The sequence below is a fragment of the Streptomyces sp. BK239 genome (assembly GCF_004217285.1).
Classification (GTDB): domain Bacteria; phylum Actinomycetota; class Actinomycetes; order Streptomycetales; family Streptomycetaceae; genus Streptomyces.
Genome location: NZ_SHKS01000001.1, coordinates 1074634 through 1189097, shown reverse-complemented (window position 1 = coordinate 1189097; position 114464 = coordinate 1074634). Strand labels below are relative to the sequence as shown.

At 72.1% G+C, this 114464-nt stretch carries 94 protein-coding genes, 1 tRNA gene and 2 pseudogenes (2 of these 97 only partly in view); 44 read left to right on the top strand and 53 right to left on the bottom strand.

What is annotated here, in order from left to right:
* The 10 genes from EV567_RS05185 to uvrC all read right to left on the bottom strand — a co-directional run.
* A protein-coding gene (locus EV567_RS05185) for an RNA polymerase-binding protein RbpA (protein ID WP_078637775.1) crosses the window boundary here: on the bottom strand, window positions 1-273 show its 5' portion. The gene continues 63 nt to the left of window position 1, outside the view; 273 of the gene's 336 nt are visible here — the first part of the coding sequence; the start codon lies at window positions 271-273; the stop codon falls past the left edge of the window.
* Window positions 274-509: 236 nt separating this feature from the next.
* A complete protein-coding gene (gene secG, locus EV567_RS05180) occupies window positions 510-740 on the bottom strand; it encodes a preprotein translocase subunit SecG (RefSeq protein WP_207228689.1) in 231 nt (76 codons plus the stop codon).
* A 101-nt stretch (window positions 741-841) separates the two neighbouring features.
* Complete coding sequence (gene tpiA, locus EV567_RS05175) at window positions 842-1618, bottom strand: triose-phosphate isomerase (protein WP_130437368.1); 777 nt, start codon at window positions 1616-1618, stop codon at window positions 842-844.
* 5 nt (window positions 1619-1623) lie between these two features.
* Window positions 1624-2835: a phosphoglycerate kinase gene (locus EV567_RS05170; protein ID WP_130437367.1), complete on the bottom strand. Its 1212-nt coding sequence runs from the start codon at window positions 2833-2835 to the stop codon at window positions 1624-1626.
* A 135-nt stretch (window positions 2836-2970) separates the two neighbouring features.
* Complete coding sequence (gene gap, locus EV567_RS05165; protein ID WP_130437366.1) at window positions 2971-3978, bottom strand: type I glyceraldehyde-3-phosphate dehydrogenase; 1008 nt, start codon at window positions 3976-3978, stop codon at window positions 2971-2973.
* 227 nt (window positions 3979-4205) lie between these two features.
* Window positions 4206-7163, bottom strand: coding sequence for a M14 family metallopeptidase (locus EV567_RS05160; RefSeq protein WP_130437365.1), 2958 nt, complete (start codon window positions 7161-7163; stop codon window positions 4206-4208).
* Window positions 7164-8536: 1373 nt separating this feature from the next.
* Window positions 8537-9526 (bottom strand): DNA-binding protein WhiA, encoded by a 990-nt coding sequence (gene whiA, locus EV567_RS05155; protein ID WP_130437364.1) that lies wholly within the window; start codon window positions 9524-9526, stop codon window positions 8537-8539.
* Window positions 9517-10584: a uridine diphosphate-N-acetylglucosamine-binding protein YvcK gene (yvcK, locus tag EV567_RS05150; protein WP_130437363.1), complete on the bottom strand. Its 1068-nt coding sequence runs from the start codon at window positions 10582-10584 to the stop codon at window positions 9517-9519. The genes whiA and yvcK overlap by 10 nt, the downstream gene beginning before the upstream one ends.
* Window positions 10581-11666, bottom strand: coding sequence for an RNase adapter RapZ (rapZ, locus tag EV567_RS05145; protein WP_130437362.1), 1086 nt, complete (start codon window positions 11664-11666; stop codon window positions 10581-10583). The genes yvcK and rapZ overlap by 4 nt, the downstream gene beginning before the upstream one ends.
* Window positions 11663-13714: an excinuclease ABC subunit UvrC gene (gene uvrC / locus EV567_RS05140; RefSeq protein ID WP_130437361.1), complete on the bottom strand. Its 2052-nt coding sequence runs from the start codon at window positions 13712-13714 to the stop codon at window positions 11663-11665. The genes rapZ and uvrC overlap by 4 nt, the downstream gene beginning before the upstream one ends.
* A gap of 241 nt (window positions 13715-13955) precedes the next feature.
* Between uvrC and EV567_RS05135 the strand changes: the two genes are divergently transcribed.
* Window positions 13956-14927, top strand: coding sequence for a hypothetical protein (locus EV567_RS05135; protein ID WP_130437360.1), 972 nt, complete (start codon window positions 13956-13958; stop codon window positions 14925-14927).
* A gap of 69 nt (window positions 14928-14996) precedes the next feature.
* Window positions 14997-15917 (top strand): carbohydrate kinase, encoded by a 921-nt coding sequence (locus EV567_RS05130; RefSeq protein ID WP_130437359.1) that lies wholly within the window; start codon window positions 14997-14999, stop codon window positions 15915-15917.
* A 100-nt stretch (window positions 15918-16017) separates the two neighbouring features.
* On the opposite strand, the gene uvrA is transcribed toward EV567_RS05130, so the two are convergent.
* Window positions 16018-18939, bottom strand: a complete 2922-nt coding sequence (gene uvrA, locus EV567_RS05125; protein ID WP_130437358.1) for an excinuclease ABC subunit UvrA — start codon at window positions 18937-18939, stop codon at window positions 16018-16020.
* Between the two features lie 223 nt (window positions 18940-19162).
* Here uvrA and EV567_RS05120 point away from each other — a divergent pair, with 223 nt between their 5' ends.
* Both EV567_RS05120 and EV567_RS05115 read left to right on the top strand, forming a co-directional pair.
* Window positions 19163-19849 carry a maleylpyruvate isomerase family mycothiol-dependent enzyme gene (locus EV567_RS05120; RefSeq protein WP_130437357.1) on the top strand — a complete coding sequence of 229 codons (687 nt, stop codon included), beginning with the start codon at window positions 19163-19165 and terminating at the stop codon, window positions 19847-19849.
* A 9-nt stretch (window positions 19850-19858) separates the two neighbouring features.
* Window positions 19859-20512 (top strand): MBL fold metallo-hydrolase, encoded by a 654-nt coding sequence (locus tag EV567_RS05115; RefSeq protein ID WP_130437356.1) that lies wholly within the window; start codon window positions 19859-19861, stop codon window positions 20510-20512.
* A 513-nt stretch (window positions 20513-21025) separates the two neighbouring features.
* On the opposite strand, the gene EV567_RS05110 is transcribed toward EV567_RS05115, so the two are convergent.
* The gene (locus EV567_RS05110) at window positions 21026-22657 is read right to left on the bottom strand and encodes an MFS transporter (protein WP_130437355.1); all 1632 of its coding nucleotides are present in this window, start codon (window positions 22655-22657) and stop codon (window positions 21026-21028) included.
* A gap of 94 nt (window positions 22658-22751) precedes the next feature.
* Complete coding sequence (locus EV567_RS05105; protein WP_130437354.1) at window positions 22752-23795, bottom strand: NAD(P)/FAD-dependent oxidoreductase; 1044 nt, start codon at window positions 23793-23795, stop codon at window positions 22752-22754.
* Between the two features lie 414 nt (window positions 23796-24209).
* On the opposite strand from EV567_RS05105, the gene EV567_RS05100 reads away from it, so the two are divergent.
* The gene (locus tag EV567_RS05100) at window positions 24210-24833 is read left to right on the top strand and encodes a TetR/AcrR family transcriptional regulator (protein WP_130437353.1); all 624 of its coding nucleotides are present in this window, start codon (window positions 24210-24212) and stop codon (window positions 24831-24833) included.
* A 342-nt stretch (window positions 24834-25175) separates the two neighbouring features.
* Here EV567_RS05100 and EV567_RS05090 read toward each other — a convergent pair whose 3' ends face one another.
* The 4 genes from EV567_RS05090 to EV567_RS05075 are packed head-to-tail and all read right to left on the bottom strand — an operon-like array spanning window position 25176 to window position 29927.
* Window positions 25176-26177, bottom strand: coding sequence for a DUF5914 domain-containing protein (locus EV567_RS05090; protein WP_130437352.1), 1002 nt, complete (start codon window positions 26175-26177; stop codon window positions 25176-25178).
* Window positions 26174-27178, bottom strand: a complete 1005-nt coding sequence (locus EV567_RS05085; protein ID WP_130437351.1) for a phytoene/squalene synthase family protein — start codon at window positions 27176-27178, stop codon at window positions 26174-26176. Before EV567_RS05085 ends, EV567_RS05090 begins: the two co-directional genes overlap by 4 nt.
* Window positions 27175-28707: a phytoene desaturase family protein gene (gene crtI, locus EV567_RS05080; protein ID WP_130437350.1), complete on the bottom strand. Its 1533-nt coding sequence runs from the start codon at window positions 28705-28707 to the stop codon at window positions 27175-27177. The genes EV567_RS05085 and crtI overlap by 4 nt, the downstream gene beginning before the upstream one ends.
* The gene (locus EV567_RS05075; RefSeq protein WP_130437349.1) at window positions 28704-29927 is read right to left on the bottom strand and encodes a polyprenyl synthetase family protein; all 1224 of its coding nucleotides are present in this window, start codon (window positions 29925-29927) and stop codon (window positions 28704-28706) included. The genes crtI and EV567_RS05075 overlap by 4 nt, the downstream gene beginning before the upstream one ends.
* 487 nt (window positions 29928-30414) lie before the next feature.
* On the opposite strand from EV567_RS05075, the gene EV567_RS05070 reads away from it, so the two are divergent.
* The 4 genes and pseudogenes from EV567_RS05070 to EV567_RS05055 all read left to right on the top strand — a co-directional run.
* A complete protein-coding gene (locus EV567_RS05070; RefSeq protein WP_130437348.1) occupies window positions 30415-31611 on the top strand; it encodes a lycopene cyclase family protein in 1197 nt (398 codons plus the stop codon).
* A gap of 41 nt (window positions 31612-31652) precedes the next feature.
* Window positions 31653-32384: a class I SAM-dependent methyltransferase gene (locus tag EV567_RS05065; protein WP_130437347.1), complete on the top strand. Its 732-nt coding sequence runs from the start codon at window positions 31653-31655 to the stop codon at window positions 32382-32384.
* Between the two features lie 50 nt (window positions 32385-32434).
* Complete coding sequence (locus EV567_RS05060; RefSeq protein WP_242620670.1) at window positions 32435-33982, top strand: FAD-dependent oxidoreductase; 1548 nt, start codon at window positions 32435-32437, stop codon at window positions 33980-33982.
* Window positions 33983-34102: 120 nt separating this feature from the next.
* Window positions 34103-34280, top strand: a pseudogene (locus tag EV567_RS05055) (MBL fold metallo-hydrolase); the annotation flags it as partial.
* 213 nt (window positions 34281-34493) lie between these two features.
* Here the strand turns inward: EV567_RS05055 and EV567_RS05050 are convergent.
* A complete protein-coding gene (locus EV567_RS05050; protein ID WP_130437346.1) occupies window positions 34494-35471 on the bottom strand; it encodes a nitronate monooxygenase family protein in 978 nt (325 codons plus the stop codon).
* Between the two features lie 271 nt (window positions 35472-35742).
* Between EV567_RS05050 and EV567_RS05045 the strand changes: the two genes are divergently transcribed.
* Window positions 35743-36522 carry an alpha/beta fold hydrolase gene (locus tag EV567_RS05045; RefSeq protein ID WP_130437345.1) on the top strand — a complete coding sequence of 260 codons (780 nt, stop codon included), beginning with the start codon at window positions 35743-35745 and terminating at the stop codon, window positions 36520-36522.
* A gap of 537 nt (window positions 36523-37059) precedes the next feature.
* Here the strand turns inward: EV567_RS05045 and EV567_RS05040 are convergent.
* A complete protein-coding gene (locus EV567_RS05040) occupies window positions 37060-37428 on the bottom strand; it encodes an STAS domain-containing protein (RefSeq protein ID WP_130437344.1) in 369 nt (122 codons plus the stop codon).
* Between the two features lie 5 nt (window positions 37429-37433).
* A complete protein-coding gene (locus EV567_RS05035; RefSeq protein WP_242620669.1) occupies window positions 37434-38894 on the bottom strand; it encodes a PP2C family protein-serine/threonine phosphatase in 1461 nt (486 codons plus the stop codon).
* A gap of 627 nt (window positions 38895-39521) precedes the next feature.
* On the opposite strand from EV567_RS05035, the gene EV567_RS05030 reads away from it, so the two are divergent.
* From EV567_RS05030 to EV567_RS05020, 3 genes are read left to right on the top strand one after another with little or no spacing between them, the layout of a single operon-like run.
* A complete protein-coding gene (locus tag EV567_RS05030) occupies window positions 39522-40406 on the top strand; it encodes an ABC transporter substrate-binding protein (RefSeq protein ID WP_130437343.1) in 885 nt (294 codons plus the stop codon).
* The gene (locus tag EV567_RS05025; protein ID WP_130437342.1) at window positions 40403-41347 is read left to right on the top strand and encodes an amino acid ABC transporter permease; all 945 of its coding nucleotides are present in this window, start codon (window positions 40403-40405) and stop codon (window positions 41345-41347) included. Before EV567_RS05030 ends, EV567_RS05025 begins: the two co-directional genes overlap by 4 nt.
* Window positions 41348-41382: 35 nt before the next feature.
* Entirely contained in the window at window positions 41383-42108 is a 726-nt protein-coding gene (locus EV567_RS05020) for an amino acid ABC transporter ATP-binding protein (RefSeq protein ID WP_130437583.1), read from the top strand.
* Between the two features lie 25 nt (window positions 42109-42133).
* Here EV567_RS05020 and aroQ read toward each other — a convergent pair whose 3' ends face one another.
* The gene (gene aroQ / locus EV567_RS05015; protein WP_130437341.1) at window positions 42134-42607 is read right to left on the bottom strand and encodes a type II 3-dehydroquinate dehydratase; all 474 of its coding nucleotides are present in this window, start codon (window positions 42605-42607) and stop codon (window positions 42134-42136) included.
* 86 nt (window positions 42608-42693) lie between these two features.
* Here aroQ and EV567_RS05010 point away from each other — a divergent pair, with 86 nt between their 5' ends.
* Together EV567_RS05010 and EV567_RS05005 are read left to right on the top strand one after the other, a co-directional pair.
* Window positions 42694-43740, top strand: coding sequence for a S66 peptidase family protein (locus EV567_RS05010; protein WP_130437340.1), 1047 nt, complete (start codon window positions 42694-42696; stop codon window positions 43738-43740).
* A 62-nt stretch (window positions 43741-43802) separates the two neighbouring features.
* Window positions 43803-45107 carry an MFS transporter gene (locus EV567_RS05005; protein ID WP_242620668.1) on the top strand — a complete coding sequence of 435 codons (1305 nt, stop codon included), beginning with the start codon at window positions 43803-43805 and terminating at the stop codon, window positions 45105-45107.
* Here the strand turns inward: EV567_RS05005 and EV567_RS05000 are convergent.
* From EV567_RS05000 to EV567_RS04975, 6 genes are all read right to left on the bottom strand, one after another.
* The gene (locus tag EV567_RS05000; RefSeq protein WP_130437339.1) at window positions 45097-46197 is read right to left on the bottom strand and encodes a calcium:proton antiporter; all 1101 of its coding nucleotides are present in this window, start codon (window positions 46195-46197) and stop codon (window positions 45097-45099) included. The genes EV567_RS05005 and EV567_RS05000 overlap by 11 nt on opposite strands.
* A gap of 120 nt (window positions 46198-46317) precedes the next feature.
* Window positions 46318-47319 carry a TerC/Alx family metal homeostasis membrane protein gene (locus EV567_RS04995; protein WP_130437338.1) on the bottom strand — a complete coding sequence of 334 codons (1002 nt, stop codon included), beginning with the start codon at window positions 47317-47319 and terminating at the stop codon, window positions 46318-46320.
* A 268-nt stretch (window positions 47320-47587) separates the two neighbouring features.
* Window positions 47588-49618 (bottom strand): TerD family protein, encoded by a 2031-nt coding sequence (locus tag EV567_RS04990; protein ID WP_130437337.1) that lies wholly within the window; start codon window positions 49616-49618, stop codon window positions 47588-47590.
* Window positions 49619-49693: 75 nt separating this feature from the next.
* Window positions 49694-50272 carry a TerD family protein gene (locus EV567_RS04985; RefSeq protein ID WP_130437336.1) on the bottom strand — a complete coding sequence of 193 codons (579 nt, stop codon included), beginning with the start codon at window positions 50270-50272 and terminating at the stop codon, window positions 49694-49696.
* Window positions 50273-50442: 170 nt separating this feature from the next.
* Window positions 50443-52590, bottom strand: coding sequence for an excinuclease ABC subunit UvrB (gene uvrB / locus EV567_RS04980; protein ID WP_130437335.1), 2148 nt, complete (start codon window positions 52588-52590; stop codon window positions 50443-50445).
* A 40-nt stretch (window positions 52591-52630) separates the two neighbouring features.
* The gene (locus EV567_RS04975; protein WP_130437334.1) at window positions 52631-53500 is read right to left on the bottom strand and encodes an MHYT domain-containing protein; all 870 of its coding nucleotides are present in this window, start codon (window positions 53498-53500) and stop codon (window positions 52631-52633) included.
* A gap of 276 nt (window positions 53501-53776) precedes the next feature.
* Here EV567_RS04975 and EV567_RS04970 point away from each other — a divergent pair, with 276 nt between their 5' ends.
* The 5 genes from EV567_RS04970 to EV567_RS04950 all read left to right on the top strand — a co-directional run bounded on the left by EV567_RS04970 (window position 53777) and on the right by EV567_RS04950 (window position 59106).
* Window positions 53777-54646 (top strand): glycerophosphodiester phosphodiesterase family protein, encoded by an 870-nt coding sequence (locus EV567_RS04970; RefSeq protein WP_130437333.1) that lies wholly within the window; start codon window positions 53777-53779, stop codon window positions 54644-54646.
* Between the two features lie 62 nt (window positions 54647-54708).
* Window positions 54709-55263, top strand: a complete 555-nt coding sequence (locus EV567_RS04965; RefSeq protein WP_130437332.1) for a methylated-DNA--[protein]-cysteine S-methyltransferase — start codon at window positions 54709-54711, stop codon at window positions 55261-55263.
* Between the two features lie 131 nt (window positions 55264-55394).
* The gene (locus tag EV567_RS04960) at window positions 55395-56663 is read left to right on the top strand and encodes an MFS transporter (RefSeq protein ID WP_130437331.1); all 1269 of its coding nucleotides are present in this window, start codon (window positions 55395-55397) and stop codon (window positions 56661-56663) included.
* Between the two features lie 518 nt (window positions 56664-57181).
* The gene (locus EV567_RS04955; protein ID WP_165430302.1) at window positions 57182-58090 is read left to right on the top strand and encodes a pseudouridine-5'-phosphate glycosidase; all 909 of its coding nucleotides are present in this window, start codon (window positions 57182-57184) and stop codon (window positions 58088-58090) included.
* 2 nt (window positions 58091-58092) lie between these two features.
* Window positions 58093-59106: a carbohydrate kinase family protein gene (locus EV567_RS04950; protein WP_130437580.1), complete on the top strand. Its 1014-nt coding sequence runs from the start codon at window positions 58093-58095 to the stop codon at window positions 59104-59106.
* 51 nt (window positions 59107-59157) lie between these two features.
* On the opposite strand, the gene EV567_RS04945 is transcribed toward EV567_RS04950, so the two are convergent.
* The 3 genes from EV567_RS04945 to EV567_RS04935 form a co-directional block, all read right to left on the bottom strand.
* Window positions 59158-59952, bottom strand: coding sequence for a methyltransferase domain-containing protein (locus EV567_RS04945; protein WP_130437330.1), 795 nt, complete (start codon window positions 59950-59952; stop codon window positions 59158-59160).
* Window positions 59953-60080: 128 nt separating this feature from the next.
* Window positions 60081-60515, bottom strand: coding sequence for a CBS domain-containing protein (locus EV567_RS04940; protein ID WP_130437329.1), 435 nt, complete (start codon window positions 60513-60515; stop codon window positions 60081-60083).
* A gap of 157 nt (window positions 60516-60672) precedes the next feature.
* On the bottom strand, window positions 60673-61305 hold the full coding sequence (locus EV567_RS04935) for a uridine kinase (RefSeq protein ID WP_130437328.1): 633 nt from the start codon (window positions 61303-61305) through the stop codon (window positions 60673-60675).
* Window positions 61306-61479: 174 nt separating this feature from the next.
* Between EV567_RS04935 and EV567_RS04930 the strand changes: the two genes are divergently transcribed.
* From EV567_RS04930 to EV567_RS04920, 3 genes are all read left to right on the top strand, one after another.
* Complete coding sequence (locus EV567_RS04930; RefSeq protein WP_130437327.1) at window positions 61480-62184, top strand: DUF2293 domain-containing protein; 705 nt, start codon at window positions 61480-61482, stop codon at window positions 62182-62184.
* Window positions 62185-62322: 138 nt separating this feature from the next.
* The gene (locus tag EV567_RS04925; RefSeq protein ID WP_130437326.1) at window positions 62323-62802 is read left to right on the top strand and encodes a DUF1772 domain-containing protein; all 480 of its coding nucleotides are present in this window, start codon (window positions 62323-62325) and stop codon (window positions 62800-62802) included.
* 154 nt (window positions 62803-62956) lie between these two features.
* The gene (locus EV567_RS04920) at window positions 62957-64444 is read left to right on the top strand and encodes a glutamate synthase subunit beta (protein ID WP_130437325.1); all 1488 of its coding nucleotides are present in this window, start codon (window positions 62957-62959) and stop codon (window positions 64442-64444) included.
* A gap of 47 nt (window positions 64445-64491) precedes the next feature.
* Here the strand turns inward: EV567_RS04920 and EV567_RS04915 are convergent, their stop codons facing one another.
* Window positions 64492-65046 carry a carboxymuconolactone decarboxylase family protein gene (locus EV567_RS04915; RefSeq protein ID WP_130437324.1) on the bottom strand — a complete coding sequence of 185 codons (555 nt, stop codon included), beginning with the start codon at window positions 65044-65046 and terminating at the stop codon, window positions 64492-64494.
* Between the two features lie 47 nt (window positions 65047-65093).
* Here EV567_RS04915 and EV567_RS04910 point away from each other — a divergent pair.
* Window positions 65094-66563: pseudogene (locus tag EV567_RS04910) on the top strand (PLP-dependent aminotransferase family protein).
* A 16-nt stretch (window positions 66564-66579) separates the two neighbouring features.
* Here EV567_RS04910 and EV567_RS04905 read toward each other — a convergent pair.
* The 3 genes from EV567_RS04905 to EV567_RS04895 all read right to left on the bottom strand — a co-directional run bounded on the left by EV567_RS04905 (window position 66580) and on the right by EV567_RS04895 (window position 68609).
* Window positions 66580-67392: an SAM-dependent methyltransferase gene (locus EV567_RS04905; RefSeq protein ID WP_130437323.1), complete on the bottom strand. Its 813-nt coding sequence runs from the start codon at window positions 67390-67392 to the stop codon at window positions 66580-66582.
* A gap of 101 nt (window positions 67393-67493) precedes the next feature.
* Complete coding sequence (locus tag EV567_RS04900) at window positions 67494-67748, bottom strand: DUF397 domain-containing protein (RefSeq protein WP_130437322.1); 255 nt, start codon at window positions 67746-67748, stop codon at window positions 67494-67496.
* Complete coding sequence (locus tag EV567_RS04895; protein ID WP_130437321.1) at window positions 67749-68609, bottom strand: helix-turn-helix transcriptional regulator; 861 nt, start codon at window positions 68607-68609, stop codon at window positions 67749-67751. It lies immediately after the preceding gene.
* A gap of 278 nt (window positions 68610-68887) precedes the next feature.
* Here EV567_RS04895 and EV567_RS28565 point away from each other — a divergent pair, with 278 nt between their 5' ends.
* From EV567_RS28565 to EV567_RS04880, 3 genes are all read left to right on the top strand, one after another.
* Window positions 68888-69886: an ATP-binding protein gene (locus tag EV567_RS28565; protein ID WP_407071563.1), complete on the top strand. Its 999-nt coding sequence runs from the start codon at window positions 68888-68890 to the stop codon at window positions 69884-69886.
* Complete coding sequence (locus tag EV567_RS04885) at window positions 69883-70323, top strand: hypothetical protein (RefSeq protein WP_207228671.1); 441 nt, start codon at window positions 69883-69885, stop codon at window positions 70321-70323. The genes EV567_RS28565 and EV567_RS04885 overlap by 4 nt, the downstream gene beginning before the upstream one ends.
* Window positions 70324-70502: 179 nt before the next feature.
* Window positions 70503-72524, top strand: a complete 2022-nt coding sequence (locus EV567_RS04880) for an ABC transporter ATP-binding protein (protein ID WP_130437320.1) — start codon at window positions 70503-70505, stop codon at window positions 72522-72524.
* Here the strand turns inward: EV567_RS04880 and EV567_RS27770 are convergent.
* Entirely contained in the window at window positions 72514-72690 is a 177-nt protein-coding gene (locus EV567_RS27770) for a hypothetical protein (protein ID WP_165430301.1), read from the bottom strand. The genes EV567_RS04880 and EV567_RS27770 overlap by 11 nt on opposite strands.
* A gap of 193 nt (window positions 72691-72883) precedes the next feature.
* Entirely contained in the window at window positions 72884-74956 is a 2073-nt protein-coding gene (locus EV567_RS04875; RefSeq protein ID WP_130437319.1) for an FUSC family protein, read from the bottom strand.
* A gap of 287 nt (window positions 74957-75243) precedes the next feature.
* On the opposite strand from EV567_RS04875, the gene EV567_RS04870 reads away from it, so the two are divergent.
* Window positions 75244-76701, top strand: a complete 1458-nt coding sequence (locus tag EV567_RS04870) for a LamG domain-containing protein (RefSeq protein ID WP_130437318.1) — start codon at window positions 75244-75246, stop codon at window positions 76699-76701.
* Between the two features lie 74 nt (window positions 76702-76775).
* Here EV567_RS04870 and EV567_RS04865 read toward each other — a convergent pair whose 3' ends face one another.
* The 4 genes from EV567_RS04865 to EV567_RS04850 all read right to left on the bottom strand — a co-directional run bounded on the left by EV567_RS04865 (window position 76776) and on the right by EV567_RS04850 (window position 79743).
* A complete protein-coding gene (locus EV567_RS04865) occupies window positions 76776-77462 on the bottom strand; it encodes a uracil-DNA glycosylase (protein WP_130437317.1) in 687 nt (228 codons plus the stop codon).
* A gap of 34 nt (window positions 77463-77496) precedes the next feature.
* Entirely contained in the window at window positions 77497-77961 is a 465-nt protein-coding gene (locus EV567_RS04860) for a DoxX family protein (RefSeq protein WP_130437316.1), read from the bottom strand.
* A 103-nt stretch (window positions 77962-78064) separates the two neighbouring features.
* A complete protein-coding gene (locus EV567_RS04855) occupies window positions 78065-78787 on the bottom strand; it encodes a bifunctional 2-polyprenyl-6-hydroxyphenol methylase/3-demethylubiquinol 3-O-methyltransferase UbiG (RefSeq protein ID WP_130437315.1) in 723 nt (240 codons plus the stop codon).
* Window positions 78788-78843: 56 nt separating this feature from the next.
* Window positions 78844-79743, bottom strand: coding sequence for an acyltransferase domain-containing protein (locus EV567_RS04850; RefSeq protein ID WP_130437578.1), 900 nt, complete (start codon window positions 79741-79743; stop codon window positions 78844-78846).
* 89 nt (window positions 79744-79832) lie between these two features.
* Between EV567_RS04850 and EV567_RS04845 the strand changes: the two genes are divergently transcribed.
* Window positions 79833-80099 carry a DUF6343 family protein gene (locus tag EV567_RS04845; RefSeq protein ID WP_130437314.1) on the top strand — a complete coding sequence of 89 codons (267 nt, stop codon included), beginning with the start codon at window positions 79833-79835 and terminating at the stop codon, window positions 80097-80099.
* A gap of 41 nt (window positions 80100-80140) precedes the next feature.
* Here EV567_RS04845 and EV567_RS04840 read toward each other — a convergent pair whose 3' ends face one another.
* The 4 genes from EV567_RS04840 to rpsA all read right to left on the bottom strand — a co-directional run bounded on the left by EV567_RS04840 (window position 80141) and on the right by rpsA (window position 83914).
* Window positions 80141-80521 carry a M48 family metallopeptidase gene (locus tag EV567_RS04840; RefSeq protein ID WP_130437313.1) on the bottom strand — a complete coding sequence of 127 codons (381 nt, stop codon included), beginning with the start codon at window positions 80519-80521 and terminating at the stop codon, window positions 80141-80143.
* Between the two features lie 82 nt (window positions 80522-80603).
* Window positions 80604-81206 (bottom strand): dephospho-CoA kinase, encoded by a 603-nt coding sequence (gene coaE / locus EV567_RS04835; protein WP_130437312.1) that lies wholly within the window; start codon window positions 81204-81206, stop codon window positions 80604-80606.
* 93 nt (window positions 81207-81299) lie between these two features.
* Window positions 81300-82238: a PAC2 family protein gene (locus EV567_RS04830; protein ID WP_130437311.1), complete on the bottom strand. Its 939-nt coding sequence runs from the start codon at window positions 82236-82238 to the stop codon at window positions 81300-81302.
* A gap of 179 nt (window positions 82239-82417) precedes the next feature.
* Entirely contained in the window at window positions 82418-83914 is a 1497-nt protein-coding gene (rpsA, locus tag EV567_RS04825; RefSeq protein WP_130437310.1) for a 30S ribosomal protein S1, read from the bottom strand.
* Window positions 83915-84280: 366 nt separating this feature from the next.
* Here rpsA and EV567_RS04820 point away from each other — a divergent pair, with 366 nt between their 5' ends.
* Together EV567_RS04820 and hrpB are read left to right on the top strand one after the other, a co-directional pair.
* Entirely contained in the window at window positions 84281-85093 is an 813-nt protein-coding gene (locus EV567_RS04820; protein ID WP_130437309.1) for a class I SAM-dependent methyltransferase, read from the top strand.
* An 88-nt stretch (window positions 85094-85181) separates the two neighbouring features.
* Window positions 85182-87725 carry an ATP-dependent helicase HrpB gene (hrpB, locus tag EV567_RS04815; RefSeq protein ID WP_130437308.1) on the top strand — a complete coding sequence of 848 codons (2544 nt, stop codon included), beginning with the start codon at window positions 85182-85184 and terminating at the stop codon, window positions 87723-87725.
* On the opposite strand, the gene EV567_RS04810 is transcribed toward hrpB, so the two are convergent.
* The 3 genes from EV567_RS04810 to EV567_RS04800 form a co-directional block, all read right to left on the bottom strand.
* Window positions 87715-88707: a DUF3068 domain-containing protein gene (locus EV567_RS04810; RefSeq protein WP_130437307.1), complete on the bottom strand. Its 993-nt coding sequence runs from the start codon at window positions 88705-88707 to the stop codon at window positions 87715-87717. The two genes, hrpB and EV567_RS04810, sit on opposite strands and share 11 nt — an antisense overlap.
* A 21-nt stretch (window positions 88708-88728) precedes the next feature.
* Window positions 88729-88863, bottom strand: a complete 135-nt coding sequence (locus tag EV567_RS04805) for an SPW_0924 family protein (protein ID WP_130437306.1) — start codon at window positions 88861-88863, stop codon at window positions 88729-88731.
* Window positions 88864-89066: 203 nt separating this feature from the next.
* On the bottom strand, window positions 89067-90956 hold the full coding sequence (locus EV567_RS04800) for a lytic transglycosylase domain-containing protein (protein ID WP_130437305.1): 1890 nt from the start codon (window positions 90954-90956) through the stop codon (window positions 89067-89069).
* A gap of 353 nt (window positions 90957-91309) precedes the next feature.
* On the opposite strand from EV567_RS04800, the gene EV567_RS04795 reads away from it, so the two are divergent.
* Window positions 91310-92149 carry a DUF4184 family protein gene (locus EV567_RS04795; RefSeq protein ID WP_130437304.1) on the top strand — a complete coding sequence of 280 codons (840 nt, stop codon included), beginning with the start codon at window positions 91310-91312 and terminating at the stop codon, window positions 92147-92149.
* A 444-nt stretch (window positions 92150-92593) separates the two neighbouring features.
* Here EV567_RS04795 and EV567_RS04790 read toward each other — a convergent pair whose 3' ends face one another.
* Together EV567_RS04790 and polA are read right to left on the bottom strand one after the other, a co-directional pair.
* Window positions 92594-92983, bottom strand: coding sequence for a hypothetical protein (locus EV567_RS04790; RefSeq protein ID WP_130437303.1), 390 nt, complete (start codon window positions 92981-92983; stop codon window positions 92594-92596).
* 200 nt (window positions 92984-93183) lie between these two features.
* Window positions 93184-95910: a DNA polymerase I gene (polA, locus tag EV567_RS04785; RefSeq protein ID WP_130437302.1), complete on the bottom strand. Its 2727-nt coding sequence runs from the start codon at window positions 95908-95910 to the stop codon at window positions 93184-93186.
* A 127-nt stretch (window positions 95911-96037) separates the two neighbouring features.
* Here polA and EV567_RS04780 point away from each other — a divergent pair, with 127 nt between their 5' ends.
* From EV567_RS04780 to EV567_RS04740, 9 genes are all read left to right on the top strand, one after another.
* A complete protein-coding gene (locus tag EV567_RS04780) occupies window positions 96038-98317 on the top strand; it encodes an FdhF/YdeP family oxidoreductase (protein WP_130437301.1) in 2280 nt (759 codons plus the stop codon).
* Window positions 98318-98383: 66 nt separating this feature from the next.
* Window positions 98384-98872, top strand: a complete 489-nt coding sequence (locus EV567_RS04775; RefSeq protein WP_130437300.1) for a PaaI family thioesterase — start codon at window positions 98384-98386, stop codon at window positions 98870-98872.
* Between the two features lie 56 nt (window positions 98873-98928).
* A complete protein-coding gene (locus EV567_RS04770; RefSeq protein ID WP_407071562.1) occupies window positions 98929-99321 on the top strand; it encodes a hypothetical protein in 393 nt (130 codons plus the stop codon).
* Window positions 99318-99944 carry a Tat pathway signal sequence domain protein gene (locus tag EV567_RS04765; protein ID WP_130437299.1) on the top strand — a complete coding sequence of 209 codons (627 nt, stop codon included), beginning with the start codon at window positions 99318-99320 and terminating at the stop codon, window positions 99942-99944. Before EV567_RS04770 ends, EV567_RS04765 begins: the two co-directional genes overlap by 4 nt.
* A gap of 290 nt (window positions 99945-100234) precedes the next feature.
* The gene (locus EV567_RS04760) at window positions 100235-101470 is read left to right on the top strand and encodes a branched-chain amino acid ABC transporter substrate-binding protein (RefSeq protein ID WP_130437298.1); all 1236 of its coding nucleotides are present in this window, start codon (window positions 100235-100237) and stop codon (window positions 101468-101470) included.
* A gap of 115 nt (window positions 101471-101585) precedes the next feature.
* A complete protein-coding gene (locus EV567_RS04755) occupies window positions 101586-102515 on the top strand; it encodes a branched-chain amino acid ABC transporter permease (protein WP_130437297.1) in 930 nt (309 codons plus the stop codon).
* Between the two features lie 5 nt (window positions 102516-102520).
* Complete coding sequence (locus EV567_RS04750) at window positions 102521-104341, top strand: branched-chain amino acid ABC transporter permease (RefSeq protein WP_130437296.1); 1821 nt, start codon at window positions 102521-102523, stop codon at window positions 104339-104341.
* Between the two features lie 5 nt (window positions 104342-104346).
* Complete coding sequence (locus EV567_RS04745; RefSeq protein ID WP_130437295.1) at window positions 104347-105258, top strand: ABC transporter ATP-binding protein; 912 nt, start codon at window positions 104347-104349, stop codon at window positions 105256-105258.
* The gene (locus EV567_RS04740; protein WP_130437294.1) at window positions 105255-105971 is read left to right on the top strand and encodes an ABC transporter ATP-binding protein; all 717 of its coding nucleotides are present in this window, start codon (window positions 105255-105257) and stop codon (window positions 105969-105971) included. The genes EV567_RS04745 and EV567_RS04740 overlap by 4 nt, the downstream gene beginning before the upstream one ends.
* 76 nt (window positions 105972-106047) lie before the next feature.
* Here the strand turns inward: EV567_RS04740 and EV567_RS04735 are convergent, their stop codons facing one another.
* Window positions 106048-106704: an ANTAR domain-containing response regulator gene (locus EV567_RS04735; RefSeq protein ID WP_130437293.1), complete on the bottom strand. Its 657-nt coding sequence runs from the start codon at window positions 106702-106704 to the stop codon at window positions 106048-106050.
* A gap of 102 nt (window positions 106705-106806) precedes the next feature.
* Between EV567_RS04735 and EV567_RS04730 the strand changes: the two genes are divergently transcribed.
* Both EV567_RS04730 and EV567_RS04725 read left to right on the top strand, forming a co-directional pair.
* Window positions 106807-106889: transfer RNA gene (locus EV567_RS04730), tRNA-Leu, on the top strand.
* Between the two features lie 80 nt (window positions 106890-106969).
* Window positions 106970-107755: a helix-turn-helix domain-containing protein gene (locus EV567_RS04725; RefSeq protein WP_130437292.1), complete on the top strand. Its 786-nt coding sequence runs from the start codon at window positions 106970-106972 to the stop codon at window positions 107753-107755.
* A 1-nt stretch (window position 107756) separates the two neighbouring features.
* On the opposite strand, the gene pyk is transcribed toward EV567_RS04725, so the two are convergent.
* Window positions 107757-109193: a pyruvate kinase gene (gene pyk / locus EV567_RS04720; protein ID WP_130437291.1), complete on the bottom strand. Its 1437-nt coding sequence runs from the start codon at window positions 109191-109193 to the stop codon at window positions 107757-107759.
* A gap of 398 nt (window positions 109194-109591) precedes the next feature.
* Between pyk and EV567_RS04715 the strand changes: the two genes are divergently transcribed.
* Window positions 109592-111415 (top strand): bifunctional UDP-sugar hydrolase/5'-nucleotidase, encoded by a 1824-nt coding sequence (locus EV567_RS04715; RefSeq protein WP_130437290.1) that lies wholly within the window; start codon window positions 109592-109594, stop codon window positions 111413-111415.
* A 40-nt stretch (window positions 111416-111455) separates the two neighbouring features.
* Here the strand turns inward: EV567_RS04715 and EV567_RS04710 are convergent, their stop codons facing one another.
* Window positions 111456-112892 carry a lysine N(6)-hydroxylase/L-ornithine N(5)-oxygenase family protein gene (locus EV567_RS04710; protein WP_130437289.1) on the bottom strand — a complete coding sequence of 479 codons (1437 nt, stop codon included), beginning with the start codon at window positions 112890-112892 and terminating at the stop codon, window positions 111456-111458.
* A gap of 215 nt (window positions 112893-113107) precedes the next feature.
* Window positions 113108-114464: the 3' portion of an aminopeptidase N gene (pepN, locus tag EV567_RS04705; RefSeq protein ID WP_130437288.1), read on the bottom strand. Its footprint extends 1124 nt past the window's final position; 1357 of the gene's 2481 nt are visible here — the last part of the coding sequence; its start codon lies beyond the right edge, outside the window; it ends in the stop codon at window positions 113108-113110.

The following is a 114464-nucleotide window of genomic DNA, read 5'->3' as shown; positions in this document are numbered from 1 at the left end:
GCGCCGCTCCCGCACATAGGCGAGGTGCGTCTTGTAGGGCTCGGTGCGCGGCGGGGCCGGGGGGTTGTCCCGGTCCTGACCGGCCGGGAAGCCGCAGCGCGGGCAGTCCCAGGTCTCGGGCACCTGCGCGTCGCTGGCGAAGCTGGGCTGCGTCTCATGCCCGTTGGAGCACCAGAAGGAGATGCGCAGACGCGGCGCTGACTCACCGCGCTCGGCCTCGCCCATCGGCCCCGCCCCGACCCGGCTTCCCCGGATCGCGTTGCCACTTGCCACGGTCGTAACTCCCTGCGTGATGGTGCCGCGAAGCGAGTCGGGTTTCGCTTCGCCGCGAGCGCCTCAGTCTACGTAAGGCCCAACGCGCGTCCAGTGACCGGAGTTACAGGACCCGCGCTGCAAGCGTCCATGATAGGCCGCGGTCAGCCGCGCGTACCGAACATGGGGCGTTACGTGAGGAATGTGCGTTTGTGTGCGCTCTCAGCAGGGCGACCGCTCAGCGGCCGGTCGTCCGCTCAGCTGTTCGTCTTCATGAGGATGCCGAGGACGACGATGCACGCGAACCACAGCAGACCGATCACCACGGTGATGCGGTCGAGGTTGCGCTCGGCGACCGAGGAGCCGCCGACGGAGGACTGCATACCGCCACCGAACATGTCGGAGAGGCCGCCGCCCTTTCCCTTGTGCATCAGCACCAGCAGCATCAGCAGCAGGCTGAAGACGATCAGGGCGATCGAGAACCCCAAAACCACGGCTGGACCAACTTCCTCGGATTCGGATGACGACGGGGGCGCAGCGACGTCGCTGCGCCCCCGCAAGGGTACGACGGATCGCCGCTACCGCATACTCACTGGTCGCGGAAGCGCACGATCTTGACGAACTCGTCGGCGTCCAGCGAGGCGCCGCCGACCAGCGCGCCGTCGATGTCGGCCTGGGCCATGATCTCCGCGACGTTGCCCGACTTCACGGAGCCGCCGTACTGGATGCGGACCTTGTCGGCCAGCTCCTGGGAGTACAGCTCGGCGATCTTGCCGCGGATCGCCGCGCAGACCTCCTGGGCGTCCTCGGCGCCGCAGACCTTGCCGGTGCCGATGGCCCACACGGGCTCGTAGGCGATGACGACGGTCTCGGCCTGCTCGGCCGGGAGGTCCTTCAGGCCGCCCTCGACCTGGGCGAGGGTGTGGGAGACGTGGTTGCCCGCCTCGCGGACCTCCAGCTCCTCGCCCACACAAAGGATCGGGGTGAGGCCGTGCTTGTAGGCGGCCTTGACCTTGGCGTTGACCAGCTCGTCGGTCTCGGCGTGGTACTGGCGGCGCTCGGAGTGGCCGACGGCCACGTACGTGCACTTCAGCTTGGCCAGCATGGCGCCGGAGATCTCGCCGGTGTAGGCGCCCCCGTCGTGCGCCGAGATGTCCTGGGCGCCGTACTTGATCCTGAGCTTGTCGCCGTCGACCAGGGTCTGCACGGAGCGCAGGTCGGTGAAGGGCGGCAGGACGGCGACCTCGACGGCCTCGTAGTCCTTGTCCGCGAGGGCGAAGGCGAGCTTCTGGGTGTGGGCGATGGCCTCGAGGTGGTTGAGGTTCATCTTCCAGTTGCCCGCCATCAGCGGCGTGCGCGCGGTCATGTGGGTCAGTCCTCCAGTGCGGCGAGGCCGGGGAGCGTCTTGCCCTCGAGGTATTCGAGGGAGGCGCCGCCGCCGGTCGAGATGTGGCCGAATGCGTTCTCGTCGAAGCCCAGGAGGCGGACGGCCGCGGCGGAGTCGCCGCCGCCGACGACCGTGAAGCCCGGGGAGTCGAGGAGGGCCTGGGCGACCGCCTTGGTGCCCTCGGCGTAGTCGGGGTGCTCGAAGACGCCCATCGGGCCGTTCCAGAAGACGGTGGCCGCGTCGGCGAGCTTCGAGGCGTACAGCTTGCGGGTCTCGGGACCGATGTCCAGACCCTCCTGGTCGGCGGGGATCGAGTCCGCGGCGACGGTCGTGGGGTGGGTGGGCGTTTTCGCCTTCAGGTCCGGGAACTCGGGCGAGACCAGCACGTCGACCGGCAGGACCAGTTCGACGCCGGTCTTCTCGGCGCGCGCGATGTACTCGGTGACGGTCGGGATCTGGTCCTCCTGGAGGAGGGAGATGCCGACCTCGTGGCCCTGGGCCTTGAGGAAGGTGTACGCCATGCCGCCGCCGATGAGGAGGCGGTCGGCCTTGCCGAGCAGCTCGTCGATGACGGCGAGCTTGTCGGAGACCTTGGCGCCGCCGAGGGCGACGACGTAGGGCCGCTTGACGTCCTCGGTGAGCTTCTTCAGGACGCCGACCTCGGTGGCGATGAGGTAGCCGGCCGCGTGCGGCAGCCGGGCCGGGAGGTCGTAGACGGACGCCTGCTTGCGGTGCACCGCGCCGAAGCCGTCGCCGACGTAGAGGTCGGCGAGTTCGGCGAGCCGGTCGGCGAACTCGCCGCGCTCGGCGTCGTCCTTGGACGTCTCGCCCGCGTTGAAGCGCAGGTTCTCGATGACGGCGACCTGGCCGTCGGTGAGGCCGGCGACGACGGAGCGGGCGGACTCGCCGACCGTGTCGGTCGCGAACGCCACGTCGCCGCCGAGGAGTTCACCGAGGCGGGCGGCGGCCGGGGCGAGGGAGAAGGCCGGGTCCGGGGCGCCCTTGGGGCGGCCCAGGTGCGAGGCGACGACCACCTTGGCGCCCGCGTCCGCGAGGGCCTTGACGGTCGGCAGCACGGCACGGATGCGGCCGTCGTCGGTGATGGCGCCGCCGTCCAGCGGCACGTTGAGGTCGGCACGGACGAAGACGCGCTTGCCTGCCACGCCTTCGGAGAGAAGTTCGTCGATCGTCTTCATGAAAGGGGCTCCCGGGAGGGCTGGTGGTACTCCGTGATCGTAGAGAAGGCCTGTCGTGACGTGAGTCAGGGCCCGGGCCGCGCGTCCTCGCGCTGCCCGGGCCCTGCTCTCACACCGAGCCGCCCGCTCTGTCGGTCAGAGCTGGCCGCCGACGAAGACCGTCAGGTCGACGAGGCGGTTGGAGTAGCCCCACTCGTTGTCGTACCAGCCGATGACCTTCACGTTCTTGCCGTCCTGGACCATGGTCAGGGACGAGTCGAAGGTGCAGGACGCGGGGGCGTTGACGATGTCGGAGGAGACGATCGGGTCCTCCGTGTACTCCAGGATGCCCTTGAGCTCGCCCTCGGCGGCCTTCTGGAAGGCGGCGTTGACCTCTTCCTTGGTGACCTCGCGACCCAGCTCCAGCACCAGGTCGGTGACGGAGCCGGTGGGGACCGGGACGCGCATCGCGATGCCGTCGAGCTTGCCCTTGAGCTGGGGCAGGACCAGGGCGGTGGCCTTGGCGGCGCCCGTCGTGGTCGGGATGATGTTCTCGGCGGCGGCGCGGGCGCGGCGCAGGTCCTTGTGCGGGAAGTCCAGGATGCGCTGGTCGTTGGTGTACGCGTGCACCGTCGTCATCAGGCCCTTGACGATGCCGAAGTTCTCGTCGAGGACCTTCGCCATCGGCGCCACACAGTTGGTGGTGCAGGAGGCGTTGGAGATGACGTGGTGGTTCGCCGGGTCGTACGTGTCCTGGTTGACGCCCATCACGATGGTGACGTCCTCGTCCTTGGCCGGAGCCGAGATGAGGACCTTCTTGGCGCCGCCGGCGAGGTGCTTCGCGGCGTCTTCCTTCTTGGTGAAGATGCCGGTGGACTCGATGACGATGTCGACGCCCAGCTCGCCCCACGGGATGTCCGCGGGGTTGCGCTCGGCGAGCACCTTGATGGTCTTGCCGTCGACGGTGATCGTGTCGGCGGTGTGCGAGACCTCGGCCTTCAGACGGCCCAGGATGGTGTCGTACTTGAGCAGGTGAGCGGTGGTCGCGGTGTCACCCAGGTCGTTGACAGCCACGATCTCGATGTCAGCACCCTGCTCCAGGAGCGCGCGGAAGTAGTTACGCCCGATACGGCCGAAGCCGTTGATGCCTACGCGGATCGTCACGAACCGATCTCCTCGTTGGTACGCCGGCCATGCGGTGCCGGCGAGCTGTGTTTGGGATGTCCCCGACCACCCCCGACCCTACCTCTCCGGACCCCGGGGAGTGACATTGAGTCGGCCCATACACGGCATGGCGGTCCGTACCCGCCAGTAGGGGTACGGACCGCCCTGGCCAGAGGCCCTTCGGGCCCGTTTTCGCCACGCACCGTCAAAGGGAGTTGACCGGTGCGTCACCGATCAAGTGATGCGAGGGCCTTTCCGATGAGCGCCTTGCGGTCGGCGGCGGCGGTGAGGTGCTCCAGTCCGAAGCCCAGCAGCACGGTGTCGTCGGTGGCGACCGCGGCGTACGTCTGGAACAGGGCTCCGCTGCGCTCCCAGTCCTTGACGACGGCGGGGCTGCCGGCGGGCGGGCCGGGCACGCTCCAGGCGCCGAGCGACGTCTCGAAGCCCTCGGTCTGCACCGCGTTCCCGCCCACGACGACGGAGGCGTTGTCGGCGAGGACGCCACGGCCTCCGGTGCCGGGGTCGGTGATGTAGGAGAGCGACACCTCCACGGACTTCCCGGCGTAGGCGGACAGGTCGAAGGACACGTCCCGCCAGCCGGCCGAGGCGCCCGTGAAGCTGTTCCAGGAGCCGCTGGTACCTGTCGGGGCGCAGGCGCCGCCGCTGAGCGTCAGGTACCGCTTGAGCGCGGGGTGCGACTGGAGGAGGTACCCGGCCTCGCATTCGGCGGGGACGGCGGTGCCGGTGGCGCCGCCGGCCTCCGGCAGCGTGGTCCAGTCGTCGGCTCCCGCGGTGTGCGCCTCCAGGACGGCGTGGTCGTAGCCCGGTTCGGTGTCCCACAGCAGCCGGGTCCGCAGCGCCGGCTTCTGGGAAGCGCTCACACCGGTGAGGTCGATGGTGCGGGTGAGGCGGTTCCAGGCGTAGTCGCTGTGGGTGACGGCGGCCATGGAGGCGCCCTCATAGGGCCCGAACGGGTTGACCGTGCCGGGGTAGCGGCCCGCTCCCGCGCTGGCGAACTGCGGGAAGCGGGACACGGGCAGGGTCTCGGAGGTGACACTGAACGAGCCCGCCTGGTTCAGCGGATTGCCGGGCGCCGCGCCCAGCGGTCCGCCGGAGCCGGCCAGCGCGCCCGTGCCCTCGAAGGCGGTCGCGCCGGGCAGGGAGGTGCGGGTGTAGGCGCCCAGGTAGTACTGGCTGAAGTCGTTGGACGGGGTGCCGTCGCCCAGGTCGACGTTGCCGCCCGCGAGTTCGCCCGCCTCGATCAGTTTGCCGCCCTCGTTGAGGTAGGCGCGCAGTTCCAACTGGGTCGGGTTGCCCGGGGCGCTCGCGCCCGTGTAGTGGACGACGGTGTCGAAGTGGCCGAGAACGCCGAGCGCGTCCGGCACGCCCTGCCGTGCGACGTCCCAGACGACCGCCTTGTGGCCGTTGGCCTTCAGCGCGTCGACGTAGGTCTGCGCCTGCGTGGCGGCCGCGCCCTCCTCGGCGACGACCAGCGTGTCCGCCTTGGGCAGTTCGGCGACCGTGTACGTGAAGTGCGCGCTGGAGACCTGCGCGCCGCCCTCGTCCTCACCGGTGAACCACACCTCGACCTTGTCACCCGGTTCGCCGTGCTTGACCTTGGCGCGGTACTCGTCGAAGTAGAGGTCGTCCGCGCCGCCGTAGGTCTCGCCGCCGCCCCAGGACTTGAGCCTCTGGTCATGCACGGGGCCGCCGTCGACGCGGTACTTGAGCTCCTTGTCGCGGATCGCCTTGCGTGCGACGACCGAGACCTCCTGCTTGTGCCCGCGCGAGTACGACGTGCTGAACGGCGCGAGGGTGAAGTCGGCCGCGGTCAGGCCGACCGAGGACTTCGGCCGGTCCGGGCGCGCGGCGCTCTCGGCGACGGAGAGGGCGAAGGGGATGTTCTTCGCGAACTCCTGCTGGATCAGCTTCTCGTCGTCCGGGAAGTTGAAGACGGACTGGCAGTCGGCCGCTTTCCACTGGTCGTCCGGGACGAGGTCCGAGGCCGTCTGACAGGTCGACATCTCGGGGGTGAACATCGCCGTGCCGTTGACGTTGGCCGCGTGGCCGTCGGCCTCGCCGTTGGTGGTGTACAGCTCCGAGGAGACCTGCGGGTGGTAGCCGGGGATCGCGGAGTTCGCCGGGGTGCCGGCGAGCGCCTTGTAGGCGACGTCGTCCGGGGTGTCGGTGGCGACCTGCCAGCCGACGCCGTAGAGGAGGAGTTCGGCGGCGGAGTGGTAGTTGACGCCGTATGCGAAGCCGATGCGCTTCTCGAAGGCGTCCAGCGCCTTGGTCTCGGGCTCGGAGTTCGGGCCCGGGCCGCGGTAGGTCTGGCTGGTGGGGGTGGGGGACGAACCCTCGTCGTCGTAGCCCCACTTGTAGGCGAAGTTGCGGTTGAGGTCGACGCCGTCGCCGGTGCCGATGACGCCGTCGGCGTTGACGTCCCGCAGGTTCTTGCGCCACAGGCGGTTGTCGGCGCTCTGGAAGGTGTAGTCGTAGCCGTCCGGGTTGGCGGACAGCAGGAACCACAGCTCGGTGGTGTCGACGATCTTCTTGACGCGCTGGTCCGTCGAGTAGCTGTCCAGGTAGTGGTGGAGCAGCCGGCGGGTCATCTCCGGCGTGATCCACTCGCGCGCGTGCTGGTTGGACATGTACAGCGTGGCCGGCTTGGAGCCGTCCTTGCTCCGCTGTGCGTCCTTGGTGAGCTTGAGGGCGAGGATGTCCTGTCCGCCGACGGTCTTGCCGATGGAGACGACCTTGGTGAGGCCGGGGTTCTCCTGGGCGGTGCGGAGGATCTCCTCCTTCAGGCCGCCCTTGCCGCTGTAGGGCCGGAACACCCCGTCGGCGGCGGCCTGCACGCGGGCCTCCGCCTTGGCGGACAGGGTGTGCTCGGTGAGCGGGACGCCCTGCTGCTCCAGCTTCTCGGCCTGCTTGTCGGTGAGGTAGACCTCGACGGTCGCGGTGCCCCGCGCGGGCGCCCGCTCACTGAGTTCGTGACCGTCCTGACCGGCCGCCAGCAGCAGCGGGATCTGCTTCTTGGTGACCTCGGCGCGGAACACCTTGACCTCGTCCGCGTCGGTGTCCTTCGCCGGACTCCCGGGTTGTGCCTGGGCGATGGGCGCGAGGCTCGCTCCGCCGATCAGGAGCGCGCCGACAGCGAGGATCGATCTCGCTCTACGTCTCATGAACCCCCCTGGTGTGGGTTCGCCGCAACAGCGAACAGATGCCAGGCTCATGTCAGTTCTTGATCGAGTCAAGGGTGCCTCAAGGGTGAGTGAACACACCGGTTACCAGCCCAAGTGGGTTGGGCGTGAGGTGTGTTGGGGTGGGGGTGAGGGTTGGGGGTTGGTGAGGTCGGGCTGGGATGGATGCGGGTGGGGGGAGGTTGGAGAGGTGGGGGGTGGGGCTTGTTCGCCGGGCGCTACCGCGCGTGGGCAGGCGGCCCGGTGTCTCGGCGGCCGTAGTCCCCCGGGGACAGCGGCCGTGGAACGGGTCGGTCAGGTTTGGCTGGTCCAGCGGCCGTGGAACGGGGTGGCCAGGTTCGGCCGGTCCAGCGGTCGTGGAACGGGGTGGTCGGGCCCGGCCGGGCCCGGCGGACAAGGACCGGTTGGGGGCAGCGGGGGACGGTGGGGGGACGATGCCGGCGTGCGCCGTGCCAGCGGGCCGGACGGGCCAACAGGTTTTCCAGGTAGCAGATCTGACGACAGACATATCTCACGGGCCAGCACACCTGACGGGCCGACATACCTGACCGGCCGACAGATCTGACGGGCCGGCGGACCTGCCCGTTTACGGGCAGTCGGGTCGCGCCGGGTGGTGACCTGGCCGATGCGGGAGGCCCGTTGCCGCCGGGACAGCGGCGCTGGAACCGGGGACCGGTCGATCAGGCCTGGCCGCTTCGGCAGGCACGGCACCGATGGGACGACAGTGACGGCATGCACTGTGCCGGGCAGTGCCGGGCGGCCCTCCGCCGGTGGGGCCCACCGCCCGTGGGGCCCCACCGGTATGCGCACCGCCGGCTGGGCCACCGAGGTCGGGCCACCGACCGTGAGGCCTTGGCCAGGTGAGCCCACCGACCGTGAGGCCTCCGCCGGGTAAGGCCACCGACCGTGGGGCCCTCCGCCGGTCTGCCCGCCGCCGGTCTGCCCGCCGCCGATTGGGTCACCGCCCGTGAGGCGTTCCGCTGGTGGGGCCACCGCCCGTAGGGCCGGCCTTCCGCTCGTGGGGCCGACCACTCGTGGGGGCTTCCCCGCCGGGTAAGGCCACCGCCGGTTGGGCCACCGCCCGTGAGGCCCTCCGCCAGAGGGCCCACCGCCCGTGAGGCCCTCCGCCGGTAAGCCCTCCGCAGGTGGAGCCGTCCGCACCGGGCAATCCCTTCGCCGGTGTGCCACCGCCCGTCAGGCCCTCCGCTGGTGGGGACGCCGCCCGTACGGCCTCCGCTCGTGGGGCCCACCGCCCCTGGGGGCCTGCGGCGGCGTAACGGGGCGTGGTGCCAGGGCGGGCGGCGGGCGGCGGGCGGCGGGCGGCGGGCGGCGGGCGGCGGGCGGCCGAAGGGTGGTCAGCCCACCAGGTTGTCGGCCAGTTCCTCGCTGAGGTTGGCCTCCGTGCTCGGGATGCCCAGGTCGGACGCGCGCTTGTCGGCCATGGCGAGCAGCCTGCGGATGCGGCCGGCGACGGCGTCCTTGGTCAGCGGCGGGTCGGCGAGCGCGCCCAGCTCCTCCAGTGAGGCCTGCTTGTGCTCCATGCGCAGGCGGCCGGCCGCCGCGAGGTGCTCGGGGACCTCTTCGCCGAGGATCTCCAGCGCGCGCTGCACCCGGGCCCCGGCGGCCACCGCCGCGCGGGCGGACCGGCGCAGGTTGGCGTCGTCGAAGTTGGCGAGCCGGTTCGCCGTGGCGCGCACCTCGCGGCGCATCCGGCGCTCCTCCCAGGCCAGCACCGACTCGTGCGCGCCGAGGCGGGTCAGCAGCGCGCCGATCGCGTCACCGTCGCGGACGACCACCCGGTCGACGCCGCGCACCTCACGGGCCTTCGCCGCGATGGACAGCCTGCGGGCCGCGCCGACGAGCGCGAGCGCGGCCTCCGGCCCGGGGCAGGTGACCTCCAGGGAGGAGGACCGGCCGGGCTCGGTGAGCGAGCCGTGCGCGAGGAACGCCCCGCGCCAGGCCGCCTCCGCGTCGCAGGTCGCCCCCGAGACCACCTGCGGCGGCAGACCGCGGATCGGGCGGCCCCGCCCGTCGACCAGGCCGGTCTGCCGGGCCAGCTGGTCGCCGCCCGCGACCACCCGTACGACGTACCGGGAGCCGCGGCGCAGACCGCCGGGCGCCATCACGATCAGCTCGGAGCTGTGGCCGAAGATCTCCAGGATGTCCCGCTTGAGCCGGCGGGCCGCCATCGCGGTGTCCAGCTCCGCCTCGATCACGATCCGACCGCTCACCAGGTGGAGGCCGCCGGCGAACCGCAGGATGGCGGAGACCTCCGCCTTTCTGCAGCAGGTACGGGTGACGGGGAGCCGGGAGATCTCGTCCTTCACCGCTGCCGTCATCGCCATGGGCCGATCCTTCCATGCATCCGAAAAATACGGTCGTACGCGGCGGCCAGCAGCTCCGGATCATGCCGCGGAGTTCCGTCGGGCCGGGCCACCGGCGCCAGCTCCACCGCGGCCCCGAACCGTTTGGCGGCGTCGGTGAGAGAGTCGCGGTCGGGCACGGCGGCCTCGTCGGCCAGCACCACGTCCAGGGCGAGTTTAGGGGCGTGTCGTCCCAAAACCTCCAAATGACGCTGCGGGGAGAAGCCGTCGGTTTCTCCCGGCTGCGGTGCGAGGTTCAGCGAGAGTACCCGGCGCGCCTTGGTCTGCGTGAGCGCGTCCAGCAGCTCCGGCACCAGCAGGTGCGGGATGACCGAGGAGAACCAGGAGCCGGGCCCGAGGACGACCCAGTCCGCGTCGAGGACGGCCTCCACCGCCTCAGGGACGGCCGGCGGGTCGTGCGGCACGAGGTGCACCGACTGCACCTCGCCGGGCGTCAGCGCCACGGTCGCCTGTCCGCGCACGGTGTCCACGTCGTCGGGGCGCTCGGGGTCGTGCCCCTTGACCAGCGCCTGGAGTTCCAGCGGGACGGCCGACATGGGCAGCACACGCCCGTGCGCGCCCAGCAGCCGGCCGACCAGGTCCAGCGCCTGCACATGGTCGCCGAGCTGCTCCCACAGGGCCACGATCAGCAGGTTGCCGACCGCGTGGCCGTTGATCTCGCCCTGCGACTGGAAGCGGTGCTGGATGACCCGGGACCAGGTCTGGCCCCAGTCGTCGTCGCCGCACAGCGCGGCCAGCGCCTTGCGCAGATCGCCGGGCGGCAGGACGCCCAGTTCGTCGCGCAGACGCCCGCTGGAGCCGCCGTCGTCGGCCACGGTGACGACGGCGGTGAGGTCGCCGGTGATCCGGCGCAGCGCGGCGAGGGAGGACGACAGGCCCATCCCGCCGCCGAGCGCGACGACCTTGGGCTGGGCGCCGCGGCGGCGGGGTCTGCCGCCCCGGGCCTCGGCCGGTCGGCTCACCCGCCCCTCGGACGCCGTCCTGCGCAGCCGGCCGAGCCGCGGAGTGCGTCCCGTCATTCCCGTCCCATGTCCCGGTGCACGACCACCGTCTCCACGCCCTCGGCCGCGAGGCGCGCGGCGAGCTTCTCCGACATGGCGACCGAGCGGTGCTTGCCGCCCGTGCAGCCCACCGCGATGGTCACGTAGCGCTTGCCCTCCCGGCGGTAGCCCGCGGCGACGAGCTGGAGCAGCTCGGCGTACCGGTCGAGGAACTCCTTGGCGCCGGGCTGGTTGAGGACGTACGCCGACACCTCCTCGTTCAGGCCGGTGAAGGGGCGCAGCTCGGGGACCCAGTGCGGGTTGGGCAGGAAGCGCATGTCGACGACCAGGTCGGCGTCGACGGGGAGGCCGTACTTGAAGCCGAAGGACATCACGGTGGCCCGCAGCTCGGGCTCCTCCTCGCCGGCGAACTGGGCGTCCATCTTGGCGCGCAGTTCGTGCACGTTGAGGCTGGAGGTGTCGATGACCAGGTCGGCGTCGCCGCGCAGCTCGCGCAGCAGCTCGCGTTCGGCGGCGATGCCGTCGACGATGCGGCCGTCGCCCTGGAGGGGGTGCGGGCGGCGCACGGACTCGAAGCGGCGCACCAGGGCGTCGTCGGAGGACTCCAGGAAGACGATCCGCCGGGTGACGCTCTTGGACTCCAGGTCGGCGAGGGACTCGCGGAGGTTGTCGAAGAAGCGCCGGCCGCGGACGTCGACGACGACGGCGATCCGCGCCACGTTGCCCTGGGAGCGGGCGCCGAGCTCCACCATGGTGGGGATCAGGGCGGGCGGGAGGTTGTCGACGACGAACCAGCCGAGGTCCTCCAGACACTTGGCCGCCGTCGAGCGGCCGGCCCCGGACATGCCGGAGATGATCACCAGCTCGGGGATGGCCGCGTCGGGGATCCCGGGTGGTGTGACGTCCGTGCTCACCTGTGCTCCGTCTTCCTGACGCGCCTGCTGTTCGGCGTCGTCGTGACCTGCATTGTGCGGGTCGGGTCGCGCGCCGGACGCGCTGGGGTCCTGCTGGGGGGCCCGCGGCGGCTGTCCGGGGGCCGGCGGCGCCGGCGTGGGGGGTTGTTCCTGTCCGCTGGTGGGGTGTGCGTCGTGCTCGGTCATGTCTCCTGCCCCCGTCGTTCTTCCGGGACGCCCGCGGCGACGGGCTCCCCGGGGGGACCCGTCGTGTCACCGGGTTCCCCTTCTTCCATGATCTCTCCCGTGGCCGTGTTCACGGCGGGCGCGGGCGGTGCCGCCCCGGCGAGGGCGGCGGCGATCGTCTCGGCCGTCTTGCGGCCTATGCCGGGCACCTCACAGATCTGCTCGATCGTCGCGGCGCGCAGCTTCTTCACCGAGCCGAAGTGTTTGACCAGGGCCTGCTTGCGGGTCTCGCCGAGGCCCGGCACATCGTCCAGGGGGCCGGCGCGGAACCGCTTGGCGCGCTTGGAGCGCTGGTAGGTGATGGCGAAGCGGTGGGCCTCGTCGCGGACGCGCTGGAGGAGGTAGAGGCCCTCGCTGGTGCGGGGCAGGACGACCGGGTCGTCGTCGCCGGGCAGCCAGACCTCCTCCAGTCGCTTGGCGAGGCCGCAGACGGCGATGTCGTCGATGCCGAGTTCGTCGAGGGCCCGGCGGGCGGCCGCGACCTGCGGCTGCCCGCCGTCGACGACGATGAGCTGGGGCGGGTAGGCGAACCGCTTGGGGCGGCCGTCCTCCTCGGTGAGGGCGCCGTCGGGGAGGGCGGGGTCGCCGTCGGCCCACTCGCCGGTGCGCTCCTTCTCGGCGAGGTAGCGCCGGAAGCGGCGGGAGATCACCTCGTGCATGGACCGGACGTCGTCCTGTCCCTCGAAGCTCTTGATCTGGAAGCGCCGGTACTCGCTCTTGCGGGCGAGTCCGTCCTCGAAGACGACCATGGAGGCCACCACGTCGTCCCCCTGCAAGTGGGAGATGTCGAAGCACTCGATCCGCAGCGGGGCGCTGTCCAGGTCGAGGGCCTCGGCGATCTCCTCCAGGGCGCGCGAGCGTGTGGTCAGGTCCGAGGCGCGCTTGGTCTTGTGCAGGACCAGGGCCTGCTGGGCGTTGCGCTCCACGGTCTCCATCAGGGCCCGCTTGTCGCCGCGCTGCGGAACGCGCAGCGAGACGGCGGAGCCGCGCCGCCCGGTCAGCCACTCCTGCACCGGCTCCACCGGGTCGGGCAGCGCGGGGACCAGGACCTCCTTGGGTACCGCGTCCCCGGACTCCTCGCCGTAGAGCTGCTGGAGGGCGTGCTCGACGAGGGCGCCGGTGGTGATCTCCTCGACCTTGTCGGTGACCCAGCCGCGCTGGCCGCGCACCCGTCCGCCGCGGACGTGGAAGATCTGGACGGCCGCCTCCAGCTCGTCCTCGGCGACCGCGATCAGGTCGGCGTCGGTGGCGTCGGCGAGCACGACCGCGTTCTTCTCCATGGCCTTGCGCAGGGCCTCTATGTCGTCGCGCAGGCGGGCGGCCCGCTCGTACTCCATCTCGTCGGCCGCCTGTGCCATCTGCTGTTCCAGCCGCCGCAGGTAGGCGCCGGTGCGGCCGGCCATGAAGTCGCAGAACTCCTCGGCCAGGTCCCGGTGGTCGTCGGCGGAGATCCTCTCGACGCAGGGCGCTGAGCACTTGCCGATGTAGCCGAGCAGACAGGGGCGGCCGGTCCGGGACGCGTTCTTGAAGACGCCCGCGGAGCACGTGCGGACGGGGAAGACGCGCAGGAGGAGGTCGACGGTGTCGCGGATCGCCCACGCGTGCGCGTACGGGCCGAAGTACCGGACGCCCTTCTTCTTGTGGCCGCGCATCACCTGCACGCGCGGGAAGTCCTCGTTCATCGTCACCGCGAGGTAGGGATAGCTCTTGTCGTCGCGGTACTTGACGTTGAAGCGGGGGTCGTACTCCTTGATCCACGAGTACTCCAGCTGGAGCGCCTCCACCTCCGTGGACACCACCGTCCACTCCACGGACGCCGCCGTGGTGACCATGGAGCGGGTGCGCGGGTGCAGGCCCGCGAGGTCCTGGAAGTAGTTCGCCAGGCGCTGGCGCAGGCTTTTCGCCTTTCCGACGTAGATCACCCGGCGGTGCTCGTCGCGGAACCGGTACACCCCGGGGGAGTCCGGGATCTGTCCCGGCTTGGGGCGGTAGCTGGAGGGGTCGGCCATGTCTCACACCCTACTGGCGCGCGGTGACAGTCCGGCCGGGCTGTGGACAACCGCGGCGGGTGCGTCACGTTCCTTCGCTCAGGTGTTGTCGGGGCTTGGTCAACACGCTTCAATGCGGGGGAACTCGGGTGGTGAAGCACGCCCTACGGATGTGAAGGCGTCCCGCGCCCTCCTGGGGTGCCCGGCCACCCACGCGAACGGTCTGACCAGCCGTCGTGCGCATTCACAGAAAGGCCCCTGCATGCCGCATGCCCCTCAGCACGTGGACGCCGACGCCGAGTCCACCGCCGCGGACGCCGTGGCGGATCTGGAAGCGGCCCTGCGGGGCGGCCCCTTCCACGTCGCCCTGCGGGCCGCGATCGCGGCCCGGGGGCTGCCCCTGCAGCGTGTGCAGCACCATCTGTCGCGGCACGGGGTCAAGGTCGGCGTCACCAGTTTGAGTTACTGGCAGCAGGGCGCTCGCCGACCGCAGCGCCCGGAGTCCCTGCGGGCCGTGCGCGCGCTGGAGGAGATCCTGCGGCTGCCGGAGGAGTCGCTGATCCGGCTGCTCACGGAAACCGGCGCGGATCTGGCCGCCGGGCAGCCCGCGGGACGCTCCTACCGGGCGCTCATGGCGGCCTCGGACGTCCTGGAGAAGCTGTTCGTCGAACTCCAGTGCCCTCTCGACGACGGTCTCCACACGCTCGGCCACCACGAGCGGGTCCGGATCGGCGGACGCCGCGAGCTGCTCGGGCGCGAGTCGCAGCACATCGTGCGGGCCCACCGCGACGGCGTGGACCGCTTCGTCGCCGTCCACCACGGGGACCCCGGCTGCGTCCCGGACCGGATGGCGGTGCAGGCCCTGGAGAACTGCCGCACCGGCCGGATCCGCCGCCACCACGACACCGGCGTCCTGGTGGCCGAGCTCCTCTTCGACACCCGGCTGCGGGCCGGCGAGACCTTCCTCTTCCGCTACGGCGTGCAGGACGGCACCGCCGGGGCGTGCCGCGAGTACGTCCGCGGTTTCGACGCGCCGGGCGGTCAGTACGCCCTCCAGGTCCGTTTCGCCGAGGACGCGCTGCCGGTCCGCTGCCACCGCTTCTCCCGGCACTCCCCCGCCGCCCCGCGCAGCGGCCGTCAGGAGCTGCCGTTCAGTCACCGGCACCGCTCGGTCCACCTCGTCGAGCCGCGGGTACGGTCGGGCATGCTGGGCATCGGCTGGGACTGGGAGTGAGCGAGCCCTCGCCCCGCCGGTCCCTGAGCCGCTGACGCCACCGAGCCCTTAGTGGAAGGAGACCACCCTGTGATCGTCGTCGCCGGTGAGGCCCTGATCGATCTGGTGCCGCAGGGCACGGGCGCCCTCGCGGCGCTGCAACCGGCGCCGGGCGGCGGCCCGTTCAACACGGCCGTGGCCCTCGGCCGGCTCGGCTCGCCGACCGCCTTCTGCTCGCGCGTCTCCCGGGACGCCTTCGGCGAGGCGCTGCTCGGCCGGCTGCGCAAGTCGGGCGTGGACGTCTCGCCGGTGCGGCGCGGCCCGGAACCGACGTCCCTCGCCGTCGCCACCCTCGACGGCGAGGGCTCGGCCGCCTACTCCTTCTACGTCGACGGCACCGCCGACCGGCTGTTCGCCGCGCCGGCCGGGCTGCCCGCCGGGACGCGCGCGGTGTCGTTCGGCACCTGCTCGCTCGTCCTGGAGCCGGGCGCGAGCGCGTACGAGGAGCTGATGCGAGCGTCGGCGGCGCGGGGGCTGTTCACCGCGCTCGACCCCAACATCCGGCCCGGTCTGATCCCGGACGCCGACGCCTACCGGGCCCGCTTCAAGAGCTGGCTGCCCTCGGTGTCCCTGCTCAAGCTGTCGGAGGACGACGCCCGGTGGCTGGGCGGCACCCCGCGCGAGTGGCTGTCCGCCGGTCCGGCGGCCGTCGTGGTCACGCACGGCGGCGACGGGCTCACCGCCCATACCGGCTACGGCGGCGAGTACGCCGAGTACACGGTGCCGGGCGAGAAGGTCGAGGTCGTGGACACGATCGGGGCCGGCGACACCGTGAACGCGGCCCTGCTGCACGGGCTCGCGATGCGCGACGCGCTGTCCCCGGCCGCGGTGGCGGCACTGGGCCGCGACGGCTGGGAGCGGCTGCTGCGGTTCGCGGCCCGCGCTGCGGCGGTCACCTGTTCCCGGGCGGGCGCCGAACCGCCCTACGCGTCCGAACTGGGCGGACTGTAGGGGGTGTCGGCCGGCGGACGCCCTGAGGGCGCGGCGGTGTGCCGACAACGGACGGCGGCCCGCGAAGAGTTCCCACGGGCCGCCTCGGATCGCGGGCTCCTTATCGCTTGGCCGCCGCCTTCTTGCGGGCCGTCGTCTTCTTGGCCGGCGCCTTCGCGGAGGGCGTGGCGTCGCTGATCTTCTCCGGCGCGAGGATCTCGCGCAGGAACTTGCCGGTGTGGCTGGCCGGGACGCCGGCGACCTGCTCGGGCGTGCCCTCGGCGACGACCACGCCGCCGCCCGCGCCGCCCTCGGGTCCCATGTCGACGACCCAGTCGGCGGTCTTGATCACGTCGAGGTTGTGCTCGATGACGATGACCGTGTTGCCCTTGTCGACCAGACCGGAGAGGACCTTGAGGAGCTTGCTGATGTCCTCGAAGTGCAGACCGGTGGTCGGCTCGTCCAGGACGTAGACCGTACGGCCGGTGGAGCGGCGCTGAAGCTCACTGGCGAGCTTGACGCGCTGGGCCTCACCGCCGGACAGGGTGGTCGCGGACTGGCCGAGCCGGACGTAGCCGAGGCCGACGTCCTTGAGGGTGTTGAGGTGGCGGGCGATCGCCGGGACGGCCTCGAAGAACTCCGTGGCCTCCTCGATCGGCATGTTCAGCACGTCGGCGATGGACTTGCCCTTGTAGTGGACCTCCAGGGTCTCCCGGTTGTAGCGGGCCCCGTGGCAGACCTCGCACGGGACGTAGACGTCCGGGAGGAAGTTCATCTCGATCTTGATGGTGCCGTCGCCGGCGCAGTTCTCGCAGCGACCGCCCTTGACGTTGAAGGAGAAGCGGCCGGGCAGGTAGCCGCGGACCTTCGCCTCGGTGGTCTCGGCGAACAGCTTGCGGACGTGGTCGAAGACGCCGGTGTAGGTGGCCGGGTTGGACCGGGGGGTGCGGCCGATGGGCGACTGGTCGACGTGGACGACCTTGTCGACGAGGTCGTCGCCGTCCACGCGGGTGTGCCGCCCCGGCACGTTCCTCGCGCCGTTCAGCTCGCGGGCGAGGTGCGTGTACAGGATGTCGTTGACCAGGGTCGACTTTCCGGAGCCGGACACGCCGGTGACCGCGGTGAACACGCCCAGCGGGAAGGAGACGTCGATGTCCCGCAGGTTGTTCTCGCGGGCGCCGTGCACGGTGAGCTGCCGGGACAGGTCCCGGGGGCGCCGGATCTCGGGCAGCGGGATCGCCTTCTTGCCGGACAGGTACTGCCCGGTCTGCGACGCGCTGTTGGCGAGCAGTTCCTTCAGGGAGCCGCTGTGCACGACCTCGCCGCCGTGCTCGCCGGCGCCGGGGCCGATGTCGACGATCCAGTCGGCGACCTTGATGGTGTCCTCGTCGTGCTCGACGACGATGAGCGTGTTGCCCATGTCCCGCAGCCGGACGAGGGTCTCGATCAGCCGGTGGTTGTCACGCTGGTGCAGGCCGATGGACGGCTCGTCGAGGACGTAGAGGACGCCGACGAGGCCGGATCCGATCTGGGTGGCCAGCCGGATGCGCTGGGCCTCGCCGCCGGAGAGCGTGCCGGCGGCGCGGTTGAGGGAGAGGTAGTCGAGGCCGACGTCGACGAGGAACTTCAGCCGCTCGTTGACCTCCTTGAGGACCCGCTCGGCGATCTTCTTGTCGCGGGCGTCGAGCTTGAGTTCGCCCAGGAAGTCCGCGCAGTCGCTGATGGACATCGCGGAGACCTCGGCGATGGACTTGTCCATGATCGTGACCGCGAGGACGATCGGCTTCAGCCGGGTGCCCTCACAGGTGGGGCAGGGCACCTCGCGCATGTAGCCCTCGAAGCGCTCCCGGCTGGCGTCGCTCTCGGCCTCGCTGTGGCGGCGCTTGACGAAGGGCACGGCGCCTTCGAAGGGCGTCGTGTACACGCGCTCGCGGCCGTAGCGGTTGCGGTAGCGGACCTCGATCTGGGTCTTGTGGCCGTGCAGGAGCGCCTTCTTGGCGCGCTGCGGCAGGCCGGCGAAGGGGATGTCCGTCCGGAATCCCAGCGCGTCGGCGAGGGCGCCGACCAGCCGGCCGAAGTAGTCCTTGGTGTGGCCGTGCGACCAGGGGTGGATGGCGCCCTCGTCGAGGGACTTGTCCTCGTCGGGGACGATCAGCTCGGCGTCGACCTCCATGCGCGTGCCGATGCCGCTGCACTCGGGGCAGGCGCCGAAGGGCGAGTTGAAGGAGAAGGAGCGCGGCTCCAGCTCCTCGAAGGACAGGTCGTCGTAGGGGCAGTACAGGTGCTCGGAGTACATGCGCTCGCGCTCGGGGTCGTCCTCGGGGAGGTCGACGAAGTCGAGCACGACCATGCCGCCGGACAGGCCGAGGGCGGTCTCCACGGAGTCGGTGAGCCGGCGCTTGGCGCTGTCCTTCACGGTGAGACGGTCGACGACCACCTCGATGGTGTGCTTCTCCTGCTTCTTCAGCGTGGGCGGGCTGGACAGCTGGACGGTCTCGCCGTCCACGCGCGCGCGGGAGTAGCCCTTGGTCTGCAGGTCGGCGAACAGGTCGACGAACTCGCCCTTGCGCTCGCGCACGAGCGGCGAGAGCACCTGGAAGCGGCTGCCCTCGGGCAGCTCCAGGACCCGGTCGACGATGGCCTGCGGCGACTGGCGCGTGATCGGGCGGCCGCACTCGGGGCAGTGCGGCTTGCCGATGCGCGCGAAGAGCAGGCGCAGGTAGTCGTACACCTCGGTGATGGTGCCGACCGTGGAGCGGGGGTTGCGCGAGGTCGACTTCTGGTCGATGGAGACGGCCGGGGAGAGGCCCTCGATGAAGTCGACGTCGGGCTTGTCCATCTGGCCGAGGAACTGGCGGGCGTACGAGGAGAGCGACTCCACGTAGCGCCGCTGGCCCTCGGCGAAGATCGTGTCGAAGGCCAGCGAGGACTTGCCCGACCCCGACAGGCCCGTGAAGACGATGAGCGAGTCGCGCGGGAGGTCGAGCGAGACGTTCTTGAGGTTGTGCTCGCGCGCTCCACGGACGATGAGACGGTCGGCCACGCCGGTCCGCACCTTTCTTGAGAGAAGTGACAGGGGCGGGGCCCCCGTCCTTCTCAGACTAGGGGGAGCCACTGACAACGCCGGTCGGGATGCATGGGTTCACAACAATCCCCGGCTCTCCAGCATGCCCGACGTCGCCTCCGACCATATAGCACGCACATTCGATTTACGGGCGCTCTCCGCCTCCTTCACCCGGAAGGGTGGCGGGACTAGGGTCAGCAGCATGATTGATCACGCTCATGACCTGCTGTGTGTACAGGACGCGACGGAGCGGCTGCTGACCGCGGTCGCCAAGCTGGACGACGCGTCCGTGGCGACTTCGTCCCGTCTGCCCGGCTGGAGCCGGGGCCATGTCCTCGCCCACCTCTCCCGCAACGCGGACGCCCTGGTGAACGTCCTGGCGGGCCGCCCCATGTACGTCGACGCCGCCGCCCGCGACGCCGACATCGAGCGGGACGCCCCGCGCCCGCTGGAGGCGCACCTCACCGACCTGCGGGAGAGCGCGGCCCGCTTCCAGGAGGCGGCCGGCGTGCCCGGCGACTGGTCGCGCACGGTGGAGCTGCGCAACGGCGTCACCGACTCCGCGTCCCGGCTGCCCTTCCGGCGGTGGGTGGAGGTCGAGCTGCACCACGTGGACCTCGGGATCGGGTACGAGTTGGAGGACCTGCCGGAGGAGTTCACGGAGCGGGAGACCGGCTTCCTCGCGGACCGGTTCGCCGGCCACCCCGACGTGCCGCCGACGCGCCTGACGGACGGCACGCGCGCGTGGCGCACCGGCCGGCCGGGCGACGCCCCGGAGACGGCCGTCACGGGCGCCCCGGCCGACCTCCTGGGCTGGCTCGCCGGCCGCCGCGACGGAGCCGCGCTGACCGTGTCCGGCGGAAGTCTTCCGGCGCTTCCCCCGCTATAGGCTGCCGACATGACGTACAGCGGAGAGGTGCGGGTCGGCGGCCCGGCGGACGTGCACGAGCTGAAGGACCTGATGATCACCAAGATCGCGGTCGGTCCGATGAGCAACAACGCCTATCTGCTGCGGTGCCGGGCCACGGACGAGCAACTGCTGATCGACGCGGCGAACGAGGCGCGGACCCTGCTCGGCATGATCGGTGACGACGGCATCGCGTCCGTCGTCACCACCCATCAGCACGGCGACCACTGGCAGGCGCTGGCCGACGTGGTCGCGGCCACGGGCGCGCGCACGTACGCCGGCCGCGAGGACGCCGGGGGCATCCCCGTGCCGACGGACGTGCCGGTCGACGACGGCGACGTCATCCGGGTGGGACGCGTCGAACTGACCGCGCGCCATCTCGTCGGGCACACCCCGGGTTCGATCGCCCTCGTCTACGACGACCCGCACGGGCACCCCCACGTCTTCACGGGCGACTGCCTCTTCCCCGGGGGGCCTGGCCGGACAACACAGGCCGCGGAGTTCAACTCCCTGATGAACGGCCTGGAGACCAAGCTGTTCGACGTCCTTCCGGACGAGACCTGGATTTATCCCGGCCACGGCAACGACACCACCATCGGCACCGAGCGGCCCCATCTCGCGGAGTGGCGCGCACGAGGCTGGTGACCGTCCGACGACGACCGCCCCTGCTTCGAAACCGAAGCGGGGCGGTCGCGCATTCAGGCCCGTTCCGCGCTCGGGAGGGTCATGCCCCACGGACGGTGGCAGCGGTGACCGCCATGATCAGGGGGACTGTTGCACGGGCTGCGGTCTGCCGGGCCGGGTTCACCTGGCAGGCGGCGGAACCTCTACTTCTCCGCAATCCATCCCTTCGGCTCCCAGCCGTACTGCGGGCCCGAAACACCCGCACGCAGCTGGAGGCCGCGCTCGAGCGGGCTGCGACCGCCGCTGTCACCTCAGACTCTTGGCCTCCGGGCCGCCCCGCAGGAGAGCCCCGGGGCGGCGCGGAGGCCAAGGACGTTGAGGTGTGCCGACAGAGGATGCGTGGCCGTGGACCGTGACCACGCCCGCCCCGTGCGCGTCTCGCGCCGCCGGGCTCCTGCCTGCCCCGCCTGGCGGGCGACCCGGCGGAGGCGGTGCCCGTCGCTGGGGCGATCCGGTGGACGCCCCGTCGGCGATCTAGCGAGTGGACCCGCTGTGCTCCCGCACAGTGGCCGCGTCGCTCGCCGTCGTCCCGGTCCCCGGCTCGGCGCTCTGCTTCGCGAAGCCGCGCCGGCCCGGCAGAACCGCGAGGACGATCAGGGTTCCGGCGGCCATGATGATCCCGCCGATCAGGCTGGTCTGGGCGACTCCGTGGGCGAAGGCCTGGTGGACGGCGTCCACGGCGGCCTGGGCCTGCTGGGGCCCGGCGGAGGGATCCTGCCCAACCCGCTCCGCGACGGCCAGGCCGGCGCCGACCGAGTCCTTGGCGGTCTCCATCGCCTCAGCCGGGAGCCGGTTGCCCACCAGGTCGGTCAGCTCGTCCCGGTAGGCCGTGCCCAGCAGCGAGCCCAGCACCGCGATGCCCAGCGCCCCGCCCAGCTCGAGCGCGGTGTCGTTGACACCGCCGCCGACCCCCAGCTCGGACTCGGGGAAGGAGCCCATGATCGTGTCGGTCGCCGGGGAGATGGCCAGTCCGAGCGCGAGGCCCAGCATCATCAGCGGCACCAGGAAGTCCCCGTACGTCGACCCCTTGTCGATCTGGGTGAGCAGGAACATGCCCGTCGTGCCGATGGCCAGGCCGGTCACGGCCATCACCTTCACCCCCAGCTTCGGGGTGAGCATCCCGGTCAGCGCGGACCCGAGGAACACCGCACCCCCCAGCGGCAGCAGCCGTAGGCCCGTGTCCAGGGCGCCGTAGCCGAGGACGAACTGCAGGAACTGCGTCGAGTAGTAGAGCACGGCGAACATGCCGAAGAAGAAGAACATCACCGCGAGCATCGAGCCGCTGAAGGGCCGCAGCGCGAACTTTCGGACGTCCAGCATCGGGTGCGGGTGCCGCAGCTCCCAGGCGACGAAGGCGGCCAGACCGGCACCGGCGACCACGGCGGCGGTGCCGGGGCCGGCGCCCCAGCCGAAGTGCGGGCCCTCGATGGCGGCGTAGATCAGGGAGCCGACGGTGACGATCGACAGCAGACCACCGACGTAGTCGATCCGGCCCATGCCCTCCGCCTTGGACGGCGGTACCAGGGCGAGCGCGCCGAACACGGCGAGGACGGCGATCGGCACGTTGATCAGGAAGGTCGAGCCCCAGGCGTGGTCCTCGAGCAGCCAGCCGGAGACCAGCGGGCCGACGGCTACCGCCACCCCGGAGGTCGCGGCCCAGGCGGTGATGGCCTTGGCCCGCTCGCTCCGGGGGAAGGTCGCGACCACCAGGGACAGCGTGGCCGGCATCACGACCGCGGCACCGACACCCATGATCGCGCGGGCCACGATGACCAGCGAGGTCTCGTCGACCATGCTCCCCATCACCGAACCGCCGGCGAAGATCAGCAGACCCAGCACCAGCGCGCCGCGCCGGCTGTACTTGTCGCCGATCGCGCCCAGCACCAGCATCAGCGCCGCGTACGGAACGGTGTAGGAGTCGACGACCCACTGCAGATCACTGCTGCTCAGGCCCAGGTCGGTAGTCATGTCGGGGGCGGCGACGATCAGCGACGTGTTCGCCATCACCGTGATCAGCAGGCTCAGGCACAGCACGAGCAGCGCCCACCAGCGCCGCGCGTAAGGCCCGGTCATCTTCTCCACGGGGGTATGTGCAAGGAAGGGCATCAGTAGCTCCTGAGAGGGACGGGGCGGACGAGCGGAATCACTTAATTGCCCGTGAGGGGAGCGGGCGACGGACTGAGATCTCAGGGCTTCGAGATCATCCTGTGGCCCCGTGGGGGCTTGCCTCGGCGATCCCTTGGAGGGCCGCGTCGGTGTCAGCGGTGGCCAGCATCCTGTTGATGTAGTCGCCGGCCAGTGCGCCGGCCGCTGCGGAGGCCCCGACCTGGGCGACCGGATCGGTGGCGTTGCCGGCCACCCACACGCCCGGCACCTCGGTGGCGCCGGCCAGGCCGGAGGCGAAGCCGCGGCCCGTCGGCAGGTCCTGCATCGGCAGGCCCAGACCTTCCAGGCCCTGGGTGCGGGCCTGCATCTGCGTGACGACCGCGAGGACGCGGCGGGCCACGACCTGGCCGTCGGCCAGGCGCACCCCGGCGAGGGCGCCGTCCTCGTCGTTGACGACCTCGGTGACCGGGGTGTCGATGACGCGGATGCCGCGGGCGGCGAAGCGGGCGCGGCTGTCCTCGTCCAGGTCGGTTTCGCGGGTGAAGTAGGTCAGGTCCTCGGTCAGCTGACGGAACAGATACGCGTGGCCGATGGAGGCGGGGCCGGTGGCGAGGATGCCGATGGGCTCGTCGCGCACCTCCCAGCCGTGGCAGTACGGGCAGTTCACCACACTGTGCCCCCAGTGCTCGGCGAGCCCGGGCACCTGTGGCAGCACATCCTTCACGCCGGTGGCGACCAGGATGCGGCGGGCGGTGATGTTGCGGCCGTCGGCCAGGGTGACGGTGAACCGCAGGTCCCCGTCCGCCGACGGGGCGGCGGACTCGGCCGAGACCACCTCGCCGTGGATGACGCGTCCGCCGTACTGGCGCACCTGCTCCCGGCCCCGTCGAAGGATCTCGGACGGCGGGGTGCCGTCGAAGACGATGAAGCCGTGCACGGCCTCCGCGGGCGCGTTGCGCGGGGAGCCGCTGTCGATCACGACGACCGAGCGGCGGGAGCGGGCGAGGATCAGTGCACCGTTCAAGCCCGCGGCGCCCCCGCCGATCACCACCGCGTCGACGGTCCCCTCGGCCAGTGCGTCGCTCGCGTACGGAGGAGTGGTCACAGCCGTGGCCTCCTGCTTGTCCTTGTCAGTCATGGTTCGATCAGTCCTTCGAGTTCTGGGTGATTGCAGGGGTCAGCTGTTCAGGAAGCCCGGGAAGTGGTCGACGACCGTCGTGGGCTGTGGTGGAGAGTCCGGCCCCGGTTTGCTCGGGACGCCTGCAAGGCATCGCCATGCCGGACGGCGCGAAGTTCGACGGCATGGGTTGCCCTCGGTCGCGCCAGGCGTCCAGACGGCCTGTCCGGTGAACTCAGGACCGTTATGGACTGAACAGTCAGAAACCTAGGCGGTTCTGTACTGAGTTGTCAAGTACGACGGGTCGCCCCTCGCTCACCGCGACGACGTGTGGAATGTCGAGTTTGGGCTTCTGGGTGATCACGGGCTCGGCCGGAAGCCAGGCAGTTCTGTACTGAGTTGTCAAGAAGGGTCGGTCGGCTTTACCTTCTGTGCATGGCGAGACCACGAAGCTTCGACCGCGACCACGTCCTCCATGCCGCCGAGCGGCAGTTCCGCACCGCGGGCTACAACGGCACGAGCGTCGACGACATCAGTGCCGCCACCGGCCTGGGCCGCGGCAGCCTCTACGGCGCGTTCGACGGCAAGCACGGCGTGCTGCTGGAGGCTATGACCGGCTACTTCGCCCGGCTGGCGCAGGGTCCGCGCAAAATGCTCGACGGACCGGACGAGGGCGCCCTGGAACGACTGCACCAGTACTTGCTCCGCGCCGTCCACGGGGTACCACTCGCCGCCGACGTACCCCCCGCCTCCGACCGGGCGGGGTCGGCCTGCTTCGCCGCCAAGATGGCCCTGGAGATCGGCGCCTCCGACCCCGAAGTGAAACGCCTGGCCAGCGAATGCTTCTCCGTGGTCCGGGCGGCGGTGGCCGACTGTGTGCGAGCGGCACAGCGCAACGGCGACATCGACCCCGACGCGGATCCCGAAGACCTCGCATACCTTCTGCTGACCATCATCCGCGGCAGCGATGTCGTCGGCGCGTACGGCCACAGCCCCGACCGCCTAACCTCGATAGCGGAGAGCGCGTTCGCCTTGCTGCCTCGCCCGCGCCACCACTGAAGAGGGCACGGCCCGCAGGTTTACGCGCCGCCGTGACCTCGTGTATCGGCGCGTGCTGTGGTGTTCCCGGGGGGTCCTGGTCGGACAACACGTCCGGAAGAGTTCAACTCACTGATGGACGGCCTGGAGACCACCCGTGCTCGCTGTCGGCCGACCGCGCCGAGATCGACCGGTGTGCTCCTCGCCGCACCGTGTGCCACCGCGTCACCGGGAGCGGTGACACATGTGCCGGTGCCGGACGATGGCCCTGACCGCCTTGCCGCTTCGCGCGCTGGTTCGCCTGCGAGGACGCACTGGTGGTGTGGCGTTCGGGGAGTATCGGCACGCCCAGGGTCAGCCGGGTCACCGATCGCTTTCCCGCAGGTCGCGAAGCCGCTCGGCGTAGGCGAGATCGTCGCGCCAGAGGCGGCCCGCCACCGTGCGCAGCAGGGGGCGCAGGGCCGGGGCCAGGACGCGGGCGAGGGCGAAGCCGGGCCGCTCGGAGGTGGCCAAGACGGCTTCCACGACGGCGGTGCGGGGCCGACCCAGTTCGTCCGGGCCGAGGGGGGTGGCATGGGTCTCCACGACGGACCCGGCTCCCTCACCGTCGGTGATGCGCATGAGCACCGTGCGCGGCTCGGGAGCGGTGAACTCCGCGCGCACCGGCACCACGATCCGCCGGGCGAGGCGGAAGGAGACGTCCACGACGAAGGTGTCGTCTTGCGTCCCGTTGCCGGGGGCCCGGACGACGGTGAGGTCGACGAACGAGTAAGGGTGGAACCACGCGCCGTGCCAGGGGTCGAGGCGGTTGGCGACGACGTCCCTCGGCTCACAGGTCCCGACGCCCGTCCAGACCGCGTAGAGGGACTGCGGGAGCGCGGGCCTGACCGGCACCACCGGAGCGGGCGTCGGCTCCTCACGGCCGACCGCGTCCAGCCTCACCCACACCAGCACGCCGTCGTCGTGGACGGGCAGCGGCTCCCAGCCGGCGTACTCCGATCCGTTGAGGGACAGACCGTGCCAGTGGCAGACCAGGGTGCCACAGCGCACCGGGCTGTCCGCCAGCGGGGCGCCCAGGTGGGGACACCGGCCGGGGCCGGCCACCAGGCGCCCGCGCGCGTCGCGCCAGACGACGACCTCCGTGCCCGCGACGCTGACCGCCAGCGGGCGGGTGAGCGGGACGTCCGCGGTCGCGCCCACCACGAACCAGTTGCCCGACGGGCGGGCCAGGGCGCGCTTGAGCGCTCCCGCGATGACGGCGGGCCGGGCGTGCCGCCACGTGGGCGACTGGTGCTCCCAGCGCACCGCGCGGCGGCGCAGACTCAGCGGATGACGAGCCCTGCGCGGGTTCGGGGCGGGGGTCATCCGCTCTCCTCGACGGGGATGGGGCACGACCTGGTCACGGTGACGGGGGACTGCCCGCTCTTGCGGCGAGCGGCGAGCCGGGCGGCGGCGACCCGGGTGAGTCCGTCGGCGGCGACCACCGCGCGCCGGTGCCGGGAGACCACCGCGCGCCGGTGCAGCGCCGCGTACCCGTCGTCGGCGATGGCGTCGAGGATGCTCCCGTAGAGCACGTAGGCGGTCCTGATGCAGGGCCGCGCCACCGGGTCCAGCATGGCGAGGCCCGGCGCGGCCTTCCGGTAGACGGCCCGGGTCATGTCCTCCCCGGCCCGCACAGCGGCTGTGATGCGCCGGTCCCGGCGGCCGGTGCTTCTGCTCCAGCGCAGCAGGTCCCGGTCGACGCCGTGCGCGGCGAGCAGGTCCTCGGGCAGGTAGACCCGGCCGCGGTCCAGATCCTCACCGATGTCGCGCAAGAAGTTGGTGAGCTGGAACGCAACCCCCAGCGCGGCCGCGTGCGGCGCCGCCTCGTCCCGGGGCACGACGGTGCCGAGCACGGGCAGCATCTGCAGTCCGATGACCGCGGCGGAACCGTGCATGTACGCGTACAGGTCGTCGTAGGTGGCGTACGCGCCGACGGTCAGGTCGCTGCGCATCGACGCCATGAAGTCGGTGAAGTGGGCCGGGGCGATGGCGTGGCGGGAGGCGGTGTCGGCGACGGCGAGGACGACCGGTTCACCGGCCGGCGGGGCCCCGTCGAGCGCTTGCCGCAGCCGTGCCTCCAGCCGGTCCAAGGCTGCCGCGCGCTGCGCGGGTGCGGCAGGTCCGCCCACGTCGTCGACGATGTCGTCGGCCCACCGGGCGAAGCCGTACAGCGCGTGCACGGCGGGTCTGCGCGCCGCGGGCAGCAACCGGGTGGCCAGGAAGTAGGTGCGGCCGTGGCGGGCGTTGAGTCGTCGGCACCGCTCGTAGGCGGCGCGCAGGGCCGGGTCGGTGATGCCGGCGGCGTCCAGTTCGCGCCGGCTCATCGCTCCGCCCCCCGCGGGGGCGCGGGGCGCTGCGGCGGGCGGCTCGGGGACGTGGATCCGGTGATCCGTGCCGCGGCTAGCCTGCCGGAGATCAGCACGGTCGGTACGCCGACGCCGGGGGTGGTGCCGCAGCCCGCCAGGACGACGTTGTCGACGCCGCGCACGAGGTTGCGAGGGCGGAACGGGCCGGTCTGGGCGAAGGTGTGGGCGGCTGAGAAGGGCGTGCCGGCGGCGTGGCCCTGCGCAGTCCAGTCGGCGGGTGTCACCAGGCACTCCTCTTCGACGGTTGAGGCGATACCGGTCATTCCCCGGCGCTCCAGGGTGGCCAGGAGGCTGTCCCGGTAGCGGGGGGCGAGCCCGTCCCAGGCCGCGGCCGGCATCCCGACCTCGGTGTTGGGGCAGGGGGCCAGAACGTAGTGCAGGTGCCGTCCCGGGGGCGCCAGGCCGGAGTCGTCGGCGGTGGGGCGGGTGATCAGCAGGGACGGGTCGGTCATCAGGCTGCCCGTCCTGGTCAGTTCCTCGAAGGTGCGCCGCCACGCGGAGCCGAAGGACAGCGTGTGGTGGGCGAGGTGTGACCAGGTGCGGGTGGTGCCGACGTGCAGGACGACGGCCGACGGCGCGTAGCGCAGGCGGACCGGGCGACGCGGGCCACGGCCCAGCAGCCGGTGGGCGACGGGGAGGTCGGGAGTGAGGACGACCGCGTCGCACGGGATGCGCTCCTGCTCGGTGCACACCGCCGTGATCCGGTCGCCCCGCCGCTCCAGGCGCGTGACCTCCTGGCCGAAGCGCAGTTCGGCACCGGCGTCGGCAGCGGCGGCGGCCAGGGCACGGGGCAGGGCGTGCATGCCGCCGCGCGGGAAGTACACGCCGGCCACCGTGTCCATGTAAGCGATGACGGCGTACGCGGCCAGTGCGCGCGACGGTGCGACGCCGGCGTACAGGGACTGGAAGGAGAACACCCGCTGGAGGCGCTCGTCGGTCAGGAACCGGGCGATGCGTGTGTCCAGCCGGTCGAAACCGCCCAGCGCGGCGAGCCGCGCCAGGTCGGGCGTCAGCAGGCCCAGCGGGGAGTCGAAGTTGGCGTCGATGAACCTGCGCATCTGGACCGCGTACAGCTGGTGGAGCCAGCGGCGCAGCCGCCGGTAGCCGGCCGCTTCCCGGGCTCCGGCGAACCGCTCGACCTCCGCCTCCATCGCGGCGGCGTCGGTGTGGACGTCGAGGGTGCTTCCGTCGGCGAAGCAGGCCCGGTAGGCGGGGTGGAGGGGGACGAGGTCGACGCGGTCGGCGAGGCGCTCGCCGACCGCCGCGAACGCCTCGTCGGCCAGCTGCGGCATCGTCAGGACGGTCGGTCCGGTGTCGATGCGGTAGCCGCCGAGGTCGCGTCGTCCGGCTCGGCCACCGGGGAGGGCGTCGCGTTCGACGACGGTCACCCGGCGGCCGGAACCCAGCAGGTGCAGGGCCGCCGACAGGCCCGAAAGGCCCGCTCCCACCACCACGACGTGGTCCGTCCGGCCGCGCACCGTCCTCATCGTCGCCTCTTTCCGGCGCCCAGCGGTGCGCCCCCGTCGTCCACCGCTCTGGTGCGGGGGCCGGGCCCGCAGCCGGCCGCCGCGCGCAGCAGCTCCCGCAGCCGCCCGGCGGCAGGCTCCGGCAGGGCGGCTTCCGCCAGCCGCCGCAGGCCGCGGAAGCCGAGCCGCTCCGCCCGGCGTTCCACCGCCTCGCGGGCTCCGGTGCGTTCCAGCACCTGCCGCACCTCGGCGAGCCGGTCCTCGGTCAGCCGACGGGCCCCCACACAGTCGTCCAGCACGGCCAGCGCCTCGGTGTCGCCGTCGGTCCAGGCCCTGGCCCGGGCCACGGCGACCAGGTGGGTCGGCTTGCCCTGCCGGATGTCGTCGCCCGAGGGCTTGCCGGTGGCGCGGGGTGCTCCGAACACTCCCTGCAGGTCGTCACGGAGCTGGAAGGCGATGCCTGCGCAGCGTCCGGCCGCCGACAGGATCTCCGTGGTCCGCGCATCGGCCCCGGCGAGCGCGGCACCGAGGACCATCGGCCGTTCGACCGAGTACATCCCGCTCTTCAGACAGGCGATCCGTACGGTGCGGGCCGCGGAGGGCATCCCGGTCACCTGGCCGTGCAGGTCGAGGTACTGCCCGGCGACCATCTCGGTGCGCATGACCCGCCAGATCTCCCGTACGGCGTCGGCCATCGGCGCCGGCAGGGGCGTACCGGCGACGACGTCGTCCGCCCACGCCAGGGCCAGGTCGCCGACGAGGACCGCCGCGGCCTTCGCGAAGTCCGGGCCGGCCTCGGGGTACTGGTGAGCGACGTCGGTGTGCAGCGCGGCGCGGCCGCGGCGCAGGGGGGAGCCGTCCATCGCGTCGTCCTGCACCAGTGCGCACGTCTGCAGAAGTTCGAGGGCCGCCGCGATCCGCAGCACAGCCGCGGTGTGCCGGGCCTCTCCCCCGCCGGCGCGGAAGGACCACCACAACAGCTGGGGGCGGACCCGCTTGCCACCGTGCAGGGTGAAGACGGCGAGCCGGGCGGCCAGGTCGTCGCCGAAGACGGTGTCGAGCGTCCGGCAGTGGGCGAGGCGCTCGCCGATGATCTGCTCCAGGCAGCGCCGGACGGCGGCGGACACGTCGGCGTCCACGGCCGCCGGGTGCGACGCGAACGGCCCCGGGCGGGCGCCGGCGGGGGTGAGCGGCGGCTGCCGGGTCCCGTCGGAGACGTCGTTGGCTCCGCTGGAGAGCATCCCGTTTCCTCTCGTAGGCAGGGGGACGTCGTGGGGTGGTTCGGCCGCACACAGCGCTTCGGATGCGCCGCCGTGGCACGGGGAAGCGCGGGGCGCGCGGTACACCGCAAGCCGGTCGCCCGGCAGCGCGCTTCCTGGTGCCGGTGCAGCGGGAGAAGGTGTCTCCCGCACCGCGCGGCCGGGACGCGGGCATGCCCGCGTCCCGGCCGCCCACGCCTGGAACCCGGACGCCCCGATGCCTTCCCCGTCGCGGCCGGTCTGCCGCGGCGGGGCACCGAATGGCCTCCGCCACCACCCGTTCGGCGGGCACCCGTCGGAAAGCGGGCCAGCGTGGCACGCATCCGGGGGCGGAGCCGGGCCGGAATACTCCAGCGCAGCCGGCTGACCCCGGTGGACGACGCGGCGGAGGGCGTCGGTGCGGACCGGCCGACGCGGCGGACGGCACCGGCGCGGGCCGGTGGAGAGCGGGCGCGGGAACGGAGGAGGAGTGGTCGAGTCGGACATCGTCATCGTCGGTGGCGGGGCCGCGGGACTGTCCCTGGCGCACCGCTTGCCGAGGAACACGGTCCGGCGGCAGGCGGTGTCCGCCGTCCTGGTCGACGCGCCGGCCGGTCCATTGCGGGCACCGCCGCGGACCTGGTGCTTCTGGGAAGCCGACCGAGGCCGTTACCACTCCGCGGTGACGGCCTCCTGGGAATGGCTGCGCATCCACAGCCGGCGAGGGACGCCCGTGCTGCGCCCCATCGCACCCCTGCGCTACAAGATGATCCGCTCCGACGACTTCGAGGCGCTGGTGGCGGACGACCTGGCGCAGCGGCCGTGGATCCGACGGATCGAGGCCACCGTTCACGACCTGGCGTTCCGTGCCGGCGGCCCGACGCACGTGCGAGCCACGGACGCCTCAGGTGCCCGGGTCGATCTGGCGGCCCGCTGGGTGTTCGACTCCCGGCCCCTGCACCGCCTGCCCGCCGCCCGCACCCACCTGCTTCAGCACTTCCGCGGTTGGTTCGTCCGCACCAGGCGGCCGGTGTTCGACCCGGCCGTGGCCGAACTGATGGACTTCCGCACACCTCAGCCGGCGCGCGGACTGTCCTTCGGGTACGTCCTTCCCACCAGCCGCCACACCGCCCTGGTCGAGTACACCGAGTTCGGCCCGGCGCCGCTGACCGCCGACGCCTATGACACCGCGCTGGAGCACTATATGCACCACGTGCTCGGCATCGGCCCGGTGCAGGTACTGGCCACGGAACAAGGGGTGATCCCCATGACCGACGCCGTCCTCACCGCCCGCGCCGCACCCACGGTGTTCCGCATCGGAGTCGCCGGCGGCTGCACACGTCCCTCCACCGGCTACACCTTCGCCGCCATCCAGCGGCAGACAGAGGCCGTCGCCCGGGCCGTCCGCGCGGGCCGCCGTCCCGCTCCACCGCCGCCCCACCCGAGGCGCGCGCGGATGATGGACGCCGTCCTCCTGCGCGCTCTGGACACCGGCCGCGTCGACGGCCCGGACTTCTTCTGCCGGCTGTTCGACCGCGTGCCCGTGACGCGGCTGCTGCGGTTCCTGGACGGGCGGACCCGGCTGTACGAGGACCTCGCGGTCGGCGCGCACGCCCCGGTGGCACCGATGCTGCGCACGGCCGCGGAACTGCGGTGGCTGCCCCGCCGCCCCTTCCCCGCCCCCTGACCGGCCTGCCCAGACAGGCGGCCTCCGCACAGGAGTTGCTGATGACCTTGCTGCACGATGCGGCGCTGGCCGAAGCGTTCGACCGCGGCGCCGGCAGCTACGACCGTCTGGTGACGCTGAACCCGGGCTATCACGCGCAGTTGCGCCGCTCCGCCCGGCGCCTCGCCCAGGCGGCCGGCACGGCCGGGAACCGGGTACTCGACCTCGGCTGTGGCACGGGCGCCTCGACCGCGGCCCTGGCCGCCGCCCTGCCGCGTGCGCGGATCGTCGGGGTGGACGCGTCGGCGGGCATGCTGCGCCGGGCCGCCGCCAAGGAGTGGCCGACCCGGGTGTGCTTCGTCCACGCCCCGGCGGAGGACCTCGCCGCGGCCGGTGTGCACGGCCCGTTCGACGCGGTCTTCGCCGCCTATCTGTTCCGCAACCTGGCCGACTGCGACGCTGTGCTGGGTACGGTGCTGGAACTGCTTGCGCCGGGTGGCCGGCTCGCGGTGCACGAGTACGCGCTCAGCGGACGGCGCGTGGACCGCGCGGTGTGGTCCACGGTCTGCGCGGGCGTCATCCTGCCGCTCGGCGCGGCCACCGGCAACGGCGGGCTCTACCGCCATCTGCGGCGCAGCGTCGGGGAGTTCGACACCGCGCCGGCGTTCGCCGGCCGGATGCGCCGGGCCGGATTCGACCGGGTCCGTGTGCTGCCGCTGCCGGGCTGGCAGACGGGCATCACGCACACCTTCCTCGCCCGGCGGCCACCGGAGCGTCCCGGCGGTGCACGGTGAACGGCCGAACCAGCGGCCGGCCGCCCGGCCGGGACCGGCGGGCGCAGAGGGTGGCCGTCCGGCCAGGAACGGACCACGTCCCGGCCGATCCGCCGGTCACCGCGGTGATCGGCGGCGGCATCGCCGGTCTGGCCGCGGCCACGGTGCTGGCGGAGCGGGGCGTGCGGGTGGTGCTGTACGAGCGGGAGCCCTTCCTCGGCGGCCGGGTGGCGGGGTGGCCGGTCACCCTGCCCGACGGCAGCCGCGCCACGATGAGCCGGGGCTTCCACGCCTTCTTCCGGCAGTACTACAACCTGCGGGCCCTGCTGCGCCGGGTGGATCCAGGGCTGGGCATGCTGACCGGCCTGCCCGACTATCCCCTTCGGCACAGCGGCGGCCTGTGCGACAGCTTCCGCCGCGTGCCGCGCACCCCGCCGTGGAGCGTGCTCGGCTTCGCGGCGCTCAGCCCCACGTTTCGGCTCGGGGACCTGCTGTCCCTGCGCCCGGCCGCCGCGCTGCCCCTGCTGGACGTCCGTACCCTCCGAGTGCACGAGGACCTCGACCACGTCAGCGCCGACGCCTTCCTGGACGCCGTGCGCTTCCCTGAGGCCGCGCGGCATCTGGCCTTCGAGGTGTTCTCCCGGAGCTTCTTCGCCGATCCCCGGGAGCTTTCGGCGGCCGAGATGGCGCTGATGTTCCACATCTACTTCCTCGGCTCGAGCGAGGGTCTGCTGTTCGACGTGCCCCGAGAGCCCTTCCCCACGGCTCTCTGGGAGCCGTTGGCGGGGCATCTGGCACAGTGTGGAGCTATCTTGCGCACCGCCACATCCGTCGAGACCGTCCATCCCGTCCCGGACGGTGGGCACCTCGTGGTCGACGCTTCCGGCACCCGGCTCTTCGACGCCGTGGTGCTGGCCATGGACACTGGTGGTCTGAAAGCGGTGGTGGGCCGCTCCCCGCGGCTCGGCGACAGCGCGTGGCGCGACCGGATCGCGCGGCTGCGCACGGCCGCGCCCTTCCTTGTGTCCCGGCTGTGGCTGGACCGCCCCCTGAACCCCACCCGCCCCGGCTTCCTCGGCACCAGCGGCTACGGAGCGCTGGACAACGTCAGTGTTCTCGCCCGGTGGGAGGGCGAGGCGCGACGCTGGGCCGCGCGCACCGGGGGCTCGGTCGTCGAACTCCACGCCTACGCCGTGCCGTCGGCCACCGACCGCGACACCGCCGAACGAAATCTCGTCGAGCAACTCCACCGGGTGTACCCGGAGACGCGCCACGCCCGTGTCCTCGCCGCGCGGCACGAGTGGCGGGCGGACTGTCCCCTCTTCCCCGTCGGCGGGTACGTCCACCGTCCTACGGTGCGCACCCCTGACCCGGCCGTCGTCGTCGCCGGTGACCTGGTCCGCACCGACCTGCCCGTGGCCCTGATGGAACGCGCTGCAACCTCGGGCTTCCTCGCCGCCAACGCCCTGCTGGAGCGGTGGGGGGTGCGCGGTGAGGAAGTATGGACAGTCCCCGACCGCGGCCGGTCAGCGCTGTTGCGAGCCCTGGCGGCACGCCGCCGACCCGAGCCTCGGAGGGGTGAGAGCAGCGGAAATCGGGAGCGCGCGGGGCTCACATGACGCGCTGTCCTGACGCCACCCCGGACGAGTAGTTCCGATGTGGCTCAGTGGCCGCAGGCGATCAGTGACCTGGTGAGGGTGGTGTCGCGGCGGACGATCTCGTGGCAGCCCCTCAGGCTCCCGGGCGGTCCTGGCCGGACAACACGGCCTGAGGAGTTCAACTCCTTGAGGGACGGCCTGGAGACCAAGGTGTTCGACGCCCTGCCCGATGAGACCTGGGTCTACCCCGGCCACGGCAATGACACCACCCTCGGCACTGAGCGGCCCCACCTCGCCGGAGTGGCGCGCACGCGGCTGGCCAGCGTTGCTCGGCTTGATTCCCCAGGCAGACCCAGAGGTTGGGGCAGATCGGAAAGAAGCCGGCGCACGCAGCCGACGCCGGAAAGCATCCCGCGTAGAGGTGCGGGGATTCCCGGCGAACATCCGTACGCCGACATCGGCGGTTCGGGTGGTCGAGGTCTGCTTCGGGTGCTGGAGGTTCGCAGTCGAAGGGTCGGGTGAAAGGCGACGATCAGTGCGGAGCGGCCCGCGTGCACGACTCGGCGGTCCGGTGCAGGATCGTCTCGGCGTCGTCGACGATCCGCCGCACGATCTCGGCTGCCGGAAGGATGTCGTGGACGAGGGCTGCGGACGGTCCGGTGAACGGGAGGAACTCATGTCCTCGTCCGGCGAGCATGGCCTCCACAATGCGGGGACCGGCTTCTGCCGGCTGTACTCGCTCGGGATGCGCTTCCACATCCTCGAGAAAGGCAGTACGCAGCGACCGGGGAAAGCCGTAGGCATCAGGCCGTGAGAAGGGCGGCATGAACCTGTCGCTGTGTGCCAGCTTGATCGTGTCGCGTGCCTCGGCGGCGACGATCCGGCTCTTCCACTCCGCGGCGATGTTCATCTCCACCGACGCGAGCAGCCGTGTGCCGATGGCCACGCCCTGCGCTCCCAGGACAAGTGCCGCCGCTAACCCCCGTCCATCGGCGATCCCGCCCGCGGCAACGACCGGAGTGCCTGCCGCGATGTCCACGACCTGCGGCACCAGCACCACGGTCGACACCTCGCCGCCCTGGCCGCCCGCCTCGCCGCCCTGGGCGACGATGACGTCCGTGCCCGCGCGCACCGCCTGCTCGGCCTGCTGGACGTCCATGACCTGTTGAATCCACAGGATGCCCGCGTCATGGGCGCGCTCGACCAGGTCGTCGGGGACACCGAGGTGGAAGGAGATCGCGGCCGGACGCTCGTCCAGCGTCGCCTGGAACGCCTCCTCGTTCAGGGGGCGCAGGGTGTGGTTGATGGCGAAGGGGCGATCGGTCAGCTCCCGCATCCGGGCCCACTGGCGCCGCAGATCAGCGACCGGGCGCACCGCGGTGCCCAGGCTGCCCAGGCCGCCCGACTCGCAGATGGCGGCGGCCAGCTCGACCTGGTCGAATGGCCCGTACGGTGCGCCGATGAGGGGCACCTCGATACCGAGCACGTCGCACAGCCGCGTCCGGAGCATTGCCGCCTCCTCCCGGCACCGCGATCGAGCGGAGCTGGCCGTTTGTTCCAGTCTGCCCCGGTGACCAGGTGTGCGCACTGCGGTCAGCGGCGGCAGCCGGCCAGGAGTGCTCGGGATGATCAGGAGCCGCAGCAAGGAGCCGAGCCAGCTCCCGGGTGACGGGCCAGTTGTCAGGCGGTGACCGGAGGCTCCTTCGGGCGGTGTCCGAACCCGTTCCCCGATGAGCGCCCGAATCATCACCTTGACTATGAGATGCCCGTATCATGGGAATATGCTGGAGATTCAGCTCGCCAACAGCCGCCGTGGCACAGGGTCGCCTCTGGTTGTGATCCGGCAGCTGGACAGGGAGGGCTGGGCGCCCGTTATCGATCTGCTGGCCCACGAACGCGAGGTCGTGGCCGTCGACCTTCCGGGGTTCGGCGACAGCCCACCGCTACCGGGCACAGTGCCCACCGTCCAGGCACTGGCCAACGAGGTCGCCCTGTGGTTCTCCACGGTCGGCCTCACTCGCCCGCCCGTCGTGGGCAACTCGCTCGGCGGAGCCGTCGCACTCGAGCTCGCCCGGGCCGGCCACGTCGCCAGCACCGTCGCCCTGTCCCCCATCGGCTTGTGGACCGGCCCCGGGGCCGCCTACGCCCTCGGCTCGCTCCGCTTCGCGCGCACCATGGTGCAGACCCTCGGCCCCCGCACAGCACGGCTGACCAGAAGCCCGCTGGGTCGAACACTCGCCTTCTGGCAACTCGCCGCACGTCCCTGGCAGATGACGGCAGAGGCAGCCGACGGCGCCCTGCGCAACCTGGTCCGCTCACCCGGCTTCGAAGCAACACGCCGGGCAGCCCGCACCTACCGGCTCACCGGCTTCACCCCCAGCGTCCCGGTCACGGTCGCCTGGGGCACCCGAGACCTTCTGACACCCCGGCACCAGGCCCACCGCGCAGCCCAACTCCTGCCCGCAGCCCGCCATGTGCGACTGCTCGGCTGCGGGCACTCACCCATGTCCGACGATCCCAGCCGGATTGCCCGCCTCCTGCTGTCCACGAGTACCGGCTGAGGCAGAGGAGTCGGCGTCCTGCTCAAGTCTCAACAACAGCCACCACTGACATTCGGTCGGGCGCCAGAAGAGACGGAACAGAGGGGCGGCCCGGTTCATCGGCGGCCTGCCGCTCGCCGAACTTGCCCACTCCGTTGATGAGGAGGACTGAGTGGGGCGAGAAGCAGCCCCAGCCGTGTTCAAGAATCCCCATCAGCACAGCGAGATGGTGCGAACTGGGCCCGGTTCCGCCCGCGCGAGCCCGGCCGCCGTGGCGGCGGCCGCTGTACCTCAACTGGTTCACGTACAGCCCTGGGCAGGCGCTGGCACCCGGGCGTCGTCCAGCCGCCGCCGCGAGTTGCGGTGGAGCGTCGTCCCGGAACTAGATCAACGGGAACCAGATCAACCGCAACCACTCCCTGGCGTCCGCCGCTGCCAACCGCGACGACGGCCTCGGGGACTGAACCGCACCCGAGGCCGCCTGGCCGTTCGTTGTACCACCGCGCAGGCCGGGCTTTGCCGCCCGGGGAGCGACGCGCGAGCTGGCGAAGGAACGGTTCAGGCGGCGTCGGGGGCGCCCTGGTGGGCGCTGAGCGCGTCGGCGGTGCTCGGGTAATGGGGCAGGAGGCTGTCCACTCCGGTGAGGGTGAGCATGCGCATCAGCCGGTCGGGGACGGCTGCCAGGGCCAGGGAGCCGCCCGCTGCCTGGGCGCCGTGCCAGATGCCGATCAGTGCGCTGAGGCCGGCGGAGTCACAGAAGCCCACACCCGACAGGTCCAGGATCAAGTGGTGGTGGCCCTGGTCGATCAGCTCCAGTGCGCGGGTACGCAAGCCGGGTGCGGTATGCAGGTCGATCTCGCCGGTGACGGTGGCGACCGCCGCGGGACCGGGAGTGGCGGTCAGGGTCAGCTCGATGTCGTCGGTCATGGCGGTCAGTCCTCCTCGCCGGCGGGCGCGGCGGTGGTGTGGGCAGTGCATCCGGCCCCCGTCGCGGCGGCGGCCTGGTCGGGAGCGGGAACCGACAGAGCCAGCAGGGCGACGTCGTCACTCGCGCCCTCGGGCAGGGCGTCCAGCAGACCGACGGTGTCCTGGACCAACTGCGCCGCCCCGCACGAGGCGGGACGAGCGGTGAGGAAGGCCGTCAGGCCCTCGTCACCGAGCATGGTGTCGGTGCTGGTGCGTGCCTCGGTCAGGCCGTCGGTGTAGAGGAGCAGGGCCTGGCCTGGGGCGAGGTGGAGGGTGGTGGAGGCGAAGCGGGCGCCGCGGAAGGCCCCGATGAGCATGCCGCCCTTGGGACTGACCGCTTCCACCCGGGTGTGCGTGGCGGGCCTGGCCTGGGGCGAGGTGGGGCTGAGGTGGTAGGCCGGGGGGTGCCCACCGGTGGCCAGATCCACGGTGAAGCCCCCGGCCGCATCAGGGGTGAGGGTGGCGAAGAAAGCTGTGCAGAACCGGCTGCCCGCCCACACATCGGCTAGCAGGGCGCTGTTCAAGGCCTCGAGTACCGCGACAGGATCGTCCGTGTGCTGGGCGGAGGCCCGCAGGGTGTAGCGGGCCAGGGAGGTGATAGTGGCCGCCTCGGCGCCCTTGCCGCACACGTCCCCCAGGAACAATCCCCACTTCCCGGCGGGCAGGGGGAAGACGTCGTAGAAGTCGCCGCCCACGTCGTGCACGGACGCGGTGTGGTAGTGACAGGCCAGCTCCAAGCCGGGCACCGTCGGCAGCGCCGGCGGCAGCAGAGTGCGCTGCAAGGTGGAGGCGAAGGAGGCGATCGCCGCCTTGTCCCTCTCCGCCTGCTCCCTGGCCGCCCGCTCAGCCTCGGCGGCCCGCTGCTCCTGGCGCACGGTGCGCAGCGCGGACAGGCGCAGCTCCATCTCGTCCATCACGATCGCCGCCAGATCGGTCAGGGTGGCGGTCTGTTCGGAGGTGATGGAGCGGGGCTTGGTGTCCAGGACGTTGACCGTGCCCAGCTTGTGCCCGTCCGTCGTGGTGATCGGCGCGGCGGCGTAGAACCGCACGCCGAGCGGCCCGGTGACCAGCGGGTTGCCGCAAGCGACGTCGTCGAGCAGAGTGTCGGGAATGACCAGCGCATCGTCCCGCAGGACCGCGGAGCCGCACAGGCCCGGGTCCCGGCCGATCTCGCTGACCCCGTCCAGGCCGTGCGCGGCCTTGAACCAGATCCGGTCCTCGTCCACGATCGTCACCGTCGCCACGGGGACGTCGAACAGGCGGGCTGCCAGCGCAGCCACCCGGTCGAACGCGCCGTCCGGCGGGGTGTCGAGGATGTCGTAGCGGCGCACCGCCTCCATCCGGCCGACCTCGACGACCTCGTCGGGCACCAGATGCAGGCGCTTGTCAGTAGCGCCCTCCTCGGATGCCGAAGCCTGCTCGGGCATCGGCCTTCCACCCCCTAGACCTCCCGCAGCCACCTAGCGCGGCGCGGGCCAGCGGAAAGCCTAAGCGGAACGGAATGTGCAAAGGCCATCGGGTGGCACCTCACAAGCCACCCTCTCACTCTTCACCTCGGACTCGGCGGTGTCGGACTCGCCGAGGTTGGCGAGCTGCGACCGGTCCGAAGCCTTCGCCATGTTGAACAGGCCGCCCGACTCGAACGCCACCCAGCACCCCGCGTGCCGCAAGTCCCCGATCGCCTGCGCGCGCTCAACACGGCGCCGCCACAGGCGCCACGGACCGAGCGTCCGCACCTTCCGGAGTGGCACGCGCGCGGATGGTGAGCAAGGGGCGCGCACTGCTACTCGCGCGCCCCGTGTGAACGACGTGCACGCGCCGGGGCCGTACGCACACTCCCCGCCCCACCTCGTTGCGCGGTCAACTGGTTACAGCCCCGCGCGGGATGACGGCTCCCGCTCGGACGGGCCGCCGGCCTACGTTCCCCGCCCTCGGCCGGCGGCCCAGGCCCTTGCTCGCGCCGCTGTTCACGCGGCTGCAACACCCGTTCCCAGCATGCGGACAAAAGGCCGGTTGACCTCGACAGACGCGGATTTCGCTGCCACTCTCCCGCCATGCATCCCGCCCCGCGCACCCTGCGCCGCGCCGTCGCCGGCGTCACCGTAGCCCTCCTCGCCACCGCCGTCGGCTGCGCACCGCAACCGGAGGAGAAGGCCGCCGCCGCGCCGTCCGGTGCGGCCGAGAACGCCTGCGCCAAGGGCGCGCTGCCCACCAAGACCTCCGGCAAGCTGACGGTCGCCACCGACACGCCCGCGTACGAGCCGTGGTTCAAGGACGACAAGCCCGCGAACGGCGAGGGCTTCGAGTCGGCGGTCGCGTACGCCGTGGCGAAGCGGCTCGGCTACGGCAAGGACGCCGTCGTGTGGCAGAGCGTGCCGTTCAACAAGGCCTTCGCGCCCGGCGAGAAGACTTTCGACTTCGACGTCAACCAGGTGTCGATCAGCTCCGAGCGCAAGCAGGCCGTGGACTTCTCCTCCGGCTACTACGACGTGCGCCAGGCGGTCATCGCACTGAAGGGCTCCAAGGCCGCGGGCGCGAAGAGCATCGCCGACCTCAAGGGCCTCAAGCTGGGCGCCCAGGTCGGCACGACCAGCCTCGACTACATCGACGACGTGGTGAAGCCGACGGGGGCCGCCGCCGTCTACGCCAAGAACGACCAGGCCAAGTCCGCGCTGAAGAACGGCCAGGTCGACGCCGTCGTCACCGACCTGCCGACCGCCTTCTACATCACCGGGGCCGAGGTCACCGACGCCACGGTCGTCGGCCAGTTCGAGAACCACGGCGGTACGCCCGAGCAGTTCGGGCTGGTGCTCGACAAGGGCAGCGCGCTCACCCCGTGCGTCTCGTCCGCCGTGGACGCCCTCCGCGCGGACGGCACCCTGGCGAAGATCGAGCAGCAGTGGCTCTCCGACGCCGTCGACGCCCCGGTCCTCAAGTGACCGTCGTCGAGGAGCAGTCCGGCCCGGAGGACGCCGGCGGACCGGACGAGAGCGGTGAGCGGGCCCCCGGCAGCGGCGAGGGCGCCCGGGACGACGGGTACACGCCCTCGCGCCGACGGCTCGAGCGGGAGCGCTACAAGCGCACGCGTGCCCGCCGCGCCACGGCGCTCGCCGCCGTGTCGACGCTGGTCACCGCCGTCGTCCTCTACCTGGTCGTGGTCAGCGCGCCCGGCTGGCCGCGCACCAAGGAGACGTTCTTCGACGGGCGGTACGCGCGCGAGGCGCTGCCGAAGGTCCTGGACGGACTGTGGCTGAACGTACGCCTGCTGCTCGTCTGCGGGGCCGCCGTGCTGGTGCTCGGCATGCTCATCGCCGTGGCCCGCACGCTGCGCGGCCCGGTGTTCTTCCCGCTGCGGGCGCTGGCGGCCGCGTACACGGACTTCTTCCGCGGACTGCCGCTCATCATCAACCTGATGATCGTGGTGCTGGGCGTCCCGGCGCTGCGCCTGCAGGGCGTCACCGTCGACCCGGTCCTGCTCGGCGGCACGGCGCTCACCCTGACGTACTCCGCGTACGTCGCCGAGGTGTTCCGCGCCGGCATCGAGTCCGTGCACCCCTCGCAGCGTGCCGCGGCCCGCTCGCTGGGGCTGACCAACCGGCAGGCGCTGCGGCACGTGGTGCTCCCGCAGGCCGTGCGCCGTCAGGTGCCGCCGCTGCTGAACGACCTGGTCTCGCTCCAGAAGGACACCGGTCTGGTGTCCATCGGCGGGGCGGTCGACGCGGTGCGGGCCGCCGACATCATCGTGGGCCGCAGTCTCAACTACACGCCGTACATCGTCGCGGGACTGGTCTTCGTGGCGCTGACCATCCCGATGACCCGCTTCACCGACTGGGTGACGGCCCGGATGGACCGTCAGCGGGCCCAAGGAGGACCACTGTGAGCGCGACAGCCCAGGACGACTCGCCCGTGCTGCGGATGGAGTCCGTCCGCAAGACCTTCGCCGGCTCCGTGGTGCTGCGCGACGTCGACCTGGCGGTCGCCCCGCACACGGTGACCGCGCTCATCGGCGCCTCCGGCTCCGGCAAGTCCACGCTGCTGCGCTGCGCCAACCTGCTGGAGGACATCGACGACGGGGCGATCTGGCTGGACGGCGAGGAGATCACCGACCCGCGCGCGGACCAGGACGCGGTGCGGCGCCGGATCGGCGTGGTCTTCCAGGCCTACAACCTGTTCCCGCACATGACGGTGCTGGAGAACATCACGCTCGCCCCGCGCCGCGTGCACGGCGTACCGCGCGCGCAGGCCGAGGAGCGTGCACGGGAGCTGCTGGAGCGGCTCGGGCTGGGCGGGAAGGCAGATGCTTACCCGGACCGGCTCAGCGGCGGTCAGCAGCAGCGTGTCGCGATCGTGCGCGCCCTCGCCGTACGTCCCCGGCTGCTGCTGCTCGACGAGATCACGGCGGCCCTCGATCCCGAGCTGGTGGGCGAGGTCCTGAACGTCGTCCGCGATCTGAAAGGCGACGGCATGACCATGGTGCTGGCCACGCACGAGATGGCCTTCGCGCGTGAGGTCGCCGACCAGGTCTGCTTCCTGGACGGGGGCGTGGTGCTGGAGCGCGGCACCGCCGAGCAGGTCTTCGGCGACCCGCGGCAGGAACGCACACGGCGTTTCCTGCGGCGCACCGGAGCAGGGGCTCTGTAAGGGGCGTGCACCGGGAGGCCGGTGCTTACGCATCGGCCTGCGCCGCCCCCGCCAGCGCCGCCACCCGCTCCACTCCGAAGACGTACCCCTGCACGCCGCAGCCCGCGATGACGCCGTCGGCGCGCAGGGAGACGTAGGAGTGGTGCCGGAACGACTCGCGCCGGTGGATGTTGGAGATGTGGACCTCCAGCACCGGCAGGCCGTCGCAGGCGTTGAGCGCGTCCAGGATCGCCACCGAGGTGTGCGAGTAGGCGCCGGGGTTGATGACGATCCCGCAGTGGTTCAGACGCGCCTCGTGGATCCAGTCCACCAGCTCGCCCTCGTGGTTGGACTGCCGGAAGTCGACCGTGCCGCCGTGCGCGGCCGCCGCCTTCGCGCACAGCGCCTCGACGTCGGCGAGCGTGTCCGAGCCGTAGATCTCCGGCTGGCGTTGCCCTAGGAGGTTCAGGTTCGGGCCGTTGAGGATCATGATCGGGGCGTTGGCCAGGGTGCGGGGCACGGGGTCCTCCGGTTCGGGGAAGGCGGGCTGCTCCTCCTCCGTTTATCACGATGCGCCGCCACGGCACCGGCTCGTACCCTCCCGGCATGACCATGCTCTCGTACCCTCCCAAGCCCTCCCCCGGCGACCGCATAGCCGTCGTCTCGCCCGGCGCCGGTCTTCCCGGACTCTTCCCGCGCCCGTTCGAACTGGGCCTGGAGCGGCTGCGTGAGGACTACGGGCTCGTACCGGTCGAGTACCCGGCCACCCGCACGATGGGCGCGACGCCGCAGCAGCGCGCCGACGACCTGCACGCCGCGTTCGCCGACCCGGACGTCAAGGCGGTCATCGCGTCGATCGGCGGCGACGACCAGATCACCGTGCTGCCGTTCCTGGACCGGGAGTTGATCCGGGCCAACCCCAAGCCGTTCTTCGGGATGAGCGACAACACGAACCTGCTGATGTATCTGCGCAACACGGGGATCGTCGGTTACCACGGCGCGACCGTGATGACCGCGCTGGGCCGGCCCGTGCGCATGGACCCGCTCACCGCGGACTCGCTGCGCGCCGCGCTCTTCACCTCGGGCGAGTACGAACTCCGGCCCGCCGAACGCTGGAACGACGTCAACCGCGACTGGGCCGAACCGGCCACCTTCGAGGCGGAACCGGAGACCCGGCCCGGCGGTGGATGGATCTGGCGGAACGCCGACCGCGTGGTGGAGGGGCGCAGTTGGGGCGGCTGTCTGGAGATCGTCGGCTGGCTGCTCATGGCCGACCGGGAGATCGCGCACGACCTCTCCGAGTACGACTCGGGGGTGCTGCTGCTGGAGACGTCGGAGGAGATGCCGAGCGGCGAGGAGGTCTTCCGGGTCCTGCGGAACATGGGCGAGCGCGGGCTGCTCCAGCGTTTCTCCGCGCTGCTGATGGGCCGGGCGAAGACCTGGTCCTTCGAAAGACCCAACAGCCCCGAGGAGGCCGACCGTTACGCGGCCGAGCAGCGCGACGCCGTCCTTCGCGCGATGCGTGTGTACGCCCCCAACACCATGATCGTCTTCGATGTGGACTTCGGCCACACCGACCCGCAGTTCGTGATCCCCTACGGGGGCCTCGTGCGCGTCGACGGACCCGCCCGGCGCATCACCGTCACGTACTGAGGAGGACGGCGCGCCTCCGCACGCCCCCGTAACCAGCGGTCACCGAGGGTAGTTGACGCGGCATGCACGACGTACGCACCGTGAGGACGCCCTCCATGCCGCGGCTCGCGGCCGCCTCGCTCGCCGGGACGGCCATCGAGTTCTACGACTTCTTCGTCTACGGGACCGCGGCCGCACTGATCCTGGGGCCGCTGTTCTTCCCGACGTTCTCCCCCGCGGCGGGGACGCTGGCCGCCTTCGGCACGTTCGGCGTGGGCTTCGTGGCCCGGCCGCTGGGGGCGGTGCTCTTCGGGCACGTCGGGGACCGGCACGGACGCCGGCCGGTCCTCGTCGTCTCTCTGCTGCTGACCGGCGGCGCGACGGTCGCGGTCGGGTGCGTGCCGACGTACGACACGATCGGTGTCGCCGCTCCCCTGCTGCTGCTCGGGCTGCGGTTCCTGCAGGGGCTGGGGCTCGGCGGGGAGTGGGGCGGCGCCGTCCTGCTGACCGCCGAGCACGCGCCCGCCGGGCGGCGGGCCCTGTGGTCGAGCTTCCCCCAGATCGGGCCGGCGGTGGGCTTCGTGCTCGCCAACGGCGTGGTCCTCGCGCTGTCGGTGACGCTGAGCGAGGCGCAGTTCGCGCAGTGGGGATGGCGGGTGCCGTTCTGGGCGGCGGGAGCGCTCGCCGCGGTCGGGCTGTGGCTGCGCTCCTCCCTCCCGGAGAGCCCTCGGTTCCTGGAGCTCGACGACCACGCGCGGGTGCCTCTCCTTGAGGTGCTGCGCTCCCACTGGAGGCTCGTCCTGCTGACCGCCGGCGCGCTCGCCGTGGGGTACGCGATCTTCTACACCGTGACGACGTGGTCCCTGGCCTACGCCACCGAGCGGCTGGGGGTGAGCCGCAACGTCATGCTGGTCTGCGTGATGGCCGCCGTGGTGGTCAAGGGGGCTCTGACGCCGCTGATGGCGCTGCTCGGCGACCGCCACGGGCGGCGGCCGCTGTGCCTCGTCGGGTGCGCCGCGGCCGCCACGTGGATGTTCCCGATGGTCGCGCTGCTGGCGACCGGTGAACCGCTGCCCATGTTCCTGGGCATCGCGGGGGCGCTGATCGCCTTCGTCACGATGTTCGCCGTGATCGCGGCCTATCTGCCGGAGCTGTACGAACCGCGCGTGCGCTGCACGGGCGCGGCGGTCGGGTACAACCTCGGCGGTGTCCTCGGCGGCGCGCTCACCCCGCTCGCGGCGACGGCTCTCGCCGAGCACGGCGGGCGGGTCCCCTGGGGCGTGGGGGCGTATCTGACGGGCGTCGCACTGCTCAGCCTCGGCTGCTTCGCCCTGCTGCCGGAGACGCGGCCGGCGCCCGCGACGGTGGCGCGGGCGGCTATGGATTGAGCGCCAGCTCCAGGTACGCCGCGAAGATCACCAAGTGCACCCCGCCCTGGAGCGGGGTGGCCCGGCCGGGCACCACGGTGAGCGAGGCGACGACGACGGTCAGCGCGAGCAGCACCATGTGGGTGGCGCCGAGGCCGAGGACGAGCGGCCCGGAGAGCCAGACCGAGGCGAGGGCGACCGCGGGGATGGTGAGGCCGATGCTGGCCATCGCGGAGCCGAGCGCGAGGTTGAGGCTGGTCTGCACACGGTCGCGGCGGGCGGAGCGCAGGGCGGCGATGGTCTCGGGGAGCAGGACGAGCAGGGCGATGACCACGCCCACGACGGCGGGGGGCAGTCCGGCCGCCTCGACTCCGCGCTCGATGGTCGGCGAGACGCCCTTGGCGAGGCCGACCACACCGACCAGGGCCAGACCGAGCAGCCCGAGGCTGATCAGCGCGGTCCGGGAGGACGGGGCGCCGGCGTGGTCGTCCGCGGTGATCACGTCGCCGTGCCGGGTGACGGGCAGGAAGTAGTCGCGGTGCCGCACGGTCTGCGTGGCCACGAACAGGCCGTACAGGACGAGTGACGACAGTGCGGCGAAGGTGAGCTGGACGCCGGAGAACTCCGGTCCCGGCTTGCTGGTGGTGAAGGTCGGCAGGACCAGGCTGAGCGTCGCCAGCGTGGCCACGGTGGCCAGGGCCGCGCCGGTGCCCTCGGGATTGAAGACCGCCGTGCCGTGCCGGAGCGAGCCGACGAGCAGGCACAGGCCGACGATGCCGTTGCAGGTGATCATCACGGCGGCGAAGACGGTGTCGCGGGCGAGCGTGGAGCTCTTGTCACCGCCGTCCACCATCAGCGTGACGATGAGGGCGACCTCGATGATCGTCACGGCGACGGCGAGCACCAGCGAGCCGAAGGGCTCGCCGACCCGGTGGGCGACGACCTCCGCGTGATGGACGGCGGCCAGGACGGATCCGGCGAGGACCGCGGTCACGACGGCGACGATCACGCCGGGCAGGTCCCGGCCCCAGGTCAGGGCCAGCAGGACGACCGCGAGCACCGGCACGAGGGACGTCCACCGGGCCGTGACCGACCTGAGCCGAGCCATCATGGTGCGATGCTCCCAGAGCGGTACGGGCAGCGCACTCCGGCCGCCGGGACGGCCGGCCGGAGCGTGGGGCGCCGGGGGCGGCGCCCGGCGAGATGCCGGGCGCCGCCCCCGAGGGCCGCCTCAGACATCCGCGCTGTCCTTCGGGGCGCCTTCGCCCGCCTGCTGAGCCTCCTCGGCCGCCGCCTGCTTCTTCGACGCCCGCAGGCTGGTGATCGTGGTGACGACCAGGACGGAGCAGATGACGCCCAGCGAGACCGGGATGCTGATCTCGGGGACGTGCACCCCGGACTCGTGCAGCGCGTGCAGCACCAGCTTCACGCCGATGAAGCCAAGGATGATCGACAGGCCGTAGCTGAGGTGGACCAGCTTCTTCAGCAGGCCGCCGATGAGGAAGTACAGCTGGCGCAGACCCATCAGCGCGAACGCGTTGGCGGTGAACACGATGTACGGGTCCTGCGTCAGGCCGAAGATCGCGGGGATGGAGTCCAGCGCGAACAGGACGTCCGTGGAGCCGATCGCCAGCATCACGACCAGCATGGGGGTCATGACCCGCTTGCCGTTCTGCTCGATCCACAGCTTGGTGCCGTGGTAGCGGTCGGCGACGCCGAACTTGCGCTCGACGGCCTTGAGCAGCTTGTTCTCCTCGAACTCCTCGTCCTCCTCGTCGGCCCGGGCTTCCTGGATGAGCTTCCAGGCAGTCCAGATCAGGAAGGCGCCGAAGAGGTAGAACACCCAGGAGAAGCTGGCGAGGATGGCGGCGCCGGCGGCGATGAAGATCGCGCGCAGCACCAGGGCTATGAGGACGCCGATGAGCAGAACCCGCTGCTGGTACTGCGACGGGACCGCGAACTTCGCCATGATCAGGACGAAGACGAAGAGGTTGTCGACGCTCAGCGACTTCTCGGTGATGAAGCCGGCGAAGAACTCGCCGGCGGGCTGACCGCCGCCGAACAGGAACAGTCCGAGCCCGAAGAGTCCGGCGAGGACGATCCAGACGATCGTCCAGATGCCGGCTTCCTTGAGCGACACGTCGTGCGGTTTGCGGCCGATGAAGAAGTCGACCGCGATGAGGGCGGCCAAGCCCACGATGGTGAGGACCCACAGGCCCACTGAAACATCCACTGCGCCTCCGGCAGTACGTAACGGCAGGTGAACAGCGTCGTCGCGCTGCCGGAGGTCTCTTCCACCCCGGGCCCCGGCGCGCAGGAGCGCGTGGGACCACACGGGCCGACGCCCCGGGATCTGACCTGATCCGTATTGACGGGAACGCCGCAGCAGACAGGGAGTACTCCCCTCCGTTGAGAAAGACAGTACCCCAATCACCAAGGATTGGTAAAGGGCTTGGCAAAAGAAAGGCCAAATCCGCTGGTCAGAGCGTCTTTACCAGGCTTTACAGATCCCGTTGCCCGCGGGCCTGGGCGACCTGTGCCAGCACCGTGTCGAGCACCCGGCTGCCGGGCGGCGTCAGCGTCGGCTCGTAGGTCCAGGCATGCCCGACCCAGGGGTCGGCGAGGTGGTCGTCGGGCACCGGCGTCAGACGCATCAGCCCGCGCCACAGCGGGTCCAGCAACGGTCCGTAACCGGCGGCGTCCTCCCGGTCGGCGACCATCATCAGGTGGACGCCGACGGCCGGTCCCTCGTCCGCGAGATAGCGCAGCTGGTTGACGGCCCGGTCGTCGAAGCCGTGCGGGAAGTCGTTGACCACCAGGAGCTGCTGGGAGGTGTCGAAGCCGGGCGGAAGCGAGTCGGCCGCACCACCGCGCACCGCCATCTGCACCAAGTCGACACGCTGGGTGAGACGGGCGAGCACGTCCGTCACACCGGCCGCGCCGACCGCGGGCGGACCGGCGAGCACACCGGCCCGCACCAGCGGCGCCAGGCTCTGCGCGCCCGACCCGGCCGGATCGATGACGTGCACGGTGAACTCGTCCGCAGGGTGCACCGCCAGCAGCCGTGCCGTGTGCGCGACGGCCGAATCCAGGGCGAGGCGGCGCAGTTCGTGGGAGTCGAAGAACGTGCCGTCGACCGACCCCGTCCGCCCGCTGTCGATCCACAGGCCCCGTTCCAGCGGCAGGCGGATCAGCATCGGTATGCGCAGCCCGTCGCTCTCGGGCAGGTGGAGGTCGCCCAGGCGCAGGGCCATGGGCATCTCCATGGGGACGCGGTAGGCGTGCCAGACCGGGTTGTCCCAGCGCGCGTAGGCCGGCGGCAGCGCCGGTTCCACCACGTCCGCCTCGGCGGCGAGCTGGGCGAGGTCGCGGTCCAGCACCTGACGCGCCTGGTCGACGAGTTGGCTGTGCTTGGCGCGTGCCGTCTCCCGGGCGGCGTCGCCCTGTCCGCCGATCCTGCTGCGCGGGTCGGACAGGACCTCGTCGAGCTCCTTCTCCATACGCGTGTCGGCGAAGTCGACGGCGCTGCGATAGGCGGCCGTGGTGCGGGCCAGGTCCTCGAACATGCCCCACACCTGGTTGTAGAGCCTCTCCTCCATCGACCAGCCGGTGGCGTCGCCCGCGACGGGCTGGGCGGGCTGCCCGGGCTGGGCCGGGGGCGCGGTGGGCGGTGGCGGCGGGGCGGTGTTCTGCCGGCGCGGGTGGCTGTAGTTGATCGGGCCGCCGGCAGGCGTCTGCGGCGGCGTGTTCGTGGGTGCGGGGGCCGTGACGTAGTCGGCCGGTGGTTCGGCGGGGGTCTGCGCGGGCTGCGTGCCGTGCGGACCGCTCGGGGGCGGCCCGCCGTAGGGGCCGGGGTTGCCCTGGGGGTGCTGCCCGTTGTGGGAAGCGTCGCTCTGGTCGGGTCCGGGCGCGGGGCCGGCCGGCTGCCGGGAACGGCCGCCGTCGGACGGGAGCGGGGGCGGGGCGGGCACCGAGCGGGCCATGCCCTGCTCCACCGCCTTGAAGATGCCGGCCGCGAGCTGCCGGGCCTGCGGCAGGCCCTGGTCGGCGAGGAGTTCGGCGAGACCGCCCGCGTAACCCTGGCCGATGGCCCGCACCTTCCAGGCGCCCTGGCGCCGGTAGAGCTCCAGGGCGACGACGGCGGACTCCGCGGTCAGGCCGGTGATGGTGTAGCTGGCGACCTCTGTTCCGTCGAGGCCGGTGACCGCGACGAAGGGGGCCGGGACGGAGCCGAAGCTCGTGGGCCCCGCGATGCCGGTGGGCAGGGCGAGCAGCACTCCGACGCGGTGCACGGCCTCGGCGACGGCGTCCAGGTCGACGGCGAGGCGGTGCTCGGCGGCGGCCTGGCGGGAGACCTCGACGCCGGGCAGGAGGGGCGAGCCCGGGTGGGCCACCCATTCCACTCCGTGCACCGTGCCGTTCTCGTCGCCGAGCGTGGCCCCCGCCACGATCGGCGTGCCGGCCGAGACCCTGATCTCGAGGCGGACCTCGACAAGCGGGTGGTTCTGTCCCCGCACCAGCTCGGCCGTCATCGCCTGTCGTCCCCCTGCGTCGCGTCGATCGCGTCGGTCGTGTGTGGTGTTGTCGTGTGCCGCCAGGCCCGTGCCCTACAGCGCCGGGAGGATCGCGGGCATCAGGTCCTGGAAGGTACGGCCGTTGGCCGGCGTGCCGAGGGCCGTCATGTTCCAGCCCGAGCCCACCCGGTGCACCTTCGCCATGATCTGGGCCGTGTAGGCGCCGCCGCCCGCGAGCGTGTAGCGGGCCAGCTCCTGGCCGTTGGTCTCGTCGACCAGACGGCAGAACGCGTTCTGCACCTCCTGGAACGTCTGGCCGGTGAAGGAGTTCACCGTGAAGACGATCTGGTCGATGTGGACCGGCACGCGGGACAGGTCGACGAGGATCGCCTCGTCGTCGCCGCCCTGGCCCACTCCGCCGACGAGGTTGTCGCCGGTGTGCCGGACGGAGCCGTCGTCGCTCACCAGGTGGCGGAAGAAGACGACGTCGACCGGCTGCTTGTCCGCGAAGAGGACGGCGGAGGCGTCGAGGTCGATCTCCCGGGTGCGGGAGCCGAACAGGCCGCGCCGAGGGGCGGCCTGCCATCCGAGACCCATGCGCACCGCGGTCAGGCTGCCCCCGTCGTTCTTCTGAAGACTGATGGCCTGACCCTTGGTCATGTTGACGGTCACGCGCTGATTCCCCTCTCGGCTGTCCCCTGTTGCCGCGGACCCCGCGGTTGACGAAAACCCTACGCAAGGGCACTGACAGTCCCGTACCCACGCCCGGACTTTGTGTCGTTCTTGCAACACAGCGCGTGCCGTGGCGCGGCCGCCCAGACCTCTTCGGCCTCTTCGGCCGCTCAGGCCAGGCCGGCCTCCTTCATCTGGCGCAGTTCCTTCTTCATCTCGGCGACCTCGTCGCGCAGTCGGGCCGCGACCTCGAAGTGGAGGTCCGCGGCGGCGGCCCGCATCCGCTCGGTCATCTGCTCGATCTGCTCGGCGAGTTCGGCCGCGGGGCGGTCGGTCGGGACCGTCTCCTTGGCCTTCCCCTTCGCGGACCGGGCGGGCTTCGCCGCCTTGGAGGCCTTGTCGCCGAGGGCGGGCACCGGCGCCGTGGCGCCCCGGCCGTCCTTCTTCGCGCGGTATCCCGTGCCGAGCAACTGCTCGGTGTCGACCTCCTCGCGGGCGATCTGCGCCACGATGTCGTTGATCTTCTTGCGGAGCGGCTGCGGGTCGATGCCGTTCGCCTTGTTGTAGGCGATCTGCTTCTCCCGGCGGCGGTTGGTCTCCTCGATCGCCCGCTCCATGCCGGGGGTGATCTTGTCGGCGTACATGTGCACCTGACCGGAGACGTTGCGCGCGGCGCGGCCGATGGTCTGGATCAGGGAGGTGCCGGAGCGCAGGAAGCCCTCCTTGTCGGCGTCGAGGATCGCCACCAGGGACACCTCGGGCAGGTCGAGGCCCTCGCGCAGCAGGTTGATGCCGACGAGGACGTCGAACTCGCCGGCCCGCAGCTCGCGCAGCAGCTCGATCCGGCGGAGCGTGTCGACGTCGCTGTGCAGATAGCGGACCTGGATGCCGAGTTCGAGGAAGTAGTCGGTGAGGTCCTCGGCCATCTTCTTGGTCAGCGTGGTGACCAGGACGCGTTCGTCCTTCTCCACGCGCGTGCGGATCTCGTGCACCAGGTCGTCGATCTGGCCCTCGGTGGGCTTGACGACGACCTCCGGGTCGACGAGGCCGGTGGGGCGGATGATCTGCTCGACGACGCCGTCCCCGCGGGAGAGCTCGTACTTGCCGGGCGTCGCCGAGAGGTAGACGGTCTGTCCGATGCGCTCCTGGAACTCCTCCCATTTCAGCGGGCGGTTGTCGAGCGCGGAGGGCAGCCGGAAGCCGTGGTCGACGAGGGTGCGCTTGCGGGAGGCGTCACCCTCGTACATGGCGCCGATCTGCGGCACGGTGACATGGGACTCGTCGATGACGAGGAGGAAGTCCTCCGGGAAGTAGTCGAGCAGGGTGTTGGGCGGGGAGCCGGGCGAGCGGCCGTCGAAGTGCATCGAGTAGTTCTCCACGCCGGAGCAGCTGCCGATCTGGCGGAGCATCTCGATGTCGTAGGTGGTGCGCATGCGCAGGCGCTGGGCCTCCAGGAGCTTGCCTTGCTTCTCCAGCTCGGCGAGGCGTTCGCCGAGTTCCTTCTCGATGTCGTTGACGGCCCGCTCCAGGCGCTCGGGGCCGGCGACGTAGTGGGAGGCCGGGAAGACGTACAGCTGGTCGTCGTCGCTGATGATCTCGCCGGTGAGCGGGTGCAGCGTGGACAGCGCCTCGATCTCGTCGCCGAACATCTCGATGCGCACGGCGAGTTCCTCGTAGACCGGGAAGATCTCGATGGTGTCGCCGCGCACCCGGAAGGTGCCGCGGGTGAACGCCAGGTCGTTGCGCGTGTACTGGATGTCCACGAAGCGGCGCAGCAGTTCGTCCCGGTCGATCTCCTCGCCGACCTTCAGCCGGACCATGCGGTCCACGTACTCCTGCGGCGTGCCCAGGCCGTAGATGCAGGAGACCGAGGCGACCACGACGACGTCGCGGCGGGTGAGCAGCGAGTTGGTCGCGGAGTGCCGCAGCCGCTCGACCTCCTCGTTGATCGAGGAGTCCTTCTCGATGTAGGTGTCCGACTGCGGGACGTACGCCTCGGGCTGGTAGTAGTCGTAGTACGAGACGAAGTATTCGACGGCGTTGTTCGGCAGCAGCTCGCGGAACTCGTTCGCCAGCTGGGCGGCCAGCGTCTTGTTCGGCGCCATGACGAGCGTGGGGCGCTGGAGCTTCTCGATCATCCACGCGGTGGTGGCGGACTTGCCGGTGCCGGTCGCGCCGAGCAGGACGACGTCCTTCTCGCCGGACTCGACGCGCTTGGCGAGCTCGGCGATGGCAGCGGGCTGGTCGCCGCTGGGCTGGTAGGGACTGACGACCTCGAAAGGCGCCACCGTGCGTTCGATGTGGGAAACGGGCCGCATGCCATCCACCGTACGACCCGGCACTGACAACGGGGCCCGATCAGCGGTTCTGCGGGGTCCGGGACTCGTGGGCGGCCACCTTGCGGCGGGGGCGCTGCGGGGGCCGCTGGGCGGTGTGCACCGGGTGCGCGGGGCGGACGGGGGCGCCGCGCCCGGTCCGCTCCGGCGCCCGGTCGGGCCTGCCCATGACCATCAGCGGGTCGAACATCACGACGACTCCCGCGAGGCAGAGGAAGGCGAGGGGGCCGATCAGCATCGGCGCGAGCAGGCCGGCCGGTGAGTCGCCCTGAGCGGGCGCGCCGGCGGTGTGCAGGTGGACGCTGAGGGCGGCCATGCCGGTGTAGTGCATGCCGGTCACGGCCAGTCCCATGACGAGGCTCGCGCCGACGCTCCACAGGAAGCCCCTGACCTGTCCGGCGGCCCACAGGGCGGCGGTGGCGGCGGCCATGGCTATGGCGACGGAGAGCGCCACGGTCAGCGTGTTGTACTCGAACCGGCCGTTGAAGCGCATCCCCGCCATGCCCAGGTAGTGCATGGAGGCGATGCCCAGTCCGGTGATGGTGCCGCCGGTGAACAGCGCGGTCCCGGTCGCGCCCCGGTAGCCGACGATGAAGATCCCGACGCCCACCATGATGATCGCGACGCCCAGGCTGGCGTAGGTCATCGGCTTGTCGTAGTGGATGGGGGCGCCCGCCACCGAGAAGCCCATCATGGCGATGAAGTGCATGGTCCAGATGCCGGAGCCGATCGCCGCCGCACCCAGGGCGAGCCACCCGGGGCGCCAGGACTGGGTCACGAGCAGGGCTCTGGTCGTGCAGCGCAGGCCGAGCGCACCGCCGAGGCAGGCCATGAGGTAGGCCACCAGCGGTGTGACGAGTCCGTAGCTGAATCCGTCGACCGTGCCGTGCATGCGCGGTTGCCCTTCCGCCCTGTTGCTGGACTTCCTGAAGCGCGCCTCTTCCCAGATCCGCGCGAGCGGCCGGGGATGACGCAGAAAGTATGACCCCCACCGCAATGGTCGAACGATTTTCCGGCAAAGAATCACGTCCTCGCCCCACTTGTGCGGCCCTGGTGAGCGGGCCAGGACGCCGTTTTCCCTTCTGCGGGCATCCTGAACCGCCGCCGCCGATGACTCTCCGCTGCCACAGTGGTGCTGAACGTGACAGCTTGATGCGAGGAGTCCGCAATGCACGCGCGCGCAGTCGCCCCGGCCACCGCGCTCCTGGGCGCCGTCGCCCTCCTGCTCCCCGTCGTCGACGCCCCCGCGGCCGCCGGCGTCCGGCCCGCCCTGATCGCCCACCGGGGGGCGTCCGCCCGGGCCCCGGAGAACACCCTCGCCGCCGTCGACGCGGCGGCCGGGCTGGGCGTGGCGTGGGTGGAGAACGACGTGCAGCGCACCAAGGACGGTGAGCTCGTCGTCGTCCACGACGAGAGCCTGAGCCGGACCACCGACGTCGAGGAGGTCTTTCCCGGGCGCTCCCCCTGGAAGGTGAAGGACTTCACGGCGGCCGAGATCGCGCGGCTCGACGCGGGCGGCTGGTTCGCGCCCTCGTACGCGGGCACGCGCGTGCCGACTCTGACGCAGTACGTCCGCCGCGTGGAGCGCCACCACCAGAAGCTGCTCCTGGAGATCAAGAACCCGGAGCTGTATCCGGGGATCGAACAGCAGACCCTCAAGGTGCTCGGCGACGAGGGCTGGCTCGACCGGCGGCACCTGCGCGGCCGGCTGATCGTGCAGAGCTTCAGCGCGGACAGTCTCCGTGCCGTCCACGACCTCGACCCGGCGGTGACGACCGGGCTGCTCGGCCGACCGGCCGTGAAGGACCTGCCGGACTGCGCGCGCTTCGCCGACCTGGTCAACCCCTCGCACGTCTCCCTCTCGCCGGATTACGTCGCCGCCGTGCACGCGACGGCCGGACCGCACGGCAGGCCGTTGAGGATCTTCGTCTGGACCGTCGACGACGCCGCCCTCGCCCGCAGCGTGGCCGGCTACGGCGTCGACGGCCTCATCACCGACAAGCCCGACGTGGTGCGGCAGGCGCTGGCCTCTCCCTGAGGCCCACCCCCGGGGCCGATCGCCCGGGGTGCGTTGTCAGTGGCGGGTCGTACGGTGGGCGCATGGACAGCCAGGAGCAGATCGAGCAGCGCGTCGTGTGGACCGTCGTCGGCACCCGCATCGGCCCGCTGCTGCTGGCCGCGACCGACGAGGGGCTGGTCAACGTCATCTTCCACGCCGCCGACGCGGTGCGGGACCGGGCGCTCGGCCGTCTCGCGGACCGGCTGGGCGCGAAGCCCGTCGAGGCGCCCTCCTCCCCCCTGCTGGCGGAGGCGGCATCTCAGGTGGAGGCCTACTTCGCGGGGGCGCGCAAGGACTTCGAGCTGCCGCTGGACTGGTCGTTGATCTCCGGCTTCCACCGGCAGGTGCTGCGCGAGCTGGCCGCCGGCGTGCCGTACGGAGCTGTGGTGGGATACGGCGAGCTGGCGAGACGGGTGGGGCAGCCGGGGGCCGCGCAGGCGGTGGGGCTGGCGATGGGCGCCAACCCCCTTCCCGTGGTGGTGCCCTGTCACCGGGTCGTGGAGAGCGACGGCGGGATCGGCGGGTTCGGGGGCGGACTGGAGGCCAAGCGCAAGCTGCTCGCGCTGGAGGGGGTGCTGCCCGAGCCGCTGTTCTGAGGCCGCGGGATGGGCGGGAAGGAAGGCAAGGGGGACACTGCGCCAGTGACCATTCATGACACGCACGCGTATCCGCCCGGCCAGGGGCCGGCGCCGTCCAGCGACCGCCTCCGCCGGGCCGGGTGGACGTCGTGACCGCTGTGGAGGGGACCGTCCCGGCCGTCAGCGCGGAGCTGCTGCCCGCGCTGCGGCGCCGCACGACCGCGGTGCTGGTCGCCGGTCAGATCCTCGGCGGGCTGGGCGTCGCCACCGGCATCGCGCTGTCCGCCGTGCTGGCCCAGGAGGTGAGCGGCACCGACGCGCTGTCCGGGCTCGCGGCCACCTCGACCGTCGCCGGCACGGCCGTGCTGTCGGTGCCGCTGGCCGCGCTGATGACCGCGAGGGGCCGCAGGCCGGGGCTGGTGCTGGCCTATCTGGTGGGCGCGCTGGGCGGCGGTCTCGTCGTCCTGGCGGCCCGGATCGGGAGCTTCCCGCTGCTGCTGTGCGGGATGGCCGCCTTCGGTGCGGCGTCGGCGGCGAACCTCCAGGCCCGGTACGCGGCCGCCGACCTGGCGGAGCCGGACCGGCGGGCCCGGGCCATCTCGCTCGTCGTGTGGGCGACCACCGTCGGCGCGGTCCTGGGCCCGAACATCGCCGCGCCCGCCGGCCGCAGCGTCTCCGCCCTGGGGATACCCGCGGCGGCGGGACCGTTCCTGTGGGCGGCCGGGATCTTCCTGGTCTCGGCGGTGGTGATCGGCGTCCTGCTGCGCCCGGACCCCCTGCTGACGGCACGCGCGCTAGCGCCCGAGGAGGAGCGGTCGGCCGAGGCCCGTTCCCTGCGCGCGGGGCTGTCCGCGGTGGCCGCCTCGCCCCTCGCGCGGCTCGCGCTGGTGACGGTCGCCGTGTCCCACACGGCGATGGTGTCGGTCATGTCGATGACTCCGGTCGCCCTCGCCCACCACGGTGCCGGCATCGATCTGATCGGGCTGGTCATCAGCGTGCACATCGCGGGCATGTACGCGTTCTCCCCGCTGATGGGGCGGCTGGCTGACCGGGTGGGGCGGCTGTCCGTCACGGGGCTCGCGGCCGGGCTGCTGGCCTGCGCGCTGTTCCTGTCCGGCACGGCGGGCGGCAGCCAGGGGCAGACCGCCGCGGGGCTCTTCGTGCTCGGCCTGGGCTGGTCGGCCGGGCTGGTGTCCGGATCGGCGCTGCTCACCGACGCCGTGCCGCAGCCCGCGCGGGCCGCCGCACAGGGCTTGTCCGACCTCGTCATGAACGCCTCGGCGGGCGTCGGCGGAGCGGTCGCCGGCCTGGTGGTCGCCCGGGCGAGCTACGGATGGCTGAACCTCGCGGCAGCGTGCCTCCTCCTCCCGCTGGCCGCGCTTGCGCTGTTCACGCGGGGCACGGCCCGGCGGCCGTAGCACCGGGCCACGCGCGGCCGGTCATACGCCTCGGGCCGACGGCGTCGCTCATGCGCCGGGCCGGTCGCGCCGGTCATGCGCGGGGCCGGTCGCACGCCGGTCATCTGCGTCTCCGGCGGGTGCCGCGGTCATGCGTTCCGGCGCGGCGGCGTCGATCATGCGCCGCGGCCCGCTGCCGTCAGTCATGCACCGGGCGCGGTCGCACGCCGGTCATCTGCGTCCCCGGCGGGTGCCGCGGTCATGCGTTCCGGCGCGGCGGCGTCGATCATGCGCCGGGGCCAGTCCCGCCGGTCACAGGCGCGGGCCGGCGCCGTCGCATCCACCCGGGCCGGTCGCGCCGGTGTGATGCGTCCCCAGCGGGTCCCGCCGGTCATGCGTTCCAAGCCGGTGGCGTCGGTCAGGCATCCCGGGCCGGTGGCGTCGCCTGCAGGCCTCGGGGGTTTGATCGGGCTCCCCGCCCGCCAGAGATCCAAAGACGAGGCAGGACGAGGCAGGACCGATCGACGGGAGGCCGGCTCGTGGTGCTGGTGGTGTCGGAAGAGGTGCGGGAGGCGCTCGACGCGCGTCGCCCCGTGGTGGCCCTGGAGTCCACGATCATCGCCCATGGGCTGCCGCGACCGCGCAACCTGCAGGTGGCGCGGGAGCTGGAGGCGGTGGTGCGCGCGGAGGGCGCCGTGCCGGCGACGATCGCCGTGCTGGACGGGCACCCCCATGTCGGCCTGGACAAGGAGCAGTTGGAGAGGGTCGCCAACGAGGACGGCATCCGCAAGCTGGGCCACCGCGACCTGCCGCTCGCGGTCGCCTCCGGGGCGAGCGGGGCGACCACCGTCTCCGCGACGGCCCTGCTGGCCGCCCTGGCGGGCGTCCGGGTGTTCGCCACGGGCGGGCTCGGCGGGGTGCACCGGGAGTGGACCGCGACCCAGGACGAGTCGGCCGACCTCGGCCTGCTGGCGCGCACACGGATCACGGTGGTGTGCGCGGGCGTGAAGTCGATCCTGGACGTGCCGGCGACCCTGCAGCGCCTGGAGACGCTGGGAGTCGCCGTGGCCGGGTACGGCACGGACCGCTTCCCCGGCTTCTACCTGTCCGACTCGGGTCATCCCGTGGACTGGAGGCTGGAGAGCCCTGCGCAGGTGGCGGACGTGATGCGCGCGCAGGACGAGGTCGGCGGCCCCGAGTCGGCGCTGATCGTGGCGAATCCCGTGCCCGAGGCGGAGCAGCTCGATCCCGGTCTGCACGCGCGTGTGCTGGCCGACGCGCTGCACGCGTGCGAGGCGGAGGGCGTCACCGGTCAGGGCGTCACCCCGTTCCTGCTCGACTACCTGGTCCGGCACACCGACGGCGCATCCCTGAACGCCAACCTCGCGGCGGTGCGCGGAAACGTGCGGCTGGCCGGGCGGATCGCGTCGGCGTGGGCCGGGGTGTGAGCGTGGGGCCCGGCGGGGCGGCGCCCGACGCCACCGGCCGGGGCGGACGCCGTGAGGGCGGGGCGCTGCTGGTCGTCGGGGACGTCGTGACGGACGTCGTCGCACGGCACCGCGGGCCGCTGGCCTCGGGCACCGACACGGCCTCCGTGATCCGGACCCTGCCGGGCGGGGCGGGCGCCAACGTGGCGTGCTGGGCGGCTCACCGGGGGTGCGCGGACGTACGGCTGCTCGGCCGGGTGGGGGCGGACGGGGCGGCCTGGCACGAGCGGGAGCTGATCGCCTGCGGGGTGCGGCCCCGGCTCGTCGTCGATCCCGAGGCGACGACGGGGACGGTGATCTGCCTCGTCGACACGGGGGCGGGGGGCGAGCGGACCTTCCTCACCGACAGCGGCGCGTCCCTGCGGCTGGAGCCGGACGACTGGTCGGACGCGCTGCTGGACGGGGTCGGCCGGTTGCATCTGTCGGGATACCTGCTGTTCTCCGCGTCCGGGCGGGCGGTGGTGCGCACGGCGCTGGCGTCGGCACACGCGCGTGGCGTGCCGGTGAGTCTGGACCCGGCGTCGGCGGGGTTCCTGGTGAAGCTCGGCGTGGAGCGTTTCCTGACGCTCGTGCAGGGGGTGGACGTGCTGCTGCCGAGCCATGACGAGGCCTGTCTGCTGACGGGCCTGTCCGACGGGGCGGAGGCGACGGCCGCGCTGAGCCGTCAGTTCCCGCTGGTGGTGGCGAAGCACGGCGCGGACGGTGCGGTGGTGGCCCGGGGCGGCGCCGTGATCGCCCGCGTTCCCGCCGTCCCGGCCACCCCGTGCGACACCACGGGTGCCGGCGACGCCTTCACGGGCGCGTTCCTCGCCGCGCTGCTCGCCGGGGCCGCACCCGGCGACGCGGCTGCCGAGGGGTGCGAGGCGGGAGCTCACGCGGTGGAACGTGTGGGCGGCAGACCGCCCGCACCCGGCGACCATGCGACACCGAGGGCGGCCGGGGCGGCATCGAGGGCGGACAGGGCGGGCATCGGCTGAAGCGCCCTCGGCCCGCCGGCTCACCGGCCGCCGCCTCCCGGCCCGGGCGGGCTACCCCTTCCGCCCCCACGCGGAGATCATCGGCGCCGTGGCCAGGTCCATACCGCCGGCGGCGACGTTGGCGAGGTGGCGGTCGATCTCCTGGTCGGTGGCGATGCCCGCGCTGACGAGGTCGGCGCGGATCTGCCGGACCGTCGCCGACTCCAGGGCCGCGCAGGCGGGCGAGGTGAGCGGGAAGTAGGCGTCGGCCTCGACCTGTCGCAGCCCGGCCTCGCGCAGGAGGCGGGGCAGCTTGCGGCCGTAGGACAGGTCGGCGCCCCTGCGCTGAAGCAGCGAGCGGAAACCGTGCCGCAGCCGGTTGGCGAGCTGCTGCTCGGGGCCGTGCTCGTCGGGGGACAGCAGGGGCTGCAGGGCGGGGTCGGCGTCCTCCAGGAGGAGCCGTCCGCCGGGACGCAGCGCCTTGACCATCGAGCGCAACGCCCGCTCCCGCTCGGGCACGTGGACGAGCACGAGCCGGGCGTGCACCAGGTCGAAGCCCTCGCCCGGCGGCTCCTCGGCGCCGACGTCGTGCACGCGCGCCTCCACCGGCGGACGGGCGGCGGGGGCCAGCCGGGAGATGTCGATGTCGGTGGCGACGACCTTGCCGGTCGGGCCGACCTTCTTGGCCAGCCAGGACACCACGGACACACCGCCCGCGCCGACCTCCCAGCAGCGCCAGCCCGGTCCGACGCCGAGCCCTTCGAGGTGCCGGAACGTCGTGGGGTCGAAGAGCGTGGCGAAGGCCTCGAAGCGTTCCCCCGCCTCGTCACGTCGGTTGTCGAGGAGATACCCGTCGGTTCGCGTCATGCGGCGATCATCGCAGCCGACCGGGCCGTCCGCGGGGGTCGACGCGGCCGGGTCGCCCAGGGCCGGGGGGCCGGCCGGCGGTGAGGCGACGGCGGGTCACCGAGGTCCGACGCCGTGCGCACGGCAGGTCATTCAGGGCCAGTTCCGGTCCTGGCGTAGACGCTCTCGACCCAGGACGCCATCTGGTCGTCGGTGAGGTGCTGGGCGAGGTCGGCCTCGCTGATCATGCCCACGAGGCGCTTGTCCGCGATGACGGGCAGCCTGCGGATCTGGTGGTCCCGCATCTCCCGGAGCACTTCCTCGACTTCGGCGTCGGCGTCGATCCAGCGCGGGGTGCCGTGGGCCATCTGCCCGGCGGTGACCTTGGCGGGGTCGTGGCCCTTGGCCACGCAGCCCACGACGATGTCCCGGTCGGTGAGGATGCCGCAGAGCCGCTCGTTCTCGTCGCTGATGGGCAGGGCGCCGACGTTCAGCTCGCGCATCAGCTGGGCGGCGCGTTCGAGGGTCTCGTGGGCGGGGATCCACTGGGCGCCCCGATGCATGATCTGTCCGGCGGTGGTCATGGTGTGCCTCCCGGTGCGGGCGGCCGACGCGACGCGGATCGCGCCGCTCCCGGCGCCCTGGGGTGTCGTTTCGCGGCGTCCTTCGATTCTCACCGGCCGGGTGGAGGTGCGCACCTTCGCTCGGTGGGGGCGGCCGGGAGCGGGCGGCCGGACTGCCTCACCCGTTCCACGCGGGATGGCGTGGATCGTCCGTCCGCACCAGAACGTCGGCCCTGGCGGCCGGATCCGTCTCCTGCTCGTAGCGCTCGAAGGCGGGGAGCGTCCAGTGGTCGGCCTCGGGGGTGCGGCGGCGCAGGGCGCCCGGGGAGAGGAGGAGGTGGACGGTCAGGTCGAAGGGGAACCAGTGCCGCAGAAGCAGGGGCCCGTGCAGCAACAGCACGCCGCCGGGCGGGAGTCGGACGTAGTCGCTGCGGGTGGCGCGGTCGGAGACGGGGTCACGGAGGTCGGGCAGGATCCGGCCGTCCCCGCCGGCTTCGAGCGGGCCGAACACCTCGCGCCACAGCGCGCCGGTGTCGAACCAGCCGTCGTAGTAGGCCTCCACGTCCTGGTGGCCGTACTCCAGGCGGAGGGAGGCGGGGCGCAGGAAGCCGTGCGTGTCGACGACCCGGGACGGCCGGCCGCGTACGCGCAGGGCTTCGGCGACCCGTTCGGCGAGGTCCCCCGGGCGGGCCGCCGGGGCGCCGTCGAAGGCGACCCGCTGCCAGGGGCTGCCGTCGCCCGGCTCCAGGTCGAGCAGCCGGTCGGCGAGGTGGTCGCCGAGCCGTTCCCAGGTGATCGCTTCGAGTCGCACACGGCCATGATGCGTCAGGCGGGCGTCGCAGCCGACGGCCGGGGCGGGAGACGGGACCCGGCCGCGCGACCCGGATCGCCTGCCCTGAAGTCCCGGTGCGCACAGCCGGGCTCACCGCAGCGTGAAAGAACCGGTCGGTGCGCAGCCGGCCTCGCCGCAGGGAAAGAAGCCGGTATGCCGGCTCTCGCACCTCACCCGTCCCGCGGCGGGCTGCTCGTCCTCCAGCCTCTGCGCCGCCGCCATTGCGCGGGCTGCCGTCGCGGGCCGCTGCCGATGCTCGTCCTGGAGGACGGCGCGCCGCGCTGTCTCGGCTGCGCCGATCTGGGGCACCTGGTGTTCCTGCCGCGCGGTGACACGGCGCTGACGCGCAGGTCGCGGGAGGAGAGCACGCTCTCGGCGGTCGTCGTCCGGTTCAACCGGCGCAAGGGGCGCTACGAGCGGCAGGGCGTCCTCGTCGAGGAGGCGGGGCTGGCGCGGGCCGAGGTGCGGTGCCTGGCGGACGCGGAGGCGCGGCGGCGGCGCCGGGTGCGCGACGCGCGGCTGCGGGCGGCGCGGGACGAACGGTTCGTGGAGGCGTTCGCGGCGGAGGTGCGGCGGCTGTTCCCCCGCTGTCCGGCCGAGCGGGCGTGGAGCGTCGCCGCGCACGCCTCGGTGCGGGGCAGTGGGCGGGTCGGGCGCACCGCGGCCGGGCGGGCGCTGGCCGAGGGCGCGGTGGTGTCGGCGGTCGTGGCCTCCGTACGGCATCTGGACACGCCGTACGACCGGCTGCTGATGGACGGCGTGCCCCGGCGGGAGGCGCGGCTGCGGATCGCGGCGGAGGTGGTGGCGGTGCTGCGGACCTGGGGTTGGGAGGGGCGGTTCGGCTCCTCCGGGTCCTGAGCGCGCGCGGACTCAAGTCTCCTCGCGCGGCGGACGCAGGCGTACGCGGTCGCGGCTCCGGGGCGCAGCGCGCGGGTTCAGGGTGACGGACGGGGCGTGCGGGGTATCGGGCAGCCAGGACGTGGAGGTGGGGTCGACATGATCGATGAGCCGTACTTCGTGCTGACGGTGCTCGGGGTGCTGGGGGCCGGGCTGATGGCGGGCGTGTTCTGCGCTTTCTCCACCTTCGTCATGAGGGGACTGGCCGCGCTGCCTCCCGCGCAGGGGGTCGCCGCGATGAACGCGGTCAACGCGGCCGCGACGACACCGGCGTTCATGGTCGTCTTCCTCGGTACGGCGGTGCTGTGCGCCATGATCGCGGTGGTGACGTTCGTGCTGTGGCCGGACGACGGGGCCGTACTGCTGCTGGTGGGCAGCGCGCTGTATCTGTTCGGCTCGTTCGGGGTGACCGTGGTGGCGAACGTGCCCCGCAACGAGACCCTGGCCGGGCTGGAGCCGGGCACCGCGGAGGCGGTCGCGTACTGGCCGGCGTACGTGCGGGAGTGGACGGTGTGGAACCACGTCCGCACGGTCGCCTCGGCCGGCGCCGCCCTCGCGTACGTGCTGGCGCTCACCTGAGAGCCGGCGCTGTCTCCCGCTGGGTGAGAAAGCGCTGTCAGGGGCCTGCGCTCTCCAGGGCCACGACGTATCGTGGCCGCAGGAGCGCCGCCCGAGGACGCGGCGCCGCCCGGAGACGCACGGCTCGCCGCACGCGTACGCAAGGAACACGGCCATGGCCGATCCCAAGGGATTCATGACCACGCCCCGCCAGGACTGGCCCCGCCGGCCCGTCGAGGAGCGGGTCCGGGACTGGGACGAGGTGTACGTCCCCGGAGCGCTGCTCCCCATCATCAGTGAGCAGGCCGACCGTTGCATGGACTGCGGGGTCCCCTTCTGCCACGACGCCTGTCCGCTCGGGAACCTGATCCCCGAGTGGAACGACCTGGTGTCGCGCGAGGACTGGCTCGCGGCGAGCGACCGGCTGCACGCGACCAACAACTTCCCCGAGTTCACCGGCCGGTTGTGCCCGGCGCCCTGCGAGGCGGGGTGTGTGCTCGCCATCAACCAGCCCGCGGTGACCATCAAGAACGTCGAGGCGGCCATCGCCGACCGGGCCTGGGCGGAAGGGTTCACGCCGCCGCGGCCCCCGGACCGGCTGTCCGGACGGACGGTGGCGGTGATCGGCTCGGGTCCCACCGGGCTTGCCGCGGCCCAGCAGCTCACCCGGGCCGGGCACACGGTCGCGGTGTACGAGAAGGACGACCGGCTCGGCGGGCTGATGCGGTACGGCATCCCCGAGTTCAAGATGGAGAAGCACCATCTGGAGCGGCGCATCGGGCAGATGCGCGCCGAGGGGACCAAGTTCCGTACGTCGACGCAGGTCGGGCGCGATGTCATGGCCGCCGATCTGCGGTCCCGCTACGACGCGGTGGTGATCGCCACCGGGGCCACCGCCTGGCGCGAACTGCGTGTGCCGGGGCGGGAGTTGACCGGCATCCACCAGGCCATGGAGTATCTGCCGCTGGCCAACCGGGTGCGCGAGGGCGATCTGGAGGCGTCCCCGATGTCGGCCGCCGGACGGCACGTGGTGATCGTCGGCGGCGGTGACACCGGGGCGGACTGCCTGGGGACGGCCGTGCGGGAGGGCGCCGCGTCGGTGACCCAGCTGGACATCTACGCGCAGCCGGGCGAGGAGCGCGACGAGGACACCGATCCCTGGCCCACGTATCCGAAGATCTACCGGCTCTCGGCGGCGCACGAGGAGGCGCGCGATCTTCGGACCGCTCCGGCGGCGGACGCGGACGCGCGCCTGTTCGCCGCGTCCACGCTCCGCTTCAGCGGCGACGAGAGCGGGCACGTCCGCTCGCTGCACCTGGTGGAGGTGGACGCGCGCCGCAGGCCGGTGCGGGGCAGCGAGCGGACGCTCCCCGTCGACCTCGTGCTGCTCGCCCTGGGCTTCTCCGGGCCCGACCGGGAGGACGGGCTCGTGGAGCAGCTGGGGCTGGCCCTGGAGCCGCGCGGCACGATCACACGGGACGCCGGTTTCGCGACGAACGTGCCCGGGGTGTTCGCGGCCGGGGACGCGGCGCGCGGGCAGTCGCTGATCGTCTGGGCGATCGCGGAGGGCCGGGCGGTGGCCGCGGCCGTCGACCGCCATCTGACGGGGAGTTCGCGCCTGCCGGCGCCGATCGGGCCGTACGACCGGCCGATGAGCGTCTGAACGGCCGGGCGACGGCGTGCGCCCGCGTAGGCCCCCGAGGGAGGCGGTCAGGGGCGTTCGTCGGTGCCCGCCACCTTGCCCGTCGCCAGGGCGACCCGGTTCCAGGTGTTGATCGTGCAGATCACGGCGATCACCTGGGCGAGTTCCTCGTCGTCGAAGCGGGCCGCGGCCTCGGCGTAGACGTCGTCGGGGACGCCGCCGTCGGCCACGCGCGTGATCGCCTCCGTCAGCGCCAGCGCGGCCTGTTCCCGCTCGGTGAAGAAGTGCCGGGCCTCGCGCCAGACGGGGACCATGTGCAGCCGGTCCTCGCTCTCGCCGGCCTTGCGGGCGTCGTTGGTGTGCATGTGCAGGCAGTACGCGCAGTGGTTGAGGTGGGAGGCGCGGATCTGGATGAGTTCGACGAGGGCCGGGTCGACGCCGTCGCGGGCCGCCGCGTCGAAACCGACGAGGGCGCGGAAGGCCTTGCGGGCGGACTTCCCGAAGTCGAGGCGGGTGCGCGCGGCCTCGGCGGCGGCGATGCCGGGGCCGTCCGTGTGCGCCGTCGTCGCGATCGCGGTCGCGGTGGTCGTCGTGCCGGTCGTGTGCGTCGTCGTGTTCGTCATGTCCCTCAACCTACGGGCCGCAAAGACCCCTTGTAGGGTGCATTTCCATGGGGGAATCGTGGGTCAATCACTGGGAGCGCATCGGCGTCGACCTGCACTTGGAGCTGTCCGCTCCGGGCGGGCGGCGGGCCGCGCTGACCGGGGCGCTGCGGGAGGCCGTGCGCGGCGGCCGGCTCGCGCCGGGGACCCGGCTTCCCCCGTACCGATCACTCGCCGCCGACCTCGGCGTCGCCCGCAACACGGTGGCCGACGCCTACGCGGAGCTGGTGGCGGAGGGCTGGCTGACGGCTCGCCAGGGGTCCGGCACCCGGGTCGCCGACCGCGTGGAGCCGGCGCGGGGCGCGGCACGGGCGCCCCGGAAGACGCCGCCCCGCGCGCGTGGGCCGCGGCACGATCTGCGGCAGGGCAGTCCGGACGCGTCGTCGTTCCCGCGCGCGGCCTGGCTGGCGTCCTACCGGCGGGCTGTGCAGGGGGCGCCCAGCGAGGTGTTCGGGCCGGGCGACCCGGCCGGCCGCCGGGAGTTGCGGGAGGCGCTGGCCGAGTATCTGGCACGCGCGCGCGGCGTGCGCGCCGATCCGGGGCGCATCGTGATCTGCTCCGGTTTCGCGCACGCCCTGCGGCTGCTGTTCGAGCCTGCGCTCGCGAGGGGCGAGGGCAGCGGCGGGCCGGGGGGCGCGGTGCTGCGCGGCCCGCTGGCGGTGGAGGCGTACGGGCTCGGCTTCCACCGGCGGCTGCTGACGGCGGCGGGCGTACGGACGGTCCCGCTCCCCCTCGACGAGGACGGGGCCCGCGTCGGACTGCTGGGGCGCGAGCGGGGCGTCCTGCTCACCCCGGCGCACCAGTTCCCGACCGGCGGCCCGCTCCATGCGACCCGGCGCGCCGCCGTCGTCGACTGGGCACGCGCGCGGGACGCGGTGGTGCTGGAGGACGACTACGACGGCGAGTTCCGCTACGACCGCAAGCCGGTCGGCGCCGTGCAGGGCCTCGATCCCGAACGGGTCGTCCACATCGGCTCGGTCAGCAAGAGCCTGTCCCCCGCGCTGCGGCTGGGCTGGATGGTGCTGCCGGAGCGGTACGTGGACGGCGTCCTCGCGGCCAAGGGGGAGCGGGAGGCCTGGGCGAGCGTCCTGGACCAGTTGAGCCTGGCCGACTTCATCGCCTCCGGGGCGTACGACCGTCATGTGCGGCGTATGCGGCAGCGGTACCGCCGGCGCCGGGACCGGCTGGTCGAGGCGCTGGCGGAACACGCGCCGCACGTCGAGGTGACGGGGGTCGCCGCCGGGCTGCACGCGGTGCTGCGGCTGCCGCCGGGCACCGAGCGCTCCACCTAGAAGGCCGCCGCCTGGCAGGGCGTCGCACTGGACGGGCTCGCGGAGTTCCGGCACCCGCGGGCGGGCTCGGCGCACGACGCGGACCCGGCGGTTCCGGACGGACTGGTCGTCGGCTACGCGACACCCGCCGAGCACGCGTACGGGGCGGCGCTGGACGCCCTGTGCGCCGTCCTGCCGCCGCCGTAGGCGTGCTGTCCCGCCGTCAGGGTTTGCGGCCCACCGCCCCGTACCCCGGGATGACCCCGTCGTCCTGGCCGGGCACGGGCTCGCCGAGTTCGGGGTGCCAGTCGGGCACCACGGCGACGCCGGGCTCGACCAGGTCGAGGCCGTCGAAGAAGCGGGCGAACTCCTCGCGGGAGCGCAGCGCCAGGGTGACGCCGGCCGCCTTGAGCTTCGCCGTGGCCGCCGCGGACTCCTCGGGGCTGAAGTCGGCGGTGGCGTGGGTCATCATCAGGTAGCTGCCGGACGGCAGTTCGGCGAGAAGCCGGCCGACCAGTTCGTGCGCGCCGTCCTCGTCGGAGACGAAGTGCAGCAGGGCGACCAGCGACAGGGCCACCGGCCGGTCGAAGTCCAGGATCTTCCTGGCCCCCTCGACGATGGCGGCGGGGTCGCGGACGTCCGCCTGGAGGTACTCCGTGACGCCGTCGGGAGTGCTGCGCAGCAGGGCGGCCGCGTGGGCCAGCACGATCGGGTCGTTGTCGCAGTAGACCACGCGCGCGTCGGGCGCGGCCTCCTGGGCGACCTGGTGGAGGTTCGGCTCGGTCGGGATGCCCGTGCCGATGTCCAGGAACTGCCGTACGCCGTGGTGGGCGAGCCAGCGGGTGGCCCGGTGCATGAAGGCGCGGTTGACGCGTGCCATGACCGGCACGCGCGGGTCGAGGGCGAGCATCTGCCGGCCCATCGCCTCGTCGACGGGGTAGTTGTCCTTGCCGCCGAGATACCAGTCGTACATGCGCGCCGGATGGGGCTTGCTGGTGTCGATGTGGACGGCGGCGGTGGGGTCCGGCCCGGTCATGAGGCACTCCGTAAGACGCAGTGGGTGATCAAGTAAGCACCAGAAACAGGGAAGTTGAGAATCAGAAGGACAGTCGAAGGGCAGGCAAGGGCGAGATCGGGTCAGGACAGCAGGAAGTCCGCCTTCCCCGCCTTGGCGCCCTCGATGAAGGCCGTCATCTCGTCGGTGGTGTAGATCAGCGCCGGACCGTCGGGGTCGGTGGACTGGCGGACGGCGATCCGGCCGTCGGCGAGCTTCATCGCCTCCAGGCAGTTCCCGCCGTTGCCGCCGCTCCACGGCTTGTGCCAGCCCTCGCTGCCCAAGTCCCGCGCGGGCATGCCGTTGTAGACCCGTTCGCGCGGCTTGATGCGATCCATTCACAGCTCCTTGCGGAGATCCTCGAGGATCTCCTTCGTGCGATGTGCGGTGGCGGCCTGCGCCGCCATGCGGTCCATGACCTCGAGGTGGGTGGCCACCTCGGTGCGCGCGTCCAGGTAGACGGCGCCGGTCAGGTACTCGCTGTAGACCATGTCCGGGAGTTCCGGCACGGCGAATCGGAAGAGCACGAAGGGCCCGTAGGTGCCGGGGTGCGGCCCGTTCGCGAACGGGGCGACCTGGAGGGTCACGTTCGGGAGCCTAGTGGCGTCGATCAGTGTGCCGATCTGCGCGCGCATCACCTCCGGGCAGCCGACGGGGCGGCGCAGCACGGTCTCGTCCATGACGACCCACAGGCGGGGCGCGTCCGGGCGTGTGAGCAGGTCCTGGCGGCGCATCCGCAGGTCGACGAGGCGCTCGATGTCCTCCGGCCGGGCCTGGCCGACGGCCCCCGAGGTCAGGACGCCGCGCGCGTAGTCCTCGGTCTGGAGCAGTCCGGGGATGAAGTGCGGCTCGTACTGGCGGATGAGGGAGGCCGCGCCCTCCAGGCTGACGTGCATGGAGAACCAGCCGGGCAGCACGTCGTGGAACCGCTGCCACCAGCCCGGCCGGTTGGCCTCCTCGGCCAGCCGGACGAAGCCCTCGGCCTCGTCGTCGCTCACCCCGTACGCCTTGAGCAGCAGTTGCAGGTAGGGGATCTTGAGCCCGACCTCGGCCGTCTCCATGCGGCGGACCGTGGCGGGGGCGACGCGGAGGATGCGGGCGGCTTCCTCGCGTCGGAGGCCCGCGCGCTCCCGCAGGTCCAGCAGGCGCCGGCCCAGGACGACCTGCCCCACCGTCGGCGCGGACCGCGGTTCGCTCACGCTCCACCTCCACGAAGAGCACGGGCCGGGCGGTCACTTGAGCCACGCTCGGCCCGACCGGCCGGTCACGGAAGAGATCCCTGACAGCCTTACGGCGCCGTGCGAAGACCGATGCGAGGCTGCGTACGCGTGCGTACGGATCTCCGGTGATCGCGACTGGCGCCGTTCCATGTGCTGTTGCGAGCAGTGTGCCACGGCGTCTCACCGCCTCACACAGCACTCTGCATTTTTCAGAGTGACACTTGCCAAGTGTTCATGGCGGGGCGATAGTGGCAGGCGTGATTCCGTCCGCGCCTTTAGGAACAGACGCCGCAGGCCGCCCCCAGGGTCTCGGTGCCGCCGAGGGGGCAGGCCCTGACCAGGCCGCCGCCGAGCGCCGGTTCCGATTCGAGCTGGCCGCCCATCCGGGCTCTCCGGCCCGGGCCAGACGCCTGGCGCGGGAACGGCTCACCGGCTGGTCGGTGTGCGAGGACACCTGCGACACGGCCGCCCTGGTCATATCCGAGCTGGTCACCAACGCCGTCGTGCACACCGCGAGCGGCGTCGTCGTCTGCGAGCTGCAGGACGGCGACGACCTCGTGCGCATCGCCGTGCGCGACGAGGGCTGCGCTCCCGGCGAGCCGCTCCCGTCCCCGCAACGCCCGCACGAGGAGCACGGCAGAGGACTGTTCCTCGTCGACGCCCTGTGTCGCGCGTGGGGGGTCGAGGACTGCGGCCCCGGTCTGCTCGTCTGGGCCGACCTGCCGCGCCACCCCGAGGACGCGGACGACGACACCTCCGGCGAGCTCTGCCCCACGCTCGCGGTGGCCGCGGATCTCACCCTCGACGTCGCCGACACGGGCTTCGCCCGCACCGACGATCCCGACGCCGGCCACGACGCGCCGCGCGACGACCTCGGCTGGGGCACCCGCCCGAAGCCCGGGTCGGCGGGCGGTCCACGGGACGACGAGGACGCCGCCGAGCACGGCGAGCAGTCCCCCGCGGGCCGGCAGGGCCACCCGGGCCGCCAGGCGCAGCACGGCTCGCAGAGTTTCGAGGCGCCCGGCTGGAAGACCGTGCGCGCCCGGTGGCCGCACCCCTCCCCGCAGACACGCCCCCTCCCCGTCGTCGCCCAGCAGCGCCGCCGTACACCGGAGACGGAGATCCCGGCGGGGATGAGCGAGCGCGCTCCCGGCGGGGACGGCGCGACCGCCCGGCTTCAGCCGGCGGCGGGGGCGGCGCAGCCTCTGGCGGGTTCGTTCGGCCGCGAGCGGGACCCCGACCGGGATCCCGCGTGAGCGCCCTGCGCCGTGGGGCTCCCGCCATCGGCCTCGCCACGCTCGTGCGGCTCCGGCGCGCCCGGGGCGAGCCCGCGCGGAAGCCCGGCCGGCTCGCCGTGCCCGACGGCATGACGGCTCCGCTGGGCTGCGACGCCGTCGCCGCCCCGGCCCGCCTGGGCCCGCTGGTCATGCCCCGGCTGCCGCTTGTGGGCTGCGTGTACGCCGACGAGACGCACTGGTGGTGGCTGGTCCCGGCCGACTCCGACCACGCCCTGGAGTGGCCCGCGCCCGCGCACTACGCCACGGGCGCGCTCCTCGGGGACGCCCCGCGGTCCCCCGCGCTCGTCCACCGGCCCGACGGGATACTCCCGTACACCCCGCCGATACCCCTCTATCTGACGCTGTGCCGCCTCACGGGCACCGCGCCGGCCTGGTCCCGCCCGGTCACCGCGTGACCGGGGACGCCGCGACCTGCTGACGTCTCCCGGGGTGCAGCGCGCGTCGAGGCGTCCTCGTACCCGGGCGGCGCCCCGGGCGCACACCCGCGCGCGCCTCCTCCCCCGCCTCGCGCCCTGCCCTCGGGCGGCCCGTGCCGCGATAGTGGCCACTTGCCCACGATCGGGGGAGGTCGACGGTGCGGAAGGCGAAGCCGCCGGGGAAACCGAAGGCGCGCGGTGCGGACGGGCGCGATGTCTCCGAGTCGGAGGAGCTGCTGTTCGGCGGCCCGCTCCGCTACGACACCGGCTGGAACCAGCACCAGGAGGCGTTCCTGGAGCTGGACTTCCGGGCCATGGTCAGCCGGCTGCCCGCACTCCTGGGCGTCAGCCTCCGGCTGGCCCGGCAGGCCGACCCGCGGGCCGCCGGGATCGTCGTGGGCGCCGAGGTGGGCCGGGGTGTGGCCGAGGCCGTGGGCCTGCTCGCGGTGAACACGATCCTGGGCCGGCTGGTGGGCGCCGGCGCGATCGAGGACCGGCTGCGCGGCGCCGTCCCCGCGCTGACCGTCATGGCCGCCGTGCTGCTGGTCGGGGCGGTGCTGCGGGCCGCGTCGACGTACGCCACCGGTCGTCTGGAGCCCAAGGTGGAGCGGGTGGCGACCGAGCTGTACCTGGAACGCGCGGCGGCGGTGGAGCTGTCCGCGATCGAGGACCACGCCTTCCACAAACTGCTGGACACCGCGCAGTACGGCGCCCGGTCCAGCCGCTACATGATCAGCCACGGGACGCGTGTGGTGAACGCGATGATCTCGCTGGTCGCGGCGGCCGGCGTGCTGACCGTGCTGCATCCGCTGCTGCTGCCGCTGCTCGTCACGATGACGCTGCCCAGCGCCTGGAGCGCCCTGGTCAACGCCCGGCGCCGGTACGAGTCCTTCCACACGTGGGTGCAGCACGCGCGCGCGGGGCATCTCATCGCGAGTCTGCTCACCGAGCCGGAGGCCGCCCCGGAGATCCGTGTGCACGGAGTCGGCCCCTTCCTGCTGCGGCACTTCCGCGCGATGTCGGAGACCGCGGAGGCGGAACAGGCGCGCCTCGCCCGCCTCGCGGCCCGCACCGGGCTGTTCGCGGCGGCCTGGACCGGCCTCGCGACGGTCGCGACGTACGCCACGCTCGGCGGGCTGCTGCTCACGGGGACGATGGCGCTGGCGGTGGCGGGCACGGCCGTGATCGCCATCCGCAGCGGTTCCACCAGCCTGAACACGCTCGTCCTGGAGATCAATCAGCTCCACGAGGAGGCCCTGTTCGTGGGCGATCTGCAACGCCTGTACGGGGAGGCCGCAGAACGGGCGATCCCGCGGGGCGGGGCCGCCCTGCCCGAGGACCCCCGCGAGATCCGCTTCGAGAACGTCACCTTCGGCTATCCGGGGGAGTCGGCGCGCCCCGCCCTCGACGACGTCAGCCTCACCCTGCCCCTGGGCCGGATCGTCGCCCTCGTCGGCGAGAACGGTTCGGGCAAGACGACCCTGGTGAAGCTGCTGGCGGGCCTGTACCAGCCGGACCGGGGGCGGATCCTGTGGGACGGCGTCGACGCGGCCGGCGCGGACCGGCGGTTGCTGGCCGAGCGGATCGCGATGGTGGCCCAGGACTTCAAGCGGTGGCCGTTCACGGCCCGGGTCAATGTCGCGGTGGGCCGGTCCTCCGCGCCGCTGACCGAGGACCGGCTGACGGCCGCGATCGGGGAGGCGGGCGCCGAGGACGTGGTCGCCGACCTGCCGCGCGGCCTGGACACCCTGCTCGCCCGGCACTTCAGCGGCGGGCACGAGCTGTCCGGGGGCCAGTGGCAGCGGCTGGGCATCGCGCGGGCCGCGTACCGGCGCGGGCGCATCCTGATCGTGGACGAGCCGACGGCTGCCCTGGACGCGCGGGCGGAGCTGGAGGTGTTCGAGAAGATCCGCGCCCTGGCGGACAGCGGCCAGACGGTCGTGCTGATCACGCACCGGCTGGCGTCGGTGCGCCACGCGGACCTGGTGCACGTCCTGGAGCAGGGCCGGCTCGTGGAGTCGGGCACCCCCGAGGAGCTGCTGGCCGGCGGCGGTGTCTACGCGGAGCTGTACGCGCTCCAGGCGGAGCAGTTCGCGAACCCCCCGGCCGCGGCGCACCCGCCCGCCCGGCAGGCGGGCCGGGGCCGCGGCGCGTCCGTGCGGGACGCCGTCACTCCGTGACGTCGCCGCCCCGGACGACCACCAGGAACGTGTCCGTCGCGAGGTCCATGACGACCTCGGCGGCCAGCCCCTCCATGCGCCGCGCGTGCGCGAACTCCTCGGCCGGCCACGATCCCCGCGGCCCTCCCGCGGGAAAGCGTTCGAGCACGGTTCGCCCGTTCACCATCTCGCACCTCCAGGAAGCGTTGTACTTGTAGGAGTTAACGCTGTCCGGAGCGGAAACGCCTCGCGCGGTGACGGTACTGAGACGTACTCGACACGCGCTCGGTGCGGACCGTGAGGATCCGGTCACTTCGCGAACATGACGAGCACATTGCGCACCGGAAAGATCACCCTTCGCGATCCGTCTCCGGTCCGCCTCACACGGCGACAGTCGGCCCCGGCGGGTCCCCCGCCGGCAGCCCGAGGCGGTCCCGGTGCTCCGACAGTTCCTGGAGCAGTTCGGCGAGTTGTCCGCTTTGTCGGCTGCTGAGGCTTCCGGTCTCGTCGAGGTGGACCGCGCAGGCGGTGGTCGTGTCGACGAGCCGTTCGAGGAGCGCGGCGATCGCGTCGGCGCCCTCCGTGTGCCGGGCGAGGGCGGGCAGTTCGGCGGCGGAGAGGGCGATGGCGGTCCGGGCCTCGGCGAGCGTGCGGTAGGCCTCGCGGCGCAGGGTCCAGCGGACGGCGCGGACGTCGGAGCGGTCGGGGGCCTGAAGCGCACTGCCGGTGCCGGCGGCGTTCGGGAGGGTGTGGGCGTCACCGGAGTGGTCAGTTCCGTAGGGAGTGTTGACGCCGTCGCGGGTGTCGGGGCCGTCGAGCACGTGGACGAGGTAGGCGTGCGCGGCGGTCGCGGCGGCGGTGAGCCGGGCCTGCACCTGCCCGCCGCGCTCCCCCGGCATCGGCAGGTGCCCCACGATCAGCACGATCGCGCACGCGAGCAGGGTCTCCGCGATACGGCTGACGGAGGCCTGGGGTTCTCCGCCGACCATGACGAGGGCCAGGACGAGGACGGTGACGACGGAGGTCTGCGCGGCGAAATGCCGGGTGGAGACCGGTATGAGCGCCCCGCAGAGAGCGACCAGCGCCACGAGTCCCTCCGGGCGGGGCAGCACGGCGGCGAACCCGGCGAAGAGCAGCGCGCCGAGGACGGTTCCGGCGGCCCGGCACAGCACGCGGGACACCAGCGGCCCGAGGTCGGGCTTGACCAGGAAGACGGCGGTGGCGGGAAGCCAGTACCAGTGCGTGTGCTGCCCGTACCAGTGCGAGTGGTACAGGCCCTGGGCGATGGCCGCGCTCGCCCCGAAGCAGAGGGCGACCCGCATCCCGTACTCCCGTCCGCCGACCCCGAAGACGGTCCGCAGCAGGTCCCGCACGCCACGCCGCCGCGTGTGCAGATCGCCCCCGCCGCCCTGGTCGAAGGCGTCGGCGGCCCGCAGCAGGGCGTCGTCCAGGGCCCGCAGCCCGGGCGCCGACCGGGAGGGCGCGGGGAGCGGCCCGGTGGACGCGTTGCCGCGTACGGCGGCGGCCAGACGGCGGGGGCCCTCGGAGGCCCGCTCGGTGAGGGGTTCGCCGGCCCAGGCGAGGGCGGTCGCCGCCTCCGCGAGGGGCAGCGCGGCTGCGTACTGCGCGTGCAGGCGCCGTTCGGCGGCGGAGCTGGCGTACCGCCGCAACCTGGGCCCGGCCAGGGAGTCCTGCGCGTGGTCGAGGGCGGCGGTCAGGGCCGCGCGACGGGCCAGGGCGTCCTCGGTGCCGGTCGCGTCCAGCAGCTCGGCGACGGCGTCGTACACGTCGGCGACGGCGGCCCGCTCCCCGTCGAAACGGAAGTCGAGGCGGGATCCGGGGCGGAAGGCGCCGCGCCTTCCGGGGCGGGAGTCTCCCTCCCCTCGCGGCACGCGGCGGAAGTCGCCGGCCAGCGCGCCGGGCGTGGGCAGGACGAGCCGCAGCACGAGCAGCCAGCCGGCGCCGGCGAGGAAGGCGAGGGCGCGCACCCAGCCGCTGTCGGGCAGCGGCATCCCCGCCCCGATCGCCGCGGCGACGAGAAGCTGGGTGCCGGCCCCCGAGGCGACCGGCCCGATGGCGCTGATCCCGCCGGCGAGCAGCCCCAGCGCGGTGAACACGAACGTCAGCGCGACCGCCCCGACGTGCTCGCCGGCGTACGTCCCGACGAGCAGCCCGGCCGCTCCCGCCAGCGCGGGCGCTCCGAGCCGCCGCACCGAGGCGCGCCGGCTGCCGGGCCGGTCGTTGATGCCGGCGAGCATGGCGGCGACGGCGGCGACCACCCCGAGGGAGACCCGGTCGGCGAGCACCGCGACCAGCAGCAGCGGCCCCGCGGCGAGCGCCCCGCGCACGACGGCGCTCCACGGCACGGGTCCGCCCTGCGCGCGCAGGGCGTGAGCGAGCCAGGGCGGCAGAGCGGCGCGTACGCGAACGGGAAGGGGCGGGCGCGGGGACACGGAGCTCCTGTCGGTCGAGGGCGGGGCGTGCCTTCGGGCGACGGCGACCGGGGCGGGGGGCTGAGCTGTGTATCCACGGTACGGCCCGGACTGCGGGAATCCAGGGCCGCTCACGTTGCGACGAGGTGACACCCGCCCCGAATCCCGCGTTCTTTATGAACGCAACTCCCGCGCGGGCGCCCCCGAAATGCGCGCGCCCCGCGTCCCTTCGGACGTCTAGACTCACTCGGCCCTTCGGGCACGGGTTCGAGGGGGATGACTCGGTGGACGGGATGGGGAGAACCTGCATGGTCGGCAGACGTGGGCTGTTGAGCGGTGCCGCGCTCGTGGGGGCGGGCGCGATGACCGGCGTGCTGGGCGGGGCGGGGGCCGCCGTGGCCGACGCCCCGCTCGGCACCCCGTTCACGCCGGTCGGCGTGCCGCACCTCGCCGAGGCGGAGCGGATGGTGCAGTACCAGCGGCTGCTCGCGGCCGGCTATCTGCCGGGCGGCCTGGCCGGCCACTGGCCGCTGGACGGCTCCGGCGCGGACCGCTCCGGGCTGGGCCGGCCACTCACCCTCGGTGCGGGCGCGAGCTGGTCGGCCCTGCGGGCCGGCGGCGAACTCAGCCTCGACGGCGGCCACGCGGCCACCGCGTCCGTGCTGGACACCACGGCCCCCTTCACCGTCTCGGCCTGGGTCCGCCTCGCGAACGACGCCGCCCTGACGTCCATGTACACCGCGGTCAGCCAGGACGGGGCCGCCTGCAGCCGCTTCCTGCTCCAGTACGACGACAGCGCCGGCAAGTGGGCGTTCAAGGTCCGCGGCGAGGACCAGAGCGCCAAGATCTCCGCCCTGTCCACCACCGCCCCCGAGCCGGGCCGGTGGACCCATCTGACCGGCGTCTGGGACGGCTCCCGCGTCCACCTGTACGTGAACGGCACCCTGGAGGGCAGCACGGACGCGACCCTCTCCTGGGCCGCGTCCGAGGGTTTCAACGTGGGCCGCGCCCGGTGGAACGGCGCGTACGTGAACCACTTCAAGGGCGCCGTGGACGACGTCCGCGCCTACGGCCGCGCGCTGAGCGCGGCCGAGGTCTTCCTCGTCAGCGGCCGGCAGGCGGCCGAGAACAACCGCTACCTGATCGGCTCCCCCTCGACGGTCACCTGGGGCACCCCCGACGACCTGACCAGCTGGATCGCCAAGGCCCGCTGCTCGTCCTTCGTCACCTGGGTGCTCCGGCACACCTACGGGTGGGCGTCCGACGCCTACTTCACCCAGTACTTCCAGGACCGGATCCCCGAGGCCGCCGACTACCGGCAGGCCTTCGCGGCCGGCACCGCGGGCCCCCGCTTCCAGCTGATCCGCAAGGTCACCGACCTCCAGCCGGGCGACCTCGTCGCGGTGGACTACCGGGGCGAGGTCGAGGGCAACACCGGGCACATCGTCATGGTCCGCGAGGTCAAGGGCGTCTTCACCGGGGTCGCGGACTTCGCCGGTGAGACGCAGTACGCCGTCGAGGTCGTCGACTGCACGGCTGAGCCGCACGGCGTGTACGCGCTGACCAACTACCCGAAGTATCCCGACACCCGCATGGTCAGCCTCGTGAAGGAGGAGAACCACGAAGGGGTGGGCATCGGTCACATGATGTTCTACGCCTCGCAGGCCACGGGGGAGTTCTCCCGGTACCGGTGGAGCGTCAACACCCACAAGGACAACGCCTACCCGGTGTCGCAGCGGCCGCTCGCCGCAGCCCGCGTCGTCTGACCGTCACCCTGTCGCCGCGGATCCTGCGGACGCGTCAGCGGCGGGGAGGGGCCCGGGTGAGAGCTCCTGGGCTCCTACGGCAGTCCCGCGGCTGTCGCCGCCGTCCGCAGGACGTCCCTCAGCATCTCGGGGGTGAGCCGCCCGGTGAAGGTGTTGCGCTGGCTCACATGGAAGCAGCCGAAGAGGTCGAGGCCGCCCAGCTCCACCCGCTTCCCGTGGGCGAACGCCGGTCGCGGGCGGGGCACGGACCAGCCGGCCTCGGTGAACGCCGGCAGCGCCGCCTGCCACCCGAACGCGCCCAGCACGACGACCGCCCGCAGCGTCGGCCGCAGCAGCCGCAGTTCCTGGACCAGCCAGGGCCGGCAGGTGTCCCGTTCCCCCGGGGTGGGCTTGTTGGCCGGCGGCGCGCAGTGCACCGGCGACGTCACACGCACGCCGTGCAGGGCCAGCCCGTCCCCGGCGGACACCGACGTCGGCTGCGAGGCCAGCCCCACGTCGTACAGCGCCCGGTAGAGCACGTCCCCGGAGCGGTCACCGGTGAACATGCGGCCGGTGCGGTTGCCTCCGTGCGCGGCCGGGGCGAGCCCGACGATCAGCAGACGGGCGTCGGGCGGACCGAAGCCGGGCACGGGGCGACCCCAGTACGTCCAGTCCGCGAAGGCGGCCCGCTTGGTGCGGGCCACCTCCTCGCGCCAGTCCACCAGCCGGGGGCAGGCCCGGCAGTCCGCGATGCGCCGGTCCAGTTCGGCGAGGGCGTCCATGCCCCCACCGTACGACCCCACCGCACGGGGCCGTTCACGCCCCGCGTCGCACGAGCCGCAGCAGATCGGCGTTGGAGCCGCGCCGCGTCCAGGCGATCAGGGCCAGAGGGACGAGCAGGATCAGCGGGGTCGCCGCGTTCTGTCCGTCGAACACGGCGACCTGCACGACGAACGCGCCGACCATCAGCGCGCCCAGCGCCACCGCCGCCACCGACTGCAGAACCGGCACCAACAAAGCCACCGCTCCGGCCAGTTCGAGGACGCCGATCGCGTACATGCCCGCGCTGCCCCAGCCCATCTCGTCGAACGCCTCGGACGCCGTCGGATGCGCGATCAGCTTCGGCAGCGCGCTCGCGAGCCCGTAGAAGAGGGCGAGCAGCACCTGAAGTCCGCGCAGCGCGATCCGGGCGGCCCGCCGCCGACCGGTGCCCTGGGAGACGACGGAACCGGGGGAAGCGGAGGAGGCGGGGGAGGCGGCGGAAGCGGTGGTCTCGGACATGGGGTTCTCCTGAAGGGAAGCGGTCCGTCTGTGTTGTCAGAGAGGCAGACCGGCCCCGGGCCCCGGACTCATCGCCGTCGGGCGACTCTTTTCGCTCCGCCTTTCACCGCGCCTTCTCACTCCGCCGCACCGGCCGCGCCTCCGGCACCGCCCGCACCCATATCCGATCCTCCGTCAGATACCGGTCCACTCTCAGTCCCGCCTCCCCCAGCGCGTCCTCGAACTGTTCCCGGGTCAGCGGCCGGGAGCGGAACGTCTGCGTCCAGACCGCGTCCGGGAACACGTACTCCGCGCGCACCGCGTTGACCCCGTCGCCGACGGGCTCGGCGGAGACGATGCGCACGGTGAACCCGGTCGGATCGACGCGTTCACGGGGCAGGTCGGTGTGGTAGTCCTCGCCCTCCCGCTGGATCAGCACGCACCCGCCGGCCGCGACATGCCGCACACAGGTGCGCAGCAACCCGCGCCGCACCTCGACGTCCCCGCTGTGCACGAGGAACGAAGCGAGCATCACCACGTCGAACGTCTCCCCGAGGTCGAGCTCCTCGATGGGGCCGCATATCGTGCGCGCTCCTCTCACCCGGTCGAGCATCTCGGGGGACTCGTCCACCGCCGTGACCGTGAACCCGCGCTCCAGCAGCGCGTGGGTCACGCGCCCCACGCCGCTGCCCAGCTCCAGGATGTGCGCCCCCGCCGGCACCGCCGCGGCGATGATGTCGGGTTCGTCCCGCACGGGCAGCCGGCTGTAGAACTCCACCGCACAGCCGTCCGGAGTGATGGCCCCGGGGCCCGTCCCTTCGTGCCCCTCACGCGTTCCGAGTGTCATACCCGCCCAACGCCCCGCCCCCGCCGCGCCGTTCCCGTTCGCGCGCCGATCACTCGTCAGAGGGACAGCCATCCCGTTCTGACGTACCAGTGCCCCCCGTCCCGCAGATGGTCGAGGACCGCCCGGTGCAGGACGGTCCGGCGCGGGAGCCGCTCCAGCGGCACGTCGGTGGTGCCGAAGACGAAGCGGACGGGCGTCATGTCCTCCGGTTCGGCCGGCTCCTCGCGCAGCCGGAACCGTTCCTGGAACCGGACGATGTTGGAGTCGCCGGGCAGGTACCGCTTCAGCTGGGGATCGAGCAGCCAGGAGGAGCAGGTCGCCACCGAGTAGGGCTGTTCGGGGTGGTGCCGGGCGAAGAAGTCCCGGGCGAGATCCAGGGAGCGGTCGCAGGCACGCGGCGACAACGGGCCCATGAAGTCGGGCACATGGACGCTCAGAGCGGGGTCGTCGAGCCCGGCGGCGAGGCCCGCCGCCGCGATCGAGTCGCTCGTGCGCCGGTCGATCCGCGACCGCTGGAACTGGAGCCGTCCCAGCTGGTACAGCTCGCCCCGCAGGTGCAGGGACAGCCAGCGGGCCGACAGGATGCCGCCCGTGCCGTGCCACCTGCGGTGCAGCGCGACCGCGCGGCCGACGTCGGCGAGCGTGCGCCGGGAGACCTCCTCCGGGACGCCCAGCTTCCGGTGGTGGGCGCGGGCGTGGGGCAGCGCGCCGACGAGCACGTACAGCGGGAAGAACCGGGCGAGGGCTCCGGACGCGCCGGGGAGGCCGGGCACGTCGGCTCCGCCGCGGACCTCCCCCATGCCCTCCACGAGTTCCGCCACCGCCTTCTCCAGGAAGGCCCGGATCCCGGCGTCGCCGGTCACCCGCCGGCTCAGCCGGACCGGCTCGTCGATGTCCTGGTGCGGTACTCCGAGGTCGAGGAGCACCTCGGCCAGCTCGTCGGTATCCGGGAACAGCACGGATCTGACCCCCCTCTTCGCGATCACCGCTCTCCTGGAGAACGCCGGAAGCGAAGAGTACGTTTCACAGGAGGAGTGATGATGCGATGCGTACAGGCAGTGAGCCGGCGACAGCCCGCAGTCCGCTGAGGATGCGGTTGTGGCTGACCGTGTGGGGGCTGCTGTGGGCGGCCTTCGGCACGGTCGCGTTCGCGCTCGCCGGGCGGCCGGGGTGGGCCGCCGCCTGCGGGGTGCTGTGGCTGGTGGTCACCGTCGACCTGACGATGATCGTGCGGCATCTGCGCCAGGGGCCCCACTACCAGCCGGGCCGCGACATCCCGCCGTATCCGCCGCCGGAACACCGGCACCCGTGACACCGTCCGGCGGGCGGCGCGGCGGGGGGCCGTGCGGGCCCTCAGGAGTCGAAGCGCGCCGCTTTCAGGTACTGAGGGTTGGGGTCGAGCGCGGCGGCCAGCCGGAAGTGGCGTTTGGCCTGGTCGCCCCGCCCTTGCCGCTCGTAGGTGCGGGCGAGCGCGAAGTGGGCGAACGCGTTGTCCGGCTCGCGCTCCAGGACGATCGTGAACTCGAGTTCGGCCGGCCGCAGCTGTGCGGCGGCGAAGAAGGCACGCGCGCGCAGCAGCCGGGCCGCCGTGTTCTCGGGGTAGGCGGCGATGACGCCGTCGAGCAGCTTCACCGCGCCCCGCGGGTCCCGTGCGGCGAGCAGTTGCTCGGCGGCACGGAAGTCGATGACATGCGTCTCCGGAGTTCGTCCGGTCGAACCGCTGGTTTCGGGCACGGAAAATTCCTTCCCTCGCTGCACGCGTTCAACGCGTCGGGCGACTCCCGCTATTCCGGGGCAACGGAGCCGTGGAGAGGCCTCAGGCGGTGCGTGCCCGGCGCTCCAGGCCGGCCCACACGTCCTTCACGCGCGCTCTCAGCTCGGCCAGCGGGACGTCGTTGTCGATGACGACGTCGGCGATCTCCCGGCGCTGCTCCCGCGTCGCCTGGGCCGCCATGCGTGCGCGTGCGTCGTCCTCGGTCATGCCGCGCAGGCGGACCAGGCGGTCGAGCTGGGTCTCGGGGGCGGCGTCGACGACCACCACGACGTCGTAGAGGGGTGCGAGGCCGTTCTCGGTGAGGAGCGGGACATCGTGGACGACGACGGCGTCCACGGGCGCGGCGGCCTCCAGTTCGGCGGAGCGGGCTCCGACCAGGGGGTGCACGACGGCGTTGAGCGCGGCGAGCTTGTCCGGGTCGGCGAAGACGAGGGAGCCGAGCCGGGGGCGGTCGAGGCTGCCGTCCGCCGCGAGCACGCCCTCCCCGAAGGTCTCGACGATCGCGGCGAGGCCCGGGGTGCCGGGCGCGACGACCTCGCGCGCGATGCGGTCCGCGTCGATCAGCACGGCGCCGCACTCCACCAGCAGCCGTGACACCTCGCTCTTGCCGGCGCCGATGCCCCCGGTCAGGCCCACTTTCAGCATGTCGTGCAGCTTACGGCCTGCCACCGACAGCGCACCCGGCGCTCCCGGTATCCACCTCCGGGCCCGGCGCCGCACTCCGGTGCCGGGCGGGGCTCAGCCCTCGCCCTCCCGCTCCGCGAGGAACTTCTCGAACTCCCGCCCGATCTCGTCGGCCGAGGGGATGTCCACGGGCTCGGCGAGCATGTTGCCCCGGGTCTCGGCGCCCGCGGCGGCGTCGTACTGGTGCTCCAGGCCCTGGACGAGGGCGGTGAGCTCCTCGTCGCCCTCCTGGATCTGCCGGTCGATCTCGGTCTGGGTGCGGTGGGCGTCGTTGCGCAGGGAGTGCGCGATGCCCGGCAGGACCAGTCCGGTGGCGGCGGTGAGAGCCTCCAGGACGGTGAGGGCGGCGTCCGGGTAGGGGGAGCGGGCGATGTAGTGCGGGACGTGCGCGGCGATGCCGAGGACGTCGTGGCCGGCTTCCATCAGGCGGTACTCGACGAGCGCCTCGGCGCTGCCGGGGACCTGCGCCTCGTCGAAGGGGCTGCGGTGGCCCGGGACGAGGTCCGTGCGGTTGCCGTGCGGGGTGAGGCCGACGGGGCGGGTGTGCGGGACGCCCATGGGGATGCCGTGGAAGTTCACGGACAGGCGGACGCCGAGCCGCTCGACGATCTGCCGGACGGCGACGGCGAAGCGCTCCCACTCCACGTCCGGCTCGGGGCCGGACAGCAGCAGGAACGGGGCGCCGGTGGTGTCCTGGACGAGCCGCACCTCGATGGCGGGGTCCTCGTAGTCGGTCCACCGGTCGCGCTTGAAGGTCAGCAGCGGGCGGCGGGCCCGGTAGTCCACCAGCCGGTCGTGGTCGAAGCGGGCGACGACCTGGTGGGGCAGCGCGTCGAGGATCCCGTCGACGATCTGGTCGCCGGTCTCCCCCGCGTCGATGTATCCGTCGAAGTGGTAGAGCATGACCAGTCCGGCCGACTCCTGGGCGAGCGCCATGTCGACGACGGCCAGCCCCTTCGGCTCCCATGCGTACAAACCCTGCGGATCAAGCACTTGGACCGCTCCTCCTCGTGTTCCCTCTTCGTCAACACGCGTGAGGACAGGGGCATTCCCACTCCGGGCCATGATCACGTGGATCTGTCCCGGCCGGCACGTCTCCCTTCGGCAACGGCTGAGGGGCCGTACCCCGGAAGGTACGGCCCCTCAGTCAGGAGCTGGTGCTCAGTCGGGCGTCAGCTCTGACCGCCGGCGAGCTTCTCGCGCAGAGCGGCGAGCGCCTCGTCCGAGGCGAGCGCACCGGAGGTGTCCGCACCCTCGGAGGAGTACGAGCCACCGCCCGCGGCCGGGGCCGCACCCGCGGCTTCGCCGCCCTCGGCAGCGGCCTTCTCGTCCGCCTCGCGGGACTTGATGACCTGCTGCTGGTGCTGCTCGAAGCGGGTCTGCGCCTCGGCGTACTGGTGCTCCCACGCCTCGCGCTGGGTCTCGTAGCCCTCGAGCCAGTCGTTGGTCTCGGGGTCGAAGCCCTCGGGGTAGATGTAGTTGCCCTGGTCGTCGTAGGACGCGGCCATGCCGTACAGGGTCGGGTCGAACTCGACCGTGGACGGGTCGGCGCCGAAGGCCTCGTTGGCCTGCTTCAGCGAGAGGCTGATGCGGCGACGCTCGAGGTCGATGTCGATGACCTTGACGAAGATCTCGTCGTTGACCTGGACGACCTGCTCCGGGATCTCCACGTGGCGCTCGGCCAGCTCGGAGATGTGGACCAGACCCTCGATGCCCTCGTCCACGCGGACGAACGCACCGAACGGAACCAGCTTCGTGACCTTGCCGGGCACGACCTGGCCGATCTGGTGGGTGCGGGCGAACTGCTGCCACGGGTCTTCCTGAGTCGCCTTCAGCGACAGGGAGACACGCTCGCGGTCCATGTCGACGTCGAGGACCTCGACCGTGACCTCCTGGCCGACCTCGACGACCTCGGAGGGGTGGTCGATGTGCTTCCAGGACAGCTCGGAGACGTGGACCAGACCGTCGACGCCACCCAGGTCCACGAAGGCACCGAAGTTGACGATCGAGGAGACCACACCGGAACGGACCTGACCCTTCTGGAGGGTCGTGAGGAACGTCTGGCGGACCTCGGACTGGGTCTGCTCCAGCCAGGCACGGCGGGACAGGACCACGTTGTTGCGGTTCTTGTCCAGCTCGATGATCTTCGCCTCGAGCTCCTTGCCCACGTAGGGCTGGAGGTCGCGGACACGGCGCATCTCGACCAGGGAGGCCGGGAGGAAGCCGCGCAGGCCGATGTCGAGGATGAGGCCACCCTTGACGACCTCGATGACGGTACCGGTGACGATGCCGTCTTCTTCCTTGATCTTCTCGATGGTGCCCCAGGCACGCTCGTACTGGGCGCGCTTCTTCGAGAGGATCAGGCGGCCTTCCTTGTCCTCCTTCTGGAGGACCAGGGCCTCGATCTCGTCACCGACGGCGACGACCTCGTTGGGGTCGACGTCGTGCTTGATCGAGAGCTCGCGGCTCGGGATGACACCTTCGGTCTTGTAACCGATGTCGAGCAGGACCTCGTCCCGGTCGACCTTCACGATGACGCCGTCGACGATGTCGCCGTCGTTGAAGTACTTGATCGTCTCGTCGATCGCGGCGAGGAAGGCTTCCTCGTTACCGATGTCGTTGACCGCAACCTGCGGGGTGGTGGCGGTGGTCTCGGTGCTGCTCGTCATGTGGGAAAGGGCTCCGGTACGGACATTGAAGTCGTAGGTACTGCTACGCCGGGAGCCCGTATCGCTCTGAAGAAGCCGGACAGCCTAGGAAGCGCCCCACCGGTGAACCGGTGATGACGCCTCGACAACCGAGGGGACATACGACAGATGCGAGCGCAGCCTGCTACGTCTGAGGTGCGCAGGCCCGCAGCGCAACTTGTAGCATACGGGGGCAGCCGGGCAGGGTCAATGCGCGAAGGCGCACACCCGGGGCACAACGCCGCAATCCCGGCACAAGAAACGTCCTGCGAGGCCGGACAGGCCGGAAAGACCTCTTCCGCGACACGTCCCTGACGGGATGAACGGAAGAGTACGACGAGGGAGCAGATCATCCAAGAGCCCGATGCGTTCGAACCGGAAGCCACCCGGCGCGACGCCGACGTCACGGAGAGTTCCCGGGCCAATCGCGGCTGGTGGGACCGCAACGCCGACGACTACCAGACCGAGCACGGCACGTTCCTGGGCGACGACCGCTTCGTGTGGTGCCCCGAGGGCCTCGACGAGGTGGAGGCCGAGCTGCTGGGCCCGGCCGAGGAGCTGAAGGGCAAGGAGGTGCTGGAGATCGGCGCCGGCGCCGCCCAGTGCTCGCGCTGGCTGGCCGCCCAGGGGGCCCGGCCGGTCGCCCTGGACCTCTCCCACCGCCAGCTCCAGCACGCGCTGCGCATCGGCGGGTCGTTCCCGCTGGTGTGCGCGGACGCGGGCGCGCTGCCCTTCGCGGACGCCTCCTTCGACCTGGCGTGCTCGGCGTACGGCGCGCTGCCGTTCGTGGCGGACCCCCGGCTGGTGCTGGGCGAGCTGCGCCGGGTGCTGCGCCCGGGCGGCCGCTTCGTCTTCTCCGTCACGCATCCGGTCCGCTGGGCCTTCCCCGACGAGCCCGGCCCCGAGGGGTTGTCGGTCTCCGCCTCCTACTTCGACCGCACGCCCTACGTCGAGCAGGGCGAGGACGGCCAGGCGGTGTACGTGGAGCACCACAGGACGCTCGGCGACCGCGTCCGCGACATCGTGGCGTCCGGCTTCCGCCTGGTCGACCTGGTCGAGCCGGAGTGGCCGTCCTGGAACACCTCGGAGTGGGGCGGCTGGTCCCCGCTGCGCGGAAACCTGATCCCGGGCACGGCCGTCTTCGTCTGCGAACGGGACTGAAGCGGCCCTCCTGTAGACCCTCTAGACCCTCCGCACGCGCGCGTGCGGGCGTACGCGGGAGCTTCCCCGGGCGTACGACACTGGGGGCGTGATCCGTGACGACGCCCTGGACGCGCTGCCCGTGCGGGCCGCCCTGCCCGCCCTGACCGACGCCCTGGACGGGCCCGGCGTCGCCGTACTGGCCGCGCCGCCGGGCACCGGCAAGACGACGCTGGTGCCGCTCGCGCTGGCGGGCCTGCTGGGCGGAGCCACGGCCCGGCGGGTCGTGGTGGCCGAACCCCGGCGGATCGCGGCGCGGGCCGCGGCCCGGCGGATGGCGTGGCTGCTGGGCGAGCGGCCCGGCGAAAGCGTCGGGTACACCGTGCGCGGCGAGCGGGTCGTCGGGCGGCACACACGCGTGGAGGTCGTCACCACCGGCGTGCTGGTGCAGCGCCTCCAGCGCGACCAGGAGCTGACCGGTGTCGACGTCGTCATGCTCGACGAGTGCCACGAGCGGCATCTGGACGCGGACACGGCGGCCGCGTTCCTGTGCGACGTGCGGGCGGCCCTGCGGCCCGATCTGCGGCTGGTGGCGGCGTCGGCGACGACGGACACGGCGGGCTGGGCGCGGCTGCTGGGCGGTGCGCCGGTGGTGGAAGCGCACGGGGCGTCGTACGACGTCGAGGTGGTCTGGGCTCCCCCGGCCCGCCCGCTGCGCCCGCCGCACGGGATGCGCGTCGATCCGGCGCTGCCGGCGCATGTCGCGTCGGTGGTGCGGCGGGCGCTGGCCGAGCGGTCCGGGGACGTGCTGTGCTTCCTACCCGGCGTCGGGGAGATCGCCCGGGTGGCGGGGCTGCTCGGTGGCCTGGACGGGGTCGACGTGCTCCAGGTGCACGGGCGGGCGCCGGCGGCCGTGCAGGACGCGGTGCTGACGCCGGGCGTGCGACGGCGGGTGGTGCTGGCCACCTCGGTGGCGGAGTCCTCGCTGACGGTCCCCGGGGTGCGGGTGGTCGTCGACTCGGGGCTCGCGCGGGAACCGCGGGTGGACCACGCGCGCGGGCTGAGCGCGCTGGCGACCGTGCGGGCCTCGCAGGCGGCCGGGCGGCAGCGGGCCGGACGCGCGGGACGTGAGGCGCCGGGGACGGTGTACCGCTGCTGGACGGAGGCGGAGGACACGCGTCTGCCGCGTTTCCCCTCCCCCGAGATCAAGGTGGCCGACCTGACGGCGTTCGCCCTTCAGGCGGCCTGCTGGGGGGATCCCGACGCCTCGGGGCTCGCGCTGCTGGATCCGCCGCCGGGCGGGGCGATGACGGCGGCGCGGCGTCTGCTGACGGCGGTGGGGGCTGTGGACGGCGGCGGCCGGGCCACGGACCGCGGGATGCGGCTGTCCCGTCTGGGGCTGCACCCGCGGCTGGGCCGCGCCCTGCTGGACGGCGCCGCGCTGGTGGGGGCCGAGCGGGCGGCGGAGGCGGTCGCCCTGCTGAGCGAGGAGGCTCCGCGGGAGTACGGCGACGATCTCGCGGCCGCCCTGCGTCGCGCCCGGCGCGGAGGCGACGCCTACGCGGGGAGGTGGCGTGCGGAGGTGCGGCGGCTGCGGTCCGTCGCCGCCGCGGAGGACTCCCCGGGGCCCGCCGACGGTCCCTCACCGGCCGGTGTCAGGACGTCGGGTGAGGACGCCCGGGACGATCAGGTGGCCGGGCTCGTGGCCGCCCTCGCGTTCCCGGAGCGGATCGCCAGGCTGGACGGCGGGTCGTACCTGATGGTGTCCGGCACCCGCTGCGAGGTGCCCGACGGGTCCCCGCTGCGGGGCGTCGCCTGGCTCGCCGTGGCCGTCGCCGACCGACCCCTCGGCAAGGGGCACGCACGCGTCCAGCTCGCGGCGGCGGTCGACGAGGATGTGGCGCGGTTCGCGGCCGGCGCGCTGCTCGACGCGCGGGAGGAGGTCCACTGGGCCGAGGGGGACGTCGTCGCGCGGCGCGTGGAGCGGCTCGGCGCCGTGGAGCTCGCGGCCCGTCCGCTCAAGGACGCCGACGGGGCCCTCGTGCGCGAGGCGCTCCTCGAAGGGCTTCGGCAGGAGGGGTTCCGGTTGCTGCGCTGGTCGCCGGAGGCGGAGGGCCTGCGGCAGCGGCTGGCGTTCCTGCGGCTGCACCTGGGCGAACCGTGGCCCGACGTGGCCGACGCGTCGCTGCACGCGCGTGTGGGCGAATGGCTGGAGCCGGAGCTGAGCCGGGCCCGGCGGCGCGCCGATCTCACGCGGATCGACGCCGGGCAGGCGCTGGCCAGGCTGCTGCCGTGGGCGTCGGGCGAGGCGGCGCGGCTGGAGGAGCTGGCGCCGGAGCGGATCACCGTGCCCAGCGGGTCCAGGATCCGGATCGACTACGGCGATCCCGAGCGGCCCGTGCTCGCCGTCAAGCTCCAGGAGATGTTCGGCCTCCAGGAGTCGCCGCGGCTCGCGGGGGTGCCCCTGCTGGTGCACCTGCTCTCGCCCGCGGGACGACCGGCGGCCGTCACGGCGGACCTCGCGTCGTTCTGGAAGGACGGCTACCACGGCGTACGGGCGGAACTGCGCGGCCGGTATCCGAAGCATCCGTGGCCGCAGGACCCGGCCGGCGCCGAGCCGACCCGGCACACCAACGCGCGGCTCAGGCGGTGACCGGTTCGGGTTCGGCGGGCTCCTCGGGCGCGGGCTCGCCGGGGCGGCGGCCGCGGGCCTCCAGCCAGAGGGCGAGCGCGAGCAGGACGGCGCCGAGGAACAGGAAGCCCCGGGGCAGGTAGGAGGTCATCAGCAGGACGACGGTGCGGTTGGCCTTGACGAGGTCGACGGTGTGCTCGATGTAGTCCTCGCGCATCTTCACGTGCCCGGCGAACGCCGTCACCCGGTCGCGGTCGCCGAGCAGGGTGCCGCCGCGCAGTTCCTCCTTGTGGATCTCCTCGCCGTAGACGGGCGCGCCGGTGAGGGGTTCGACCCAGAACCTGCGGACGGTGGTGTACCAGCGGGTGGTGCCGGTCGCGGCGACGGTCTCGGGGGTGATTCCGGCGACCGGCATGGTCTTGGGCATGGGGACCTTGGTCCACGGGACGGTCTGCTCGAAGTAGTAGACCTCGACGCCGCGGAAGTCCTGGGTGCCCTTGTAGTGGATGGGGGCGGTGATCCTGGCCTGCGCGTCGAAGTACTCATAGTCCCGTTTCTCCGTCAGGAACGGCCACTTGAACTCCAGTCCCTCGCGTCGGACGGGGTCGCCGTCGACCGCCTCGCCGGGGGCGTGCACGGGTTCCTGGGTGTGGGCGTCGAAGATGTAGCGCTCGGGGACCTTGGAGACCATCCTGCCGTCGGGTCCCAGGACGTAGGACAGGCCGTCCCAGACGACGACGTCCCGGCCGACGGTCTTCTCGATCCGTTCGGAGGCCTCCACGTCGCCCTTGAGGGTCTGCACGATGGTGACCTTGGGGACGGTGCGGGCGGTCATGGTGCCGTAGTCGAGGAGGGTGGCGTCGTGCGCCTCGAGGACCATGGTCTGGTACTCCCCGGCCGGGATCTTGGCCAGGCGCGGGAAGGCGTACCAGCGCAGCAGCGGGGACAGCGCCGCGAAGAACACGGCGAGGGCGAGCAGGACCAGGCCGGCCTTGCGTCGCATCTCGGCCTCCCTCCCGGGCGGTCAGGGGTGTGGTGGCACCGTCGTCAGCAGCGGTTCCGGGGAGGTCCGTCCCGCCGGAGCGCCCAGGGCGGTGACGGCGAGGACCAGGGCGAGCGCGAGGACGAGGCCGGACGCGGCGGCGATCAGAGCGCGCATGCGGTCCTCCCAAGGTGTGCGGCGCGGCGCGGTGTGCCGCCTCGCGCCGGTGTCGGGGCGAGGGCAGCGGACCTGATGGTTCGTCAGGTCGGGCACCGTAGCAACGGGCGGCCGAGATGAGAACACGTCGAACACGCCCCGACACGACGACGGCGCCCCGCTCGCGAGGAGGGGACGCCGTCGTCGTGTCGGGGCGGTTGGCGTCAGGAGCCGGTCGACGCCGATCCGGAGGGGCTCGCCGAGGTGCTCCCGGAGGGCGTCTTCGAGGTGCCGCCGGACGGGCTGGTCGAGGTGCCACCGGACGGGTCCGAGCTGCCGCCGGACGGGTCCGAGGTGCCCTCGGAGGGCTCGGGGGTGCCTTGGGACGGGTCGGGGGTCGTCGGCGCGGGCGCCGTCACCGTGAGTTCGACGGTGAGGGTGGCGCCGCCGGTGGTGGTCACGCTCAGCAGGTACGTGCCGGCGTTGTCGTCGGCGTACAGCTTCGGCAGCTTCAGCAGGCCGTCTGCGTCGGTCCGCAGGTCCGTCAGACTGCGGACGCGGTTGCCGGCGGCGTCCTTGAAGTAGGGGCCCTTGTCGTTCGCGGTCGTGCCGCCCGCCGCCGCGACGAGGGTGGCGGTGGCGGCGACCTTGCCCGCCGCGGCGCCCTTGTAGGTGGCCTTCACCTCGACCTGGTCGGCGAACTCGCCGCCCGCGACGCAGGTCAGCGCGGTGCTGCTGGTGCGGGCCAGGGCGTCGGCGGCGCGGGCGGCGACGGTGGCCGTGTACTGGACGGCGGGGACCGTGCGGCCCACGACCGTGGCGCGCACGGTGAACGTCCCGGTCTTCTCGCCCGCCCGCAACGCCGGGGCGACGGCGACACCGGCGCTGTCTGTCTGGACCGTGGCGACGCTCTCGCCGCCGGTGAACGTGGCGTCGCCGCCGGTGACGGTGAAGCGGATCCTGACCTTGCCGACGCCCTTGCCGGCCTTGGTCTCGGCCCGCGCGCTGATCTTCTCGCCGAACGCGGCGCCCGCCGTGGCGGTGAGCTTGGTGGCGCCCGCCGCCTCCAGGTGGTCGACGGTGTCGGTCGGCGTCGTGGGCGCGGGCGGGGTCGGCTTCCGGGGCGGGGTGGCGGGCGGCGTCGTGGTGCCGCCGCCGGGCTTGGTGGTCGCCGGGGGCGTCGTCGCCGGCGGGGTGGTGGTCGACGGCCGGGTGGGCGACGGGGACCACGGGGAGGGGGTCGTCGTACCCCTGCCGGCGCCGCCGTCGCTGCGGTTGCCCGGGAGTGCGCCGGTGCCGTCGGGGATCTCGTGCGTGCCCTTGCGGTAGTACTCCAGCCACGACAGGACGGTGTTGTAGTACTCCGTCGACTTGTTGTAGCTGAGGATCGCCTTGCGCAGGCCGGAGGTGGTGGCCATGTCCCAGTCGTAGCGGCACAGGTAGTGCCCGGCGGCGAGCGCGGCGTCGTAGATGTTGTTGGGGTCCTTCTTGCCGTCGCCGTTGCCGTCGCGGCCGGCCCACGCCCAGGTGGACGGGATGAACTGCATGGGGCCGACGGCGCGGTCGTAGACGGCGTCGTTGTCGTAGGCGCCGTGGTCGGTGTCGCTGATGTTGGCGAAGCCGACGCCGTTGAGGACCGGGCCCAGGATGGGCGAGAGGGTGGTGCCGTCGGCGCTGACACGGCCGCCGCCGGCCTGCCCGGACTCCACCTTGCCGATGGCGGCGAGGAGTTGCCAGGGCATGTTGCACCCCGGCTTGGACGCCTTGAGGGCGTCCGCGGCCTTCTTGTAGGCGTCCAGGACGGTCGCGGGGATGCCGGTCTCGCTGCCGGCGGCGCCGGTCGGCGTGGTGCCGGTGCTCTGGGTGGGCGAGGGGACCGGGCTGTTCAGGGGTGGCAGGTCCGTGTAGTACGGCGAGTTGCCGGTGGCGCTGCCCTCGGTGGCGTTGCCTTCGGTGGCGGCATCTCCTGACGGGGCGTCGGCGGCGGTGCGTCCGCCCGGCGTGTCGGCCGTGACGTCCGGCGCCTGGGACGCCGCCAGAGCCGCGACCGCCAACGCGGCCACGGTGGTGTTGACCGCTCCCTTGCGCAGCCTGCTGCCGAAATGCGCCGACATGAAGTGAGCCCCTCCCGTGGACACTCGAGCGCCCGTGTTCGTCTGTTTCGCCCGCCCTGGTGGGACGGCCTTGTTCCGCTCGCCCTGTTGGGACGATCAACTGTCCGAAACGGTTGCCCTCGCGGGCGGTATTCACCGTTTCGCCCTGCTCTGATCACTTCAGCTGTTCGACCGCGCTTCAGGCGAGGCGACCAGGTGACCCTACGACAACTTCTTTTGCACCGGCACCCGTTCGAACCCTCCATTCACCGAGTGCTCACGCCCGCGTGGGTTGTCGGAGGCTTCCCGCATACTGGTCGCAGCGTCGCACTTCTGGCCGGGCGGTCCGGCAACGACCTTCACCGGGAGCCGGGTTGCCGTTCACGTTGAGTCATGCGGCCGCCGTGCTGCCCGTCATGCGCACCGACGGGAGCGGGCGCGGTCCGCTGGTGCCGGCCGTCCTCGTGGCGGGCTCCTTCGCTCCCGACATGACCTACTACGCGGCGAGCGTCCTGGACGGCGCGATGGAGTTCGGGGACGTCACCCACTCCTTCGCCGGCGTGTTCACCGTCGACGTGGTCGTGGCCTGGGCGCTGGTGGCGCTGTGGCTGCTGGTGCGCGAGCCCCTCGTGGCACTGCTGCCCCGGGCCCGTCAGGGCCGCACCGCCGCCCTGACGCGCTGCGGCGCGCCCCGCGCGCGGGTCGCACCGTCCGTCCTGCTGCGGTGGTACGCGTCGGCGGTGCTCGGTTCGCTGACGCACGTGGTGTGGGACGCGTTCACCCATCTCGACCGGTGGGGCATGCGGCTGTTCCCGGTGCTGGGCGAGACGGTGGCGGGCTCGCCGCTGTACTGGTATCTGCAGTACGGCGGTTCGGCGATCGCCGCGGTGGCGATCGCCGCGTTCCTGACGTCCGCCCTGCGCCGGACACCGCCCGCCGAGCCGCTCGGCGTACCCGTGCTGTCCAAGCGGGACCGCTGGTGGGCGGCGGCCCTGATCGGCGGCTGCGCGGTCGTCGCGGCGGTCCGGCGGGCGACGCGCTGGTGGGATTACTGGGGACCCCGGGCCGAACCGTACGAGATCATCCCGACCGTCTGCTTCGGCACGGGCGCGGGCCTGTTCCTGGGCGTCCTCGCCTACGCCACGGCGGTCCGCCTACGCCGCCCAGCACCTCTGGAACCGACACAGCACCGCGAGGGAGTCGGCGTCCGCTGAGCGCTCGGCTCGGGCCGGGGCGCGGGGACCGGGTGCGCGGGCCGGAGGGACGCCCGCCCGGGATGGGGGCGAGGGCCCGGGGTGGCCAGGCGGTGGCCAGGCAAGGGAGACGCGGCTGCGGCGGATGCCCGGCAACGGAGACGCGGCTGCCCGGTGCCGGACCACTGCGCGGGAGGTCATCACGACGACGCCCGGCGGGCGCGGCCGACCGGCACGAGGCCCGGGCGCGGCAGTCGCCGCCGCCCGGCACGGGCCGAAACGCGGGGGCGGGGCCCGCGAGGCGGACGCCCGACCACCGAGACGCGGCTGCCCGGTGCCGGACCACTGCGCGGGAGGTCATCACGACGACGCCCGGCGGGCGCGGCCGACCGGCACGCGGCCCAGGCACGGCAGTCGCCGCCGCCCCGGCACGGCACGGCACCGGATTGCGGGGGGCACAACCGGTCAGCTGTGGCCGAGAGGGGTGGGGCTCGAGGGCAGGTCCACGATGAAGATCGTGAGGCGGCGGGCCGTGCGGGGCCTGAGGCGTCCGCGCAGGGCGCTCAGGGCGCCGAGGACGAGAGCGAGGTATCCGCGCATCACGTCGCCCCGTAGCCGTCGCCGTGGGCTGACCCGGGCCAGGAGGCCGAGCCCCCGGCGGCCCAGTCGTACGGCCGCGGAGGCCACCTCGGCGGCCAGGGCGACGGGGACACGGGGACGGACCGCGCCGGGCGCGAGGCCGGGGAGCGGTCGTCGCCCCCAGGGCCTCGCCCCGGGGCCGACCTGCGGCTTCGCGGCGGCCATGGCGTGCACGCGTGCGGGGGCCGTCCGGCGGTGAAGCATGCGTATACCCATGGCGGCATCCTGACGGCCCGGCGTCCCGGGGGCGTTCTGACGGGGGCCGGCCGGGTGAGGCTCCTCGGGAGCACACCGGCCTGCCGGCGGCGACGGAGGACGCAGGGGGCGGCGTCCTCCGTCGCCCCCTGCGTCCACCGTGCCGTCCGCGGGCGCGGGGTGGAACCCCCCACCCCGCAACGAGCACCGCGTACCGGTGGTCAGTGGGCTGCCGACTCCCAGTCGTGGCCCGATCCCACCGAGACGTCCAAGGGGGCCCGGAGGCGGACCGCCGTGGACATCTCGCGGCGGACCAGTTCCTCCACCGCCGCGCGCTCGCCGGGTGCGATCTCCAGGACGATTTCGTCGTGGACCTGGAGCAGCATCCGGGACGTCAGGCCGGCCTGACGCAGCGCGCCGTCCACCTTCAGCATGGCGATCTTGACGATGTCCGCGGCGGTGCCCTGGATGGGGGCGTTGAGCGCCATCCGCTCGGCCGCCTCGCGTCGCTGGCGGTTGTCGCTGTTGAGGTCGGGGAGGTAGCGGCGGCGGCCGAAGAGGGTCGCCGTGTAGCCGGTGGCCCGCGCCTCGTCGACCGCCCGGCGCAGATAGTCCCGCACCCCGCCGAAGCGCTCGAAGTAGGCGTCCATCAGGGCGCGGGCCTCCGCCGCCTCGATGTTGAGCTGCTGGGACAGCCCGAACGCCGACAGCCCGTACGCGAGCCCGTACGACATCGCCTTGATCTTGCGGCGCATCTCCGCGTCCACCGCAGACTGCTCGACGCCGAAGACCTGGGAGGCCGCCGTGGTGTGGAGGTCCTCGCCCGAGGTGAACGCCTCGATCAGGCCCTCGTCCTCGGAGAGGTGGGCCATCACGCGCAGTTCGATCTGGCTGTAGTCGGCCGTCATGAGGGACTCGAAGCCCTCGCCGACGACGAAGCCGCGGCGGATCGCCCGGCCCTCGTCGGTGCGGACTGGGATGTTCTGCAGGTTGGGGTCGGTCGACGACAGACGGCCGGTCGCGGCGACGGTCTGGTTGAAGGTGGTGTGGATGCGGCCGTCGGCGGCGATCGTCTTGATCAGGCCCTCGACGGTGACGCGGAGCTTCGCCTGCTCTCGGTGGCGGAGCATGATGACCGGCAGTTCGTTGTCGGTCTGCGTGGCCAGCCAGGCCAGCGCGTCCGCGTCCGTGGTGTAGCCGGTCTTCGTCTTCTTCGTCTTGGGCAGGGCCAGCTCGCCGAAGAGGACTTCCTGGAGCTGCTTGGGCGAGCCCAGGTTGAACTCGTGCCCCGCCGCCGCGTGCGCCTCCTTCACCGCCTGCTGGACGGCGCCGGCGAACATCTGCTCCATGGCCTCCAGGTGGGACCGGTCGGCGGCGATGCCGTGCCGCTCCATCCGGGCGAGGAGGACGGACGTGGGCAGCTCCATGTCGCGCAGCAGTTCTGCGGCGCCGACCTCCTCCAGCCGGCCCCGGAACGCCTCCCCGAGGTCGAGGATCGCGCGGGCCTGCACCATCAGCGCCTCCGCCTCGGCGCCGTCGTCCGCGCCGAAGGCGAGCTGCCCGTCGGCGGTGGCGGCGGGAGCCAGCTCCCGGTGCAGGTACTCCAGGGACAGCGCGTCCAGGTCGAAGGAGCGGCGGCCCGGCTTGACGAGGTAGGCGGCCAGGGCGGTGTCCATGGAGACGCCGGCGACGCTCCAGCCGTGCTCGGCGAAGACCCGCATGGCGCCCTTGGCGTCGTGCAGCACCTTGGGGCGGTCCTCGGCGGCCAGCCAATCCGCCCACGCGCGGTCGTCGGCCTCATCCAGCTCGGACGGGTCGAACCAGGCCGCGGGTCCGCCGGCCGCGGCGAGGGCGACCTCGGCGACCGAGCCGGTGCCCAGCGCCCACGTGTCGACGGTGGCGACGCCCAGCGGGCCGTCGCCGTGCTCGGCGAGCCAGCCGGTGAGCTCGCCGGTGCCGAGGACGGTGCCGTCCAGGTCGACCCCGGCGGCGACGACCGGACTCACCTCGGCCTCCTGGCCGCCGGGGTCGACGGCGAGGAGCCGCTCGCGCAGCGAGGGGTTGCGGATCTCCAGGGTGTCCAGGACCAGCGCGACGGCCGTACGGTCGTACGGGGCGCGCTCGAGGTCGGCGACCTCCTTGGGCAGCTCCACGTTCCGCTCCAGCTCGGTGAGGCGGCGGTTGAGCTTGACGGACTCCAGGTGGTCGCGGAGGTTCTGCCCGGCCTTGCCCTTGACCTCGTCGACGCGCTCGACCAGCTCGGCGAACGAACCGAACTGGTTGATCCACTTCGCGGCGGTCTTCTCGCCGACCCCGGGGATGCCGGGCAGGTTGTCGGACGGGTCGCCGCGCAGGGCCGCGAAGTCCGGGTACTGCGCGGGCGTCAACCCGTACTTCTCGACGACCTTCTCCGGGGTGAACCTCGTCAGCTCCGAGACGCCCTTCGTGGGGTAGAGCACCGTGGTGTGCTCGCTGACCAGCTGGAAGGAGTCGCGGTCGCCGGTGACGATGAGCACCTCGAAGCCGTCGGCCTCGGCGCGGGTGGCGAGCGTGGCGATGACGTCGTCGGCCTCGAAGCCGTCGATCGCGAACCGCGAGACGTGCATCGCGTCGAGCAGCTCGCCGATCAGCTCGACCTGGCCCTTGAACTCGTCGGGGGTCTTGGAGCGGTTCGCCTTGTACTCGGTGAACTCCTCGGAGCGCCATGTCTTGCGGGACACGTCGAAGGCGACCGCGAAGTGCGTGGGCGCCTCGTCACGCAGGGTGTTCGCCAGCATCGACGCGAAGCCGTAGATCGCGTTCGTCGGCTGGCCCGTCGCGGTGGTGAAGTTCTCCGCGGGCAGCGCGAAGAACGCGCGGTAGGCCAGCGAGTGCCCGTCCATGAGCATCAGGCGGGGCCGGTCGCCGCCGGTGTTGGTCTGGGTCTTCTTCGCTGCTGTCTCTGCCACGCCCCCGATCCTGCCACGCCCCACTGACACCCGGCCCCGCCCTCCTCCCCCACCGTCCTCTCGCTGTCAGTGCGGCGTGCGAGGATCGCTGTCGGAAGAGACCCGTGCCAGCGAAGGGGAGCGCGCGATGGCCACGAAGCCGCCCAAGGCCGATCCGGTTCAGGACGCGCCGCAGGTCGCCGAGCCGAAGCACGCTGCGGCGGGCCTGCCGGCGGTCGGGCACTCGCTGCGGATCGCCCAACGCCAGATGGGCGTGCGGCGCACCGCGCTGACGCTGCTGCGCGTCAACCAGAAGGACGGCTTCGACTGCCCGGGCTGCGCCTGGCCCGAGCCGGAGCACCGGCACGCCGCGGAGTTCTGCGAGAACGGCGCGAAGGCGGTGGCCGAGGAGGCGACGCTGCGGCGGGTCACGCCGGAGTTCTTCGCCGCGCACCCGGTGGCCGACCTGGGCACCCGCAGCGGCTACTGGCTCGGCCAGCAGGGGCGGCTGACGCACCCCATGTACCTGCCGGAGGGCGGCGAGCACTACGAGCCGGTCAGCTGGGAGCGCGCCTTCGACATCGTCGCGGAGGAGATGTCCGCCCTCGCCTCCCCCGACGAGGCCGTCTTCTACACCTCCGGCCGCACCAGCAACGAGGCCGCGTTCCTGTACCAGCTGTTCGCGCGCGAGCTGGGCACGAACAACCTGCCGGACTGCTCCAACATGTGCCACGAGTCGTCGGGCTCGGCCCTGTCGGAGACGATCGGCGTCGGCAAGGGCAGCGTCCTGCTGGAGGACCTCCACCGGGCGGACCTGATCATCGTCGCCGGCCAGAACCCGGGCACCAACCATCCGCGCATGCTCTCCGCGCTGGAGCGGGCGAAGGCGAACGGCGCGAAGATCATCAGCGTCAATCCGCTGCCCGAGGCGGGCATGGAGCGCTTCAAGAACCCGCAGACCGCCAAGGGCCTCACCGCCGGCGCCGCCCTCAACGACCTGTTCCTGCAGATCCGCATCGGCGGCGACCAGGCCCTCTTCCGCCTGCTCAACAAGCTGATCCTGGAAGCGGAAGGCGCTGTGGACGACGCGTTCGTCCGGGAGCACACCCACGGCTTCGAGGAGTTCGCCGAGGCCGCCCGCGCCGCCGACTGGGACGAGACGCTCGCCGCGACGGGACTCACGCGCGCGGAGATCGAGAGCGCCCTGCGGATGGTCCTCGCCTCCAAGCGCACCATCGTGTGCTGGGCGATGGGCCTGACCCAGCACAAGCACTCCGTGCCCACGATCCGCGAGGTGGTCAACTTCCTGCTGCTGCGCGGCAACATCGGCCGCCCGGGCGCGGGCGTGTGCCCGGTGCGCGGCCACTCGAACGTGCAGGGCGACCGCACCATGGGCATCTTCGAACGTCCGGCGCCGGCGTTCCTGGACGCCCTGGAGAAGGAGTTCGGCTTCGCGCCGCCGCGCGCGCACGGCTTCGACGTGGTGCGGGCGATCCGCGCGCTGCGCGACGGCGAGGCGAAGGTGTTCTTCGCGATGGGCGGGAACTTCGTCGCCGCCTCCCCCGACACGGAGGTCACCGAGGCGGCCATGCGGCGTGCGCGGCTGACCGTGCACGTGTCGACGAAGCTCAACCGCTCGCACGTGGTCACGGGTGCGCGGGCGCTCATCCTGCCCACCCTGGGCCGGACCGAGCGCGATGTGCAGGACGGCGGCGAGCAGTTCGTGACCGTGGAGGACTCCATGGGCATGGTGCACGCCTCCCGGGGCCGCCTGGAGCCGGCGAGCGCGCGTCTGCTGTCGGAGCCGGCGATCGTGTGCCGTCTCGCACGCAGGGTGCTCGGCGAGGACAGCCGGGTGCCGTGGGAGGAGTTCGAGAGGGACTACGCGACGATCCGTGACCGCATCGCGCGCGTGGTCCCCGGCTTCGAGGACTTCAACGCGCGCGTGGCGCGTCCCGGCGGCTTCGCCCTCCCGCACGCCCCGCGCGACGAGCGCCGCTTCCCCACGGTCACCGGCAAGGCCAACTTCACGGCCGCGCCGGTGGAGTACCCGAGGGTGCCCGAGGGCCGGCTGCTGCTGCAGACGCTGCGCTCGCACGACCAGTACAACACCACGATCTACGGCCTGGACGACCGCTACCGGGGCATCCGAGGCGGACGCCGGGTGGTCCTCGTCAACGCCGAGGACGCGCGGGAGCTGGGCGTGGCCGACGGCAGTCACGTCGACCTGGTGAGCGAGTGGCGGGACGGCTCGGAGCGGCGGGCGCCCGGTTTCCGGGTCGTGGTGTATCCGACGTCGCGCGGGTGTGCGGCGGCGTACTACCCGGAGACGAACGTCCTGGTGCCGCTGGACGCCACCGCCGACACCAGCAACACACCGGCCAGCAAGTCCGTCGTGGTCCGTCTGGAACAATCGACGACCGACTGAGCGTTTGCTCAGCCAGTAGGGCAGTCGTTCTGCCGTACGGGTCACGACGAACGGAGCAGGTCCGCGATGGGCGAGCAGCAGCACGTGAAGTTCCCGCAGGAGGTCCTCGACGAGTACGCGGCGCTCGGCGTCGATCTGACGGCCCTGTTCTCCGCCGGGCACCTCGGCACGCGCATGGGCGTGCAGATCGTGGAGGCGTCGCCGGAGCGGGTCGTGGGCACGATGCCGGTCGAGGGCAACACCCAGCCGTACGGTCTGCTGCACGGCGGCGCCTCCGCGGTCCTCGCCGAGACCCTCGGCTCGGTCGGCTCGATGCTGCACGGCGGCAGCTCGAAGATCGCCGTGGGCGTCGACCTCAACTGCACGCACCACCGCGGGGCGCGCTCCGGCCTGGTCACCGGCGTGGCCACGCCCGTCCACCGGGGCCGCTCGACGGCGACGTACGAGATCGTGATCACCGACGAGTCGGACCGCCGCGTCTGCACGGCCCGTCTGACCTGCCTCCTGCGGGACGTGAACCCGGGCGACGGGGTGCCGGCGGGGGCGAAGGGCTGACGCCTCACCCGTCCGCAGCCGTTGCCTGCCGCCGCCGGGCGGCCTAGCGTCGGCACATGGCAACGGGAGGGCCCCTCTCGCCGAGGGCGGCGCGTCTGCTCGCACTGGCGTTCACGATGAGCCTGTCGGCGGCCGGCTGCGGCGGTTCGGGCGGCCCCGCGGCCGGGAGCACGCCGTCGGCCGCCACGCCGCCTCCCGAGGCGCTGTGCGCCCGGATCGTCGCCCACTGGTCGCGTGAGGTGCTGGACAGCGGCACGTACGGGGACTACCAGTCGATGGGGCTGTCCAACGGGCAGTACGACATCCTGCGCGCGGTCGTGGACGCCGCGCGGGCCGCCCGCAGGAGCCAAGGAGCCCGAGCGGCGGACGAGTTGATCGACCGTCAGGCCCGTGCGGGCTGCGTACGGTGGTACCGCTCGGGCGGACCCGGCGAGGGGCCGTGGAGTTGAGCGGCACAGGCCCCGTGGAGCCCGGAGAGGGCACCCGCGCGCGCGAGGCCGAGGACGGGACCCTAACGGCGCTTCCCGCACGCCCTCCGGGCCGTGCGGCCCGCCTGTACGCCCGCCGCCGACGGGCCGTCCTCGCCGCCGCGGCGGCCGCGGCACTCCTCGCCGGCGCGGGGCTCCTCTACGCGACCCGCCCCGAGGGACCCGAACCGCCTCCCACGCCACCACCGCCGTCCCCGTCGCAGGTGGTGGACATCCGCTACGTGGGCCTGCGCGCCGGCCAGCCGACGGCCCGCTCCCATTCCTTCGCCTTCGAGGTGCTGCTGAGCGTGGCCTCCGGCCCGCCGGTCACCACGACCCGCCTGTCCCAGCCGTACGCCGGAATCACGCTGGCCTCCGCCCCGCGGACGCCTTTCCGCACCGCGCCGGGCTCCGCCCGCAAGATCGTCATCACCATGCGGGTGACCGAATGCGGGAAAGTGCCCAAGGACGCCGGGCTGCCTTTCCTCGACGTAACTCTGCGTAATGCGCGCGCAATGGAAGACCACAGCTACATCCTGGGCCCCCGCTATGCGCGAGACCTCTCCCATGTCCTGCAAGTCGCCTGTAGCAACGATTTCGGGTAATCACCAAAACGCCCGAGACGCCTGAACCCCTCGGTGCGCGTCCTGCGATTTCTCACTATGCGGACAGGGCGAATCAGGCTGAATTCCTCTCTTCCACCCCCTCAGTACCGCTCTGCATTACCTCGTGTCATAACAAGAGCGTCACAGCCTTGGTCAGGCCCTCCTCCACGTTCCCTTCACCCGTTTAGAGTCACGCCCAGTCACCGCACGGTCGGAAAACCCCTTCCCGACCGAGCGTTCGACTCGGCCTCTTCCAGGGGGGAGGGCCGTGCCAGGGAAAGGACTGGATCGTGCGTCAACGTTCGTTCATCGCCATCACCGCCGCGCTGGCTGCGGGAGCACTCACCCTCACCGCGTGCGGCTCGCGCGGCGACGACGGCGACAAGGGCACCGACTCGGGCAGTGGCGGCACCACCGTCACCATCGGCGTCGACGCGCCCCTGACCGGCGACCTGTCCGCCATGGGCCTCGGCATCAAGAACTCCGCCGACCTCGCCGCCAAGACCGCCAACAAGAAGGGCTACGTCAAGGGAATCACCTTCAAGGTCGACTCCCTCGACGACCAGGCCCAGCCGTCCGCCGGACAGCAGAACGCCACCAAGTTCGTCGCCGACAAGAGCGTCCTCGGCGTGGTCGGCCCGCTCAACTCCAGCGTCGCCGAATCCATGCAGAAGGTCTTCGAGGCCGCCTCCCTCGTCGAGGTCTCCCCCGCCAACACCGGCCCCTCCCTCACCCAGGGCCCCAACTGGCAGAACAGCAAGACCCGCCAGTACAAGTCCTACTTCCGTACCGCGACCACGGACGCCATCCAGGGCCCGTTCGCCGCGCAGTACGTCTACACCACCGCCAAGAAGACCAAGGTCTTCGTCATTGACGACAAGAAGACCTACGGCGCCGGCCTCGCCTCCACCTTCACCACCGAGTTCAAGAAGCTCGGCGGCACCGTCGTCGGCACCGAGCACATCAACCCCGACACCAAGGACTTCGCCGCCGTCGCCACCAAGGTGAAGAAGTCCGGCGCCGACGTCGTCTACTACGGCGGCGAATACCCGCAGGCCGGCCCCCTCAGCAAGCAGATCAAGGCCGCAGGCGCCAAGGTCCCGCTCGTCGGCGGCGACGGCATCAAGGACGACACCTTCATCAAGCTCGCCGGCGCCAGCGGCACCGGCGACCTCGCCACCTCCGTCGGCGCCCCCGTCGAGGACCTCCCCTCCGCCAAGCAGTTCGTCGCCGACTACAAGTCCGCCGGCTACAAGGACGAGTACTCCGCCTACGGCGGCTACGCCTACGACTCCGCCTGGGCCGTCATCGAAGCCGTCAAGAAGGTCGTCGACGACAACGGCGGCAAGCTCCCCAGCGACGCCCGCGCCAAGGTCATGGCCGCCATGCAGAACGTCTCCTTCGACGGTGTGACCGGCAAGGTCTCCTTCGACGAGTACGGCGACGCCACCAACAAGCAGCTGACCGTCTACGCCGTCGAGAACGGCGCCTGGAAGACCGTCAAGTCCGGCACCTTCACCGGCTGACGCCCACCCCGTACCCACCCACGAGCCGCGCGGGGCGCTGTTCCACTGGCGCCCCGCGCGCACTCACATCCGGCCACATCCGTCGAACTATCCGAACCGTCTCGGAGGACATGCGGTGAACGAACTGCCGCAGCAGCTGGTCAACGGCCTGCTACTGGGATCCATGTACGGCCTTGTCGCCATCGGCTACACAATGGTCTATGGCATTGTCCAGCTCATCAACTTCGCCCACGGCGAGATCTTCATGACCGGCGCCTTCGGCGCCCTCACGGTCTGGCTCTGGCTCCCCGGCGGCACCACCATGTGGCTCGCCCTGCCCCTCATGATCGTCGGCGCGATCATCGTCGCCGTAACCATCGCCGTCGGAGCGGAACGGTTCGCCTACCGCCCCCTGCGCAACGCACCCCGCCTCGCCCCGCTCATCACCGCCATCGGCCTCTCCCTCGCCCTCCAGCAGGCAGTGTGGGCCTGGTACCCCGACGCCAAGTCCGCCCGCACCTTCCCCGAAATCCCCGGCGGACCCTTCGAACTCGGCGACGTCACCATCCAGACCGGCGACATCTTCCTGCTCTGCGCAGCCCCCATCAGCATGGCCTTCCTCGCCTACTTCGTCATGAAGACGCGCACCGGCCGCGGCATGCAGGCCACCGCCCAGGACCCGGACACCGCCAAGCTCATGGGCGTCAACACCGACCGGATCATCGTCCTCGCCTTCGCCCTCGGCGCCGCGTTCGCCGCCGTCGGAGCCGTCGCCTACGGCCTCAAGTACGGCCAGATCGACTTCCGCATGGGCTTCATCCTCGGCCTCAAGGCGTTCACCGCCGCCGTCCTCGGCGGCATCGGCAACATCTACGGCGCCATGATCGGCGGCATCGTCCTCGGCGTCGCCGAAACCCTCGCCACCGCCTACATCGCCGACATCCCCGGCATGGACAAGTTCGGCAGCCAGTCCTGGGCCGACGTCTGGGCCTTCGTACTCCTCATCCTCGTACTGCTGTTCAGGCCACAAGGCCTGCTCGGCGAGCGCGTCGCGGACAGGGCGTGACACCGATGACCACACAGACCACCGCACCCCAGACCCTGGCCACCCCCGCCACGGCAACCGGCCTCGTCCCCCTCCCCGAGAACATCGGACGAGCCCTCGCCCTCGGCGGCAGCGTCCTCGCCGTCATCTCCACCTTCCTCGCCTGGACCTGGACCAGCGCCTTCCCCGGCGACCTCACCGTCTACGGCTACCCCGGCGGCCTCCAGGTCCTCGTCCTCATCACCGGCGCCCTCACCACCCTCCTCTGCCTCTCCTCCTACGGCGTGCAAGGCCTCGGCTGGCTCACCCCCGCCGGAGCCGACGCAGCCGTCAAACTCGGCGCCCTCGCCACCTTCGCCACCGCCTGGTACACCGTCCTCGCCATCAGCGTCGACCTCGGCGGCCTCGTCAACCTCGAACCCGGCGGCTTCATCGTCGCCCTCGCCACCCTCGCCGCCCTCACCGGCGCCCTCGCCCTCCCCTTCGAACGCCCCGCGCCGGAACTCATCGACCCCGACGACACCGGCTGGGAACTCTTCAAGCACAACGCCCGCCACCAGCGGGACAACGTCAAGGCCGCCTTCAAGTCCGGCACCGCCAAGCCCCTCGGCAAGCTCCCCTCCTACGCCGAGATCCTCATCATCGTCGGCGTCCTCGCCCTCGGCCTCGTCGTCTTCACCTACGGCATCGGCACCGAGTACGACGAACTCTTCATCGGCTTCCTCATCAGCGCCGGCCTCGGCTTCGCCGCACTCACCAAGTCCGGCCTCGTCGCCCAGGCGTCCCAGATCACCGCACGCCACCAGAACATCACCATCTGCGGCGCGTTCGTCGCCGCCGCCCTCTTCCCCTTCACCCAGACCGACGACCAGTACGCCACCATCGGCGTCTACATCCTCATCTTCGCCACCGTCGCCCTCGGCCTGAACATCGTCGTCGGCCTCGCCGGCCTCCTCGACCTCGGATACGTCGCCTTCCTCGGCGTCGGCGCCTACGCCGCCTCCCTCGTCTCCGGATCGCAGAGCTCACCCTTCGGCGTCCACTTCCCCTTCTGGGCCGCCGTCCTCGTCGGCGCCCTCGCCTCGCTCGTCTTCGGCGTCCTCATCGGCGCCCCCACCCTGCGCCTGCGCGGCGACTACCTCGCCATCGTGACCCTCGGCTTCGGTGAGATCTTCCGCATCACCGCCAACAACCTCGACGGCACCTCCGGACCCGACGTCACCAACGGCTCCAACGGCGTCTCCTCCATCCCCGACCTCGACATCCTCGGATTCGACTTCAGCCAGCAGCACGACATCGCCGGCTTCGCCATCGGCCGCTTCGCCAACTACTTCTTCCTCATGCTGATCATCACCGCCATCGTGGTGCTGGTCTTCCGGCGCAGCGGCGACTCCCGCATCGGCCGCGCCTGGGTCGCCATCCGCGAGGACGAGACCGCCGCCCTCGCCATGGGCATCAACGGCTTCCGCGTCAAACTCATCGCCTTCGCCGTCGGCGCCTCCCTCGCCGGCCTCGCCGGCACCGTCCAGGCACACGTCACCTACACCGTGACCCCCGAGCAGTACCTCTTCGCCGGCGCCATCCCCCCCAACTCCGCCTTCCTGCTCGCCGCAGTCGTCCTCGGCGGCATGGGCACCATCAGCGGACCCCTCATCGGCGCCGCCCTGCTCTACCTCATCCCCAACAAGCTCCAGTTCCTCGGCGACTACCAGCTCTTCGCCTTCGGCGTCGCCCTCATCCTGCTGATGCGCTTCCGGCCCGAAGGCCTCATCCCCAACCGGCGCCGCCAGCTGGAGTTCCACGAGGAGGCGGAAGCGCCCACCGTCCTGACGAAGGCAGGGGCCTGACCACCATGACCACCGACACCATCACCCAGACCGGGCAGACCGTCCTCGACGCCCGCGGCGTGACCATGCGCTTCGGCGGCCTCACCGCCGTGAGCGACGTGAACCTCACCGTCAACAGCGGCGAGATCGTCGGCCTGATCGGCCCCAACGGCGCCGGAAAGACCACCTTCTTCAACTGCCTCACCGGTCTCTACGTCCCCACCGAAGGCGAAGTCCGCTACAAGGGCACCGTCCTGCCGCCCAAGTCCTTCAAGGTCACCGCCGCAGGCATCGCCCGCACCTTCCAGAACATCCGCCTCTTCGCCAACATGACCGTCCTCGAGAACGTCCTCGTCGGCCGGCACACCCGCACCAAAGAAGGCTTCTGGTCAGCCGTCCTCAGGCTCCCCGGCTTCCACAAGGCCGAAGCCGCCTCCCGCGAACGCGCCATGGAACTCCTCGAGTTCGTCGGCCTCGACGCCAAGGCCGACCACCTCGCCCGCAACCTCCCCTACGGCGAACAGCGCAAGCTCGAAATCGCCCGCGCCCTCGCCAGCGAACCCGGCCTCCTGCTCCTCGACGAGCCCACCGCCGGCATGAACCCCCAGGAGACACGAACCACCGAGGAACTCGTCTTCGCCATCCGCGACAAGGGCATCGCCGTCCTCGTCATCGAGCACGACATGCGGTTCATCTTCAACCTCTGCGACCGCGTCGCCGTCCTCGTCCAAGGACAGAAACTCATCGAAGGCGACAGCACCACCGTCCAGGGCGACGAACGCGTCATCGCCGCCTACCTCGGCGAACCCTTCGAAAACGCCCCCGGCGCAGAAGAAGTCGCCGAGGTCGAAGCCGCCGAAGCCCACGCCGAAGCCACCGCCGACGCCGACGCCGACGCAACGACGGACGCCGCGCCCGGCAAGGAGAACGACCGATGACCGCACTGCTCGAAGTCGAAGACCTCCGAGTCGCCTACGGCAAGATCGAAGCCGTCAAGGGCATCTCCTTCAAGGTCGACGCCGGCGAGGTCGTCACCCTCATCGGCACCAACGGCGCCGGCAAGACCACCACCCTGCGCACCCTCTCCGGCCTGCTCAAGCCCGTCGGCGGCCAGATCAAGTTCAACGGCAAGTCGCTGAAGAAGATCCCCGCCCACAACATCGTCAGCCTGGGACTCGCCCACTCCCCCGAGGGACGGCACATCTTCCCCCGCATGACGATCGAGGACAACCTCCGCCTCGGCGCCTTCCTCCGCAACGACAAACCCGGCATCGAGAAGGACATCCAGCGCGCCTACGACCTCTTCCCCATCCTGGGCGAACGCAGGAAGCAGGCCGCGGGCACCCTCTCCGGCGGCGAACAGCAGATGCTCGCCATGGGCCGCGCACTCATGTCCCAGCCCAAACTCCTCATGCTCGACGAACCGTCGATGGGCCTCTCCCCCATCATGATGCAGAAGATCATGGCGACCATCGCCGAGCTGAAGTCCCAGGGCATGACGATCCTGCTCATCGAGCAGAACGCCCAGGCCGCCCTCTCCCTGGCGGACCACGGCCACGTCATGGAAGTCGGCAAGATCGTCCTCTCCGGCAGCGGCCAGGACCTCCTGCACGACGAGTCCGTCCGCAAGGCCTACCTCGGCGAGGACTGACCCGGCGCTCCCCCGCACACACGCGAGGCCCGCACCCCCAGCTCGGGGTGCGGGCCTCGCCGCAATGCCGGCCGATTCAGCCCTTGGACGCCTTCTTCTCCTCCGCGTCCTCGATGACCGCCTCCGCCACCTGCTGCATCGACATCCGCCGATCCATCGACGTCTTCTGGATCCACCGGAACGCCGCCGGCTCCGTCAGCCCGTACTCCGTCTGCAGGATCGACTTCGCACGGTCCACCAGCTTCCGCGTCTCCAGCCGCTGGGTGAGATCCGCGATCTCCTTCTCCAGCTCCTTCAACTCCGTGAACCGCGACACCGCCATCTCGATCGCCGGCACGACGTCGCTCTTGCTGAACGGCTTCACCAGATACGCCATCGCACCCGCGTCCCGCGCCCGCTCCACCAGGTCGCGCTGCGAGAACGCCGTCAGCATCAGCACCGGCGCGATCCGCTCCTCCGCGATCTTCTCCGCCGCGGAGATGCCGTCCAGCTTCGGCATCTTCACGTCCAGGATCACCAGGTCCGGCTGGTGCTCACGGGCCAGCTCGATCGCCTGCTCACCGTCACCGGCCTCACCGACGACGCTGTAGCCCTCTTCCTCCAGCATCTCTTTGAGATCGAGCCGGATCAGGGCCTCGTCCTCGGCGATGACGACACGGGTCGTCAGCGGAGGCACGTGCGACTTGTCGTCGTCGGGCGCGTCTACGGGCTGGGGCGACTCGGGGGCGGTCACGGGGGGCTCCTTGGTGCGGGCCGGGCAGGTACAGCTGCTAGTGCAGCCTACCTAGAGGCGGGCAAGTACCGTGACCCGGTATGCTTCCGAGCAGCCAGTCCTGCCGGGTTGGTGGAATGGCATACACGGATGTCTCAAACACATCTGCCCGAGAGGGCTTGCGGGTTCGAGTCCCGCACCCGGCACTCTCAAGCGGAGGTTCACATTCTCGTGAACCTCCGCTTTTTCGTACCCTCAGTCGCGATCGGTCACGCAGAGTGTTCGTATGCACTTTCATGGCACCGAGGTTCGACAAAGGGCTCTGGCCCAGCTGCGTGACGGCGAGCCGAACGCTGAAGTGGCTCGTCGACTCAATGTCCCGATCGGGACGATCAGTTATTGGAAGCACATGGACCGCGCGAAACGCGGCGAGTGTCCCGGTCGAACGGCTCCGCCCTGCCCGCGATGTGACGGCGAGCTGAACCTGCCCGCCTACTCCTACCTCCTCGGCCTCTATCTCGGCGACGGCCACATCATCCAGAACCGCGCCATGCGAACGCCAAGCCTGTCCATCGCCTGCGCGGATTCACACCCTGGGCTCATGGACGAGTGCGAAAGGGCCATGCGGCAGGTGCTCCCCGGAAACTCGGTGTGCAGGGTGCGCCGAAAAGGCTGCCGGGAAGTGAAGGTGTACTCCAAGCACCTGTGGTGCCTCTTCCCACAGCACGGCCCCGGCAGGAAGCACGAACGCCCGATCGTCCTCGAACCCTGGCAGCAGGCCATCGTCGACGCCCACCCCTGGGACTTCGTCCGGGGCCTCATCCACTCCGACGGGTGTCGGCTCACCAACTGGACGACCCGCACGGTCGCCGGCGTGCGCAAGCGCTACGAATATCCCCGGTACTTCTTCACCAACGTGTCCGACGACATCCGCCGTCTCTACACCGACACCCTCGACAAACTGGGCGTCGAGTGGACTCAGTGCACCCGCAACGGAAACCCGTTCAACATCTCCGTCGCCCGCAAAGCCTCCGTCGCCCTGCTCGACGCCCACGTGGGACCCAAGCACTGATCTACCGGGGGCTGTCGTCCTCGCCGACGTGGTGCACACGTACCAGGTTCGTCGAGCCGGAGACTCCCGGCGGGGAGCCGGCCGTGATCACGACGATGTCACCCTTGCGGCAGCGGCCGTACCGCAACAGCATCTCGTCCACCTGGTCGACCATCGCGTCAGTAGAGCCGGCCTGTGGGCCCAGGAACGTCTCCACGCCCCAGGTCGCGCTGAGCTGGGAGCGGGTCGCCGGTTCGGGGGTGAAGGCGAGGAGCGGGATGGGTGAGCGGTAGCGGGAGAGGCGGCGGGCGGTGTCGCCGGACTGGGTGAAGGCGACGAGGAACTTGGCGTCGAGGAAGTCACCGATCTCGGCGGCCGCGCGGGCGACCGCGCCGCCCTGGGTGCGGGGTTTGCTGTTCTCGGTGAGGGGCGGGAGCCCTTTGGCGAGGATGTCCTCCTCGGCCGCGGTGACGATCTTGGCCATGGTGCGGACGGTCTGGACGGGGTGTTTGCCGACGCTGGTCTCGCCGGAGAGCATCACCGCGTCGGTGCCGTCGATGACGGCGTTGGCGACGTCGGAGGCTTCGGCGCGGGTGGGGCGGGAGTTGTCGATCATGGAGTCGAGCATCTGGGTGGCGACGATCACCGGCTTGGCGTTGCGCTTGGCGAGTTTGATCGCGCGTTTCTGGACGATGGGGACCTGTTCCAGTGGCATCTCGACGCCGAGGTCGCCGCGGGCGACCATGATGCCGTCGAAGGCGGCGACGATGTCGTCGATGTTCTCGACGGCCTGGGGTTTCTCGATCTTGGCGATGACGGGGAGGCGGCGGCCTTCCTCGTCCATGATGCGGTGGACGTCGGTGATGTCGTTGCCGGTGCGGACGAAGGACAGGGCGATGACGTCGAAGCCGGTGCGCAGAGCCCAACGCAGGTCGTCCTCGTCTTTTTTGGAGAGGGCGGGGACGGAGACGGCGACGCCGGGGAGGTTGAGGCCTTTGTGGTCGGAGATGACGCCGCCGTCGAGGACGCGGGTGTGGACGCGGGGGCCGTCGACGTCGGTGACTTCGAGGGTGACTTTGCCGTCGTCGACGAGGATGCGTTCGCCGGGGGTGACGTCGGTGGCGAGGCCGGCGTAGGTGGTGCCGCAGGTGTGGCGGTCGCCTTCGATGCCTTCTTCGACGGTGATGGTGAAGGTGTCGTCGCGTTCGAGGAGGACGGGGCCTTCGGTGAAGCGGCCGAGGCGGATCTTGGGGCCCTGGAGGTCGGCGAGGAGGCCGACGCTGTGGCCGGTCTCGTCGGCGGCCTTGCGGACGCGCCGGTAGCGCTCCTCGTGTTCGGCGTGTTCGCCGTGGCTGAGGTTGAATCGGGCGACGTCCATTCCGGCTTCTACGAGGGCTTTGAGGCGGTCGTAGGAGTCGCTGGCGGGGCCCAGGGTGCAGACGATTTTTGCTCGGCGCATGTGGTGAGCCTATGTCTTACCGCCGGGTAAGGCTTTGGCGGCAGGTGGCTGGTCAACGTCCTTTGGGTGAAGGGTGGTTGACGGGCGTGGAATTGTGCGGGTGGCCGCTCTGATGAGCATGTTTTCGCGTTCTTGGAATTCCCCGAAAGGGTGAATTGGGGGCTGTGGGGAGGTCTTCGCGGTGGCGGATCTTGGGTGAATGCGCCGGGGTGGAGGGGTGGGCCGTGTGGGCGTCCGGTGGGCGTTCGGGTGCGGTCGTGGGGCGGGGTGGAGTGACCGGGATCACCAGATCGCAACCTCCGGGGTCTGTTCCGGTTCGCCATGGGCAGGTCAGAATCTACGCGCGTTGCCGGTTTGGCCGGCAGGCGCTCGGGATCGTCCTTCGAGGAGAGCAACACATGCCGTTCAACCGCCGGAAGTTCTTGAAGAGGTCCGCCGTGACGGGCGCGGGGGTGGCGATCGGGGGGGCTGCCGCGGCTCCGGCGGCCCAGGCGGCGGAGGGGACGAAGCCCGCGAAGCCGGCGAAGCCGGCGAAGCCCGCCAAGAGGTACGCGTTCACCGTGATGGGGACGACGGACCTGCACGGCAACGTCTTCAACTGGGACTACTTCACGGACCAGGAGTTCGACGACAAGGCGCACAACGACGTCGGTCTGGCGAAGATCTCCACGCTGGTGAACCGGATCCGTGAGGAGAAGGGCCGTGGGAACACGCTGCTGATCGACGCGGGCGACACCATCCAGGGCACGCAGCTGTCGTACTACTACGCGAAGGTCGACCCGATCACCGCCAAGGGCGGTCCGGTGCATCCGATGGCGCAGGCGATGAACGCGATCGGCTACGACGCGGCGGCGCTCGGCAACCACGAGTTCAACTACGGCATTCCGGTGCTGCGCAAGTTCGAGAAGCAGTGTGATTTCCCGCTGCTGGGTGCGAACGCGCTGGACGCGAAGACGCTGCTCCCGGCGTTCGCGCCGTACAGCATGCACCGGCTGCGCAACCCGCACGGTCCGGACGTGAAGGTGGCGGTGCTGGGGCTGACCAACCCGGGGATCGCGATCTGGGACAAGGCGAACGTGCAGGGGAAGATGACGTTCCCGGGTCTGGAGGAGCAGGCGGCGAAGTGGGTGCCGAAGCTGCGGTCGATGGGTGCGGACGTGGTCATCGTGTCGGCGCACAGCGGTTCGTCGGGGACGTCGTCCTACGGTGATCAGCTGCCGTACATCGAGAACGCGGCGGCGCTGGTGGCGGAGCAGGTGCCGGGGATCGACGCGATCCTGGTGGGTCACGCGCACACGGAGATTCCCGAGTACTTCGTCACGAACAAGGCGACCGGCAAGCGGGTGGTGCTGTCGGAGCCGTTGAAGTGGGGGCAGCGGCTGACGCTGTTCGACTTCGAGCTGGTGCGGGCCGACGGCGGCTGGACGGTCGAGAAGGTGGGCGCGCAGGTCCTGAACTCCAACACGGTGGAGGAGGACGAGAAGATCGTGCGGCTGCTCGGTGACGAGCACAAGAAGGTCGTGGCGTACGTCAACCAGGTCATCGGGTCGAACGCGGCGGAGATGCGGTCGGTGGAGGCGCCGTACAAGGACGTGCCGATCATCGACCTGATCAACCACATCCAGGCCGACACGGTGAAGCAGGCGCTGGCGGGTACGCAGTACGCGGCGCTGCCGGTGTTGTCGCAGGCGGCGGCGTTCTCGCGCACGGCGGTGATCCCGGCGGGTCAGGTGACGATCCGGGATGTGGCGGGTCTGTACGTGTTCGAGAACACGCTGGAGGCGCGTCTGATGACGGGTGCGCAGATGAAGGCGTATCTGGAGTACTCGGCGAACTACTACGTGCAGACGGCGGCAGACGCGGTGGTTGATCCGGCGAAGCTGACGAACGCGAACGGCACTCCGGACTACAACTACGACGTGGTCAGTGGTCTGACGTATGAGATCGACATCGCGAAGGCTGCGGGGTCGCGGGTGTCGAACGTGCGGTTCGGGGGTGCGCCGCTGGCTGATGACGCTCAGTTCGTGTTCGCGGTGAACAACTACCGGGCGAACGGTGGTGGCAACTTCCCGCATGTGGCGGCGGCGAAGATGGTGTGGTCGAACTCGGACGAGATCCGCAACACGATGATCGCGTGGGTGAAGGCGAAGGGGTCGATCGACCCGGCGGAGTTCGCGTCGGTGGACTGGAAGCTGACGCGGAACGGGACGCCGGTGTTCTAGGCCGGGTGTTTCGTCGGTAGGTGGTTGTCGGTAGGTGGTGTCAGATCCCGTCCGCCAGGGGGATGAGCTCTGCGGGGCGGCGGGTGGGCGGGATCTGGGGCCGGTGTTGTTCGAGGCCGAAGGTGGTGAAGGCGGTTCGGTGCGGGAGGGGGTAGTGCTCCTTGCCGGTGAGGGTGTTGAGGATGGAGGCGCTGCGCCAGGCGGCGAGGCCGAGGTCGGGTGCGCCGACGCCGTGGGTGTGGCGTTCGCCGTTCTGTACGTAGATGTGGCAGCCGGTGGTGGTGATGGCGGGGTCGAGGATCAGGCGGAAGTCGGCGTCGATGCGGGGGCGGTGGGCGTTGTCGCGGCGGAGGTAGGGGTCGAGGCCGGCGAGGAGGGTGTCGAGGGGGCGTTCGCGGTGGCCGGTGGCGAGGACGACGGCGTCTGTGGTGAGGCGGCTGCGGGTGTTCTGCTGGATGTGTTCGAGGTGGAGTTCGATTTTGGTGGTGGCGATGCGTCCGGCGGTGCGGACGCGGACGCCGGGGGTGAGGACGGCGTCGGGCCAGCCGCCGTGGAGGGTGCGGCGGTAGAGCTCGTCGTGGATGGCGGCGAGGGTGTCGGCGTCGATGCCTTTATGGAGTTGCCATTGTGCGGCGACGAGGCGGTCGCGGGTGGTTTCGGGGAGGGCGTGGAAGTAGCGGGTGTGGTCGGGGGTGAAGTGTTCGAGGCCGAGTTTGGAGTACTCCATGGGGGCGAACGCCGGGGTGCGGCCGATCCAGTGGAGGCGTTCGTGGCCGGTGGGGCGGTGGCGCAGGAGGTCGAGGAAGACTTCGGCTCCGGATTGTCCTGAGCCGACGACGGTGACGTGGCCGGCGGTGAGGAGTGCGGGGCGGTGGTGGAGGTAGTCGGCGGTGTGGACGACGGCTGTGCCGGGGGTGTCGGCGAGGGGGCGCAGGGGGTCGGGGATGTGGGGTTCGGTGCCGATGCCGAGGACGACGTTGCGGGTGCGGGTGCGGCCGGGGGTTCGGGCTTGTCCGTCGGTGTCGAGTCGGACGTAGTCGATGTCGAAGAGTTGGTGTTCGGGGTTCCAGTGGACGGCGTCGACGTGGTGGCGGAAGTGGAGTGTGGGGAGGTGGTCGGCGACCCAGCGGCAGTAGGCGTCGTATTCGGCGCGTTCGGTGTGGAGGCGTTCGGCGAAGTAGAAGGGGAAGAGGCGGTCCTGCGCTTTGAGGTAGTTGAGGAAGGACCAGGTGTTGGTGGGGTCGGCGAGGGTGACGAGGTCGGCGAGGAAGGGGACTTGGACGCGGGTGCCGTCGAGGAGGAGGCCGGGGTGCCAGGTGAAGGCGGGGCGTTGTTCGTAGAAGGCGGTGTCGAGGTCGGTGAGGGGGTGGGCGAGGGCGGCGAGGGAGAGGTTGCAGGGGCCGATGCCGATGCCGACGAGGTCGCGGGGGGTGTCGGTGTCGTGGGAGGGGGCGGCTTGTGGGGGTGGCGTGTTCATGCGTGGGGGGCTCCTCGGTGGCGCGGGGAGTCCCAGTGTGTCGCCGGTCGTGGCGACACGCCGTGGCCGGAGGGGAAGTGGACCCGAAAGGGGGAGGGCGGGCCCCGGGCCGCCCTCCCTGGTGGCTTGGGGCCCGCCCTGCGGGCTTGTGCGCCCGCTCCGGTGGTTTGGGGCCCGCCCGCGGGTGGTGGCCGGCCCGCCTCTGGAGGCCGTTGTCAGGCGCCGCGTACCCGCAGGGCCCGTGCGAGGTCGTCGAGCTGGTCGTGGAGTTTGCGGCGCAGTGACGGGGTGAGGTCGGCGTCGCGCAGGCAGGTCTCGCCCAGGGCGAGGTTCTCGGCGTCGACGGCGTAGGCGGGGAAGGCCCAGCGGCCGGCGGCGTCGGCGATGGCGGGGCCCCGCCGGGTGGCGAGGGCGGCCGCGTCGTCGTAGAAGCGGGGTACGTACGCGCGTACCAGGTCGGCCTGTTCGGGCTGCCAGAAGCCCTGGGCGGTGGCGGTGAAGAGGTAGTTGGAGAGGTCGTCGCCGTCGAACATCGCGGTCCACGCCTGTTCCTTGGCGTGTGGGTCGGGCAGGGCGGCGCGGCAACGGGCGGCGCCTTCCTGGCCGTCGGCGGAGGGGTCGCGTTCGAGTTCGGCGGCGATGGCGGTTTCGTCGGTGGCGCCGAGGACGGCGAGGCGGGCGAGGACGCGCCAGCGCAGGTCGGGGTCGAGTTCGGGGCCGCCGGGGACGGTGCCGTCGGCGAGCCAGGCGGCGAGGGTCTCGGGGTGTGCGGCAGCGTCGATGAAGTGGCGTACGGCGACGAGGCGCAGGCCGGGGTGGTCGCCGTCCTCGGTGCGGCGGATGAGGTCGCGGCAGAGGGAGGAGAGGGTGGCGAGGGCGGCGGGGCGCTCTTCGGGGGTGACGTAGCGGTCGGCGATCTGGCCGGAGGCGAAGGCGAGGACGCCTTGGACGAGGGCGAGGTCGGTTTCCTGGGGGAGGTGGGCGCGGGCGGTGTCCAGGTAGGCGGTGGGGGTGAGTTCGCCGTCGCGGACGGCGTCGCGCAGGGCGTTCCAGACGACGGCGCGGGTGAGGGGGTCGGGGAGGCCGGAGAGGGCGGTGCGGACGGTGTCGTGGGAGGCGGGGTCGAAGCGGATCTTGGTGTAGGTGAGGTCGCGGTCGTTGAGGAGGAGCAGGGCGGGGCGTTTGCCGATGGGGTGGGGGGTGGTCTGGGGGATGTCGATCTCGAGGTGTTCGCGCAGGGTGAGGTGGCCGTCTTCGTCGGAGTGGTCCTGGTCGTAGAGGCCTACGGCGATGCGGTGGGGGCGGTTGCCGGTGTGTTCGACGGTGAGGGCGCACTGGCCGGCGTCGGTGGTGACGGTGGGGGTGAGGGTGTCGACGCCGGTGGTGCGCAGCCAGGCGTCGGCCCAGGCGTGGACGTCGCGTTGGGTGCTGGAGGCGAGGGAGTCGATGAAGTCGGCGAGGGTGGCGTTGGCGAAGCGGTGGCGGGCGAAGTGGGTGTTGATGCCGGCGAGGAAGTCCTTCTCGCCGAGCCAGGTGACGAGTTGGCGTAGTGCGGAGGCGCCCTTGGCGTAG

Bases quoted from the DNA above. Each gene is read 5' to 3' on its own strand.
- EV567_RS05010 (WP_130437340.1), top strand. From the start codon at position 42,694: ATGACCATGCTCTCGTACCCTCCCAAGCCCTCCCCCGGCGACCGCATA.
- EV567_RS04845 (WP_130437314.1), top strand. From the start codon at position 79,833: ATGCGTACAGGCAGTGAGCCGGCGACAGCCCGCAGTCCGCTGAGGATG.
- EV567_RS05100 (WP_130437353.1), top strand. From the start codon at position 24,210: ATGGCGAGACCACGAAGCTTCGACCGCGACCACGTCCTCCATGCCGCC.
- EV567_RS04745 (WP_130437295.1), top strand. From the start codon at position 104,347: ATGACCACCGACACCATCACCCAGACCGGGCAGACCGTCCTCGACGCC.
- EV567_RS05035 (WP_242620669.1), bottom strand. From the start codon at position 38,894: ATGCCCGAGCAGGCTTCGGCATCCGAGGAGGGCGCTACTGACAAGCGC.
- EV567_RS04915 (WP_130437324.1), bottom strand. From the start codon at position 65,046: ATGACGAACACGACGACGCACACGACCGGCACGACGACCACCGCGACC.
- EV567_RS05135 (WP_130437360.1), top strand. From the start codon at position 13,956: ATGCCGCATGCCCCTCAGCACGTGGACGCCGACGCCGAGTCCACCGCC.
- EV567_RS04870 (WP_130437318.1), top strand. From the start codon at position 75,244: ATGGTCGGCAGACGTGGGCTGTTGAGCGGTGCCGCGCTCGTGGGGGCG.
- EV567_RS04800 (WP_130437305.1), bottom strand. From the start codon at position 90,956: ATGTCGGCGCATTTCGGCAGCAGGCTGCGCAAGGGAGCGGTCAACACC.
- EV567_RS27770 (WP_165430301.1), bottom strand. From the start codon at position 72,690: ATGGTGAACGGGCGAACCGTGCTCGAACGCTTTCCCGCGGGAGGGCCG.
- EV567_RS04900 (WP_130437322.1), bottom strand. From the start codon at position 67,748: ATGGATCGCATCAAGCCGCGCGAACGGGTCTACAACGGCATGCCCGCG.
- coaE (WP_130437312.1), bottom strand. From the start codon at position 81,206: ATGCTGAAAGTGGGCCTGACCGGGGGCATCGGCGCCGGCAAGAGCGAG.
- EV567_RS04965 (WP_130437332.1), top strand. From the start codon at position 54,709: ATGGACAGCCAGGAGCAGATCGAGCAGCGCGTCGTGTGGACCGTCGTC.
- EV567_RS05120 (WP_130437357.1), top strand. From the start codon at position 19,163: ATGATTGATCACGCTCATGACCTGCTGTGTGTACAGGACGCGACGGAG.
- EV567_RS04715 (WP_130437290.1), top strand. From the start codon at position 109,592: ATGCCGTTCAACCGCCGGAAGTTCTTGAAGAGGTCCGCCGTGACGGGC.
- EV567_RS05105 (WP_130437354.1), bottom strand. From the start codon at position 23,795: ATGACTGACAAGGACAAGCAGGAGGCCACGGCTGTGACCACTCCTCCG.
- EV567_RS05045 (WP_130437345.1), top strand. From the start codon at position 35,743: ATGCTGGAGATTCAGCTCGCCAACAGCCGCCGTGGCACAGGGTCGCCT.
- pyk (WP_130437291.1), bottom strand. From the start codon at position 109,193: ATGCGCCGAGCAAAAATCGTCTGCACCCTGGGCCCCGCCAGCGACTCC.
- EV567_RS04805 (WP_130437306.1), bottom strand. From the start codon at position 88,863: ATGCGCGCTCTGATCGCCGCCGCGTCCGGCCTCGTCCTCGCGCTCGCC.
- EV567_RS05115 (WP_130437356.1), top strand. From the start codon at position 19,859: ATGACGTACAGCGGAGAGGTGCGGGTCGGCGGCCCGGCGGACGTGCAC.
- EV567_RS04920 (WP_130437325.1), top strand. From the start codon at position 62,957: ATGGCCGATCCCAAGGGATTCATGACCACGCCCCGCCAGGACTGGCCC.
- EV567_RS05085 (WP_130437351.1), bottom strand. From the start codon at position 27,178: ATGAGCCGGCGCGAACTGGACGCCGCCGGCATCACCGACCCGGCCCTG.
- EV567_RS04740 (WP_130437294.1), top strand. From the start codon at position 105,255: ATGACCGCACTGCTCGAAGTCGAAGACCTCCGAGTCGCCTACGGCAAG.
- EV567_RS05170 (WP_130437367.1), bottom strand. From the start codon at position 2,835: ATGAAGACGATCGACGAACTTCTCTCCGAAGGCGTGGCAGGCAAGCGC.
- yvcK (WP_130437363.1), bottom strand. From the start codon at position 10,584: ATGACGGGACGCACTCCGCGGCTCGGCCGGCTGCGCAGGACGGCGTCC.
- EV567_RS05030 (WP_130437343.1), top strand. From the start codon at position 39,522: ATGCATCCCGCCCCGCGCACCCTGCGCCGCGCCGTCGCCGGCGTCACC.
- crtI (WP_130437350.1), bottom strand. From the start codon at position 28,707: ATGAGGACGGTGCGCGGCCGGACGGACCACGTCGTGGTGGTGGGAGCG.
- EV567_RS05000 (WP_130437339.1), bottom strand. From the start codon at position 46,197: ATGATGGCTCGGCTCAGGTCGGTCACGGCCCGGTGGACGTCCCTCGTG.
- EV567_RS05020 (WP_130437583.1), top strand. From the start codon at position 41,383: ATGGAGTCCGTCCGCAAGACCTTCGCCGGCTCCGTGGTGCTGCGCGAC.
- EV567_RS04905 (WP_130437323.1), bottom strand. From the start codon at position 67,392: ATGACCGGGCCGGACCCCACCGCCGCCGTCCACATCGACACCAGCAAG.
- EV567_RS05160 (WP_130437365.1), bottom strand. From the start codon at position 7,163: ATGAGACGTAGAGCGAGATCGATCCTCGCTGTCGGCGCGCTCCTGATC.
- EV567_RS05110 (WP_130437355.1), bottom strand. From the start codon at position 22,657: ATGCCCTTCCTTGCACATACCCCCGTGGAGAAGATGACCGGGCCTTAC.
- EV567_RS05090 (WP_130437352.1), bottom strand. From the start codon at position 26,177: ATGACCCCCGCCCCGAACCCGCGCAGGGCTCGTCATCCGCTGAGTCTG.
- EV567_RS04970 (WP_130437333.1), top strand. From the start codon at position 53,777: ATGCACGCGCGCGCAGTCGCCCCGGCCACCGCGCTCCTGGGCGCCGTC.
- EV567_RS04975 (WP_130437334.1), bottom strand. From the start codon at position 53,500: ATGCACGGCACGGTCGACGGATTCAGCTACGGACTCGTCACACCGCTG.
- EV567_RS04855 (WP_130437315.1), bottom strand. From the start codon at position 78,787: ATGACACTCGGAACGCGTGAGGGGCACGAAGGGACGGGCCCCGGGGCC.
- tpiA (WP_130437368.1), bottom strand. From the start codon at position 1,618: ATGACCGCGCGCACGCCGCTGATGGCGGGCAACTGGAAGATGAACCTC.
- rapZ (WP_130437362.1), bottom strand. From the start codon at position 11,666: ATGACCGAGCACGACGCACACCCCACCAGCGGACAGGAACAACCCCCC.
- EV567_RS04990 (WP_130437337.1), bottom strand. From the start codon at position 49,618: ATGACGGCCGAGCTGGTGCGGGGACAGAACCACCCGCTTGTCGAGGTC.
- EV567_RS05075 (WP_130437349.1), bottom strand. From the start codon at position 29,927: ATGCTCTCCAGCGGAGCCAACGACGTCTCCGACGGGACCCGGCAGCCG.
- EV567_RS04780 (WP_130437301.1), top strand. From the start codon at position 96,038: ATGGCCACGAAGCCGCCCAAGGCCGATCCGGTTCAGGACGCGCCGCAG.
- EV567_RS04940 (WP_130437329.1), bottom strand. From the start codon at position 60,515: ATGACCACCGCCGGACAGATCATGCATCGGGGCGCCCAGTGGATCCCC.
- EV567_RS04945 (WP_130437330.1), bottom strand. From the start codon at position 59,952: ATGACGCGAACCGACGGGTATCTCCTCGACAACCGACGTGACGAGGCG.
- EV567_RS04865 (WP_130437317.1), bottom strand. From the start codon at position 77,462: ATGGACGCCCTCGCCGAACTGGACCGGCGCATCGCGGACTGCCGGGCC.
- EV567_RS04930 (WP_130437327.1), top strand. From the start codon at position 61,480: ATGCCGGCTCTCGCACCTCACCCGTCCCGCGGCGGGCTGCTCGTCCTC.
- EV567_RS04790 (WP_130437303.1), bottom strand. From the start codon at position 92,983: ATGGGTATACGCATGCTTCACCGCCGGACGGCCCCCGCACGCGTGCAC.
- EV567_RS05005 (WP_242620668.1), top strand. From the start codon at position 43,803: ATGCACGACGTACGCACCGTGAGGACGCCCTCCATGCCGCGGCTCGCG.
- whiA (WP_130437364.1), bottom strand. From the start codon at position 9,526: ATGGCGATGACGGCAGCGGTGAAGGACGAGATCTCCCGGCTCCCCGTC.
- uvrC (WP_130437361.1), bottom strand. From the start codon at position 13,714: ATGGCCGACCCCTCCAGCTACCGCCCCAAGCCGGGACAGATCCCGGAC.
- EV567_RS05040 (WP_130437344.1), bottom strand. From the start codon at position 37,428: ATGACCGACGACATCGAGCTGACCCTGACCGCCACTCCCGGTCCCGCG.
- EV567_RS04860 (WP_130437316.1), bottom strand. From the start codon at position 77,961: ATGTCCGAGACCACCGCTTCCGCCGCCTCCCCCGCCTCCTCCGCTTCC.
- rpsA (WP_130437310.1), bottom strand. From the start codon at position 83,914: ATGACGAGCAGCACCGAGACCACCGCCACCACCCCGCAGGTTGCGGTC.
- EV567_RS04725 (WP_130437292.1), top strand. From the start codon at position 106,970: ATGCACTTTCATGGCACCGAGGTTCGACAAAGGGCTCTGGCCCAGCTG.
- EV567_RS04750 (WP_130437296.1), top strand. From the start codon at position 102,521: ATGACCACACAGACCACCGCACCCCAGACCCTGGCCACCCCCGCCACG.
- EV567_RS04770 (WP_407071562.1), top strand. From the start codon at position 98,929: ATGGCAACGGGAGGGCCCCTCTCGCCGAGGGCGGCGCGTCTGCTCGCA.
- uvrB (WP_130437335.1), bottom strand. From the start codon at position 52,590: ATGCGGCCCGTTTCCCACATCGAACGCACGGTGGCGCCTTTCGAGGTC.
- EV567_RS05050 (WP_130437346.1), bottom strand. From the start codon at position 35,471: ATGCTCCGGACGCGGCTGTGCGACGTGCTCGGTATCGAGGTGCCCCTC.
- EV567_RS04710 (WP_130437289.1), bottom strand. From the start codon at position 112,892: ATGAACACGCCACCCCCACAAGCCGCCCCCTCCCACGACACCGACACC.
- EV567_RS05065 (WP_130437347.1), top strand. From the start codon at position 31,653: ATGACCTTGCTGCACGATGCGGCGCTGGCCGAAGCGTTCGACCGCGGC.
- EV567_RS04775 (WP_130437300.1), top strand. From the start codon at position 98,384: ATGGGCGAGCAGCAGCACGTGAAGTTCCCGCAGGAGGTCCTCGACGAG.
- EV567_RS04810 (WP_130437307.1), bottom strand. From the start codon at position 88,707: ATGCGACGCAAGGCCGGCCTGGTCCTGCTCGCCCTCGCCGTGTTCTTC.
- EV567_RS04925 (WP_130437326.1), top strand. From the start codon at position 62,323: ATGATCGATGAGCCGTACTTCGTGCTGACGGTGCTCGGGGTGCTGGGG.